The sequence below is a fragment of the Streptomyces enissocaesilis genome, assembly GCF_039533765.1.
In the GTDB taxonomy this organism is placed as follows: Bacteria; Actinomycetota; Actinomycetes; order Streptomycetales; family Streptomycetaceae; genus Streptomyces; species Streptomyces enissocaesilis.
In genome coordinates this window covers 114,820-230,162 of sequence record NZ_BAAAUD010000039.1, presented here as the reverse complement: position 1 = coordinate 230,162, position 115,343 = coordinate 114,820, and the positions used below count along the sequence as shown (strand labels likewise).

Annotated in this window: 97 protein-coding genes, 3 tRNA genes and 4 pseudogenes (2 of these 104 only partly in view); 59 read left to right on the top strand and 45 right to left on the bottom strand. The window is 72.0% G+C overall.

Annotated elements, in window-relative coordinates; all coding sequences use genetic code 11:
• The 5 genes in view from ABD374_RS19440 to ABD374_RS19420 are tightly spaced (each overlapping or abutting the next) and all read right to left on the bottom strand, a layout consistent with a single transcriptional unit that may run on beyond the window.
• On the bottom strand, positions 1-1,251 hold the 5' portion of the coding sequence (locus ABD374_RS19440; protein ID WP_344496820.1) for an extracellular solute-binding protein. 51 nt of this gene lie to the left of the window's left edge; the window shows 1,251 of its 1,302 coding nt (coding positions 1-1,251); its start codon is at positions 1,249-1,251; its stop codon lies off the left edge, out of view.
• Positions 1,248-2,285, bottom strand: a complete 1,038-nt coding sequence (locus ABD374_RS19435; RefSeq protein ID WP_344496819.1) for a hypothetical protein — start codon at positions 2,283-2,285, stop codon at positions 1,248-1,250. Before ABD374_RS19435 ends, ABD374_RS19440 begins: the two co-directional genes overlap by 4 nt.
• Positions 2,282-3,694 carry a vWA domain-containing protein gene (locus tag ABD374_RS19430; RefSeq protein WP_344496818.1) on the bottom strand — a complete coding sequence of 471 codons (1,413 nt, stop codon included), beginning with the start codon at positions 3,692-3,694 and terminating at the stop codon, positions 2,282-2,284. The genes ABD374_RS19435 and ABD374_RS19430 overlap by 4 nt, the downstream gene beginning before the upstream one ends.
• Entirely contained in the window at positions 3,691-6,255 is a 2,565-nt protein-coding gene (locus ABD374_RS19425) for a tetratricopeptide repeat protein (RefSeq protein WP_344496817.1), read from the bottom strand. Before ABD374_RS19425 ends, ABD374_RS19430 begins: the two co-directional genes overlap by 4 nt.
• A complete protein-coding gene (locus tag ABD374_RS19420) occupies positions 6,252-8,012 on the bottom strand; it encodes a trypsin-like peptidase domain-containing protein (protein ID WP_344496816.1) in 1,761 nt (586 codons plus the stop codon). The genes ABD374_RS19425 and ABD374_RS19420 overlap by 4 nt, the downstream gene beginning before the upstream one ends.
• Positions 8,013-8,078: 66 nt before the next feature.
• Here ABD374_RS19420 and ABD374_RS19415 point away from each other — a divergent pair, with 66 nt between their 5' ends.
• The 4 genes and pseudogenes from ABD374_RS19415 to ABD374_RS19400 form a co-directional block, all read left to right on the top strand.
• Positions 8,079-8,396: a trypco2 family protein gene (locus ABD374_RS19415; RefSeq protein ID WP_344496815.1), complete on the top strand. Its 318-nt coding sequence runs from the start codon at positions 8,079-8,081 to the stop codon at positions 8,394-8,396.
• Positions 8,397-8,670: 274 nt separating this feature from the next.
• Positions 8,671-10,644 (top strand): Ig-like domain repeat protein, encoded by a 1,974-nt coding sequence (locus ABD374_RS19410; RefSeq protein ID WP_344496814.1) that lies wholly within the window; start codon positions 8,671-8,673, stop codon positions 10,642-10,644.
• A gap of 205 nt (positions 10,645-10,849) precedes the next feature.
• Positions 10,850-11,956: a hypothetical protein gene (locus ABD374_RS19405; protein ID WP_344496813.1), complete on the top strand. Its 1,107-nt coding sequence runs from the start codon at positions 10,850-10,852 to the stop codon at positions 11,954-11,956.
• Positions 11,952-12,059, top strand: a pseudogene (locus ABD374_RS19400) (IS5/IS1182 family transposase); the annotation flags it as partial. The gene ABD374_RS19405 and the pseudogene ABD374_RS19400, both read left to right, overlap by 5 nt.
• Positions 12,060-12,075: 16 nt before the next feature.
• Here the strand turns inward: ABD374_RS19400 and ABD374_RS19395 are convergent.
• Positions 12,076-12,504, bottom strand: a complete 429-nt coding sequence (locus ABD374_RS19395; protein ID WP_344496812.1) for a VOC family protein — start codon at positions 12,502-12,504, stop codon at positions 12,076-12,078.
• 386 nt (positions 12,505-12,890) lie between these two features.
• Positions 12,891-12,963 (bottom strand) — tRNA-Arg (locus ABD374_RS19390).
• Between the two features lie 205 nt (positions 12,964-13,168).
• Between ABD374_RS19390 and ABD374_RS19385 the strand changes: the two genes are divergently transcribed.
• Positions 13,169-14,872: a class I adenylate-forming enzyme family protein gene (locus tag ABD374_RS19385; protein ID WP_344496811.1), complete on the top strand. Its 1,704-nt coding sequence runs from the start codon at positions 13,169-13,171 to the stop codon at positions 14,870-14,872.
• A gap of 65 nt (positions 14,873-14,937) precedes the next feature.
• Here ABD374_RS19385 and ABD374_RS19380 read toward each other — a convergent pair whose 3' ends face one another.
• Positions 14,938-16,305 carry a M6 family metalloprotease domain-containing protein gene (locus ABD374_RS19380; protein WP_344496810.1) on the bottom strand — a complete coding sequence of 456 codons (1,368 nt, stop codon included), beginning with the start codon at positions 16,303-16,305 and terminating at the stop codon, positions 14,938-14,940.
• 241 nt (positions 16,306-16,546) lie between these two features.
• Here ABD374_RS19380 and ABD374_RS19375 point away from each other — a divergent pair, with 241 nt between their 5' ends.
• Positions 16,547-17,284 carry a TetR/AcrR family transcriptional regulator gene (locus ABD374_RS19375; RefSeq protein WP_425577271.1) on the top strand — a complete coding sequence of 246 codons (738 nt, stop codon included), beginning with the start codon at positions 16,547-16,549 and terminating at the stop codon, positions 17,282-17,284.
• Between the two features lie 77 nt (positions 17,285-17,361).
• Positions 17,362-18,888 carry an MFS transporter gene (locus tag ABD374_RS19370; RefSeq protein WP_344496809.1) on the top strand — a complete coding sequence of 509 codons (1,527 nt, stop codon included), beginning with the start codon at positions 17,362-17,364 and terminating at the stop codon, positions 18,886-18,888.
• A gap of 88 nt (positions 18,889-18,976) precedes the next feature.
• On the opposite strand, the gene ABD374_RS19365 is transcribed toward ABD374_RS19370, so the two are convergent.
• Positions 18,977-19,468: a MarR family winged helix-turn-helix transcriptional regulator gene (locus ABD374_RS19365; RefSeq protein WP_344496808.1), complete on the bottom strand. Its 492-nt coding sequence runs from the start codon at positions 19,466-19,468 to the stop codon at positions 18,977-18,979.
• Positions 19,469-19,544: 76 nt separating this feature from the next.
• On the opposite strand from ABD374_RS19365, the pseudogene ABD374_RS19360 reads away from it, so the two are divergent.
• Positions 19,545-19,715 (top strand): annotated as a pseudogene (locus tag ABD374_RS19360) (dioxygenase); the annotation flags it as partial.
• A 70-nt stretch (positions 19,716-19,785) separates the two neighbouring features.
• Here ABD374_RS19360 and ABD374_RS19355 read toward each other — a convergent pair.
• Positions 19,786-20,809, bottom strand: a pseudogene (locus tag ABD374_RS19355) (questin oxidase family protein).
• Positions 20,810-20,869: 60 nt separating this feature from the next.
• Positions 20,870-21,466, bottom strand: a complete 597-nt coding sequence (locus tag ABD374_RS19350) for a GNAT family N-acetyltransferase (protein ID WP_344496807.1) — start codon at positions 21,464-21,466, stop codon at positions 20,870-20,872.
• Between the two features lie 165 nt (positions 21,467-21,631).
• Between ABD374_RS19350 and ABD374_RS19345 the strand changes: the two genes are divergently transcribed.
• On the top strand, positions 21,632-22,654 hold the full coding sequence (locus ABD374_RS19345) for a sigma-70 family RNA polymerase sigma factor (RefSeq protein WP_344496806.1): 1,023 nt from the start codon (positions 21,632-21,634) through the stop codon (positions 22,652-22,654).
• A 96-nt stretch (positions 22,655-22,750) separates the two neighbouring features.
• On the opposite strand, the gene ABD374_RS19340 is transcribed toward ABD374_RS19345, so the two are convergent.
• Positions 22,751-23,734 carry a helix-turn-helix transcriptional regulator gene (locus ABD374_RS19340; protein WP_344496805.1) on the bottom strand — a complete coding sequence of 328 codons (984 nt, stop codon included), beginning with the start codon at positions 23,732-23,734 and terminating at the stop codon, positions 22,751-22,753.
• A gap of 62 nt (positions 23,735-23,796) precedes the next feature.
• On the opposite strand from ABD374_RS19340, the gene ABD374_RS19335 reads away from it, so the two are divergent.
• The 4 genes from ABD374_RS19335 to ABD374_RS19320 all read left to right on the top strand — a co-directional run bounded on the left by ABD374_RS19335 (position 23,797) and on the right by ABD374_RS19320 (position 29,368).
• The gene (locus ABD374_RS19335) at positions 23,797-25,335 is read left to right on the top strand and encodes an MFS transporter (RefSeq protein ID WP_425577270.1); all 1,539 of its coding nucleotides are present in this window, start codon (positions 23,797-23,799) and stop codon (positions 25,333-25,335) included.
• 165 nt (positions 25,336-25,500) lie between these two features.
• Positions 25,501-26,262 (top strand): DeoR/GlpR family DNA-binding transcription regulator, encoded by a 762-nt coding sequence (locus ABD374_RS19330; RefSeq protein WP_344496804.1) that lies wholly within the window; start codon positions 25,501-25,503, stop codon positions 26,260-26,262.
• Between the two features lie 12 nt (positions 26,263-26,274).
• On the top strand, positions 26,275-27,222 hold the full coding sequence (gene pfkB / locus ABD374_RS19325) for a 1-phosphofructokinase (RefSeq protein WP_344496803.1): 948 nt from the start codon (positions 26,275-26,277) through the stop codon (positions 27,220-27,222).
• 46 nt (positions 27,223-27,268) lie between these two features.
• Positions 27,269-29,368: a PTS fructose transporter subunit IIABC gene (locus ABD374_RS19320; protein WP_344496802.1), complete on the top strand. Its 2,100-nt coding sequence runs from the start codon at positions 27,269-27,271 to the stop codon at positions 29,366-29,368.
• Positions 29,369-29,468: 100 nt separating this feature from the next.
• Here the strand turns inward: ABD374_RS19320 and ABD374_RS19315 are convergent, their stop codons facing one another.
• On the bottom strand, positions 29,469-30,272 hold the full coding sequence (locus ABD374_RS19315; RefSeq protein ID WP_344496801.1) for a DUF6227 family protein: 804 nt from the start codon (positions 30,270-30,272) through the stop codon (positions 29,469-29,471).
• 143 nt (positions 30,273-30,415) lie between these two features.
• Entirely contained in the window at positions 30,416-31,504 is a 1,089-nt protein-coding gene (locus ABD374_RS19310) for a P1 family peptidase (protein ID WP_344496800.1), read from the bottom strand.
• A 120-nt stretch (positions 31,505-31,624) separates the two neighbouring features.
• On the opposite strand from ABD374_RS19310, the gene ABD374_RS19305 reads away from it, so the two are divergent.
• Positions 31,625-31,849, top strand: coding sequence for a hypothetical protein (locus tag ABD374_RS19305; protein WP_344496799.1), 225 nt, complete (start codon positions 31,625-31,627; stop codon positions 31,847-31,849).
• Between the two features lie 10 nt (positions 31,850-31,859).
• On the opposite strand, the gene mscL is transcribed toward ABD374_RS19305, so the two are convergent.
• The 6 genes from mscL to ABD374_RS19275 all read right to left on the bottom strand — a co-directional run bounded on the left by mscL (position 31,860) and on the right by ABD374_RS19275 (position 37,576).
• The gene (gene mscL, locus ABD374_RS19300) at positions 31,860-32,336 is read right to left on the bottom strand and encodes a large conductance mechanosensitive channel protein MscL (protein WP_344496798.1); all 477 of its coding nucleotides are present in this window, start codon (positions 32,334-32,336) and stop codon (positions 31,860-31,862) included.
• Positions 32,337-32,459: 123 nt separating this feature from the next.
• Positions 32,460-33,095: a hypothetical protein gene (locus ABD374_RS19295; protein ID WP_425577269.1), complete on the bottom strand. Its 636-nt coding sequence runs from the start codon at positions 33,093-33,095 to the stop codon at positions 32,460-32,462.
• A gap of 113 nt (positions 33,096-33,208) precedes the next feature.
• Positions 33,209-34,042, bottom strand: coding sequence for an S-methyl-5'-thioadenosine phosphorylase (locus ABD374_RS19290; RefSeq protein ID WP_344496797.1), 834 nt, complete (start codon positions 34,040-34,042; stop codon positions 33,209-33,211).
• Between the two features lie 90 nt (positions 34,043-34,132).
• Positions 34,133-34,483: an FmdB family zinc ribbon protein gene (locus ABD374_RS19285; RefSeq protein WP_344496796.1), complete on the bottom strand. Its 351-nt coding sequence runs from the start codon at positions 34,481-34,483 to the stop codon at positions 34,133-34,135.
• A 66-nt stretch (positions 34,484-34,549) separates the two neighbouring features.
• On the bottom strand, positions 34,550-35,815 hold the full coding sequence (locus ABD374_RS19280) for an MFS transporter (RefSeq protein WP_344496795.1): 1,266 nt from the start codon (positions 35,813-35,815) through the stop codon (positions 34,550-34,552).
• Positions 35,816-36,070: 255 nt separating this feature from the next.
• Positions 36,071-37,576 carry a potassium/proton antiporter gene (locus ABD374_RS19275; RefSeq protein WP_344496936.1) on the bottom strand — a complete coding sequence of 502 codons (1,506 nt, stop codon included), beginning with the start codon at positions 37,574-37,576 and terminating at the stop codon, positions 36,071-36,073.
• Positions 37,577-37,778: 202 nt separating this feature from the next.
• Here ABD374_RS19275 and ABD374_RS19270 point away from each other — a divergent pair, with 202 nt between their 5' ends.
• Positions 37,779-40,622 carry a penicillin acylase family protein gene (locus ABD374_RS19270; protein WP_344496794.1) on the top strand — a complete coding sequence of 948 codons (2,844 nt, stop codon included), beginning with the start codon at positions 37,779-37,781 and terminating at the stop codon, positions 40,620-40,622.
• A gap of 4 nt (positions 40,623-40,626) precedes the next feature.
• Here ABD374_RS19270 and ABD374_RS19265 read toward each other — a convergent pair whose 3' ends face one another.
• The gene (locus tag ABD374_RS19265) at positions 40,627-41,223 is read right to left on the bottom strand and encodes a 5-formyltetrahydrofolate cyclo-ligase (RefSeq protein WP_344496793.1); all 597 of its coding nucleotides are present in this window, start codon (positions 41,221-41,223) and stop codon (positions 40,627-40,629) included.
• An 80-nt stretch (positions 41,224-41,303) separates the two neighbouring features.
• On the opposite strand from ABD374_RS19265, the gene galU reads away from it, so the two are divergent.
• The 7 genes from galU to ABD374_RS19230 all read left to right on the top strand — a co-directional run bounded on the left by galU (position 41,304) and on the right by ABD374_RS19230 (position 46,743).
• The gene (gene galU, locus ABD374_RS19260) at positions 41,304-42,230 is read left to right on the top strand and encodes a UTP--glucose-1-phosphate uridylyltransferase GalU (protein ID WP_344496792.1); all 927 of its coding nucleotides are present in this window, start codon (positions 41,304-41,306) and stop codon (positions 42,228-42,230) included.
• Between the two features lie 4 nt (positions 42,231-42,234).
• On the top strand, positions 42,235-43,536 hold the full coding sequence (gene glp, locus ABD374_RS19255; protein WP_344496791.1) for a molybdotransferase-like divisome protein Glp: 1,302 nt from the start codon (positions 42,235-42,237) through the stop codon (positions 43,534-43,536).
• A gap of 62 nt (positions 43,537-43,598) precedes the next feature.
• Positions 43,599-44,078, top strand: a complete 480-nt coding sequence (gene moaC, locus ABD374_RS19250; protein ID WP_093800458.1) for a cyclic pyranopterin monophosphate synthase MoaC — start codon at positions 43,599-43,601, stop codon at positions 44,076-44,078.
• Positions 44,075-44,722, top strand: coding sequence for a MogA/MoaB family molybdenum cofactor biosynthesis protein (locus ABD374_RS19245; RefSeq protein ID WP_344496790.1), 648 nt, complete (start codon positions 44,075-44,077; stop codon positions 44,720-44,722). The genes moaC and ABD374_RS19245 overlap by 4 nt, the downstream gene beginning before the upstream one ends.
• On the top strand, positions 44,719-45,345 hold the full coding sequence (locus ABD374_RS19240; RefSeq protein WP_344496935.1) for a GNAT family N-acetyltransferase: 627 nt from the start codon (positions 44,719-44,721) through the stop codon (positions 45,343-45,345). The genes ABD374_RS19245 and ABD374_RS19240 overlap by 4 nt, the downstream gene beginning before the upstream one ends.
• 162 nt (positions 45,346-45,507) lie before the next feature.
• Positions 45,508-46,608 carry a divisome protein SepX/GlpR gene (sepX, locus tag ABD374_RS19235; protein WP_344496789.1) on the top strand — a complete coding sequence of 367 codons (1,101 nt, stop codon included), beginning with the start codon at positions 45,508-45,510 and terminating at the stop codon, positions 46,606-46,608.
• A gap of 61 nt (positions 46,609-46,669) precedes the next feature.
• Positions 46,670-46,743 (top strand) — tRNA-Ala (locus ABD374_RS19230).
• On the opposite strand, the pseudogene ABD374_RS19225 reads toward ABD374_RS19230, so the two are convergent.
• Positions 46,725-47,405 (bottom strand): annotated as a pseudogene (locus ABD374_RS19225) (MFS transporter); the annotation flags it as partial. The gene ABD374_RS19230 and the pseudogene ABD374_RS19225 sit on opposite strands and share 19 nt — an antisense overlap.
• 110 nt (positions 47,406-47,515) lie before the next feature.
• Positions 47,516-47,998: a GNAT family N-acetyltransferase gene (locus ABD374_RS19220; RefSeq protein ID WP_344496788.1), complete on the bottom strand. Its 483-nt coding sequence runs from the start codon at positions 47,996-47,998 to the stop codon at positions 47,516-47,518.
• A gap of 65 nt (positions 47,999-48,063) precedes the next feature.
• Here ABD374_RS19220 and ABD374_RS19215 point away from each other — a divergent pair, with 65 nt between their 5' ends.
• Positions 48,064-48,861: an exodeoxyribonuclease III gene (locus tag ABD374_RS19215; protein ID WP_344496787.1), complete on the top strand. Its 798-nt coding sequence runs from the start codon at positions 48,064-48,066 to the stop codon at positions 48,859-48,861.
• A gap of 44 nt (positions 48,862-48,905) precedes the next feature.
• On the opposite strand, the gene ABD374_RS19210 is transcribed toward ABD374_RS19215, so the two are convergent.
• Complete coding sequence (locus ABD374_RS19210; RefSeq protein ID WP_344496786.1) at positions 48,906-49,622, bottom strand: MerR family transcriptional regulator; 717 nt, start codon at positions 49,620-49,622, stop codon at positions 48,906-48,908.
• Positions 49,623-49,753: 131 nt separating this feature from the next.
• Between ABD374_RS19210 and ABD374_RS19205 the strand changes: the two genes are divergently transcribed.
• The 4 genes from ABD374_RS19205 to ABD374_RS19190 all read left to right on the top strand — a co-directional run bounded on the left by ABD374_RS19205 (position 49,754) and on the right by ABD374_RS19190 (position 53,505).
• The gene (locus ABD374_RS19205) at positions 49,754-51,292 is read left to right on the top strand and encodes a flavin-containing monooxygenase (protein ID WP_344496785.1); all 1,539 of its coding nucleotides are present in this window, start codon (positions 49,754-49,756) and stop codon (positions 51,290-51,292) included.
• Positions 51,289-52,230 (top strand): alpha/beta fold hydrolase, encoded by a 942-nt coding sequence (locus ABD374_RS19200; RefSeq protein ID WP_344496784.1) that lies wholly within the window; start codon positions 51,289-51,291, stop codon positions 52,228-52,230. Before ABD374_RS19205 ends, ABD374_RS19200 begins: the two co-directional genes overlap by 4 nt.
• Positions 52,227-53,144, top strand: coding sequence for an SDR family oxidoreductase (locus ABD374_RS19195; protein ID WP_344496783.1), 918 nt, complete (start codon positions 52,227-52,229; stop codon positions 53,142-53,144). Before ABD374_RS19200 ends, ABD374_RS19195 begins: the two co-directional genes overlap by 4 nt.
• 100 nt (positions 53,145-53,244) lie before the next feature.
• The gene (locus ABD374_RS19190) at positions 53,245-53,505 is read left to right on the top strand and encodes a hypothetical protein (protein WP_344496782.1); all 261 of its coding nucleotides are present in this window, start codon (positions 53,245-53,247) and stop codon (positions 53,503-53,505) included.
• Positions 53,506-53,644: 139 nt separating this feature from the next.
• Here ABD374_RS19190 and ABD374_RS19185 read toward each other — a convergent pair whose 3' ends face one another.
• Positions 53,645-56,935 (bottom strand): S41 family peptidase, encoded by a 3,291-nt coding sequence (locus tag ABD374_RS19185; protein ID WP_344496934.1) that lies wholly within the window; start codon positions 56,933-56,935, stop codon positions 53,645-53,647.
• A 439-nt stretch (positions 56,936-57,374) separates the two neighbouring features.
• Here ABD374_RS19185 and ABD374_RS19180 point away from each other — a divergent pair, with 439 nt between their 5' ends.
• Together ABD374_RS19180 and ABD374_RS19175 are read left to right on the top strand one after the other, a co-directional pair.
• Positions 57,375-57,950, top strand: coding sequence for a TetR/AcrR family transcriptional regulator (locus ABD374_RS19180; RefSeq protein WP_344496781.1), 576 nt, complete (start codon positions 57,375-57,377; stop codon positions 57,948-57,950).
• A gap of 146 nt (positions 57,951-58,096) precedes the next feature.
• Positions 58,097-60,325: an MMPL family transporter gene (locus tag ABD374_RS19175; RefSeq protein ID WP_344496780.1), complete on the top strand. Its 2,229-nt coding sequence runs from the start codon at positions 58,097-58,099 to the stop codon at positions 60,323-60,325.
• Positions 60,326-60,542: 217 nt separating this feature from the next.
• Here ABD374_RS19175 and ABD374_RS19170 read toward each other — a convergent pair whose 3' ends face one another.
• Complete coding sequence (locus ABD374_RS19170; RefSeq protein WP_344496779.1) at positions 60,543-60,926, bottom strand: SsgA family sporulation/cell division regulator; 384 nt, start codon at positions 60,924-60,926, stop codon at positions 60,543-60,545.
• 157 nt (positions 60,927-61,083) lie between these two features.
• On the opposite strand from ABD374_RS19170, the gene ABD374_RS19165 reads away from it, so the two are divergent.
• The 4 genes from ABD374_RS19165 (at position 61,084) to ABD374_RS19150 (ending at position 64,957) form a co-directional block, all read left to right on the top strand.
• Positions 61,084-62,172 (top strand): energy-coupling factor ABC transporter permease, encoded by a 1,089-nt coding sequence (locus ABD374_RS19165; protein WP_344496778.1) that lies wholly within the window; start codon positions 61,084-61,086, stop codon positions 62,170-62,172.
• Between the two features lies 1 nt (position 62,173).
• Positions 62,174-62,935, top strand: coding sequence for a cobalt ECF transporter T component CbiQ (gene cbiQ, locus ABD374_RS19160; RefSeq protein ID WP_344496777.1), 762 nt, complete (start codon positions 62,174-62,176; stop codon positions 62,933-62,935).
• A gap of 5 nt (positions 62,936-62,940) precedes the next feature.
• Complete coding sequence (locus tag ABD374_RS19155; RefSeq protein WP_344496776.1) at positions 62,941-63,708, top strand: energy-coupling factor ABC transporter ATP-binding protein; 768 nt, start codon at positions 62,941-62,943, stop codon at positions 63,706-63,708.
• 91 nt (positions 63,709-63,799) lie between these two features.
• The gene (locus ABD374_RS19150) at positions 63,800-64,957 is read left to right on the top strand and encodes a serine hydrolase domain-containing protein (protein WP_344496933.1); all 1,158 of its coding nucleotides are present in this window, start codon (positions 63,800-63,802) and stop codon (positions 64,955-64,957) included.
• A 31-nt stretch (positions 64,958-64,988) separates the two neighbouring features.
• On the opposite strand, the gene ABD374_RS19145 is transcribed toward ABD374_RS19150, so the two are convergent.
• The 5 genes from ABD374_RS19145 to ABD374_RS19125 all read right to left on the bottom strand — a co-directional run bounded on the left by ABD374_RS19145 (position 64,989) and on the right by ABD374_RS19125 (position 72,903).
• A complete protein-coding gene (locus ABD374_RS19145; protein WP_344496775.1) occupies positions 64,989-66,623 on the bottom strand; it encodes a penicillin-binding transpeptidase domain-containing protein in 1,635 nt (544 codons plus the stop codon).
• Positions 66,624-67,183: 560 nt separating this feature from the next.
• The gene (locus ABD374_RS19140) at positions 67,184-68,299 is read right to left on the bottom strand and encodes an HTTM domain-containing protein (RefSeq protein ID WP_344496774.1); all 1,116 of its coding nucleotides are present in this window, start codon (positions 68,297-68,299) and stop codon (positions 67,184-67,186) included.
• A complete protein-coding gene (locus tag ABD374_RS19135; protein WP_344496773.1) occupies positions 68,289-69,014 on the bottom strand; it encodes a DUF5819 family protein in 726 nt (241 codons plus the stop codon). Before ABD374_RS19135 ends, ABD374_RS19140 begins: the two co-directional genes overlap by 11 nt.
• Before the next feature lie 116 nt (positions 69,015-69,130).
• A complete protein-coding gene (locus ABD374_RS19130; RefSeq protein WP_344496772.1) occupies positions 69,131-70,471 on the bottom strand; it encodes an ice-binding family protein in 1,341 nt (446 codons plus the stop codon).
• Positions 70,472-71,172: 701 nt separating this feature from the next.
• On the bottom strand, positions 71,173-72,903 hold the full coding sequence (locus ABD374_RS19125) for a dolichyl-phosphate-mannose--protein mannosyltransferase (RefSeq protein ID WP_344496771.1): 1,731 nt from the start codon (positions 72,901-72,903) through the stop codon (positions 71,173-71,175).
• A gap of 61 nt (positions 72,904-72,964) precedes the next feature.
• Here ABD374_RS19125 and rsmI point away from each other — a divergent pair, with 61 nt between their 5' ends.
• The 10 genes from rsmI to ABD374_RS19075 all read left to right on the top strand — a co-directional run bounded on the left by rsmI (position 72,965) and on the right by ABD374_RS19075 (position 85,605).
• Positions 72,965-73,879 (top strand): 16S rRNA (cytidine(1402)-2'-O)-methyltransferase, encoded by a 915-nt coding sequence (gene rsmI, locus ABD374_RS19120; protein ID WP_344496770.1) that lies wholly within the window; start codon positions 72,965-72,967, stop codon positions 73,877-73,879.
• Positions 73,880-74,007: 128 nt separating this feature from the next.
• Positions 74,008-74,421: a hypothetical protein gene (locus ABD374_RS19115; protein ID WP_344496769.1), complete on the top strand. Its 414-nt coding sequence runs from the start codon at positions 74,008-74,010 to the stop codon at positions 74,419-74,421.
• Positions 74,422-74,507: 86 nt separating this feature from the next.
• A complete protein-coding gene (locus ABD374_RS19110; RefSeq protein ID WP_344496768.1) occupies positions 74,508-75,380 on the top strand; it encodes a TatD family hydrolase in 873 nt (290 codons plus the stop codon).
• 109 nt (positions 75,381-75,489) lie between these two features.
• A complete protein-coding gene (locus ABD374_RS19105; protein WP_344496767.1) occupies positions 75,490-76,836 on the top strand; it encodes a resuscitation-promoting factor in 1,347 nt (448 codons plus the stop codon).
• A 249-nt stretch (positions 76,837-77,085) separates the two neighbouring features.
• Positions 77,086-77,979: a 16S rRNA (adenine(1518)-N(6)/adenine(1519)-N(6))-dimethyltransferase RsmA gene (gene rsmA / locus ABD374_RS19100; RefSeq protein ID WP_344496766.1), complete on the top strand. Its 894-nt coding sequence runs from the start codon at positions 77,086-77,088 to the stop codon at positions 77,977-77,979.
• Entirely contained in the window at positions 77,976-78,875 is a 900-nt protein-coding gene (locus tag ABD374_RS19095) for a 4-(cytidine 5'-diphospho)-2-C-methyl-D-erythritol kinase (protein WP_344496765.1), read from the top strand. Before rsmA ends, ABD374_RS19095 begins: the two co-directional genes overlap by 4 nt.
• 89 nt (positions 78,876-78,964) lie before the next feature.
• Positions 78,965-80,767 carry an ABC-F family ATP-binding cassette domain-containing protein gene (locus ABD374_RS19090; protein WP_344496764.1) on the top strand — a complete coding sequence of 601 codons (1,803 nt, stop codon included), beginning with the start codon at positions 78,965-78,967 and terminating at the stop codon, positions 80,765-80,767.
• Between the two features lie 228 nt (positions 80,768-80,995).
• Positions 80,996-82,840 carry an outer membrane protein assembly factor BamB family protein gene (locus tag ABD374_RS19085; protein ID WP_344496763.1) on the top strand — a complete coding sequence of 615 codons (1,845 nt, stop codon included), beginning with the start codon at positions 80,996-80,998 and terminating at the stop codon, positions 82,838-82,840.
• A 72-nt stretch (positions 82,841-82,912) separates the two neighbouring features.
• The gene (locus ABD374_RS19080; protein WP_344496762.1) at positions 82,913-84,667 is read left to right on the top strand and encodes an outer membrane protein assembly factor BamB family protein; all 1,755 of its coding nucleotides are present in this window, start codon (positions 82,913-82,915) and stop codon (positions 84,665-84,667) included.
• A 236-nt stretch (positions 84,668-84,903) separates the two neighbouring features.
• The gene (locus tag ABD374_RS19075) at positions 84,904-85,605 is read left to right on the top strand and encodes a helix-turn-helix transcriptional regulator (RefSeq protein WP_344496761.1); all 702 of its coding nucleotides are present in this window, start codon (positions 84,904-84,906) and stop codon (positions 85,603-85,605) included.
• 42 nt (positions 85,606-85,647) lie between these two features.
• On the opposite strand, the gene ABD374_RS19070 is transcribed toward ABD374_RS19075, so the two are convergent.
• Together ABD374_RS19070 and ABD374_RS19065 are read right to left on the bottom strand one after the other, a co-directional pair.
• Complete coding sequence (locus tag ABD374_RS19070; protein WP_344496760.1) at positions 85,648-85,962, bottom strand: hypothetical protein; 315 nt, start codon at positions 85,960-85,962, stop codon at positions 85,648-85,650.
• Positions 85,963-85,977: 15 nt separating this feature from the next.
• Complete coding sequence (locus ABD374_RS19065) at positions 85,978-87,648, bottom strand: sodium:solute symporter family protein (RefSeq protein WP_344496759.1); 1,671 nt, start codon at positions 87,646-87,648, stop codon at positions 85,978-85,980.
• Positions 87,649-87,864: 216 nt separating this feature from the next.
• On the opposite strand from ABD374_RS19065, the gene galT reads away from it, so the two are divergent.
• The 4 genes from galT (at position 87,865) to ABD374_RS19045 (ending at position 92,197) form a co-directional block, all read left to right on the top strand.
• A complete protein-coding gene (gene galT, locus ABD374_RS19060; protein WP_344496758.1) occupies positions 87,865-88,935 on the top strand; it encodes a galactose-1-phosphate uridylyltransferase in 1,071 nt (356 codons plus the stop codon).
• Complete coding sequence (galE, locus tag ABD374_RS19055) at positions 88,932-89,900, top strand: UDP-glucose 4-epimerase GalE (RefSeq protein ID WP_344496757.1); 969 nt, start codon at positions 88,932-88,934, stop codon at positions 89,898-89,900. Before galT ends, galE begins: the two co-directional genes overlap by 4 nt.
• Positions 89,897-91,099: a galactokinase gene (galK, locus tag ABD374_RS19050; RefSeq protein ID WP_344496756.1), complete on the top strand. Its 1,203-nt coding sequence runs from the start codon at positions 89,897-89,899 to the stop codon at positions 91,097-91,099. Before galE ends, galK begins: the two co-directional genes overlap by 4 nt.
• 330 nt (positions 91,100-91,429) lie before the next feature.
• On the top strand, positions 91,430-92,197 hold the full coding sequence (locus ABD374_RS19045) for a LuxR C-terminal-related transcriptional regulator (protein WP_344496755.1): 768 nt from the start codon (positions 91,430-91,432) through the stop codon (positions 92,195-92,197).
• Here the strand turns inward: ABD374_RS19045 and tamR are convergent.
• Complete coding sequence (tamR, locus tag ABD374_RS19040) at positions 92,156-92,653, bottom strand: MarR family transcriptional regulator TamR (protein WP_344496754.1); 498 nt, start codon at positions 92,651-92,653, stop codon at positions 92,156-92,158. The genes ABD374_RS19045 and tamR overlap by 42 nt on opposite strands.
• A gap of 88 nt (positions 92,654-92,741) precedes the next feature.
• Between tamR and ABD374_RS19035 the strand changes: the two genes are divergently transcribed.
• From ABD374_RS19035 to ABD374_RS19000, 8 genes are all read left to right on the top strand, one after another.
• Positions 92,742-93,566 (top strand): trans-aconitate 2-methyltransferase, encoded by an 825-nt coding sequence (locus ABD374_RS19035; protein WP_344496753.1) that lies wholly within the window; start codon positions 92,742-92,744, stop codon positions 93,564-93,566.
• A gap of 81 nt (positions 93,567-93,647) precedes the next feature.
• Positions 93,648-93,833 (top strand): hypothetical protein, encoded by a 186-nt coding sequence (locus tag ABD374_RS19030; RefSeq protein WP_425577266.1) that lies wholly within the window; start codon positions 93,648-93,650, stop codon positions 93,831-93,833.
• A gap of 53 nt (positions 93,834-93,886) precedes the next feature.
• A complete protein-coding gene (locus ABD374_RS19025) occupies positions 93,887-94,549 on the top strand; it encodes a hypothetical protein (RefSeq protein ID WP_425577280.1) in 663 nt (220 codons plus the stop codon).
• A complete protein-coding gene (locus tag ABD374_RS19020) occupies positions 94,546-95,529 on the top strand; it encodes a DUF6895 family protein (RefSeq protein WP_344496751.1) in 984 nt (327 codons plus the stop codon). The genes ABD374_RS19025 and ABD374_RS19020 overlap by 4 nt, the downstream gene beginning before the upstream one ends.
• Positions 95,526-96,455, top strand: coding sequence for a DUF6895 family protein (locus tag ABD374_RS19015; RefSeq protein WP_344496750.1), 930 nt, complete (start codon positions 95,526-95,528; stop codon positions 96,453-96,455). The genes ABD374_RS19020 and ABD374_RS19015 overlap by 4 nt, the downstream gene beginning before the upstream one ends.
• The gene (locus tag ABD374_RS19010; protein ID WP_344496749.1) at positions 96,452-97,513 is read left to right on the top strand and encodes a serine hydrolase domain-containing protein; all 1,062 of its coding nucleotides are present in this window, start codon (positions 96,452-96,454) and stop codon (positions 97,511-97,513) included. Before ABD374_RS19015 ends, ABD374_RS19010 begins: the two co-directional genes overlap by 4 nt.
• 194 nt (positions 97,514-97,707) lie before the next feature.
• The gene (locus tag ABD374_RS19005) at positions 97,708-98,226 is read left to right on the top strand and encodes a DUF5753 domain-containing protein (protein ID WP_344496748.1); all 519 of its coding nucleotides are present in this window, start codon (positions 97,708-97,710) and stop codon (positions 98,224-98,226) included.
• Positions 98,223-98,444 (top strand): DUF397 domain-containing protein, encoded by a 222-nt coding sequence (locus ABD374_RS19000; protein WP_344496746.1) that lies wholly within the window; start codon positions 98,223-98,225, stop codon positions 98,442-98,444. Before ABD374_RS19005 ends, ABD374_RS19000 begins: the two co-directional genes overlap by 4 nt.
• Before the next feature lie 77 nt (positions 98,445-98,521).
• Here ABD374_RS19000 and ABD374_RS18995 read toward each other — a convergent pair whose 3' ends face one another.
• Positions 98,522-99,211, bottom strand: a complete 690-nt coding sequence (locus ABD374_RS18995; protein WP_037647586.1) for a TetR/AcrR family transcriptional regulator — start codon at positions 99,209-99,211, stop codon at positions 98,522-98,524.
• Complete coding sequence (locus ABD374_RS18990) at positions 99,208-100,191, bottom strand: acyl-CoA desaturase (protein WP_344496742.1); 984 nt, start codon at positions 100,189-100,191, stop codon at positions 99,208-99,210. Before ABD374_RS18990 ends, ABD374_RS18995 begins: the two co-directional genes overlap by 4 nt.
• Before the next feature lie 202 nt (positions 100,192-100,393).
• Between ABD374_RS18990 and ppc the strand changes: the two genes are divergently transcribed.
• Positions 100,394-103,120: a phosphoenolpyruvate carboxylase gene (gene ppc / locus ABD374_RS18985; RefSeq protein WP_344496740.1), complete on the top strand. Its 2,727-nt coding sequence runs from the start codon at positions 100,394-100,396 to the stop codon at positions 103,118-103,120.
• 88 nt (positions 103,121-103,208) lie between these two features.
• Here ppc and ABD374_RS18980 read toward each other — a convergent pair whose 3' ends face one another.
• The 7 genes from ABD374_RS18980 to ABD374_RS18950 form a co-directional block, all read right to left on the bottom strand.
• Positions 103,209-104,036: an LPXTG cell wall anchor domain-containing protein gene (locus ABD374_RS18980; RefSeq protein WP_344496738.1), complete on the bottom strand. Its 828-nt coding sequence runs from the start codon at positions 104,034-104,036 to the stop codon at positions 103,209-103,211.
• A gap of 280 nt (positions 104,037-104,316) precedes the next feature.
• Positions 104,317-104,784, bottom strand: coding sequence for a hypothetical protein (locus ABD374_RS18975; RefSeq protein WP_344496736.1), 468 nt, complete (start codon positions 104,782-104,784; stop codon positions 104,317-104,319).
• Between the two features lie 68 nt (positions 104,785-104,852).
• Positions 104,853-105,443, bottom strand: coding sequence for an aminoacyl-tRNA hydrolase (gene pth, locus ABD374_RS18970; RefSeq protein WP_344496734.1), 591 nt, complete (start codon positions 105,441-105,443; stop codon positions 104,853-104,855).
• A gap of 99 nt (positions 105,444-105,542) precedes the next feature.
• A complete protein-coding gene (locus ABD374_RS18965) occupies positions 105,543-106,124 on the bottom strand; it encodes a 50S ribosomal protein L25/general stress protein Ctc (protein WP_344496732.1) in 582 nt (193 codons plus the stop codon).
• A gap of 194 nt (positions 106,125-106,318) precedes the next feature.
• A complete protein-coding gene (locus tag ABD374_RS18960; RefSeq protein ID WP_344496730.1) occupies positions 106,319-107,296 on the bottom strand; it encodes a ribose-phosphate diphosphokinase in 978 nt (325 codons plus the stop codon).
• 121 nt (positions 107,297-107,417) lie between these two features.
• Positions 107,418-108,866, bottom strand: coding sequence for a bifunctional UDP-N-acetylglucosamine diphosphorylase/glucosamine-1-phosphate N-acetyltransferase GlmU (gene glmU, locus ABD374_RS18955; protein ID WP_344496728.1), 1,449 nt, complete (start codon positions 108,864-108,866; stop codon positions 107,418-107,420).
• A 109-nt stretch (positions 108,867-108,975) separates the two neighbouring features.
• Positions 108,976-109,047, bottom strand: a tRNA-Gln gene (locus ABD374_RS18950).
• A 154-nt stretch (positions 109,048-109,201) separates the two neighbouring features.
• Here ABD374_RS18950 and ABD374_RS18945 point away from each other — a divergent pair.
• The gene (locus tag ABD374_RS18945; RefSeq protein WP_344496726.1) at positions 109,202-110,524 is read left to right on the top strand and encodes a sensor histidine kinase; all 1,323 of its coding nucleotides are present in this window, start codon (positions 109,202-109,204) and stop codon (positions 110,522-110,524) included.
• Positions 110,525-110,836: 312 nt separating this feature from the next.
• Here ABD374_RS18945 and ABD374_RS18940 read toward each other — a convergent pair whose 3' ends face one another.
• Together ABD374_RS18940 and ABD374_RS18935 are read right to left on the bottom strand one after the other, a co-directional pair.
• Positions 110,837-111,373 (bottom strand): SUKH-3 domain-containing protein, encoded by a 537-nt coding sequence (locus tag ABD374_RS18940; RefSeq protein WP_344496724.1) that lies wholly within the window; start codon positions 111,371-111,373, stop codon positions 110,837-110,839.
• 10 nt (positions 111,374-111,383) lie between these two features.
• The gene (locus ABD374_RS18935) at positions 111,384-111,974 is read right to left on the bottom strand and encodes a YwqJ-related putative deaminase (RefSeq protein WP_344496722.1); all 591 of its coding nucleotides are present in this window, start codon (positions 111,972-111,974) and stop codon (positions 111,384-111,386) included.
• Positions 111,975-112,213: 239 nt separating this feature from the next.
• Between ABD374_RS18935 and ABD374_RS18930 the strand changes: the two genes are divergently transcribed.
• Both ABD374_RS18930 and ABD374_RS18925 read left to right on the top strand, forming a co-directional pair.
• Positions 112,214-113,197, top strand: coding sequence for an SMI1/KNR4 family protein (locus ABD374_RS18930; protein WP_344496720.1), 984 nt, complete (start codon positions 112,214-112,216; stop codon positions 113,195-113,197).
• 7 nt (positions 113,198-113,204) lie between these two features.
• A protein-coding gene (locus tag ABD374_RS18925; protein ID WP_344496718.1) for an SUKH-4 family immunity protein crosses the window boundary here: on the top strand, positions 113,205-115,343 show its 5' portion. 450 nt of this gene lie beyond the right edge of the window; the window shows 2,139 of its 2,589 coding nt (coding positions 1-2,139); the start codon lies at positions 113,205-113,207; its stop codon lies beyond the right edge, outside the window.

The window sequence follows — 115,343 nt, the reverse complement described above, 5'->3', positions numbered from 1 at the left end:
GTTCTGGGCGTGGTGGCGCCTCGTCTCGTCGTCGAGCTGCTCCAGCAGGCCCTCCAGCAGATCGTGGTCCGCCGGAGCCGCGAGGAATTCCAGTACGGCGCGGTGGAAGGCCCCCCGCAGCTCCGGCGGCATGACGTCCGAGGCGTCGGTGCACAGCCGTTTCGCGCCCGACAGGGTCTCTTCGACGGCCCGGTTCGCCCAGGCGTCGCCGTACGCGCCGACGGAGACCGGGAAGAACGGCCGGTTGCGCTCGGGCACCGCCCGCGCCCAGGTGGCCCGTGCCGGGTCCCCGGTGAGGAAAGTGATCAGCGACCGTGAGCTCCCGGTGTCGCGGAACAGGGCGGCCATGTCGCCGGCCACCTCGTACGCGTTCCGGCCGTTGGCGAGCTCCGGGACGGCCTCGGTGGTGGGGACGAACGCGATGTCCTCGCCGTACAGCCGCCGGACGAAACTGCCCTGGTGTTCGCGGGCGCAGCCCCGGCCGTCCGCCGCCAGCAGGCCCTTGCCGTCGTTGCCCTGGAAGTCGTTGGCGAGGGCGGCGGCGGCCTGCGTGCCGCTGCCGCCGGGGGCGATGAGCCGGCCCCAGGTCCTCCACGCCTCGCGGACCTCCGGGCTGCGCCACGGCAGCTCGCCGGTCGCCCACTGCTCGTACACCGCCGGGCCCGACCGCTGGAGCAGGATGTCCTCGATCCAGTCGCTGCCCGGCCACCCCGAGGTCGCGCCGGAACCCATGCCGAGGCACCAGGCGCCCCGCCGGGCCGAGCGGTCCGGGTAGTGCCAGACGACGCTCTTGAGGTCGACCTTCACCGGGGTCCAGTAGGTGTTCTTGCGCCGGTCGACGGTGAGCTCGGGGGCCCACGGCAGCGGGGAGCGCTCGCGCACCTCGTCGGGAAGCGGCACCAGCTCGCCGGCGTGCGCGTACTCGGTGAGCTCGCCGAGGCTGTTCAGTACGGCGATGTCGGGCGGCGAGCCGGCCTGCACCTGGGCGAGGAGCGTCTCGCGCAGCGACGTCGTGCCCTGGTAGTCGACCTCGATCCCGTACTTCTCCCTGAACCGGTCGAGCACCGTCTCGAAGCTCTCCTCCTCGTCGCCGGTCCAGGGGCCGAGGACGCTCACGGCGGGGCGGGGCTCCTGGGCGCACGCGGCGGAGGCCAGCGCGAGCCCGGCGAGGAGGCAGGAGGTCAGCAGCAGCCGAAGACCCGTCCGGCGACGGGGGCGACGGGGGCAGCCGGGACGGCTGGGACGGTTCACCGGTGGCCTCCTGCGGGGCGCCGGGGGACGGCGTACTCGACGAGGAGCGGCTGGAGCGTCCCCACGACGACCCCCGCCATCAGTACGGCCGCGAGCGGAACGAAGCCCGCGCCCGGGACCCAGACGTCGGCGTTCCCCTCCTGTGCCGCCCTCTCCATGCCGGACTCGGCGGTGACGACGGCCGCCGCCTGCTGGCCGGGGGTGCCGGCCGGCGTCAGCAGCCCGGCCGCCTCCTGCGCCAGCGTCTGGCTCCGGTGCGCCTGCCACGTCCCGAACGCCAGCACGGGAACGGCGGCCAGCAGCACCGTCACCGCCGCCAGCGGGACGCTCAGCCGCAGCCGGAAGCGCCGCCGCAGGAACACCTGCGTGCCGACCAGCCGCACGCCGAGCAGCAGGCAGGCCGTCACCGCCACCGGCCAGGCCAGCAGCGGTGCGACGCCCCAGTCCTGCCGGCGGTCCAGCGCGGCGCTCTGCCGGTCCTGGAGGGCGGCGATCCGGGCGAGGACGCCCGACGTGCGGGCGTGCATCATCGTCTGCGCGTACGAGAGGTTGGCGAGGCTCAGGTGCGCCTTGTCCGACTGGGTCCACGCCCCGTCGATGCGCAGGGCGTAGCTGTCGACGAGCCCGGACGCGATGCGCAGGGTCTGCTGGTCCTCGCGGTTCAGGGCGCCCGTCGCGGCGGCCCGGGCGAGGCTGCTCCTGGCCTCGGCGAGCTGGGTCCGGTACTCCTCGCCGCGCGCCAGGATGTCCGGCCACCTGTGGTCGCGGGCCCGGTGGCGCAGGTGGTCGCGGGCCGTGGTGTCGGCCTGCCGGAGGGAGGTGTGGGCCCGGGCGAGTTCCACGACGGCGGGCCCGGTGCGGTCCCGGATCGCCACGGAGTCGCTGTGGATCTCGTCGTACGCGCCGAAGAGCGTCGCGCCGCCGACGGCGGTGAGCGTGAGCAGCCACAGGAGCTGGCGGTGCAGGTAGCCGACGGTGGTGACGCCGTCGGCTCCGGTGGCCGAGCGCCAGAACCGGCGCGCGAGGCCCCTCACCCGGAGTCCCGCGGCTTGTCCGGCGACGTGCCCCGCGACTTGTCCCGAGGCTTCCGCTGCGGCTCCCTTTGCGACGGCAGCATGGTGCTGTGGGAGCGCAGCACCATCGCCGAGTTGATGTCGAGGGGACGGATGTCGGGGCGGATCTCCACCTCGCCGGCCGCCGCGTCGATGATCCGTACGACATCGCCCAGGCGCTGCAGCATGGGCTCGTTGCCCATGGCGTGGGCGCGGCGCACCGCCTCGCCCCAGGCGGCGCGCGCCCGCGCCGCGTCACCGGCGCGCTGGGCGGCGCGGCCCTCCTCCAGGCCGCGGACGAGGGCGTCGTGGTGGGCGTAGTGCGCCACCTTGGGGTCGTACCTGCTGTAGAGGTCGCGGTGGTGCGTCCAACGGACCAGCAGGGGCCGCGCGGGCGGGAGCTGCGGCGACGGGCCCTCGGCCCGCGGATCCCGCACCACCTTCAGGTCGGCCAGCCACAACGGCCGGTCGACGGGCTCCTGCGGCGTGCGGGAGGCGGCGACGCACACCAGGTACTCGCGGGTCTCCTCGCCCCACGGCGGCATCGGGAACTCCAGGCACCGGTCCCCGGCCGTCACGCGGTCCGGCAGCAGGTCGCGGCGGGTGGGGTGGACCTGCCGGACGGTCAGCGGGGCACTGCCGGGGCGGTGGGCGAGGCGCAGACGCAGACCGGTGACCCGGCGGGCCGCCGACTCGGCGGCGAGGGCACGGAACTCGGCGGGCAGCGCGTCGAGGTCGCGTACGGCGTCGGCCCTGCCGTTGAGGCTGCCGGCGACCAGCTGGAGCTCGTCGGGGTCCCAGTCCTCGCCGATGCCGAGGGCGTCGCAGGTGAACAGGGTTGAACAGGCGGCGAGTTCGGAGGCGAGGGTGTCGTGCTGTTCGTGCTCGTTGCGGCCGTCGCTGAGCAGCAGCGCGTGCCGGACGGCGGAACCGGGGAGCTGCCCGAACAGCTCGCGGGCGAGAGCGAGCCAGCTGCCGATGGCCGTACCGCCGCTCGGCGCGAGGCGGCTCACGGCCTCCTGCGCCTCCTCGCGGGTGGTGGCGTCGGCGCGTACGAGGGCCGGGGCGGCGCCGGTCTTCGCGGGGTAGACCGGCTCCGCGGTGTGGCGTCCGGCGACGATCGCGAAGTACGTGCCGTCGGGCAGCGCGCGTACCACCTCCGCCGCCGCGTCCTGGGCGGCCCAGAGCTTCTCGCGCGGATAGCCCATGGACGCGGAGCAGTCGAGGAGCAGGACCTCGGCCCTGGCGGGGGCGGTTGTTCTCGTCCCTGCCTCCATTCCCGCCCCCGTTCCCGCCCCGCCCCCCGGGGTCAGCGTCACGGTCACCACGGCGCACATGCGCGTCCCGCCCTCGGCTCCGCGTTCCACCGAGACACAGGGTTGCTGGCTCACTTCGAGGGAGACGGCTCCTGCGACTTCCTTGGCTCCTGCGGCTCCTGCGGCTCCTGCGGCTCCTGCGGCTCCTGCGGCTCCTGCGGCTCCTGCGGCTCCTGCGGCTCCTGCGGCTCCTGCAACTCCTGCGGCTCCTGCGGCTTCTGCTGCTCCCGCTGCTCCTGTCCCTCCCGGCCCTGAGACACCTTCCACGCCTCTCGTATCTCCCGCACCCTCTGTGCCGTCCTGAGCCATGCGTGCTCCTTGTATGTCCAGCGCAGCGGCCGTACCCCGTTGGCCAGGTCGAGGAGCGCGTGCGCCCGCACGTCGCCCGCCTGCTGGGAGAGGCCCCGATACGCCTCCTCCAGGCGCCTGCGCAGCCTGTTCTCGGTGAGTTCCCCGTTCTGGACGCGCTCGCGGAGTTCCGCCAGCCGCTTCGCTCTGCCCTCCTCGCCGCCGGGCGCGCCGCAGACCCAGTCGAGGACGACCTCCCGGATGTGCGTCTCCAGCCGCAGCACCGCGTGCCGGTCCGTCAGTCCCTCCTCCTCCCGCAGCTGCGTGACCCGGGCGAGCGCGCTGACGAGGGACTCCAGAGGCGGTGGTGAACCGTCCGGGAACCTCCGCCCCGCCAGGATGCGTACGATCGCGGTCCGCGCGGCCGTCCGGTGCCGGGAGTCCTTGGGCACGCGCTCCAGGATCTCCAGGGCCTCCTTCCGCCTCTCCGCGGCGAGGTGGATCCGGGCGAGTCCGAAGGCCGCGCTGCCCAGGGAGTGGTTGCGCAGCCACACCGCCTCGTAGTACGCCCTGGCGCGGTCCGGCCGGCCGAGCCGTTCGTAGCAGTAGCCGAGGGCGAGCTTGGGGGCGTACTCGCCGGGGAGCGAGTCGTAGACGTGGTCGAACTCCTCGCGGGCCTCGTCGATCCGGTCGTCGCCGAGGTGCAGCAGCCCGGCGTGCCAGTGCAGGCGCCAGTCGTGCGGTGCCATGGCGCCGACGAGGCCGCCGGCCAGGCCGAGTTCGGCGCGCGCCGTGTCGTGGTGGGCGCGCTGCCGGGTGCGGCGGGCGAGGTCGAGGTGCAGGCGGCAGCGCAGCAGGTGCAGTTCGACGGACGGCTCCCAGCCCGCGAGGAGTTGCAGCAGGCCCGGCGCGTCGTACGAGATGCGGGCGAGCGACGCCGCGTGGGGGTCGTCGGGGTCGGTCCTGGGCACGGGCAGGCCCACCGCGACCTCGTCGGGGGACGGCCGCGCGGCGTTCAGCGGGAGGTGGTGGGCGCCGTACGCCCAGCGGTCGAGGACGGGGGCCTCGCCGAGGCCGCCGTCGAGTGCGGCCGACGCCGGTTCGAAGAGCCGGGAGGGCTCGAAGGTCTCCGTGCGGAGCCGCAGCGACCGCAGCTCGCGGATGACGCCGCGCAGTTGGAGCGACATCTCGGCGGCCGTGGCGAACCGTCTGCGCGGCTCTTCGTCGGTGGCGCGGGCGAGCGCGCGCTTCAGGGACTCGGCGCCGAGCCCGGGGGCGGGGTGGCGGGCGGATTCGGTGAGTTCGCGCAGGGTCATGCCGACGCTGTAGAGGTCGGACTGGGGGTACGCCCGGCCGTCCGGCTCGACCTCGGGGCCCTTGTAGAGGTCGGTGTACGGGCCGGGAGCCCCGAACTCCCGCACGCCCCCCACATCAATGATCTTGATGCCGTCGCCGCAGTGCATGACGTTGTCCGGCTTCATGTCGCCGTACACCTTGCGCTCGTACGTGTGCAGATAGCCGAGCGCGTCGAGGATCCGGATCCCGTAACTGACGACGAACTCGTGCACGCGCGGGCCGGCGAACGGCTCCTTGTCGCGCCTGATGCGTTCGGCGATCTGGTGCAGCGCCATCCCGCCCGCGAACTCCATCACGATGTAGTCGGTGCCGGTGGGGCGGTGCGTCGCGTAGTTGATGACGCGGATGATGTCCTTGTGGTTGAGGTCGGTCAGGTGCCGGCGCTCGCGCAGGGCGACCTCGCGCGCCAGTGAACTGTGCGGATTGCGCAGGCCCTTGAGGGCGACCGGCCGGTTGTAGAGCTGGACGTCCTCGGCGAGGTACACCCAGCCGAGGCCGCCGTGGGCGATGGGCCCGACGACCTGGTACTGGTCGGCGAGCACGTCGTCGCCGGACAGCTGGGGCTGGAGCGCGTACGGCGTGCCGCAGGTGCAGACCCCTCTGGAGGCCAGGACGCCGATGAACTCCGTGCAGTCGGAGTTGCCGCACCGCATGACGTGGGCGGGGGACCGGTCCTCGGCGGGCTCGACGAGGAGGGCGGGGTCGGGGACCTCGACGCGGGGGAGGTCCATGAGGCCGTCACCGGCGCGGGAGAGCACGAACTGCTCGGCGGGCTCCGGGCGGGGGGCTCCCGCCGGCGCCGGGCCCACCGAACCGCCGGACCCGGCGCCCGTACCGCTGTCGCCTGCGCCGCTGTCGCCCGCGTCGCCGTTGCCCGTACCGTTGCCGTCCGCGCCCCCTTCGTCCTCGGCCCCGACGGGCAGGCCGGTCAGGTCGCAGAATCCGGTCTCCGTGACCCTGCCGGCGCACCCGGGGTGCGGACACGCCCTCACGGCCCCTCCTCCGTCCCCGTCCCCGGGTGCGCTTCGAGCGCTGTGCGGGCCTCCCGTACGAACCGGTCGACCGCCGCCTCCGCCACCGCCGGCTCGCACGGCCCGCCGGTCAGCAGCCGCTGAGCGTCCTGGTGCACCGAGGCCGCGGCCTCGGTGATGCCGTGGGCGGCGAGGCGCGCCTGGTACCCGTCGAGGAGGCCCCGCAGCTCCTGGTGGCGGGCGAGCTGCCGGGCCAGCAGCCGGTGGGCGGTCTCCGCCTCCAGCAGAGCGGTTTCCGCGGTCCTCTCGACGTACGACAGCTTGACGAGGAAACCGGTGGTGCCCTGCTGCGGGTCGGCCTCCAGGCGGGCCGCCTTGAGTTCCAGGTCCGGGGCGTAGCGGGGCGGGCGCGGCAGCGGGCCGACACAGCTCGCCGCGCGTCGGCGCAGGTCCCGGGCGTCCTCTTCGGTACGGGCTAGCACGGCGATCCGGCGGCCGACGCGCTCCAGCCAGCGCCGGGGGCACGCCGGATCGAGGAGGAGTTCGTGCGTACGGCGCAGGGCGGGCGAGCCGAGCTGCCGGAAGACGAGCAGCAGCCGCCCGCCGCGCCGTACCAGCGTGTGCAGCAGCTCCACGGTCTCCACCGGCCGGGCGGCCTCGTCCACGCCGCAGACCACGGTGGTCAGCGGCAGGGCGCCGGCCGCGACGCGGGCGGACGGGGGCAGGGGGCCGGGGCCGTCGAGCCCCATGCCCTCGGCGATCTCCTCGGCGACCTGCGCGGGGGTCTTGTCCCTGACGACGAGGGCCAGGTCGATGCTGCCGGCGCGCGGGGCCGGACCGGTGTCGTCGTGATCGTCGTACGACGGGCGGGAGGTGCGGGGGGAGCGTTCGCGGTCGGCGCGGGTGAGGGTGGTGCGCAGGGCGAAGTCGGCCTCCGCGTCCTCGTGCCGTACGAACGTGATCTCCACGTCGGCCATGTCGTCCTCGGCCGCCAGCCAGCGGGTGAGCCAGCGCGCGAATCCGCGGTCGGGGGCGAGGGGGGCGGAGGCGGGGCCGCCCGGTTCGCCGGGGAAGCCGGGGGGGAGCGGGGGCCGGCCGCCGATGTAGTGTCCGGGCTCGGCCTCGCGCAGCCGTCCGAGGTGCTTGACGATCGTGCCGGTCGGGATCATGTAACCGTGCCGGTGGTGCGCGCCCTCGCGGTCCGATTCGAGCTTGCTGACGACGATCCCGATGACGTGGCCGGTGCGGTTGTCGACCACTCCGGCGCCGCTGAAGCGCCGGATGATGGTGTCGGCCTCGGTGACCGGATCGATCTGCACCCACTCGTCACCGGGCCCTCCCGGCCCCTTGATGAGCGCCTCGGCCCACTTGCCGCCCGTGAGGCGGGAGGGGTAGCCGGCGAAGTGGATGCGGTGGTTCCAGAGGGTGGGCAGCCGGTGGAGGGTGGCGTACGAGGCGACGGGGGGCGGCCCGGCGATCCGGAGGAGGGCGAGATCGCCGGTGTGGTCGTCGGCGCGGGGGACCCAGTGGCCGGGGACGACGGTGGCGCGCAGGCCGGCGGAACCGGCCCCGCCGGAGCCCGGGAACTCGACGACCACGGACGGCTGGTGCTGGTCGGTCCCGGCGATCCGGATGACGTGCGCGCAGGTCAGAACGAGCCCGTCCCGCAGCAGCACCCCGGCCCCGAGCACCCGGCCGCGCGGGTCGTCGGTGCGCAGCCGTACGCGCCAAGTCTCTTGATCGGTGGAGAAGTTGGTCTCACTGATCAGCGCCCCCATGCTGTACCAGCATAGTCGCGACCGGTGACAATGGGGCCTCGGCGTCAGTGGGGGGATGTGGGCAGGGTGACCGCGGAAGACCGGACGCAGGGCGTGGAACTGGCCGACGTGATCAGCCGGGTACGGGAAGAACTCGAGGTGGCCCAGCGCCGGGGAAGAGCGAGTGGCATGCGCTTCCGGGTGGAGAGGGTGAACCTGGAGTTCGAGGTCCAGGTCCGCCGTGAGACCGGCGGCAGGGGCGGCCTGCGCATCGGAGTGGTCACGGCGGACGCGGGCAGGACGACGGCGAACGACACGACCCACCGCATCCAGGTGGAACTGCGGCCCTGGAGCCGGGACGACGGCGGTCCGGTGGACGTGGGGGGCGAGCCGGAAGAGGGCTGAGCCCGGCGGGGCGGGGCGCCGCGCGGGGCCGCCCGGGCCGGCCCGGAGCAGGTCCCGTTGACGACGTCCCGGGCTGTTGCCCCCGCCCGGCCCGCGGCCGAGGACGTCACGCGGATCACGGAAGAAATCCAGACCGTGACTGTCACTGGCATGTCATACGCTGACCCCTCTCGGCAGCGCTCCACGCGCCCATCGTCGGCGCGAGGGGGGATGCGCGGCCTTCTCATGCCCACCCGGCGGTCGCCGGGTTCCTTCTGTGGGGGTTTACATCACTGTGCGCAGGCGCAGCATTTCGACCGCGACGGCGCTCGCGGTCCTCTTCAGTTCCGCGGCGCTCGTCGCGGGCACAGCGGGTCCGGCAGCGGCCGACTCCGCGAAGGTCCTGTCGGTGAAGTCGGTCGGCGACCTCGTCGTGGACGGGACCCACCAGCGGGTCTACGTGTCCGACCCGGCCGACGGCAAGATCGTCGTCACCGACTACACGGGTACCGTCAAGGCGACCCTCACCGGCCTGCCCGGCGTGACCGGCCTCGCGCTGTCCGCCGACTCCGGCCAGGTGTACGCGGCCGTCAAGGACACCGGCCGGATCGTCTCGGTGGAGACGGGCACGTACACGCAGACGGCGAGTTATGACCTGACCGGCGCCGACGCCCCGGCCGGCCTGGAGATCGTGGACGGTCGCCTGTGGTTCGGCTACGGGTCACGCATCGGGTCGCTCGACGTCTCCGGCGCCGAGCCCCTCGTGAGGCTCGACCAGAACGCGGGCGCCGACTTCTCCGGCGCCGCGCCGCTCCTCGGCGCCGACCCGGCCGCGCCGGGCGTCCTGGTGGCGGGGGCCGGCGGCCGGCTCGCCGTGTACGACGTCTCCGCCGAGGGGGCGGCGCTGCGGGTCCAGGGCAGCATGGACACCGGCGTGAAGCAGCTCGACCTGACGCCCGACGGCACCCAGGTCCTCACCTCCTGGGACGGCAGCGGGTACGGGTACGGCTTCCCCGCCTACTCCACCACCAGCCTGGAGGAGGTGGCGAGCTATCCGACCGAGGCGTACCCGAACGCGATCGCCGTCGCCCCCGACGGCACCGTCGCGGGCGGTTCCTTCTCCTGGTACGCCCCCGACGTCCACATCCACCGGGCGGGCGACCCGAAGCCGGCACGGCAGTACGAGTTCCCCAACACCGGCAACAGCAGCGGCGGCGACACCCTGGTCCCCGGCGCGCTGGCCTGGGCGCCGGACAGCAGCCGGGTGTTCGCGGTGTCGGAGAACAGCTACGGCACGTTCACCCTGCGCGCCCTGACCGACCCCGCCAAGGAGCTTCCCGCTCTGACGGTGTCGGCTCCCACCAGCGCCGAGCGCGCCCAGAAGCTCACCGTCACCGGGAAGCTGACCTCGAAGACGGCGCTCCCGGCGGGCACGGCCCTCAAGGTGACCCGTACGGACGTCGAGTCCCCGAGCGGCAAGGCCCTGCCCGCCGCCGGCACGAAGGCCGACGGCACCTTCTCCTTCACGGACACACCGCCCGCCGGCGGCAGGGTCACCTACAAGGTGGCGTACGCGGGCGACGCCACGCACGCCCCCGCCTCCGGTTCCGACGCGGTGCAGGTCTCGCGCAAGGCGCCCACGCTGACCCTGAACCGCAACGGCAACGTCTACACGTACGGCACCGACGTCTCCTTCACGGCGCACCTCGGTACGACGTACAAGAACCGTGTCGTCGAGATCTACGCCAACCCCTACGGCTCCGACAGGCCGAACAGGCTGCTGAAGAAGGCCCAGGTCAACTCGCAGGGCAACCTGTCGGCGACCGTGGACATGACGCGCGACACCGTCGTCACCGCCGTCTTCGCGGGCGACGCCCGCTACGCCTCCAAGACCGCGAAGTCGACCGCGTACGCCAAGGCGAAGGTGTCCGTGGGCGTCACCAGGCACTACAAAACGGGCAAGATCGGCTCCACGACGTACTCCTACTTCCGGAAGAGCACCGACCCGCTGTTCACCACGACCATGAACTACTACTCGGGCCGCAAGCAGCGGTTCGAGCTGGAGGTCTACCACCAGGGCACCTGGTACGCCTCCACGTCCGAGTACTTCGCGCTGGGCACCGACGGCAGGTCCGCCGTCAGGCTGGAGGCGCCGGGCGAGTCCGGCATCCGCGCCCGGATGCGCTCGTCGTACGTCAACGGCTCCTCCGGCGACAACGTCAACAGCACGGCGCACACGGCCTGGAAGTACTTCACCTTCACCAACTAGGCACGCCTGAACCACCGTTCCGCTACGGCCTCCCGCGCTCCCGTGGGGGGCCGTAGCCGCGTCCCCGGACCCGCCGGCACCTCCCGGCGGGCAGGGGGGGCGGCAGGACCTGAACCGGGCGGCCGGCTCAGGCGCCACCGTGCGATCATGCGGTGGATGACGGCCCGGGGGGTGCCGGAGCAGTGGGCGACGCGAGGAGTTCAGCGTGAACGCGGGTGGGGACCAGGGCGGTTCGTCCGTGTCCGACGAGGAGTGGGAGCGGTTCCTCCGGGAGTCGGCGGAGGGCGTGCCGGACGCACCCGAGGAGCCCTCGGCGCGGGCCCGGGCCGTGGCGCGGCGGCTGCGCGAGGAGCCCGCGACGGCGGAGGCGTGGCGCACGTACACGCCGGCTGAGCCGAGGCGGCTGAAGGGCTGGTACGCGGTCGGGCTGCTGGCCGCGCTCGCCCTGCTGGTCGTGGCGCTCATCCCGGGGCGGGTGACCGGATGGTTCGGCGCTGACGGTGAGACCGGCGGGCCGCTCGCCACGGAGTCGAAGCGCCCGGACCGGCCGCCCCCCACGGAGGCGGCCCGGCGGCCCACCCTGGACGAACCGTTCAGGGGCTCGCCCGCGGCGCGCTGGGCGAGCGGCACGGCCGGGATCGCGGTACCCGCGGCCGGAGCGACCGGCTGGATGAGCACGGCACAGGTCGAGCGGGCTCTCGGCCGGACCCGGGACTTCCTCGCCGCGTCCAGCCTGGATCCGGGCGTGCTGCGGGGCGCGCGCCCCGCACGGGCGATCGCGCTGATCAACCCGCACCAGCAGGACGTCCAGGACTTCCTCGCGACCGCGTTCCGCGCGCCGAGCAGGAGGAACGACCCGCTGATGCTCTTCAGCCGGTTCGACGAGGCGCATGTGCGCCTCGTCGGGGACGTGGTCAGGACCCGGGGCCGGATCACGTACCGGGAGGGCGAGCGGGGCGCCCTCCGGGTGACCGCGGATGTGACGTACGTGTACCCGGTCACGCGGGCGGCGGCGGGCAGCGACGAGGTCGCGCGCACGATCGTGCGGCGCGAGGTGGTGCTGAACTGGGACGACCCCGCGAAGGTGATCACCGAACCGGGAACCTTCTCCCTCGTCTCGTACAAGGCCCACACGACCAACGGCGACTGCGACACGGTCACCGGCTACTTCACCCCGGAGTTCGCCGCCGAACAGCCGGACGCCGGGGCGGGTGACGGCCCCGGGGTCGACCCGTACGACCGCAGTGCCTCGATGGCCGAGCGGATGCGCGGGGCCGCGGACGAAGGGTGCGGGACCGCGACGCGGTCGTGAGCGGACCTGGAAGAACCTCCGTGACTGCCGCCTGCGCGGCGACGGCGTCCCCACCGCCGTGCTCGGCATCGCACGGCTGCACAACCTCACCCTCACGGGATGACTCCCGCCCCATACGCTCAGTCGATACAGAACTCGTTGCCCTCGATGTCCAGCATCGGGATGCACGAGTCATTGCCGTCATACAGCGTTCGCACGTGCACCGCGCCGAGCGGGACCAGTCGTGCGCATTCGGCCTCGAGTGCGGCGAGGCGCTCTTTTCCCACCAGCCCGGTGCCGACCCGCACATCAAGATGCACCCGGTTCTTGGCGGCCTTCCCCTCGGGGACGCGCTGGAAGTACAGCCGCGGGCCCACACCTGAGGGATCAATGCAGGCGAACCAGGAATCCCGCTGCTCAGGCGGCTGCGAGCGCCTGTAGTCATCCCAAGTGGCAAACCCCTCTGGGGGCGGCGGGACGACATATCCCAATACCTCGCACCAGAAACGAGCGAGACGCTCAGGTTCTGCGCAGTCGAAGGTGACCTGGAACTTCTTGATCCCTGACATCGGTGCACCGTACCAAGGGGACTTGGGGTTCTGCCGTTCACTTCCTCCGAGGGTCTGCCCGCAACCCCATCAGGCGCCGGGTCCACCGGTGACGGAAAGAAGGCCCCCCGCCGTACCGATCCGAGGCCGAACGCCTCCAGCCTTCTTTCGGGCACGGTCCCCGTAGGTGGTGCCGACGGGCTCTCCGTCCACGAGCCGTCCGGGCGCCACAGGCCGCCGGTCCAGCCGGTCCACCGTTTCCGACCAGAGGAAGCAGCCCTGTGCCCGGTGCTGTCAGGCCTGAACACTCACCCACCCCGCACGCAAACGGCCCCGGACGAGGAGCCCGAGGCCGAACAGAGCGCCTTGCTGGGGAAGAAAACCCAGGTCAGCGGCTTATTGCGCTGTGCCCCCGGCAGGATTCGAACCTGCGACACCCGCTTTAGGAGAGCGGTGCTCTATCCCCTGAGCTACGGAGGCGTGGCCGTGGTGGTGCGTGGCCGAGGGCTAGCGTACCGGGTCGGGGGGCTCGGGTGGGAATGGGTTCTGCGGCGGGGGCGCGTCGGGGTGGTGGCAGGGTCGCGGTGGGGCGGTAGGGGAAAGATGGCCGATGCATGAATCTTGACTGGCGGCGGGAGCGGGCATAGCGTCCAAGTGCTGAGCAAGCGCTTAGAGAGGTTCGTCCGTGCCGAACAATGATCCGTTGCGCGCCGCCGAAGCCGCGCTGACCGCCCCCGGGGCGCCCTTCGAGGTCGTACGGGCGGAGGACGGAAGTCCGCTGTACGCCGACGGGCCCCGGACGCTGCGGGAGTTCGTCGAGGCGACCTGGGCGTACGGGGACCGGCCGTTCCTGGTCGCGGAGAGCGGGACGTACACGTACGGCGAGTTCTTCGCCGCCGCCTGCGCGCTGGCCCGGCGGTTCGTCGAGGAGTACGGGCTCGTGCCGGGGGACCGGGCCGTCATCGCCATGCGCAATCATCCCGAGTGGCAAGTTGCCTTCTGGGCAGCGCAGTTGGCGGGGCTTGTCGCCGTCCCGCTCAACGGCTGGTGGACCGGGGCGGAGTTCGCGTACGCGCTCGACGACTGCGCGCCCGGCGTGCTGCTGGTCGACGGGGAGCGGCTGCCGCAGGTCGAGCCGTGGCTCATCGGGCGGAAGGCGCGGGAGCGGCGGCCCCGGGTGGTCGTGTTCCACGGGGACGCGGGGCAGTTGGGCGGGGGGCGCGGGGCGTACGAGGCGTATGAAGGGATCCGGGGGGCCGATCCGCTCCTCGGGCCGCCCGACGTCGACGTACGGGCCGAGGACGACGCCACCATCATCTACACGTCCGGGACCACCGGGCGGCCCAAGGGCGCCGTCGCCACCCACCTCGCCCAGGCCGGCGCCGCCACGCACCCGCGCTTCCACGCCGCGCTGGCCGCGCTCGCGCGCGGGGAGGTCCCGGGGCAGGGGCCCGCTCCCGTGTCGCTCATGACGTTTCCGTTCTTCCACGTCGCCGCCTTCACCGCCGTGTACGCCGCCATGGCGGCCGGTGGCTCCCTCGTCCTCATGCGCAAGTGGGACGCCGGGCGCGCGCTCGCGCTGATCCGCGAGCACCACGTCACGTACTACGCCGGTGTGCCGACCACCGCCCTCCAGCTGCTGGACGCCGCGGAGGCGGCCGGGGACGGGCTGGAGAGCCTCGCCATGCTCAACACCGGCGGGGCCGCCGCGCCCGCCGGCCTCGTCGGGCGGCTCACGGCCCGGCACGGCGAGCGCATCGAACCCCGCAACGGTTACGGGCTGACCGAGACCAGCGGCGGCGTACTGGCCAACTTCGGCGCGGCGTACCGCGCGGACCCCGGCAGCGTCGGCCGGCCCGCACCGGCCGTCGAGGTGCGGATCGCGGGGCCGGACGGGCAGGCGCTGGCCGAGGGCGAGGTCGGCGAGCTGTGGCTGCGCGGGCAGTCGCTCGTCAGGGGGTACTGGAACGATCCCGACGCGACTTCGCGCGCCTTCACCGACGGCGGGTGGTTCCGGACCGGGGACCTCGCGACCGTGCGGGACGACGGGCGCGTCGGCATCGTGGACCGCATCAAGGACATGGTCATCCGCGGCGGCGAGAACGTGTACTGCGTCGAGGTCGAGAGCGTGCTGCACGACCATCCGGAGGTGCTGGACGCGGCCGTACTCGGCGTTCCGCACCCCGTGCTCGGTGAGGAGGTCGCCGCCGTCGTGCAGCTGCGGGCCGGCGCCGTGGCCGGTGCGGAGGAGCTGCGGGCGCATGTGGGCAGGAGCCTCGCCGCGTTCAAGGTGCCCGCCCACGTGCTCGTGCGGGAGGGGCCGCTGCCCCGCAACGCCACCGGGAAGGTCCTCAAGAGGGAGCTGCGGGGGGAGATGGGGGAGCGGTAGCGGCCCGGGTGGTCGGTAGCGGTTCGGGTGGCAGCGGCGGTCCGGATGGCAGGGCGGGCCGGGCGTCAGCGGCGGGTGACGCGGATCCGGAAATCGCCGTCCGCCGTCCTGTCGGTCACCGAGATCCGGATCCCGTACTGGCGGTCCCTGAAGGTCTGGCCCTCCTCGAACGGCGCGTCCGACAGCTCGGCATGCACATTGGGCCGCCGGGTGCAGCCCCCGCTGTCGCGCTCGCTGTCGGCGACCGTCACCGGGCCGTGGCCCGTGTCGACGTCGGCGTCGACGCGGTAGATCAGTACGCCCGGCTTGCAGACGGCCTCGTCGTTGCCCGCCCGGGTGCGCACCTCCACCGCGTAACCCGTCTTCTCCGTCAGGGGGAGGAAGACGAGCTTCGCCCTGCTGTCCTCGCCTCCGTCCCCGTCCCCGTCCCCGTCCCGGACCCTGGTCCCTTCCCCGTCCCCGTCCCCGTCCCGCGAGGCGAGCGGCGCCAGGAGGTGTTCGGTGGTGCCGGGCGCGGCCGCGCAGCGGATCTGCGTGCTGTCGAGCCAGCCGAGCTTCCACTTGTGCCAGGCCAGCAGGTCGTTGTTGGCCCCCCAGTCCTCGGACATGATGTCCCAGTGCCCGACCGACCCCCCGCCGTCCATGGTGTAGAGGTCCGGCAGCCCGAAGACATGGCCGTTCTCGTGCGGCAGGACCCGGAAGCCGGTCTCGGCGTACGAGCCCGACCCGTCGTCCTGGCGGCTGTAGACGAAGGACGTGTTGGCGAGCGGGACGCCGTCGGCGCGCGGCGCGTCCTCGTTGCCGGAGAAGGTGACGGACAGGACGGTGTCCAGGGCCGAGGGCCCGGCGTTGGGCGTGACCAGGACGTTGACCAGGTCGTACGAGCGGAAGTCCACCCGGTCGTCGGTCGCGGCGACGATGTCCTGGACGAGACGGCGGTAGCCGGGCTCGTACGGTGAGCCGCGGTCTATCCCGTACGCCGCGAAGGGCCTCGGCATCCGTATCCAGTCGGTGAACGGGGTGACGGGCCGGTAGCGCAGGCGCCCGTACGAACTCGTCTCGAACCACTTCGTCGTCTGCGGGAAGAACTCCTCGAACCGGTCGCGCGCCGGGCCCTTCCCCGGCGCGTCCGAGAAGTCGATCATGAGGGTCAGGGCGCGGACGTCACCGGTGGAGCGGGCGAATCCGGGTGGCGTCGGCATCCCCTCCGACATCTGCACGCCCAGGGTGCCCGCGAGCCTGCACGGTTCGAGCGCGGTCTCACCGGCCACGGACACCGCCAGGTCGCCGGAGCCCACCGGGCCCGCCGACGCCCTGGTCCCGGTCGTGAGCGGGGACCCCGCGGAGGTCACGGACGTGAGGGCGAGGCCGGTGAGGACGGTGACGCTCACCAGGTGGCGGGGTCTGCGTATCCGGGGGCGGGTCTGCCGCATAGGGGCGCCTTCGGGGTCCGCGGCAGCCGGCCGTCCCTGACTGCTCTCGTTCGCTCACCCTGTGCCGGGGGCCCGCCGGGCGCTCGCCGGGCGGGCCCCCGGGTAGGCCGATCGTGCGGAATTCCATGCTCCGTTTGTGATCCGGGCCACATGTGGTAGTTCGGGAAATAACCGGGGACGGGCTCCCCGTTTGCACCTGTGTTCGCCGAACCGGGGACCAGGTCCCCGGTTACCGGCTGCCATGCGAGAAGGTACGAGGACGAGAGGGAGCGCCGTGGCCACCGAGACCGACACCGACGTCGACACCGACACCAGCCCCGACACCGGCACCGGCATCCGCGCCGACGCCGCCCGGCCCCGCGCCCAGCGCCCGCGGGCCGACGCCCTGCGCAACCGGGAGCGGATCGTCTCGGCCGCGCGTGAGATGTTCGTCGAGTCCGGCCCCGAGGTGCCGCTCGACGAGATCGCCCGCCGTGCGGGCGTCGGCAACGCGACGCTGTACCGGCACTTCCCGGACCGCACAGAACTGGTCCGCCACGTGGTCGTCTCCGTCATGTCCCGCGCCGCGGACCGGGCCCGGGCGGCGATCGCCGAGGAGGCCGACCCCTTCGACGCGCTGCGCCGCTTCGTCCACGCGGCCGCCGACGAGCGGATCGGCGCACTGTGCCCGATGCTCGCCGACGGCTTCGACAAGGAACACCCGGAACTGCTCGCCGAGCGCGAGCGCCTCGAAGGGGCCGTCGACAGCCTCATGAGGCGCGCGCGGCGGGCCGGGCGGCTCCGTGACGACGTGGCCGTCGGCGATCTGCTGGTCGCCCTCTCCCAGCTCACCCGGCCGTTGCCGGGCAGCGCGTGCATGAACTTCGACCAGTTCGTCCACCGCCACCTGCAACTCTTCCTCGACGGCCTGGAGGCACCGGCGCGTTCCGCCCTCCCCGGCACTCCCGCGACGTGGGAGGGCCTGCGCCGGGAGTCGTGACTCCCGCTCGACCTCCGCTCCCACCCACGTAGTTACGTATTTTTTTCTCCTCTTCGCACCCTTAGGTGGATATCCCCATGCCAAAAACAGCCGACACCCTCCTCCCCGATCCGGGCCGCTGGAAAGCGCTGGTCTTCATCGCCCTCGCCCAGCTGATGGTGGTCCTCGACGCGACGATCGTGAACATCGCGCTGCCGTCGGCCCAGCAGGACCTGGGGATCTCGGACGCGAACCGCCAGTGGGTCATCACGGCGTACGCCCTGGCCTTCGGCGGACTGCTGCTCTTCGGCGGCCGCATAGCCGACCTGTGGGGCCGCAAGCGCACCTTCGTCGTCGGTCTGCTCGGCTTCGCGGCGGCCTCCGCCCTCGGTGGCGCGGCCACCAACGAGGCGCTGATGCTGGGCTCGCGCGCCCTCCAGGGCGCCTTCGGCGCGCTGCTCGCGCCGGCCGCGCTCTCGCTGCTCGCGGTGACGTTCACCGACGTGAAGGAGCGGGCCAAGGCGTTCGGCATCTTCGGCGCCATCGCGGGCGGCGGCGGCGCGGTCGGTCTGATCCTGGGAGGCTTCCTCACCGAGTACCTGAACTGGCGCTGGACGTTCTTCGTCAACATCCCCTTCGCGGTCGTCGCGGCGGCGGGTGCCTACTTCGTGATCCGTGAGCCGGCCGGCGGCCGCAACCGCTCGCCGCTCGACATCCCGGGCGTCGTCCTCTCCACCCTCGGCCTGGTCGCGCTGGTGTACGGCTTCACACGCGCCGAGACCGACGGCTGGGCGTCGGGCGCGACGATCGGCCTCTTCGTCGCCTCCGCCGTGCTGCTCGCCGTCTTCGTGGCCGTCGAGTCGAAGGTCAAGTCGCCGCTGCTGCCGCTGCGCGTCCTGATGGAGCGCAACCGCGGCGGTGTCTACGCGTCGCTGGGTCTCGCCGTCATCGCGATGTTCGGGCTCTTCCTCTTCCTCACCTACTACCTCCAGATCGTGAAGGGCTACTCGCCCGTCATGACCGGCTTCGCCTTCCTGCCGATGATCGCGGGCATGATCACGGGCTCGACCCAGATCGGCGCCCGTCTGATGACCCGGGTCGCGCCCCGCTACCTGATGGGCCCCGGCTTCCTGGTCGCGGCGCTCGGCATGCTGCTGCTGACGCAGCTGGAGATCGGTTCGTCGTACGCGGGACTCATCCTGCCCGCGCAGCTGCTGCTGGGTCTGGGCATGGGTACGGCGTTCATGCCGGCCATGTCGCTGGCGACGCACGGCATCGAGCCGCGCGACGCGGGCGTGGCCTCGGCCATGGTCAACACCTCGCAGCAGGTGGGCGGCGCGATCGGTACGGCGCTGCTGAACACCATCGCGGCCAGCGCCACCACGGCGTACGTCACCACGCACGCCGCCGGGGCCACCGACGCGCGGCTGCTCCAGGCGCAGGCGATGGTGCACGGCTACGCGAGTGCCATCTGGTGGGCGGTCGGCATCCTGGCCGTCTCCGCGGCGATCGCGCTGACGCTGATCAACACCGGCCGTCCGGGTACGACGACGGTCGCGGGGTCGGGCGACGGCGCGGGTGCGGGCGCGGAGGACGAGCTGAAGATCCCGGTCATCGCCCACTGACGTTCGCGTGACCTTCGCGCGCCCTTCGCGCGACACGACGACCCGGACCTGCCCTGGTTCCGCTTCCGCTTCCGCCTCGGGCGCGGCCTCAGCGGAGCCAGGGCAGGTCCGCGCCCGTGCCCGTCGGCTGGAGCCCTTCCGCCATGACCCGCATGATCTCGCCGAGCTGGCGCACCTGCTCGGGGGTGAGCCGGTCGAACATCGCCTGGCGGACGGTGGCGACGTGGCCGGGCGCGGTCTGCTCGAGGACCGCGTACCCCTCGTCCGTCAGTACGGCGTTCTGCCCGCGCCGGTCGGACGGGCACTCCTCCCGGCGCACCCAGCCGTTGCGCTCCAGGCGGGCGACGGCGTGCGAGAGCCGGGAGCGGGTGATCTTCGCGGTCTCGGCCAGCTCGGTCATCCTCAGCCGCCGCTCCGGCGCCTGGGAGAGCTGCACCAGCAGGCCGTAGTAGACGTGCGGCATGCCGGCGTCGCGCTGGAGCTGGCGGTCCAGGTGGTCCTCCAGGAGGGTGGTGGCCTGGAGGTACGCGCGCCAGGTGCGCTGCTCTTCTCCGCTGAGCCAGCGAGGTGCCGTCGTCATGGGCACCACTCTACGACCCACTTCTTGAAACTTAAACTAGTCGGCGCCGGGCTTGCCTCCGCGGACTTGCTTGAAGATTCAAGGAAAGGTTGCGGTCGTGGAGCGTACGCCCGCCCTCTGTCTGGGCCACGGAGCTCCGCCGCCGGCCGACGACCCCGTGTGGCCCGGCCGGCTCGCGGCCTGGTCCGCAGGTCTTCCCCGGCCGCGCGCGATCCTGATGGTCTCCGCCCACGCGGTCGGTGCAGTTCGGCTGACGGGACGTCAGGACCTCGAAGCTCCCATGCTCCAAGTCCCCAAGTCCCCAAGCCTCCAAGCCCTCAGGTCGGCGGCTCGCTGAGTTCGATCGCGCGCAGGGCGGCCGCCAGCGACGGCTCGTCGCCGATGTCGAGCGCGGTGTCGGTGAACTTGATGACGTGCTCGTCGCCGTGCGCCGCCGCCCGCGCGAAGACCTCCTCGGGAACGACGGAGCCCGGTGCGGCGTACGGGACGGGCTCGTCCGGGGCGTACATCGCGGTGACCGCCGCCGACGCCGTCCAGGCGGCGTGCAGGCTCGGGGCCCACAGGGTGCGGGGGAGCGCGGGGAGGGTGCGCAGGACGGCGTTGGGGGCCGTGGCCGCGTGGACCAGCATGGTCTCGTCGCCGTGGCCGTGCGTGGCGTACCGGTGGGTGGCGGCCCGTACCAGCTCGGCCAGGTGCCGCCGCGCCTCGTCCGGCTCCGTGGCGGCGAGCGCCCCCGCCCACACCGGGAGCCGCGTGACGCGGCCGAGGCGGTCGGGGAAGCCCCCCTGCCGTACGTCGACGGGCGGTACGGCGTCCAAAGCCTCGGCGGCGGTGGGGGCGGCGGGCAGCGGGGCGGGCGGCTCCACGGGGCGGTAGCGGGCGGCCCAGTAGCCGAGACCGTGGGCGAGTTCGGTGCGGCGCGGGGCGTTCTCGCCGTCCGTCAGGAGGGTGCGTACCGCGTGGCCCACCCGGATCACCGGATGCGTGGCGCCGCCGTACACGCCCGGCAGCAGCCTGGGCCACCAGCATGGCCAGCACCTCGCGCCACGGCTGCTCCGCTGCCGTGAGGCGGTGGCCGAAGTACGCGATCCAGTCGGCGGCCCGGCGCGGATCGCCCAGCGCCTCCTGCCAGTTGCCGTCGGTCACCGGGGTGTGGCGGGAGGGGAAGTCTTCCAGCCGGGCGGCGTAAAGATCCAGCCAGCGGTGGACGGAGTCGGCCCGGCCGCGCGCGGCGAGGGACTCGACGGCCATGGGGGCGTGATTGGTGAGGCGGCCCAGGCGCTCGGGGCCGTGGGTGTGGAGGCGTTCGAGTGCTTCGTCGAGGGTGCCTGTGGTGTCCATGCGCCGGAGACTAGGCGCGGGACGGACGGGGAGTAACGGGCTGCGGACCTACGCCGGGTCCTAGGCCGTGGGGCCGGGATCGGGGCCGGGGCCTGAACCGGAACCGGTCCCGGCGCCTGAACCGGAACCGGTCCCGGCGCCGAGAGGGCGCTCGTACCAGGCGACGTCCCAGTAACGGCCGAACTTCCGGCCCACCTCCCGGTACGTGCCGACATGGCGGAAGCCGAAGCGGGCGTGGAGCCGGGCGGACGCCTCGTTGGGCTGGGCCACGCCGGCGTACGCGCGGTGGAGGTCCTCGCCCTCCAGTGCCTCGAAGAGCGCCTCGTACAGCAACGTGCCGATGCCGCGGCCACCGGCGTCGGGGGCGCAGTAGACGCTGACTTCGACGGAGGTGCCGTAGGCGGCCTTCGGGCGGAAGGGGCTGCTCGTCGCGTAACCGAGAACACGGCCGGAGGATCCGGAGCGGGCAACCAGCAGACGGTACGGGCCGTCTCCAGGGTGGGAGAGCAGCCACGGGCGGCGCTGCCCGGGTGTGAAGACGGTGGTGTCGAAGGTGATCGCCGTCTCACGGACGTAGTGGTTGTAGATGTCCGTGAGGGCGCTGAGGTCGGCCTCGGTGCCCGCGCTGACCTGCGCCTCCGGGTGTTCGTGCGCCATGCTTCCCCCCCTCGACGGCGGACAGGGTACTGCAAGATCACGAAAATGAACGCACGCCAGGGGAATTCTGTCCGGATTCCAGTCGTTGTTTCCAGTGGAAGCGGGGCACCCGTGTAAGGAGTCCGGCAGCCAACACATCGCGACCTACTCAGCAAGGGAGCACGCATGGCAACCCGTGCCGTCGCCCGTCACCAGACCGCCACCGGCGGATCCGGCGGGGTACGCAGCGTTCGCGCCGTAGGCGGGGAGATCGCCGACCGCGACCTGGTCGGTATGTACCTCGACGAGATCGCACGGACGCCTCTGCTCGACGCCGCCAAGGAAGTCGACCTCTCGCAGACCATCGAGGCAGGTGTGTACGCGCAGCAGATCCTCGACAAGGAGGTGACATCAGCCGTCGCCACGGAGGGGAAGGGCGACGCGGGCGGCGCCTCCCGCGAGGAGCTGGAAGCGCTGGTCGCGCAGGGCGAGCGTGCCAAGGACCTGTTCATCCGTGCCAACCTCCGTCTCGTCGTGGCGGTCGCGCGCCGCTATCCGCGCAGTGGCCTCCCCCTGCTCGATCTGATCCAGGAGGGGAACGCGGGCCTGGTGCGCGCGGTCGAGAAGTTCGACTACACCAAGGGTTTCAAGTTCTCCACGTACGCCACCTGGTGGATCCGGCAGGCCATCACCCGGTCCATCGCGGACCAGTCCCGCACCATCCGGCTCCCCGTCCACCTGGTGGAGGAGCTGGGCCGCATCCGGCGCGTGCAGCGCGAGTTCAACCGTGAGCACGGGCGCGAGCCCGAGCACGCGGAGATCGCGGCCGAGCTGGACGCCAAGCCCCAGCGCGTCAGTGACGTCCTGGACTGGGCGCGCGACCCGGTCTCGCTCAACATGCCCGTCGACGACGCGGGGGAGACGCAGTTCGGCGACCTCCTGGAGGACACGTCGGCGGTCTCGCCCGAGCAGTCGGTGCTCTCGCTGCTGCGCAGCGAGGAGCTGGAGGACCTCATAGGCCGGCTCGACGAGCGGACGGCCTCGATCATCCGTATGCGGTACGGCATCGAGGACGGCCGGGAGCGGACCCTGACCGAGGTCGGCAAGCAGCACGGACTGACGCGTGAGCGGATCCGGCAGATAGAGAAGCACGCTCTGATGGACCTGAAGCGCATGGCTCACGACACCGGTTTCGACGCGGTCGCATAAACGGCTCCGAACGAGGTACGTGTCTTTCAGGGTCGAGCCCCGGCGCACTCCCCCCGGTGCCGGGGCTCCCCGCGTCCACCACCGCTCCACCGCCTTCTACGGCTGCTCCCGCGGGGCGGTCGCGCGGCTGAGCCTGCCGCCGAGCCCGGCCAGGTAGTCGACCAGTTCCCGCGGCTCGGACACCGTGAACTCGCAGTCCACCAGCGCGAGCCGGAGCCCCAGCCACTCCACCGAGTCGGTGGCCGTCACATCGAGCCGGCAGCGGCTGTCGTCGCCCTCGACCGGCTCCGGTGTGCCGAGCGAGCCCGGCAGCCGGGCCGCGACGAACTCCGCGGGCGCGTCGAACGTCGCCACCACCCGGTACCGCGGCTGGAGCCGGTTCATGGAGTGCCGGATGAATTCGGCGGCGTCCCCGCCCGGCAGCCCCCGCGGAGTGAAGCGCGCCCCCGTGGCGAACGGCTCACTGACCCGGTCCACGCGGAACGTGCGCCAGGCGTCCCGGTCCAGGTCGTACGCGACGAGGTACCAGCGCCGCCCCGTGCTCACCAGCCGGTGCGGCTCGACGAGCCGCCTGGACCGCGATCCGTCCCCCGAGTGGTAGGCGAACCGCAGCCGCTCCTGCCCGGTCGCCGCGCCCGCCATCACCGTGAGCGTGCGGGGATCGATGGTCGCCCCGTCGCCGCTGGTCAGCGGGATGGTGGCGGCCTGGAGGGTGGAGACCTGCCGGCGCAGCCTGGACGGCAGCACCTGCTCCAGCTTCGCCAGCGCCCGCACCGACGCCTCCTCGATGCCCTCGACCGCGTGGCCCGCACCGGCCCGCAGCCCCACCGCGATGGCGACGGCCTCCTCGTCGTCGAGCACCAGCGGCGGCATCGCCTTGCCCGCCACGAGCCGGTAGCCGCCGTCCGTGCCCATCGTCGCCTGTACGGGATAGCCGAGCTCGCGCAGCCGGTCGATGTCGCGCCGCACGGTGCGGCGGCTGACGCGCAGGCGTTCGGAGAGTTCGCTGCCGGGCCATTCCCGGGGCGTCTGGAGCAGCGAGAGCAGGTGCAGCAGCCGGGCCGGTGTGTCGGTCGTCATGCCTCCAGGATGCCGTCCCAGTGGGACACGATCCGTCCTACATCCGGCCTAGTCTCACTCGTATGACTTCCACACCCCTGCAGTCCGAGCAGACGGATACGGACGGGACCGGGACGGGCACGCCCGACCGCCGCCGGTGGTTCGCGCTCGCCATCGTGATGACCGCCGCCTTCATGGACCTGGTCGACGTCACGATCGTCAACATCGCGATCCCGAGCATCCAGAAGGACCTGGGCGCCACCTTCGGTGCGATCCAGTGGATCACCGCGGGGTACGCCCTGGCCTTCGCCGCCGGGCTGATCACGGGTGGCAGGCTGGGTGACATCTACGGCCGCAAGCGGCTCTTCCTGATCGGTATCGCCGGCTTCACGCTCGCCTCCGCGCTCTGCGGTTTCGCCGCTGACCCGGAGATGCTCGTCGCTTCCCGCATCCTCCAGGGCGGGATGGCGGCGCTCATGGTGCCGCAGGTCCTGTCGATCGTCCACACCACCTTCCCCGCGCACGAGCGCGGCAAGGTCTTCGGCCTCTTCGGCGCGATCGTCGGCCTCGGCGCCGTGTCGGGCCCGATGCTGGGCGCGCTGCTCACCGAGTGGAACCTGTTCGGCCTGGAGTGGCGGCCGATCTTCCTCATCAACCTGCCCGTCGGCATCGCGGGACTGGTCCTGGGCATCCGCTTCATCAATGAGTCCAAGGCCCCCAAGGCACTGCGCCTCGACCTGGTCGGCGTGGCGCTCGCGACTCTCGCCCTCCTCATGCTGATCTACCCGCTCATCCGCGGCGAGGAGCTGGGCTGGCCGCTGTGGGGCCACCTCGCCATGGCCGGCAGCCTGGCCGTCTTCGCCCTCTTCGGCGCGTACGAGCGCCACAAGACCCGCAAGGACGGCTCGCCCCTGGTCGAACTCTCCCTCCTCAAGATCAAGAGCTTCACCGCCGGCATCGCGGTGCAACTGACCCTCGGCGTGGCACTGGGCATCTTCTTCCTGGTCTGGACGCTCTACATGCAGATGGGGCTCGGCTGGAGCGCGCTTCGCGCCGGCACGACGGGCATCCCGTTCTCCATAGCGGTCTCGCTCGCCGCGGGCCTCTCCGTGCAGAAGCTGGTCCCGCGCTTCGGCCGGAAGGTCCTCCAGGGGGGCGCGCTGACGATGGCGGCCGGACTGCTGCTCTACATCTGGGAGGCCGACCGGTACGGCACGGCCATCCACCCCTGGCAGATGGCGCTGCCGCTGGTCGTGATGGGGCTCGGCATGGGCCTGATCGTGGCGCCGCTGACGGACGCGGTGCTGTCCGAGGTGCCGCGCGAGCACGCCGGTTCGGCCTCCGGGCTGATCAACACGGTGCAGCAGATGGGCAACGCGCTGGGCCTCGGCCTGGTGTCGGTCGTCTTCTTCGGTGCCATGGACGAGCACGTGGCGCCGGCCGCCGTCGGCACGGCCTTCGTCGACGCGTTCCAGAACGCGCTGTGGTGGACGGCCGCGGTGCTGGTGGCCATCTTCTGCCTGATGTTCGCGCTGCCGGCGCGGCCGCGGGCGGGGTCCGAGGCCGCGGCGGCAGCGGCCCCGGAGGCCGCACCGGCGAAGGTGTCGGCGCTCACCCCCTGACCCATGACCGCCGACCGACGGCGCCCGTGTCATCCGACACGGGCGCCGTCTCCGTTTGAGTCCGAACATGTCCGCCTCATGCCCGAATCTGTTTACAACGGTGAATCTCGACCGTACTCTGCAACCTAAACCACAGGTTCGGGCATCGAACGGATGTAATCCCCCATGTACGCACCGGAGCGCCAGCAGGAGATCCTGCGCCTCGCCCGCGAGAGCGGACGGGTGGACGTGCTCTCTCTCGCCGAGACCTTCCAGGTCACCGCCGAGACCGTCCGCCGAGACCTCAAGTCCCTGGACCGCGCGGGCCTCCTCCGCCGCGTGCACGGCGGCGCCATCCCCGCGGGCCGCCTCGGCTTCGAGCCGGACCTCGCCGAGCGCGAGTCCACCGCCGCCGACGAGAAGGACCGCATCGCGCGGGCGGCCCTCGCCGAACTGCCCGACGACGGCAGCGTCATCCTCGACGCCGGCTCCACGATCGCCCGCCTCGCCGCCGACGTACCGCTGGAGTGCGGCCTGACGGTCGTCACCCACGCACTCCCGGTCGCCGCCCGTCTGGCCGACCACCCCGGCATCGACCTGCACCTCGTCGGTGGCCGGGTCCGCCACCGTACGCGCGCCGCCGTCGACGCCTGGGCCCTGCGGGCGTACGGCGAGATCCGTGCCGACGTGGCCTTCCTCGCCACCAACGGCTTCTCGCCCGACGGCGGCCTCACCACCCCCGACCTCGCCGAGGCGGCCGTGAAACGCGCGGTCGTCGCGGCCGCCCGCCGGGTCGTCCTGCTGGCCGACTCCGCCAAGCACGGGCAGGAGCACTTCGCCCGCTTCGGCGACCTCACCGACGTCGACCTGCTCATCACCGACACCGGTCTGAGTCCCGAAGACGCCGCCGCCGTCGAGGCCGCCGGCACCGAAGTGCAGTGTGTCTAGGAACGAGTGCAGATGATCCTCACCATCACCCCCAACCCCAGTCTCGACCGCACGTACGAACTCCCGGTCCTCCAGCGGGGCGAGGTGCTGCGCGCCACCGCCGACCGGATGGACCCGGGCGGCAAGGGCGTCAACGTCTCGCGCGCCGTGGCCGCGGCCGGACACCGCACCCTCGCCGTCATGCCGCTGGGCGGGGCGCCGGGCGCGCTCGTCGCCGAACTCCTCGGCGCGGAGGGCATCGAGGTCGCGCCCGTCCGCGTCACGGGCGACACCCGCTCCAACATCACACTCGTGGAGCCGGACGGCACCCTCACCAAGATCAACGCACCGGGCCCCGAACTCTCCGCCGGCGACGCCGTCTCACTCCTGGAGACCGTACGCACGCACTCGGCCGGCGCCGACTGGATCGCCTGCTGCGGCAGCCTGCCACGTGGCCTCGCCCCCGAGTGGTACGCCGAACTGGTGGCCCGCGCACACGAGGCGGGCGCCCGCATCGCACTCGACACCTCGGGCCCCTCCCTCCTCGCGGCACTCCGCGAACGCCCGGACGTGGTGAAGCCCAACGCCGAAGAGCTCGCCCAGGCCGTCGGCCGCCCCCTGGCCACGGTCGGCGACGCGCTGAAGGCGACGCGGGAACTCCGCGACGCGGGCGCGCGCACGGTGCTCGCCAGCCTCGGCGCCGACGGACAGCTCCTGGCCGGGGCGGAGGGCACGTACCACGCCACCGCCCGCGTCGCCGTCGTCCGCAGCAACGTCGGCGCGGGCGACGCCTCCCTCGCCGGCTTCCTGACGGCGGGCGGCGTGGGCCCGGACGCCCTCGCCTCGGCCGTCGCGCACGGCGCGGCCGCCGTGCAGCTCCCCGGCAGCGTCATGCCGACGCCCGCGGACCTGGTTCCGTCCGCCGTCACGGTGACCACGGACATTCCCCTGGACCGCGCCCTGACGGAGCCGGCGTCATGACCCCCGCACCTCCCCCCACCACCCCCTGCGAGCGAAGGAGCCCGCGATGAGCGAGATGATCACCGCGGACCTGGTCGATCTCGACCTGGCCGCCACCACGAAGGAAGAGGCGGCGCGTTCACTCGCCGAGCGGATGGTGGCCCTCGGGCGCGTCACCGACCTCGACGGCTTCCTCGTCGATGTCGCGGCGCGCGAGGCGCAGATGCCGACCGGGCTGGACGGCGGTATCGGCATCCCGCACTGCCGCAGCGCTCACGTCACCGAGCCGACGCTCGCGTTCGGGCGCAGCACACCGGGCATCGACTTCGGCGCCCCGGACGGCCCGGCGGACCTGATCTTCCTCATCGCCGCCCCGGCGGGCGCCGACGACGCCCACCTGACGATCCTCTCCGGACTGGCGCGCCGACTGATGAACGAGGACTTCACCACGGCCCTCCGTACGGCGACCACACCCGAACCGGCAGCAGCCCTGATCCGGGGAGACGCCCCCGCGGCGTCCTCCGCGGTGCCGGGAGGGGACGTGCCGGGGCGCTCCCCGCAGGGTGTCGAACGCAACGGGCCCGAACCGACCGCGGCGTTGCCGGAGGGTTCGGCGCCCGAGGAGACGTCCCGGCGCGGAACCGCCCCCGAAGCCCCCGCCCCCGAAGCCCCCGCTCCGGAAACCGCCACCCCGTTCAAGATCGTCGCCGTCACCTCCTGCCCCACCGGCATCGCGCACACCTACATGGCAGCCGAAGCACTGGAACAGGCCGGGAACCACGCCGGCACGCAACTGACCGTGGAGACCCAGGGCTCCGCCGGTTTCACGCGTCTGGACCCCGCCGTGATCGCCGCCGCGGACGGCGTGATCTTCGCCCACGACGTGCCCGTACGCGACAAGGAGCGCTTCGCGGGCAAGCCGACGGTGGACGTGAACGTCAAGGCCGGCATCAACCGCCCCGCCGAGCTCATCGCCGAAGTACGCGCCAAGGCCGCACGCGGCGAGGCCACTTCACCCGCGGCCAAGGGCTCCCCGGTCGAAGAGACAGGCGAGCCGGGCGAAGGCTACGGAACCAAGCTCCGTAAATGGCTCATGTCCGGCGTCAGCTACATGGTGCCGTTCGTCGCCGCGGGCGGCCTGCTCATCGCCCTGGGCTTCGCCATCGGCGGCTACGAGATCAACCAGGCCCCTTCCGTCATCGAGCACTTCGCCTGGACCGACACCACCAGCTGGGCCGCCCTGATGTTCCAGATCGGCGGACTGGCCTTCGGCTTCCTGGTACCGGTCCTGGCCGGTTACATCGCGTACGGCATGGCCGACAGGCCAGGACTCGTCCCCGGCTTCGTCGGCGGCGCGATCGCCGTCGCCATCGACGCCGGCTTCCTCGGCGGGCTGGTGGCGGGTCTCGTCGCGGGCGCGGTGGTGACGGGGATCCAGAGGCTCAGGATCCCCGCCCCCCTCCGCGGCATCATGCCGGTGGTGGTGATTCCCCTGGTCTCCTCCGCCGTCGTCGGCTTCCTGATGTTCCTGGTGATCGGCGAGCCGATCGCGAAGCTCCAGAGCGCGCTCACCGACTGGCTGTCCGGCCTCTCCGGCGCCAACGCGGTCGTCCTCGGCGCCGTCCTCGGCCTGATGATGTGCTTCGACCTGGGCGGCCCGCTCAACAAGGTCGCCTACGCCTTCGCGGTCGGCGGCCTCGCCGACCCCAACGACGGCAGCCTCAAGGTCATGGCCGCCGTCATGGCCGCGGGCATGGTCCCGCCGCTGGCGATGGCCCTGGCCACGGCCGTACGCGGCCGGCTCTTCACCAGGGCCGAGCGCGAGAACGGCAAGGCGGCCTGGGTGCTGGGCGCGTCGTTCATCACCGAGGGCGCGATCCCGTTCGCCGCGGCCGACCCGTTGCGCGTGATCCCGGCGTCGATGGCGGGCGGCGCGGTCACCGGCTCCCTGTCGATGGCCTTCGAGTGCACGCTGCGGGCCCCGCACGGAGGCATCTTCGTGGTCCCGCTGATCGGCAACCCGTTCCTCCACCTGCTCGCCGTCCTGGCCGGTACGGCGGTCAGCACGGGCCTGGTCGTCCTCCTCAAGGGACTGCGGAAGACGCCGCGGCCGGCGCAGGCCGGAGACGCCACGGAGACCGACACCAAGGTGGCGGTAGCCGCCTGACACCCGCCGTGCCCCGCAGGACAACGCGGGGCCCGGCGGCTCGACGGCCCGGCGGCCCGGCGGCTCGACGGCCCGGCGGCCCGGCGGCGCGACGGACCGGTCAGCCCACCCGCGCGCGGAGCTCCATCGCCTCGCGCGCGGCGCGCTCCGTTCCGTACACCTCGCACATGTGACGGCCGTCCGGCGTGGCCGTGTGCTCGACCTCCCACAGGCTCACCTCGCTGCCGTCGCGCAACAGGAACGCGTGCTCGTACAGCGTGAACCCGGCGTCCCGGCCCTCCACGCTGCACCGGCGCCCGAAGGCCTGAGTGATCTGGTGGGCGACGGCGCCGCTCAGACGCAGCGCGGTGTCCCGCCCCGGGCGGTCGGCGTTCTCGGCGCGGCGCAGCACACGGCGCGCGTGGTCGGCGGAGTTGTCCGGGACGAAGACGCGACGGGCGGGCGGCCGCACGGCCATGAGCGTGGCCAGGATTTCGAGGTCGGCATCCAGGTCGGTATCCGGATCGCGGTCGGGCCGGCCGGCGCCCCGGCCCGCGCCCCGCCCCGTGGCGCCGTCCCCGCCGGGGAAACCGGAGCCACCCGTACCGCCCGGGCGCGGCAGCCGGGACGCGGCCAGCCGGACCCCGTCCTCCTCCGTGTACAGCTCGTGCTGCGTGGTGCCGTCGCGGCTCGCGTTGTGCGCCAGCTCCCACAGGGTGAGGGAGCTGCCGTCGGAGAGCAGGAACGCGTGCTTGAACGTCTCGCGGTGCAGCCCCGCGCTGTGGTGCGAGGAGTGCAGGGACGTGCTGTGGGCCAGCGCGGATTCGAGCCGCTCCACGGTCGCGTCGGGCAGGTCGAACGAGTTGAGTGCGCGCCCCAGGAGTCGCTCGAGGTGCTCCTCGGTTGTCTCGTACGGATCGCTCAAGGGTCTCTCCAGGCCGTCGCCGCTTGTCACTTGCCGAGTGCTCAACGTAGCCCCTGGGTCTGACAACGTCGCCGGGTTGGGGGAAAACGAAGGAGGAGCATCCACGGTTCCCGCCCTTCCGGCCGGCTCGTCGCGCCGGTCCGTCAGTAGAGATCCCGGTACGCCGGGTAAACGCCCCCGGGCCCCTCGACCCCTTCCGCCGCCAGCACGGCCTTCGCCACCGCTCGGGCCAGCGCGTCCGCCCCCGCCCCCAGCACCTCGTTGAGAGCGTCCACGCCCGCGCCCGCGTGCGCCGCGAACCCGGGCTCGGGGGAGCCGGTCAGCAGCGGCCTCGTCCCTGTCGACAGGGCGAAGACGATGTCGCCGTCGGTGAGCAGGTGTACGGGACGCAGGGCCCGCGCGAGACCGTCGTGCGCCGTACCGGCGAGCTTCTGCGCCTGCGCCCGGGACAGTTCCGCGTCGGTGGCGACGACCGCGAGGGTGGTGTTCAGCACCGGACGCGCGGAGGCCGCCGAGCGCCGCCGCGTCTCCTCCCGCGCTTCGGCCAGCCTGCGCTGCGCCGCCTCGTGGACCTCCGCCGCCGGGCGGTCGGCCCACCCCTGTACGCCATCGCCGTATATGACACCCGTCAGCGGATCGACGGCCGAACCCGCGGCGTTGACGACCGCGAGCGCCCCCACCGTGATGCCCGAGCCGAGCACGACGGCGGCCGTGCCGACGCCGCCCTTCATCGCGCCCGCGACCGCGCCCGTCCCCGCGCCCACCCCGCCCTGCGCCACGGGTGCCCCGATGTCCGTACGGGCGGCGTCCTCGACGGCGGCCCGTCCCGTCGCGGCGTCGGGCCTGGCCCGCCAGTCGCCGCCGCGCCCCAGGTCGAAGAGGCAGGCGGCCGGCACGACGGGCACCACCTGCGCCGGGTCGGGCCCGACCCGGAAGCCCCGGCCCTGTTCCTCCAGCCAGGCCATCACCCCGGAAGCGGCGTCCAGTCCGTACGCGCTGCCGCCCGTCAGAACGACGGCGTCGATGCGCTCCACCAGATTGCGCGGGTCGAGGGCGTCCGTCTCGCGCGTGCCCGGAGCTCCGCCCCGTACCTCCACGGCGGCCACCACCCCGCCCTCCGGCGCCAGTACGACGGTGGTGCCGCTCAGCGCGCGGTCCCCCGGCACGCGTGCGTGGCCGACCCGCAGCCCGGCCACATCGGTCAGGGCGTCCGCTCTCGTCCGGTGTCCCATGGCACCCTGCGTATCACGGGACGGTCCTCCTGAGGGCAGAGCCGCCGGGACTGCCGGAAACGCCGGTGCCGCAAAGGCCGCAGACGACACCGAACCGGCCGTCCGCCGTATCCTGGAACCATGAGCACCGCCCCCGCCCACGGACCGCGCGATCCGGAGCAGACGTCCGAGCAGCAGGCCGGGCGAAAGCCACGGCCGAAGCCGACGCTGGACTTCGGCGATCCACTGGACCAGCAGTCAGCGGACGATACGGACCGCGGGTGGGGCGAGCGGCCTCCGGGCAGCGGCGGCAGCACGGCAGACCTCGCCCGATTCCTGGACGAGAAGCCGCCGCACCACCTCTGAGCGACCCGGGCTACGGCGTGCTGCCGTGGCCCGAGCCGCGCTGCGCGACCAGGGCGTCCCTGATCTCCTTCAGCAGTTCGACCTCGGTGGCCTCCATGACCTCCGCGGTGTCTTCCTGCGCCTTTTCCCGCGCCGCGCGCCGCGCCAGGTACTTGGCCATGGGCAGAACCATGAGGAAGTAGACGACCGCCGCGGTGATCAGGAAGCTGAGGACCGCGCTGAGAACGAGCCCCCAGTTGATCGGAATGCCCTGCATCACGCCGTTCTTGTCCGGCGTGCACGGCTGCTTCAGGCAGGAGCTGTACTTCTCCAGGTCCTGCGTGCCGAACGCACCGACCAACGGGTTGATCACCCCCTTGACGATCGAGTTCACGACGTTGGTGAACGCGGCGCCGATGACCACCGCGACAGCCAGGTCGATCACATTGCCGCGCATCAGGAAGGCCTTGAAGCCCGCCAGAACGCTCTGCTTCTTCTCCTCGCTCACCAGTGAGCCTCTTTTCGCATGTGCCGGGGGCGGAGCAAACAGTTCCGAAACCTATGCCAGCAGGTGAAGGGCGTGTCCAATCGCCGTCCACGTACCGGTGACATGAGAGGTCGTCAGTTCTGGTCAGCACAGCGTCACCGCCAGCCGGGAGGTCGTGCCCGCGCCGGCCAGTGCGGCGGCCGTGGCGCGCGGTACGGACAGAACGACCAGCGCTCCCTCGTCCCCGCCCGCGGAGGTCTCGCGCACCTTCGGCACGTCGGCCACACGGACACCGGCAGCCACCACCCGGGCGTCCGGCGGCTCCCCGCCCACCGCCTGGGGGCCGGCCGCCGCAGCGATCACATCGACACGGTCCCCGCGGCGCAGCAGCCGCACGGTCGCGGCGTCCGCGATCCGCACCGGTGCGGACACCATCTCCACCGGCCGGCGCTCACGCTGCCGCGCCCCGGCGGCCCCTGCCTCGCCCTGCGCCTCAGCCGGCGCCCCGGCCTGCGCCGCACCGCCCGCACGCCCCGCGTCACGCGCCCCCGAGGCGGCCAGCGCGGCGGCTGTCATCGCGAGCCCGGCCGCCATCGCCCGCCTCCTGCGCCGCACCGCGCGCCGCAGCCGGTGCCTGCCGCCGTCCACGCGCAGCGGAGAGAAGTCGGGCACACCGCACGGCTCCGGTCCGGGAACGGGCGCGGGAGGAGTGGGGGCGTAGGGATAGGGGGACACGGTGACCACCGCCTGCCATGAGGAGTCCGGCTGAACGCTCCTCACGATCCACGGTCCGCCCGGATCCTGCCGGGCCCTGTGGACGGCGCCCGGACTGTGGACAACCCGCTCACCCGCGCCCGCGCCCGCTCCGGCCCAGGCACCCGCACCCGCCCCGGCTAAGGCAGTGAGATCCCCGTGTCGACCCCGTCCAGCGCGTGCGCGCACAGGCAGTCGCGCGTCTCGTCCGCCGGCAGTGCCGCCACCGCGTCGAAGAGCACATCGCGCAGCCGGCCCACATTCGCCCCGAACACCTCGAGGACCTCTTCGTGGGAGACGCCCTCGCCCGCCTCGGCCCCGGCGTCCAGGTCCGTCACCAGCGTCAGCGAGGTGTAGCAGAGCCCCAGCTCCCTGGCGAGCACGGCCTCCGGGTGCCCGGTCATGCCGACCACCGACCAGCCCGCCGCCGCGTGCCACCGCGACTCCGCCCGCGTCGAGAACCGCGGCCCCTCTATGACGACCAGCGTCCCGCCGTCCACCGGCTCCCACTCGCGCCCGCGCGCCGCCGCGAGCGCCGCCGCGCGCCCCTCGGGGCAGTACGGGTCGGCGAACGTCACGTGAACGACCTTCGGCAGCTTCCCGTCCACCGGCGTCCGGCCGTCGTAGAACGTCTGCGTGCGCGCCTTCGTGCGGTCCACCAGCTGGTCCGGTACGAGCAGGGTCCCCGGTCCGTACTCGGCCCGCAGCCCGCCCACCGCACACGGCCCGAGCACCTGGCGCGCGCCGACGGACCGCAGCGCCCACAGGTTGGCTCGGTAGTTGATGAGGTGCGGCGGCAGGTGGTGGCCCCGCCCGTGGCGGGGCAGGAAGGCCACCCGCCGTCCCGCTATCTCACCGAGGAAGAGCGAGTCGCTCGGCTTCCCGTAGGGGGTGTCCACCTCGACCTCGGTGACGTCCTCCAGGAAGGAGTAGAAGCCCGAGCCGCCAATCACGCCGATCTCCGCGTTCGCCATGGCGGTCACAGTAACCGGGCGGGAAAACGCCGAGGACCCCGGCGTCGGAAACGGCGGGGTCCTCGCGCGGACTGCGCAGGAACAGGCGGCCTAGGCGGCCGAAGTGGTGCTGGACGAGCTGGACGAGCTGGACGAACCCGACGAGCTGCCGGAGCCCGACGACGAGCTCGTCGACGACGCGGCCGGCTTCGAGTCGGAGCCCGAGGACGAGGACGACGCTCCGGCCTTCGAGGGCGACGTCGCCGGCGTGCTGCTCGACGAGGAGCCGCGGCTGTCGTTCCGGTAGAACCCGGAACCCTTGAAGACGATGCCGACCGCGGAGAACACCTTCTTCAGGCGTCCCTCACAGTTCGGGCACACGGTCAGTGCGTCATCGGTGAACTTCTGCACCGCCTCGAGGCCTTCGCCGCACTCGGTGCACTGGTACTGATAGGTCGGCACTTGCTCCTCCTGGCACTCTCACTCAATGAGTGCTAACGACGTTCCATACTGACGCATTCCGAGAGATCAGTCCACTGTCACCGGCACTCGGTGACTCACGCCACGTGCGGCGACCCGTCCCGGAGCCCTCGGTGCGAGCCGCGAGCGCAGCGCCACCAGGGTGGCGAGGGCGAGCGCGGTGCCCACCAGCGGCACCAGGAATCCGGCGCTCGCACCGTTCGCGTCCGCCAGCCGTCCGGCGACCGTGACACCTGCCGCCTGCCCCAGGGCCACCGCGCCGGTCAGCCAGGTGAACGCCTCGGTACGGACCGAAGCGGGCACCAGGGTCTCGACCATGGTGTAACCGGTGATCAGCGCGGGCGCGATGCACAGGCCGACCAGCAGTCCCAGGCCCGCGAGCAGCGGCACGGAGTGCACCGCCCACAGCCCGGACGCGGCCAGCGTCAGAGCGGCGTACCCGACCATCAGACGGCGCCGGGGCCCGACCTTCCAGGCGATGGCGCCGCACGCGACACCGGCGAGCATGTTGCCCGCGGCGAACGTTCCGTAGAGCAGTCCGTTCGCGCCGGGGTTGCCGATCTCCTCCGAGAACGCCGTCAGAGAGACCTGCATTCCCCCGAAGACCGAGCCGATGCCGAGGAAGGCCACCGCGAGCACCCGTACGCCGGGCACGGAGAGCGCGGAGACGCGCGGCCCCTCGGACAGGGAGAGGCGCCCGGCCCGTGGCTGCGTACGCCGCTGCGCCGCGAAGAACAGACCGCCGACCAGCGTCAGGCCGGCCTCGGCGACCAGGCCGGCCGCCGGGTGCACACCGGTGCACAGCGCGGTCGCGAGGACCGGTCCCACGACGAAGGTGAACTCGTCGGTGACGGACTCGAAGGCCGCCGCGGTGGACATCAGCGGCGAGCCCTCCAGCTTGGCGGCCCAGCGTGCCCGCACCATCGGGCCGATCTGCGGAACGGATGCGCCCGTGGGAACGGCCGCGACGAAGAGCGCCCACAGGGGCGCTCCCGAGAGCGCGAGCAGCGTCAGCGTGACGACGGAGGCGGTGTGCACGAGAACGCCCGGGAACAGCACGGCGCTCTGTCCGAAACGGTCGGCCAGTTTGCCGCTCTGCGGCGCGAACAGTGCCATGGAAACGCCGGTGACGGCGGCGACGGCGCCCGCGCTCCCGTACGACCCCGTGGTGTGCTGCACCAGCAGCACGATGCCGATCGTCAGCATCGCGAAGGGCTGCCGCGCCAGGAACCCGGGCAGCAGATACGTCCATGCGCCGGGGGTGCGCAGCAGTTGCCCGTAACCGGGGCGGTCGGTCGTGACCGTGTGGGGCACGGTCCTTGCCTTTCTGCCGCCTGGTGACGCTCCCCTGTGCACGCGCGGATGGGGTGCGTGCGGGAGCCGCCGAGAGCTGTCCTCTTGCGCAGGACCGGCGGTAGATACCAGGACACCCCTGCGAGGGGCCGGCCGCCGTACGGTCGCGCCAGCTCTGCGTCAGGCAGAGTTGGTCGATCAGTAGGCCTTTATCTTACAGGTCGTCTCTGCTGCCGCACCTGTGAATGCGTACGGATTACGTCACACGGCCTGTGATCAGTGGGCATTCGCGCCACCGGTTCCCAGCCATCCGGCCAGCTTGCCGCCCTGTCCGACGGCGCGCAGCCGCCGCTCGGCGGCGTCCCGTACCGGATCGGTCGCCACCACGAGCAGTTCGTCGCCGCGCCGCAGCACGGTCGTCGGCAGCGGTACGAAGCTGGTCCCCTCCCGTACGACCAGGGTGACCGCGGCCCCGTGCGGCAGCCGCAGCTCGGCCACCTCCACGCCGTGCATCCGCGACTTCTCGGGGATCGCGACCGACAGCAGGTGCCCGCGCAGCCGCTCCAGCGGGGCGGACTCGATGCCCAGGTCGGCGGCCCCGGACGGGTCGTCGCCGAGCCGCAGCCACTTCGCCAGCCAGGGCAGCGTCGGCCCCTGGACGAGGGTGTAGACGACGACGAGGACGAAGACGATGTTGAAGATCCGGTGGCTGCCCTCGACGTCCGACACCAGGGGGATGGTCGCCAGGATGATGGGCACGGCGCCGCGCAGTCCGGCCCAGGACATCAGGGCCTGCTCCTGCCACGGGATGCGGAACGGCGCCAGGCTGATCAGCACCTCAAGGGGCCGCGCCACCGTCGTGAGCACCAGTCCCACCATCACGGCGGGCCAGAAGTCGGCCAGCAGCTCGTGCGGCGTCACCAGAAGTCCCAGCAGGACGAACATGCCGATCTGCGCGATCCAGCCGAGCCCGTCCGCGAACCCGCGCGTCGCCGGCCAGTGCGGCAGCCGGGAGTTGCCCAGCACCATCGCCGCCAGATAGACGGCGAGGAAGCCACTGCCGTGCGCGATGGCTCCGGCGGCGTACGCCGACACGGCGATCGCCATCACCGCGATCGGGTAGAGACCGGACGCGGGCAGCGCCACACGCCGCAGTGCGAACGCCCCGAGCCAGCCCATCGCGAGCCCCAGGCCCGCGCCGATCGCCAGTTCCAGGACGATCTCGCCGAGCAGCACGTACCAGTGGTCCACCGGACCGACCGTCGAGAAGGCCACCACCAGGATCACGACCGGGGCGTCGTTGAAGCCCGACTCGGCTTCCAGCACACCGGTGATCCGGGAGGGCAGCGGCACCTTGCGCAGTACGGAGAAGACCGCGGCGGCGTCCGTCGACGAGACGACCGCGCCGATGATCAGTGCCTGGCGCCAGTCCAGCCCGACGAGGTAGTGCGCGCCGGCCGCCGTGACGCCCACGCTCACCGCGACGCCGACGGTCGAAAGGACCACCGCGGCGGGCAGGGCGGGCTTGACCTCTTTCCACTTCGTGCCCAGGCCGCCCTCGGCCAGGATCACCACGAGCGCGGCATAACCGATCACCTGCGTCAGTTCGGCGTTGTCGAACTTGACGTCGAAGATGCCGTCCTGCCCTATGGCGACCCCGATCCCGAGGTACAGCAACAGGCTGGGGAGCCCGCTCCGGGACGAGATGCGCACCGCCGCGACGGCGAAGAGCAGGACGAGCGAACAGATGAGCAGGAGTTCGTTGAGCTGGTGGACAGTCAGTGGCCGTTCCTTCCGCCGCACGCCTGCCGGATCGTTCCTTCGGCGACTGGTACTTCGTTACCTTACCTAATCTTTAACGTTTCCTTGACGCCCTCGATCATCCGTACGATCACGGTTGGAGATACCGAGTCCGGAGCGCGGGAGCGCTGCGCCTATGGTTGCTCCAGCACTTCAGGACCACCCTGCCCCTCGAAGGACAGCGATGCCCGCCAACACCACCGCCTCTTCCCGCAAGAAGAAGGGGCGTCGCGCCCGTCTGCTCGTGATCGTGCTGGTGTTGGCCCTCGTCGCGGGTGTCGGCTACGGCACCTACTGGAGCATCAGCACGGTGCGCGCCTCCTTCCCCCAGACCACGGGGTCGATCGAGATCGACGGACTGACCGAGCCCGTCGACGTCAAGCGCGACAGCTACGGCATTCCGCAGATCTACGCGACCACCGACGAAGACCTCTTCCGCGCCCAGGGCTTCGTCCAGGCGCAGGACCGCTTCTACGAGATGGACGTCCGCCGTCACATGACGTCGGGCCGGCTGTCCGAGATGTTCGGTGCGAGCCGGGTCGAGACCGACGCGTTCCTGCGTACGCTCGGCTGGCGCGAGGTCGCGCAGAAGGAGTACGACACCAAGCTCACGCCGGAGACGAAGAAGAACCTCCAGGCGTACGCCGCCGGCGTCAACTCCTACCTCGAAGGCCGCGACGGCAAGGAGATCTCCGTCGAGTACGCCGCTCTGGGGCTCGCCAACGACTACAAGCCCGAGAAGTGGACGCCCGTCGACTCGGTGGCCTGGCTCAAGGCCATGGCGTGGGACCTGCGCGGCAACATGCAGGAGGAGATCGACCGTTCGCTGATGACGAGCCGGCTGAGCGCGAAGCAGATCAAGGACCTGTACCCGCCGTATCCGTACGACCGGAACGAGCCGGTCGTCGAAGCGGGCGCGATCGACGAGATCACGAAGAAGTACGACCCGAAGGCGTCACCCACCTCGGGCACAGGAACCGGTACAGGTACGGGCACGGGAACCGGCACCGGTACAGGTACAGGTACGGGCACCGGCACTGGTACAGGTACGGGCACCGGCACCGGCACCGGCACCGGCACCGGCACCGGTACAGGAACCGGCAGCACCCCCGCCACCGCCGCCCAGGGCTTCCAGGCCCAGCTCTCCGGCGTCTCCGACGCCCTCGACGAGATCCCGGCCCTGCTCGGCCCCAGCGGCAGCGGCATCGGCTCCAACTCCTGGGTCGTCTCCGGCAAGTACACGACGACCAAGAAGCCGCTGCTCGCCAACGATCCGCACCTGGCGCCCCAGCTGCCCTCGCTCTGGTACCAGATGGGCCTGCACTGCCGGAAGGTCTCCGCGACCTGCCAGTACGACACCGCGGGCTACACCTTCTCCGGCATGCCCGGCGTGATAATCGGTCACAACCAGAACATCGCCTGGGGCTTCACCAACCTCGGCGCCGACGTCACCGACCTCTACCTGGAGAAGGTCTCCGACGACGGCTACCTCTACGACGGCCGCACGAAGCCCTTCACGACCCGCGAGGAGACCATCAAGGTCGCCGGCGGCAAGCCGAAGAAGATCACCGTCCGCTCCACCGGCAACGGACCGCTGGTCTCCGACCGCAGCGACGAGCTCGGGAAGGTCGGCGAGAAGGCCCCGGTCACCAACGCCGCCCCCGACCGCGGCGAAGGCTACGGAATCTCCCTCAGGTGGACCGCGCTGATGCCCGGCAAGTCCATGGACGCCGTGTTCGAGCTGAACCGGGCCACGGACTTCAAGAGCTTCCGCGCCGCCGCCGCCCACTTCGAGGTCCCGTCCCAGAACCTCGTCTACGCCGACACCCGGGGCCACATCGGCTACCAGGCCCCCGGCCGCGTCCCGGTCCGGGGCGCCGGCCACGACGGCACCATGCCCGCCGCCGGCTGGGACTCGCGCAACAACTGGAAGAGCTTCATTCCGCAGGCCGAGCTGCCGTACGAGTACGACCCGGAGCGCGGCTACATCGTCACCGCCAACCAGGCCGTGATCGACGAGGAGAAGTACCCGTACCTCCTCACCGAGGACTGGGGCTACGGCGCGCGCAGCCAGCGCATCAACGACCTCATCGAGTCGAAGATCGCCGACGGCGGCAAGATCTCGACCGAGGACATGCGCACCATGCAGACGGACAACAGCAGCGAGATCGCCAAGCTGCTCACGCCCTACCTGTTGAAGATCGACGTGTCGGACCCGGACGTCCGCGAGACGCAGAAGCTGCTCGAAGGCTGGGACTACACCCAGGAGCCGGACTCGGCGGGCGCCGCGTACTTCAACGCCGTGTGGCGCAACGTCCTCAAGCTCGCCTTCGGCAACAAGCTGCCCAAGGAGCTGCGGATCAAGGGGCAGTGCCTCAGTGTCCGTCCCGCCGACAGCACGGCCCCGCTCGACGACCTCGACGAGCGCGTGCGCGAGTGCGGGCAGCGCTCCAAGGACTCGGCGCAGCCGGACGGCGGCGACCGCTGGTACGAGGTCGTCCGCACGATCCTGGGGGACGAGAAGAACGAGTGGTGGCAGACGCCGAAGACCCGTCTGGACAAGGCGACCGACACCCGGGACGAGCTGCTCGCCCGCGCGCTGAAGGACGCCCGCTGGGAGCTGACGGCCAAGCTCGGCAAGGACATCGACTCCTGGAGCTGGGGCCGCCTGCACCAGCTCACGCTGAAGAACCAGACCCTGGGCACCAGCGGCCCCGGCGCTCTCCAGTGGCTGCTCAACCGCGGCCCCTGGAACCTGGGCGGCGGCGAGGCGTCGGTCAACGCCACCGGCTGGAACGCGGCGGGCGGCTACGAGGTCATGTGGGTGCCGTCCATGCGGATGGTCGTGAACCTCGGCAACCTCGACAGGTCCCGCTGGATCAACCTCACCGGCGCGTCGGGCCATGCGTACAGCGCGCACTACACCGACCAGACCGACAAGTGGGCCAAGGGCGAGCTGCTCGACTGGGCGTTCCACAAGGAGGCGGTCGAGAAGAGCACCACCGACACACTGGTGCTCAGACCGTAGGGCGTCAGGCCGTGAAGCGCCTGACGCCGGCCGGTGTCACCACGGCGCTCACGAGGTGGTCGTGCGGTTCCCTCGGGACCCGCGCGACCACCTCTTCGTCGTACAGGAGCACCACCAGGTGAGGGTGCGCGCCCGCCGCCTCCAGCCGGGCGAGCACCCGGTCGTACGATCCGCCGCCACGCCCGAGCCGCACCCCGCGTCCGTCCACCGCGAGCCCGGGCAGCAGCACCGCGTCGGCCTCCGCCACGGCCTGTACGCCGAGCCGCGCGCCCTGCGGCTCCAGGAGCCCGAGCCGGGCGCGCGCGAGCCGCTCCGCGCCCTCGTACGGGGCCCAGTCCAGGTCGTTGTCCGCGAGGAGCACGGGAAGCAGCACCCGGACGCCCCGCGCGCGCAGCGCGTCCAGCAGCGCCCGGGTGCCGGGCTCCCTTCCGACCGACACGTACGCGGCGACCGTCCCGGCGTCGGCGAGCTCCGGCAGCTCCAGCGCCGCGCGGGCCAGGGCCGCACCGGCCTTCTCCACGTCATCCCCGGTCAACCGGGACCTCATGTCGAGTAGTTCTCGTCGCAACCCGGCCTTGCCAGACTCGTCACACATCACCATGACTCCACAAATCGCCCTTATAAGAATTTACTGACCGAAAGCTCATCTTCCGCCCATAGTCAACGGATATCGTTCTGACCATGACTCAGTCGCACCCCGGGATCAGCAAGGCTGTCATCCCTGCCGCCGGCCTCGGCACGAGGTTCCTGCCGGCGACAAAGGCCACTCCGAAGGAGATGCTGCCTGTCGTCGACAAGCCCGCCATCCAGTACGTGGTCGAGGAGGCGGTGGCCGCGGGTCTTTCCGACGTCCTCATGATCACCGGGCGCAACAAGCGCCCGCTGGAGGACCACTTCGACCGCAACTACGAGCTGGAGTCGGCCCTCGGCCGCAAGGGCGACGCCGAACGCCTCGCCAGAGTGCAGGAGTCGAGCGACCTCGCCACCATGCACTACGTCCGCCAGGGCGACCCCAGGGGCCTCGGCCACGCCGTCCTGTGCGCCGCGCCGCACGTCGGCGACCAGCCCTTCGCCGTACTCCTCGGTGACGACCTGATCGACCCGCGCGACCCCCTGCTGGCCCGGATGATCGAGATCCAGGAGCAGTACGGCGGCAGTGTCGTCGCTCTCATGGAGGTCGACCCCGCCCAGATCCACCTGTACGGATCGGCGGCCGTCGAACCGACCGTCGAAGGCGACGTCGTACGGGTCACCGGACTGGTCGAGAAGCCCGACCGGGCCGACGCGCCCAGCAACTACGCGGTCATCGGCCGCTATGTGCTGGATCCGGCCGTTTTCGGCATACTGCGCAAGACCGAGCCGGGCCGCGGCGGCGAGATCCAGCTCACCGACGCGCTCCAGCACCTGGCCGAGATGTATGAATCAGCGGCCGACGCCGCGGGGAAGGCCGGCGGCCCGGTGCACGGCGTCGTCTTCAAGGGCCGCCGCTATGACACCGGTGACCGGGGTGACTATCTGCGTGCCATTGTCAGACTCGCATGCGAACGTGAGGACCTGGGCCCGGAGTTCCGGACCTGGCTTCGCCGTTACGTGACCGAGGAGATGTAACACCTTGAGCAGCACGATCTGGTCTGTCGACGAACACCTAGAGGACATCCTCGCCACGGTCAAGCCGCTCGAACCCATCGAGCTGCAGCTCCCGGACGCGCAGGGCTGTGTCCTCGTCGAGGACGTCATGGTCCGGATCGCGCTGCCGCCCTTCGACAACAGTTCGATGGACGGGTACGCGGTCCGCACGAGCGACGTGGCGGGCGCCAGCGAGGAGTTCCCCGCCGTCCTCACCGTCGTCGGCGACGTGGCGGCGGGCAGCGGCCGGACGCTCATGGTCGGCCCGGGCGAGGCCGCCCGCATCATGACCGGCGCCCCGCTGCCGCCCGGCGCCGAGGCCGTCGTCCCGGTCGAGTGGACCGACGGCGGCACGGGCGGCGGCCCGGCCGCCACCATGCGCGCCGCGAGCGGTGCCCCCGAGGGCGCGTCCGGCGAGGTCCGCGTCCACCGCCCCGCCGAGGCACGGGCGCACGTCCGCGCGCGCGGCAGCGACGTCCAGGCCGGCGACCTCGCCCTGGAGGCCGGTACGGTCCTGGGCCCGCCCCAGATCGGCCTGCTCGCCGCCATCGGCCGCGCCACCGTCAAGGTCCGGCCCCGCCCCCGCGTCGTCGTCCTGTCGACCGGCAGCGAACTGGTCCAGCCCGGCCTGGAGCTGGCCACGGGTCAGATCTACGACTCCAACAGCTTCGCGCTGACCGCCGCCGCCCGCGACGCCGGAGCCATCGCCTACCGCGTCGGCGCCGTCACCGACGACGCCGAGACGCTCCGCGCCACCATCGAGGACCAGCTGATCCGCGCCGACATGATCGTCACGACCGGCGGCGTCAGCGTCGGCGCGTACGACGTCGTCAAGGAGGCGCTGTCCTCCGTGGGCGACGAGGACGAGCCCGGCAGCGGCATCGACTTCCGCAAGCTCGCCATGCAGCCGGGCAAGCCCCAGGGCTTCGGCTCCATCGGCCCCGAGCACACGCCGCTGCTCGCCCTCCCCGGCAACCCGGTCTCCTCGTACGTCTCCTTCGAGCTCTTCGTACGTCCGGCGATCCGCGCCCTGATGGGCCTGAAGGACGTGCACCGCCCGAAGATCCGCGCCGCCCTGAGCGCCGGCGAGCCGCTCTCCTCGCCCGCCGGGAAGCGCCAGTTCCTGCGCGGTACGTACGACGAGGAGTCGGGCACCGTCACCCCCGTCGGCGGCGCCGGATCGCATCTGATCGCCGCCCTCGCCCGCGCGAACGCCCTGATCACGGTCCCGGAGGACGTCACCGAGGTCGAGCCCGCCACCGAGGTCGACGTGGTCCTGCTCGGCTGACCGGGGGCCGGTGGGAGTACCGTGTCTGCCCTCACAGGCCCTGACCGGGAGCACCACACGTAATGAGTACGCACGAACGGCTCACGCACATCGACGAGGCGGGGGCGGCCCGCATGGTCGACGTCTCGGCCAAGGACGTCACCGCGCGCACCGCGCGCGCCACCGGGCGCGTCCTCGTCGCGCCGCGCGTCGTCGAACTGCTGCGCGGCGAGGGTGTCCCCAAGGGGGACGCCCTCGCCACCGCCCGTATCGCCGGAATCATGGGCGCCAAGCGCACGCCCGACCTGATCCCGCTCTGCCACCCGCTCGCGCTCTCCGGCGTGAAGCTCGACCTCACGGTCGCCGACGACGCCGTCGAGATCGCCGCCACGGTGCGTACGACGGACCGTACGGGCGTCGAGATGGAGGCGCTGACCGCCGTCACGGTCGCCGCGCTCACCGTGATCGACATGGTGAAGGCGGTCGACAAGGGCGCGGTCATCACCGACGTGCGGGTCGAGGAGAAGACGGGCGGAAAGTCCGGCGACTGGAGCCGCTCATGAGCCCCGCCCCCCGAGCCGGAGAGGTGTACGGCCACGGACACGGTCATGACCACGGCCACGGCCCGGCGGCCGGACCCGCCCCGGTCCCCGCCCCGCCCCTCGCGCCGGACGCCGTCGCCCTGTCGCGGCCGCCGCGCCGCGCCCTCGTCGTGACGGCCTCCAACCGCGCCTCCGCCGGCGTCTACGCCGACCGGGGCGGCCCGATCCTCGCCGAGGGCCTGCGCGCCCTGGGCTTCGAGGTCGAGGGGCCGCTGGTGGTCCCCGACGGCGATCCGGTGGAGCGGGCCCTGCGCGACGGGGTCACCGCCGCGTACGACGTCATCCTCACCACGGGCGGCACCGGCATCTCACCGACCGACCGCACCCCCGACGCCACCCGCCGCGTCCTCGACTACGACATCCCCGGCATCCCCGAGGCGATCCGCGCCGAGGGCCTGGCGAAGGTCCCGACCGCCGCGCTCTCCCGCGGTCTGGCGGGCGTCGCCGGCCGGACCCTGATCGTGAACCTGCCGGGTTCCACCGGTGGTGTACGGGACGGACTCGCGGTCCTGGAGCGCCTTCTGCTCCACGCCGTGGACCAGATCCGGGGTGGCGACCACCCCGGGTCCGGATCAGGTTCCCCCCGACCGGGGAGCCCGAGCTGAACGTTTCGTCCTGGCCCGTCGAGCTGGCGGACGGAGATGTCGCCCTCCGCCCGATAAGACTTCGCGACCAGCGGGCCTGGCGCGAGGTGAACCGGCGCAACCGCGAGTGGCTGCGCCCCTGGGAGGCGACGATCCCGCCACCCGCGCCCGCGGGCCCGGTGGCCCAGCGGCCGACGTACCGTCAGATGGTCCGCCACCTGCGCTCCGAGGCCAACGCGGGCCGGATGCTGCCCTTCGTCATCGAGTACCGGGGGCAGCTGGCCGGCCAGTTGACGGTCGCCGGGATCACCTGGGGATCGATGTGCTCGGGGCACGTCGGTTACTGGGTCGACCGCGAGGTGGCGGGCCGCGGCGTGATGCCGACGGCCGTCGCCCTCGCCGTGGACCACTGCTTCCGTACGGTCGGTCTGCACCGCATCGAGGTCTGTATTCGTCCCGAGAACGGGCCCAGTCGCAGGGTCGTGGAGAAACTCGGATTCCGCGAGGAGGGGCTGCGGCCCCGATATCTCCACATCGACGGCGGGTGGCGTGACCATCTGGTCTACGCGCTCACGGCGGAAGAAGTCCCCGGGGGGCTGCTCGACCGCTGGCACCAGGCACGATCCGGCCCACCCCGTAAATGAAATAAGTGTTCGAATTTGATCGGCCGTTGACTGTAAAAGCACCCGCAAAGCGGGCCGCTGATCCGACCAGTCATAAAAAAAGTTCGAGTTATCAGCCAGATCGTGCGACACACCGGCTCAATTGGCGGATGGGCTTGTGCGAACCCCTCTACGGTGTGGGGTGTGAGCAGCAGCGGCCTCATCTACGCAGTCATCGTCGGGGCCTGGGCCGCCTACTTGGTGCCGATGTGGCTCCGCAGGCAGGACGAGCTCAACGAGGCCCGTCCGACCGAACGCTTCAGTACGGCCATCCGGCTGCTGTCCGGACGAGCGGCCATGGAGCGCCGGTACGCCAGGGAGCTGGAGGAACGCGCCGCAGGTGGGGCGGGACCCGACGCGGACCCGGACGCCGTCACGGACCGATTGAGTTCCGTCGACGTCCGGGCCTTCGCCGTGCCCCCGACGCAGACGGCACACCCTGCCGCGCGGGAGGACGCACCGGGGAACGCGCGCGAGGAAGCGCGGGAACACGCACGGGAGGAACGGCGTGCGCGCACCGCGAGTGCCGCCGCCGAACGGGCCCGGCGCTCGAAGGTCCTCGCGCGCCGCCGGCGCACCACCGTGGTCCTCTTCCTCGCCTTCACCCTGGGCGCGATCGTCGCGGCGGTCGGCGGGCTCCAGTTCCTCTGGGCGCCGGCCGTCCCCGCCGTACTGCTGAGCACGTACATCGTGCATCTGCGGTCCACCGAGCGGCGCCGCTTCGCCTTCACCATGGACCGCCGCCGGGCGGAGGCGGCGGCGCAGCGCCTGCGCGAACGCCGCCCGCACCCGGCCCGCCGGCCGGCCTCCGCGGAGCCGGACGAAGAGCCGGTCGTACGCCCGGAGCCCGAGCCGGCGCCAGCCGTGTCCCCGCAGGAGGCGGGCCGGCGCGCACTGGTGGAGCAGACGGACCACGCGGAGTGGGTGGAGGACCAGCAGCGCGAGCGGGAGCGCGGCTCGGCCCGCGGCGAGAGCTGGGACCCGGTCCCGGTCCCGCTGCCGACGTACGTCACCGCTCCCGTCGCCCCGCGCGCCACGGGCGGTGTCGACTTCGGCGACCCGGGCACCTGGAGCTCGGCCCGCTCCAGCACCGCGGAGCCGACGCCCGCGCCCGAACCCCCGGCCGCCGCCGACCCGGCCCCGCGCCGGCGCGCGAACCCGGCGCGCCGTGACCGGGGTCACGGCCGCACGCCGCTCTTCGACCAGTACGAGGACGGAGACCGGCCGCGCGCGGTCAACGAGTGACCTGGGGAGGAGCGGATTTCCGAGCACCCCGATCGAGGTGCTAAAGTTTCACTCGTTGCAAGGGCCTGTGGCGCAGTCTGGTAGCGCACCTCGTTCGCATCGAGGGGGTCTGGGGTTCAAATCCCCACAGGTCCACCGCAACGAAGAGCCCCCACCGGGAAACCGGTGGGGGCTCTTCGCATGTTCCGGGGTGCCGAGGTCCGGGGCTCCGGTGGGCCGGTGTCCGGGCGCGGCGTCTGCGCGGCGCGCAACTCCCGCCGCGCGGTGTTCCGCCGCGGCGGAAGGAACGCCGCCAGGAGCAGGCCGACGAGGGCCGCGCCGGCGGCGATCGCGAACGAGATGCGGAAGCCCTCCGTGCTGGGCACCTCGACCCCGCCGCTCCGCACCGAGGTGGGCGCCGGGGCCGTGCCGATCACGGCGCTCGACACCGATGTGCCGATGGAACGCATCAGGATGTTCAGGCCGTTGGCCGCCCCGGTCTGCGACGGGTCGACGGCGCCGACGGTCGGGGCGGGCAGCGACGAGTGGGCGAGTCCTGTGCCGGCGCCCGGCACCACCGAGACGACGACGGTCTGCCAGGCGGCGCTCATCAGGCCGAGGCCCGCGCCCTAACCGACCGCGATGACCAGCAGGCCGAGCACCAGCGAGGCCCTGGGGCCGTGCCGGGCGGAGAGGCGGGCGTACACCGGGGCGACGAGCATCATCGTCAGGCCGGGCGGCGCCACGCACAGCCCCGCCACCGGCGTCGACCGGCCGAGTCCGCAACCGGTGGGCGTGGGCAGCGGGAGGGGCTGCGGGCGGGGGCGTGAGGGGGCGGGTGCCGGGTGCCGGGTGCGTGCCCGTGGGGACCTTCCTGGGCGCGGCGGCATTCCACCGTGTCCGCCCGGGCGTCACGGCGTCAACAGGGTCACGGCGTCAGGGACTTGGCGAAGCAGCGGCTGTCCGGGTAGTCGCGGAAGTGGCCGAACTTCTCGGTCGGGGCGTAACCGCTGGACGTGTAGAGGGCGATGGCCTCCGGCTGCGCCGTGCCGGTCTCCAGGACCATCCGCGTGCGGCCGGCCGCACGGGCGTCGTCCTCCAGGACGGCGAGGACGCGGCGGGCCAGGCCGAGGCCCCGGCGGTCGGGGATCACGTACATGCGCTTGAGTTCGGCGTCGCCGTCCGCGTAGCCCTCGCCGTTCTCGTCCTGGGCGCGCCAGCCGCCGCTGGCGACGGGGCGGTCCCGGTCGTCGTACACGAGGAGGTAGAGGCCGCGCGGCGGCTCGAACATGGTGGGGTCGAGGGGGGTCGTGTCGCCCTCGCCGTCGTAGCGCTCGATGTACTCCTGCTGCACCTCGGCTTCGAGCTTGACGGCGTCGGGGTGGTCGTACGGGCGCGTCTGTATATTCATGCGGGGTATCGTACTTCTATGCGGGATCGGTGTCGGGGGATTCGCCATCTCTGTATTGTGCCGGGGTGCTCACTGTGACCTCCGTGAATGTAAACGGCCTGCGCGCCGCCGCCAAGAAGGGCTTCGTGCCGTGGCTGGCCGGGACCTCCGCCGATGTGATCTGCCTCCAGGAGGTGCGGGCCGAACCGCAGCAGCTCCCGGACGAGGTGCGCGAGCCCGAGGGGTGGCACGTCGTGCACGCCCCGGCCGCCGCGAAGGGGCGGGCGGGCGTCTCGCTCTACACGCGGCGGGAGCCGGAGCGGGTGCGGGTCGGCTTCGGCAGCACCGAGTTCGACGGAAGCGGGCGGTACGTCGAGGCGGACCTGCCCGGTGTCACGGTGGCCAGTCTGTACCTGCCCTCCGGTGAGGTCGGCACGGAGCGGCAGGGCGAGAAGGTGCGGTTCATGGACGAGTTCCTGCCGTACCTGAAGGGGCTGAAGGAGCGCGCGGCGGCGGACGGGCGCGAGGTGCTGGTGTGCGGCGACTGGAACATCGCCCACCAGGAGGCCGACCTCAAGAACTGGAAGGCGAACCGGAAGTCCTCCGGGTTCCTGCCGGAGGAGCGGGCCTGGCTGTCGCGGGTGTTCGACGAGGCGGCGTACGTCGACGTGGTGCGCGCGCTGCACCCGGACCAGGAGGGTCCGTACACGTGGTGGTCCTACCGCGGCAAGGCTTTCGACAACGACTCGGGATGGCGCATCGACTACGCGGTGGCGACGCCGGGGCTGGCCGGGCGGGCGGTCAAGGCGTACGTCGAGCGGGCGGCGAGCTATGACCTGCGCTGGTCGGACCACGCGCCGGTGACGGCGGTCTTCGAGCGGTGAGCCGCGGACCGGCCGGGCGGGCCGGACTGGCCGGCCCGGTCGGTTCAGAGGTCTTTCTCGGCCCTGATCAGGCGGTCCAGGGCCATCGAGAGTTCCGCCTCGACCACGCTCTTGGCGAGCGGGCGCAGGCGTTCCAGGGACGCGGGGAGGTCGTTCCCCGGCGCGTCGCCCCCCGGCGCGTCGCCGCCCAGGTGGGAGCGGACCATGGCCGTGAAGATCTCCGCCATCGCCGTCGCGTGCTTCCGCACCTCCTTGCCCGCCCGGAGCACGGCGGCCAGCGGTACGCCTTCGCGCACCAGGGCCGCCGACACGTCCAGCAGGCGGCGGCTGATGTGCACGATCTCCTCGCCGTCGACGGCGAGATAGCCGAGGTCGAGCGCCGCGGCCAGGTTCTCCGGGGTGACCTCGCCCGCGAAGTGGTCGGCCAGGTCCTCGGGGGAGAGCCGGACCGGGGTCTCCTCGGTCCAGGTGGCGGGGGCGGCGTCCTCGTCGCGGCCGAAGAGTTCCCCGACGTCGCGGCCGCTCTCGAAGGCGGTGGTGAGGTCCGCGATGCCGTTCAGGGTGTGGCCGCGCGCCAGCAGGGCGGCGATGGTGCGCAGCCGGGCCAGGTGGTGTTCGTCGTACCAGGCGATACGGCCCTCACGGCGCGGCGGCGGCAGCAGCTTGCGCTCGCGGTAGAAGCGCAGGGTGCGCACGGTGATGCCGGCCTCTCCGGCCAGCTCCTCCGTGCGGTACTCACGGGCTCCTGCGGCTCTGTCCACGCGCGAAGCCTATGTCGTACCCCCGGTAACTTTCCCGCGTCCGACCCCTACCCATGAGTACGCGGCTGTTCTACTCTCCGAATCGTGCCAGTGATTGCTGGCAGAGTCGTGAGACCGCGGGAGGCGTCGGCATGGCCGAGCACGAGCACGTACGAGTGGCGGTGATCGGATCCGGATTCGGCGGCCTGGGCGCCGCGGTCCGGCTGCGCCGCGAGGGGATCACCGACTTCGTCGTCCTGGAGCGCGCCGGCGCGGTGGGCGGCACCTGGCGGGACAACAGCTATCCGGGCTGTGCGTGCGACGTGCCCTCCCATCTGTACTCGTTCTCCTTCGCGCCCAACCCGGACTGGCCGCGCACGTTCTCGGGGCAGGAGCACATCAGGGCGTACCTGGAGCACGTCACTGACACCTTCGGGCTGCGGCCGCACATCCGGCTGGACCACGAAGTGAGGATGATGCGCTGGGACGGCGACGAGCTGCGCTGGGAGATCGAGACCGCGCGGGGGACGATCACCGCGGACGTGGTGGTGTCCGCGACCGGGCCGCTGTCGGACCCGAAGATCCCGGACGTGCCGGGACTCGACGGCTTCCCCGGCAAGGTCTTCCACTCGGCGCGGTGGGACCACGGTTACGACCTGCGCGGCAAGCGCGTGGCGATGGTCGGGACGGGCGCCTCCGCGATCCAGATCGTGCCGTCGATCCAGCCCGACGTCGCGAAGCTGACCCTCTTCCAGCGGACGCCGCCGTGGGTGATGCCGCGCATGGACCGGGCGATCAGCGGGCCCGAGCGATGGCTGCACCGGCAGTTGCCGTTCACCGGGAAGGCGCGGCGCGGACTGCTCTTCGGGATAAGGGAGTTGCAGGTCACCGCGTTCACCAAGCACCCCAGGCAGCTCGGCGCTGTCGAGTCGCTCGCCAGGGCCAACATGGCCAAGGCCATCAAGGACCCGGCGCTGCGGGCCAAGCTGACACCGTCGTACCGGATCGGCTGCAAGCGGATCCTGCTGTCGAGTTCGTACTATCCGGCGCTCGCGCAGCGGAACGTGGACGTCGTCGCCTCGGGGCTGAGGGAGGTGCGCGGGTCCACGGCCGTGGCGGTCGACGGGACGGAGGCCGAGGTCGACGCGATCGTCTTCGGTACGGGCTTCCGCGTCACCGACATGCCGATCGCCGAGCGGGTGGTGGGCGCGGACGGCATCACGCTCGCCGAGGCGTGGAAGGACGGGATGGAGTCGCTGCGCGGCGCGACGGCGGCCGGGTTCCCCAACTGGATGACGATCATCGGGCCGAACACCGGGCTCGGGAACAGCTCGATGATCCTGATGATCGAGTCGCAGCTGAACTACCTGGCCGACTACCTGCGGAAGCTGACGGACCTGGGCGGCAGGGCGGCGCTGGACGCGCGGCCCTCGGCCGTGCACGCGTGGAACCGGCGGGTGCAGGACCGGATGAAGCGGACCGTGTGGAACACGGGCGGCTGCGACAGCTGGTACCTGGACGCGAACGGCCGCAACACCACCATCTGGCCGGGGACGCCGAGCGAGTTCCGGCGCGCGACGAGGGAAGTGAATCTGGTGGAGTACGAAGTGATACGGGCGCGGGCATCGGCCGAATCGGGTGCGGGCGCCGGTGCGGGTGCCGGCACCGGGGCCGCGGAGGCGGGCGCGTGAGCCGGCTGATGCGAGCCGTCGGCGAACCGCTCGTCCCCTCGCGCGAACTGACCGCCGTATCCGCCGACGGATCGCGGCTGCACGTCGAGGTGTACGGGCCCGGCGGCGCCCCCGCGCTCGTCCTGGCGCACGGCTGGACCTGCTCGACGCTCTTCTGGTCGGCGCAGATACGTGAACTCGCCGGCGCCGGTGGGTACCGGGTCGTGGTCTACGACCAGCGGGGACACGGGCGTTCCCCCGCCGTCGGACCGGGTGGCTACAGCACGGACGCCCTCGCCGACGACCTCGAAGCGGTGCTCGCCACCGCCCTCGCGCCGGGCGAGCGGGCCGTGCTGGCCGGGCACTCCATGGGCGGCATGACGATGATGGCCGCCGCCGGACGGCCCGGGTTCCGCGAGCACGCGGCCGCCGTCCTGCTGTGCAGCACGGGCGGTTCGCGGCTGGTCGCCGAGTCGCTCGTACTGCCGATGCGGGCCGGCCGGCTGCGGACGCGGATGACGCGCGCGGTGCTGGGGGCGCGTGCGCCGCTGGGGCCCGTCACGGCGCTGTCGAAGGCGCTCCTCAAGTACGCGACGATGGGGCCCGGGACCTCGCCGGAGCGGGTGGCGGAGTGCGCCCGTATCGTGCACGCCTGCCCGCGGGCCGCGCGCGTGGCCTGGTCGCAGGTGCTCGGCGAGCTCGATATTGTGCCGCGAATACGGGAGTTGGGCGTGCCCACCGCTGTCATCGCGGGGACCGCCGACCGGCTGACGCCGCTCGTGCACGCTCGCGAGATCGTGGCCGCGCTGCCGCATTCGCTGGGGCTCACCGAGCTGACCGGCGTCGGACACATGACGCCGCTGGAGGCGCCGGAGGCCGTCACGGCGAAACTCCGCGAACTGGTGACCACGTACGTCACCCCCACCGCCCGTGACGAGGAGAAGGAGCAGACCGTATGAGCGGCAGGCGGAACCTGGAAGGGCAGGTCGCGGTCGTCACGGGCGCGGCGCGGGGCGTCGGCGAACTGCTGGCCCGCAAGCTGTCGGCGCGCGGCGCGAAGGTGGCGCTGGTCGGCCTGGAGCCGGACGGGCTGAAGCAGGTGGCGGGGCGGCTGCACTCCGACGCCGACTGGTGGTACGCCGACGTCACCGACCACGAGGCGATGGCGCGGGTCGCACGGGAGGTGAAGGAGCGGTTCGGGAAGGTCGACATCGTCGTGGCCAACGCGGGGGTCGCTTCCGGAGGGCCGTTCGTGGACTCGGATCCGGTCGCCTGGCGGCGGGTCGTCGAGGTCAACCTGATCGGCGGGGCGGTGACGGGACGGGCGTTCCTGCCGGCGCTCCTGGAGAGCCGGGGGTACTTCCTCCAGATCGCGTCGCTGGCCGCGATCACGCCGGCGCCGATGATGACGGCGTACTGCGCGTCGAAGTCGGGGGTCGAGGCGTTCGCGCACTCGCTGCGCGCGGAGGTCGGCCACCGGGGGGTGCGGGTCGGGGTCGGGTACCTGTCGTGGACCGACACGGACATGGTGCGGGGCGCGGACGAGGACGACGTGATGCGGGAGCTGCGGCAGCGGCTGCCGTGGCCCTCGAACCGGACGTATCCGCTCGGCCCGGCGGTCGACCGGATCGTCGCGGGGATCGAGCGGCGCTCCCCGCACGTGTACGCGCAGTGGTGGCTGCGGGGGATGCAGTCCGTGCGCGGATACCTGCCGACGCTCATCGGGGTGGTGGGGCAGCGGGAGATGAAGCGGTTCGGGCCTCGGCTGGCAGGGGTGGGCAAGGGGCTCGTGGGGGCGGGGGGCGAGGCGGACGAGAAGGCGCGTGCGGAGGGTGTGCGGCGCGCGGAGCGTACGCCGAATACACAGCGTTGATGATCGAAATGCGCTGAATGTCCGGTCGTGTCAGTCTGGTCGAGGCCCAAGGGGGCCGACATGCCCCACTTCCCCTCACACCCCTCTAGGAGTGAACTTCATGGGCATCGCAGACCAGTTCAAGGACAAGGCGCAAGAGCTCGCCGAGCAGGCCAAGCAGGCCAAGCAGGGCTCGCGCGGCACGGAGGGCGAGGCGTCGGAGCACGTCCGGCGGGCCCGGGAGGGCCGGAGCCAGGTCATGGGCCGGGACCTGGACATGGACCGGGACGTGGCCAGGGACCGGGACCTGGACCGTGACCGGGACATGGACCGGGAGATGCTCGACGAGCGGGACGAGGGCCAGGAGCGGCTCCGGTCGTGACGCGGCGCGGCGGCTGACGCGGCGCGTCTTGTCGCGCCGTCGCTCCGCCCCCGCCGCATGACCACAGGAAGGGCGCACCCGGCCACCACCGGGTGCGCCCTTTCGCGTGGCCGTCACGGCGCCGCGCGCGGCGGGACCGTCACGGCGTCGCGCGCGGCGGGAGGGGAGGGCGGGTCCTGTCGGGGACGTTCGCGTACGTCGGAGGGGCCGACGCCGGCCGCGCCGCCAGCAGGTCCAGCGCCACCCGGACCGCGTCGTCCAGTTGGGCGTACCGGCCCTCCGCCCAGTCGAGGGGGGTGCGCAGGGCTTCGATGTCCGGCTCCACGCCGTGGTTCTCCACCGACCACCCGTACGCGTCGAACCACGCCGCGTTCATCGGCACCGTGATCACCGTGCCGTCCCCCAGCGTGTGGCGGCCGGTCATGCCCACCACCCCGCCCCAGGTGCGCTGGCCCACCACCGGGCCCAGGCCCAGCAGTTTGAACGCCGCCGTGATCATGTCGCCGTCCGAGGACGTCGCCTCGTCGGCCAGGGCGACCACCGGGCCCCGGGGCGCGTCGGAGGCGTACGAGACCGGTTGCGCGTCGCGCGTCAGGTCCCAGCCGACGATGGTGCGGGTGAGCTTCTCCACCACCAGTTCGCTGATGTTCCCGCCCGCGTTGCCCCGTACGTCGACGATCAGGGCGGGGAGTGAGACCTCCCTGCGCAGGTCGCGGTTGAACTGGGCCCAGCCGGAGCCGCCCATGTCGGGGATGTGCAGGTAGCCGCACTTCCCGCCGCTCAACTTCCTGACCACTTCCCGGCGTTTGGCCACCCAGTCCTGGTAGCGGAGGGGGCGCTCGTCGACCAGGGGGACGATCGCGACCCTGCGGGCCGGGCCCTCCCCCTCCGCCGGCTGGAACGTCAGCTCGACCGTCGTCCCCCCGGCCGCCGCGAGAAGGGGGTACGGGCCCGCCACCGGATCCACCGGCCGGCCGTCCACATGGGTGAGGACCGCACCCTCCCGGATGCCCGTACCGGCCAGCGGCGAGCGCGCCTTGGAGTCGGACGACTCACCGGGGAGGATCCGCCGGACCAGCCACCTGCCGTCCCGGCACACGAAGTCGGCGCCGAGCAGCCCCACCGCGCGCTGGTAGTGGGGCGGCCCCTCGTTGCGGCGCGCGGCGGCGACGTACGCGTGCGAGGTGCCCAGTTCGCCCAGGACCTCGCGGAGCAGGTCCGCGAACTCGTCCGGGGTGGCGACCCGCTCCAGCAGGGGGCGGTACTGGTCGAGGACCGCGTCCCAGTCGATGCCGCACATGCCCGGTTCCCAGAAGTACGCCCGGACGATGCGGCCCGCCTCCGCGTACGCCTGCCGCCACTGCGCCCCCGGGTCGACCTGGTGCATGATGCGGCGCATGTCCAGGTAGACCGTCGAGTCGCTGTCGCCGGACTCGGTGGCGGGGACCGCGCGCAGCTCGCCCTCGTCCATGACCACCAGACGCGATCCGTCGCCGCTCACCGCGAACCAGTCCAGGTCGTTCACGAGTTCGGACTTGCGCGCCTTGGCGAGGTTGAAGTGTTCGAGGGTGGGGCGGCCCGACACGTCGGCCGGGTTGGCGAACGTCTCGCCGAGCGCTCCCGAGATCGGCCAGCGCAGCCACACCAGGCCGCCGCCGGAGACCGCGTGCAGCCCCGAGTACTTGGACGCGGACACGGGGAAGGGCGTCACCCGGTTCGGCAGGCCCTCGACCTCCACCAGGACCGTCGTGCCGTCGGCGTTCTCGCCCTCCCCGGCGTCCGCCAGGTCCAGCCCGCCGGCCGCCGGACGGCCTTCCGCGGACATCGCGAAGGGGGACGGCGTCGCGGAGGAGAGCGGGACCAGGTAGGGGCGGCAGCCCAGGGGGAAGGAGAGGTCCCCGGTGTGGACGTCGTACACCGGGTCGAAGCCGCGCCAGGAGAGGAAGGCGAGGTAGCGGCCGTCGCTCGTGAAGACCGGGTTCTCGTCCTCGAAGCGGCCGTCGGTGACGTCGACGACCTGCCGGGTCTCGATCCTGGCGATCCTGATCTGGCGCAGGGAGCGGCCGATGCCGGGGTGCGACCAGGTCAGCCAGGCCCCGTCGGGGGAGAAGGCGAGGTCGCGGACCGGGCCGTTGAGGGACCGGACCAGTTCGGTGACCTCGCCGTCCGCGGTCTCCGCGGTCTCAGGGCTCTCCGCGGTCTCCATGGTGTCGACCAGGAGGAGCCGGCCGTCGTGCGAGGCGATCGCGATGCGCTCGCCCTCCGGGTCCGACACCAGTTCGTGTACGCGCCCGAGCCGGCCGGACGCGAGGCGGCGCGGCGCGCGGTCGCCGCTGGCGCGCGGCAGGTACGCGATCTCGACGGCGTCCTCGCCCTCGGCGTCCGTGACGTACGCGACCTTGCCGCCGCCACCGAGCATCTCGGGCAGGCGGGCCCGTACGCCCGGGGTGTCCGTGATGGTGCGCGCCGGGCCGTCGCGGTGGGTGAGCCAGTACAGGCTGCCGCGGACGACGACGGCGCTGGCGCGGCCGGTCGTGTCGACGGACAGGCCGTCGATGTTGCTGGCGGCCGGGACGTGGTGGGGGCGTCGGCCGGCGCGGGGGCCGCCGAGACGGACGTCCAGGCGGCGCGGTGTCGCGCCGGGGGACAGGTCGTCCACCAGCCACAGGTCGCCCGCGCACTGGTAGACGACGCGGGCGCCGTCGCTGGAGGCGTTGCGTGCGTAGAACGCGTCGTGGTCGGTGTGGCGGCGCAGGTCGGTGCCGTCGTACGCGCAGGAGTAGAGGTTGCCCACGCCCTCGTGGTCGGAGAGGAACGCGACGCGTCCGTCCACGAACATGGGGCAGTTGAGGTGGCCGCCGATGTCGGGGAGCAGCCGCTCGCCGTGCAGCCACAGGCGGCCGGTCGCGCCGCCCCGGTAGCGCTTCCAGGCGGCGGGTTCGTGCGGGGGCTTGCCGGTGAGCAGGAGCGTGCGGCGCTCGCCGTTGATGTCCGCGACCGCGATGTCGGAGACCGGGCCCCAGGGCAGCTGGGCGCCGGGGCTGCCGTCGGTGGGGAGGGTGTAGGCCCAGGAGAAGTGCGAGAAGGGCTGGCCGTGGGAGGCGACGGCCAGGATGTGCGGGGGGCCGTCGGGTGTCCCGGGTGCCCAGCCGCAGACGCGGGTGTCGGGCGAGCCCCAGTAACTGAGCCTGCGGGCGGGCCGGCCGCCGTCCACGGGCAGGAGGTGGACCTCCGGGTCGAGGCTGCGCCAGGTCGTGAACGCGATGTGGCGGCCGTCGGGGGAGAAGCGGGGGTGGGAGACCTTGGTCCGGTCGACGGTGAGGCGCCAGGCCCGGTCCGGCTGCTTTCCGGCGGGTGTGACCGGGGCCAGCCAGAGGTCGTCCTCCGCCGCGAAGCAGAGGAGGTCGCTGTGCAGGTGCGGGAAGCGCAGGTACGGGTGGGCGCCGTCGGCGGGGGCGCCGTCGCTCCGGGGCGGTCGGGTCGCGGGGGCTTCGGGGCCGGTGCCGCGCCGGGGCGTCTCCTCGGTCGCCGGACGTCCGGGTACGGATTTTTCTTCCGACGCGTCGCGTTCGGCGCCCCGCGGGGAGCGCCCCGGTACGTCCCCTTCCGCCGCCGCGTCGGGCGAGGCGGCGGCCGGCGCTTCCCGCGCGGGAGCGGCCGGAGAGATGCCCGTGGTGCCCAGGGGCTCGGGGGGTGTGGTCTCTTGCGGGCCGACGGACCCGGGTTCGTCGCTCACCCCCCAATGCTTTCCGCCCGGAGGGGGCGCGGCAACTTGTGGCGCAGAACACCATCGAAACGGTTTCGTTTCGATGAGATGCGGGCGTAGGTTGTGGTGTACGAAACCGTTTCGTTCAGGAGAGGGGTGGAGGATGGCGGGCACACGGCTCACGGCCGAGCGTGAAGGTGAGTTGTACGCGGCCGTGCTCGACCTGCTCCGCGAAGTCGGCTACGACGCCCTGACCATGGATGCCGTCGCCTCCCGCACCCGGTCCAGCAAGGCCACCCTCTACCGCCAGTGGGGGAGCAAGCCGGAACTGGTCGCCAGAGCGCTGCGCCACAGCAAGCCGGTCAGTACCGCCGACGTCGACACCGGCACGCTGCGCGGGGACTTCCACGCCCTGGTGGAGCGCTCCGACGACTGCCAGCTGGAGAGGGACTCCGCGCTGATGCGGGGTCTCGCCCAGGCCGTGCACCAGAATCCCGATCTCCACCAGGCGCTTCGGGAGCTCCTCGTCGCCCCCGAGCTCACCGGGCTCGACGGCCTGCTGCGGCGGGCCGTGGACCGGGGCGAGATCCCCGCCGGGACGCCCGCCCTGCGGTACGTCCCGCACATGATCCTGGGCGCCTTCGTCGCCCGGGAGCTCATCGAGGACCGGTCGCCCGACCGGGCCTTCCTCGCCGACTACGTCGATGCCGTGGTGCTGCCCGCGCTGGGTGTCGCCTGACGGCCGCAGTACCTCGGCGGCGCCGTGGGGTCCCCACCCGGCGCCCGTCCCCGTAGAGACGCTCCACCTGACGCGCACCGCTCTTGTCGTCGGGCTGGTTCCCCCTGCCCTGCTCGTCCCAACGACCTGACCGGGAGTACGCCCTCGTGGCCACTTTCCTTTACAAACTGGGCCGGTTCGCCTTCCGCCGCCGCCCCTTCGTCGCCCTCGCGTGGACAGCCCTGCTGGTGCTCGCCGGTGTCGGCGCCGCCACCGCTTCCACCGCCACCTCCAGTTCCTTCTCCATACCGGGGACCGAGGCCCAGAAGGCCTTCGACCTGCTCGACCGGCGCTTCCCCGGCGCCGCCGCGGACGGTGCCACCGCCCGCGTGGTGTTCAAGGCTCCCGAAGGGGAGCGGATGACCGACGCCGGCCACCGGAGCGAGGTGGAGAAGGTCGTCGAGGGGCTCAGGTCCGGTGCCGGTGCCGAGCAGATCGCCTCGGTCGTCGACCCGTACGCCGGCAAGGCCGTGAGCCGTGACGGTACGACGGCGTACACCCAGGTCTCGTACAAGGTCAGCGGGATGGAGCTGACCGAGGAGGCCAGGGAGGCGCTCGTCGAGGCCGGGGACGAGGCCCGGGATTCCGGGCTGACCGTCGAGATCGGCGGTGACGCGCTCCAGGCCGTGCCCGAGACCGGGTCGGGCGAGGTCATCGGCGTCGCGGTCGCCGCGATCGTGCTGGTGGTGACCTTCGGGTCGCTGGTGGCCGCCGGCCTGCCGCTGCTCACCGCGCTCATCGGCGTGGGCATCGGGGTCTCCACCATCACCGCGCTCGCGAACGTCCTCGACCTCGGCTCCACGACGTCGACGCTCGCGATGATGATCGGGCTCGCGGTCGGCATCGACTACGCGCTGTTCATCGTCTCCCGCTACCGGGCCGAGCTGGCCGAGGGACGTGAGCCGGAGGACGCGGCCGGGCGGGCCGTCGGAACCGCCGGGTCCGCCGTCGTGTTCGCCGGGCTGACCGTCGTGATCGCGCTCGTGGGGCTCGCCGTCGTCAACATCCCGATGCTGACGAAGATGGGCTTCGCCGCGGCCGGCACGGTCGTGATCGCCGTCCTCGTCGCGCTCACGCTGGTTCCCGCCCTGCTCGGGTTCGCGGGCAGGAAGGTCTTCGGGCGCAAGGCGCGGAAGCGACAGGAAGAGGGACAGGGGCAGGGACAGGCCGCCGAGGCGGACAAGCCCAACATGGGTACGCGCTGGGCCCGTTTCGTACTGCGCCGGCCGATCGCCGTCCTGATCACCGCCGTGGTCGGGCTCGGTGTGGTCGCCGTACCCGCCGCCTCGCTGGAGATGGGGCTGCCCGACGACGGGTCGCAGCCGGTCAGCACCACGCAGCGCAAGGCGTACGACCTCCTCTCGGACGGGTTCGGGCCCGGCTCCAACGGGCCGCTGATGGTCGTGGTCGACGTCGAGGGAGCCGAGCGGCCTCAGGACGCGGTCGGCCGGGTCACCGACACCGTGAAGGGCATGGACGGCGTCGCCGCCACCGTGCCCGGGCCGCTGAACAAGGCCGGCGACACGGCGGTCGTCACCGTGGTTCCGAAGGACCGGCCCAGCTCCGAGGAGACCGAGGAGCTGGTGCACGCGATCCGTGACGCGGGTCCGGGCATCGCGTCCGACACCGGTGCCGAGGTCCTGGTGACCGGCGCCACGGCCATGAACATCGACTTCTCGCAGAAGATGAACGACGCGCTGCTGCCGTACCTCGCGCTCGTCGTCGGCCTCGCGTTCCTGCTGCTGATGCTGGTGTTCCGCTCGGTCCTCGTCCCGCTCAAGGCGGCGCTCGGGTTCCTGCTGTCCGTGGTGGCGGCGCTCGGCGCGGTCGTCGCGGTCTTCCAGTGGGGCTGGCTGGCGGATGTGATCGGTGTGGAGCAGACCGGCCCCGTGATGTCGATGATGCCGATCTTCATGGTGGGTGTCGTCTTCGGTCTCGCCATGGACTACGAGGTCTTCCTCGTCACGCGCATGCGTGAGGCGTACGTCCACGGGGAGCGGCCGGGACAGGCGGTCGTCACCGGCTTCCGGCACGGCGCGCGGGTCGTCACCGCCGCCGCCGTGATCATGATGGCCGTCTTCGCCGGGTTCATCGGGTCGAGCGAGTCGATGGTCAAGATGATCGGCTTCGGGCTGGCGATCGCCGTCTTCTTCGACGCCTTCGTCGTACGGATGGCCATCGTGCCCGCCGTGCTGGCGCTGCTCGGCGAGAAGGCGTGGTGGCTGCCGCGCTGGCTCGACAGGGCGCTGCCGAACGTGGACGTCGAGGGCGAGCAGCTGCGCAAGCAGCTGGGCGACGACGCCTCCGAGGGCGAGCGCGAGCTGGTGCGCGCCTAGGCGCCGGGCACGGGGAAGCTCCGGGGCCGCCTCCTGAGCGCGGCGGCGGCCCCGGTCGCGCACCGGCTCGTGGCGACGGGATCCGGTGCGAGGGTGAGGTTCCCCCGGTCTCCCCGGCCCCCGGTCCTCCCGGTCTCCCCGGCCCCCCGGGTCCTCCCGGCCCCCTTGGTCCCCCCCCGGCCCGAAAGCCGGGGGGGACCTCACCGTTTCCCGGTTCTCAGCGGGCGGCTTCGGGGGCCACGGGCTCCTCGACCGCGTGCGTACGCTCCAGGAAGCGGCGCAGTGGCGCCCTGTCGAACTGGATCACCGCCGTGCCCTGCGGCGAACGCAGTTCCATCACGGCCTGCACCCGTCCGCACGGCCAGACCCGGACGTCGCCGGCCTCGGTCTCGGCCGGACGGGTCAGGCCCGCCTCCAGGAGGGCGCGGTCGAAGACCCATTCGTTGGCGGCGCCGTCGGGCGAGACGTCCGGCGGGAAGACCAGGCGCACCGCGCGCGGGTCCCTCTCCGGGTCGTAGCGGAGGGCGACGGGGACGGCGTGGCGCTGGGGGCCGTCGGTGATGAGGCAGGCCCGTGCGTGGCCCTCGATCGCTGGCTGCATCGGGCTACTCCTCAAATTCGCGACTTTTGTCCCTTAATATCCCATATCTTGCGGTGCCTGCCAGGCTCCACTTGTGACCTTTTCGCTCTTGCGACCTCTTTGCAGGAGGGCACTATCATCGAACGGTTCACCACCCCGCAGGAAGCGGAGCCTCCCCATGCATGTCCCCGACGGATTCATCAACACACCTGTTTCGGCTGTGGCGGGCGTCGCAGCCGTGGCCGCCGTCGCCGTCAGCCTGCGCGGAGCACGCCGTGAACTGGACGAACGGACGGCTCCCCTGGCCGGACTCGTCGCCGCGTTCGTCTTCGCCGTACAGATGCTGAACTTCCCGGTCGCGGCCGGCACCAGCGGTCACCTGCTCGGCGGCGCGCTCGCCGCGATACTGGTCGGCCCGTTCACGGGAGTGCTCTGCATAGCGGTCGTCCTGCTGATGCAGGGCATCCTCTTCGCGGACGGCGGCCTCACCGCGCTCGGGGTGAACATCACCGTCATGGGCGTGGTCACGGTCGTCGTCGCGTACGCGCTCTTCCGCGGCCTCGTGAAGATCCTGCCGGGCGGACGCCGCTCGGTCACCGCCTCCGCGTTCGTCGCCGCCCTGGTGTCCGTGCCCGCCGCGGCCGCCGCCTTCACGCTGATCTACGCCGTCGGCGGCACGACGGACGTGCCGACCGGCAAGGTGCTGACCGCGATGGTCGGCGTACACGTCCTCATCGGCATCGGCGAGGCCGCGATCACCGCGCTGACCGTGGGCGCCGTCATCGCCGTACGCCCCGACCTGGTGCACGGCGCGCGCGGGCTCACCGCCCCGCTCAAGCTGCTGGTGGACGGGGAGCTGGTGGACGCGGCTCCTGCCCAGGCCCCGGTCCCCGTCGCCGCCCGCTCCACCCGCAGGGTCTGGGGCGCCGGGCTGGCCTCCGCGATCGTGCTCGCCGGATTCGTCTCCTTCTACGCCTCCGCCAGCCCCGACGGACTGGAGAAGGTCGCCGCCGACCAGGGCATCGACAAGAAGGCCGAGGAGCACGCCGCCGCCGACTCCCCGCTCGCCGACTACAGCGTCAGCGGCATCACCGACGGCCGGATCTCCGGCGGCCTCGCGGGCGTCGTCGGTGTCGGCGCGACCGTCGCCGTCGGCAGCGGAGTCTTCTGGACGGTGCGGCGCCGGCGCGGGCAGCAGCCGACGCCGGTCGCCGTCACGCCGGTCGCCGGCACGTCGGCGCGTACCGGGGAAAAGGAAACCGCCTGACATGGGCGCGGGCCACGCCCACAAGCTCTACCGGCACGGACACAGCGCGGTGCACGCGCTGCCGCCGCACTGCAAGCTCGTGGCCGTCTTCTGCTTCGTGCTCGTCGTCGTGTCCACACCGCGCGAGGCGATGTGGGCGTTCGGCGGGTACGCCGCGCTGCTCGGCGCGGTCGCGTACGCCGCCCGCGTCCCGGCCGGCTACCTGCTCACGCGGCTGCTCATCGAAGTGCCCTTCGTCGCCTTCGCCGTCCTGATGCCCTTCGTGGCCGAGGGGGAGCGGGTGGAGGTGCTCGGCATGTCGCTGAGCGTCTCGGGCCTGTGGGGCGCCTGGAACGTCCTCGCCAAGGGAACGCTCGGAGTCGCCGCCTCCGTGCTGCTCGCCTCCACCACCGAGCTGCGCTCCCTGCTGCTCGGACTCCAGCGGCTGAAGCTGCCGCCGATGCTCGTCCAGATCGCGTCGTTCATGATCCGCTACGGCGACGTGATCACGGACGAGATGCGGCGGATGTCGATCGCGCGGCGCTCGCGCGGGTTCGAGGCGCGGGGCGTGCGGCACTGGGGCGTCCTGGGCAAGACGGCGGGTGCGCTCTTCATCCGCTCGTACGAGAGGGGCGAACGCGTGCATCTGGCCATGGTCAGCAGGGGGTACACGGGCACCATGCCGGTGATCGACGAGGTGACCGCGACGCGGACGCAGTGGTCGTACGCGGCCGCGCTCCCGGTGTCCGCGCTGGCGGTCTGTCTGCTGGGACGGACCCTGTGACCGGGATGGACCCTGTGACCGATACGACGATGTCCCTCGAGGTCAGCGGCCTCGCCTACGCCTACCCCGACGGCCACCAGGCCCTCTTCGGCGTCGACCTGTCCGTCGCGCGCGGCGAGCGCGTCGCGCTGCTCGGACCCAACGGCGCGGGCAAGACCACGCTCGTACTGCACCTCAACGGCATCCTCACGGCCGGCGCGGGGTCGGTGACGGTGGCCGGGCTGCCGGTCGGCAAGCGGCACCTCGCCGAGATCCGGCGCCGGGTCGGCATCGTCTTCCAGGACCCCGACGACCAGCTCTTCATGCCGACCGTCCGCGAGGACGTGGCCTTCGGCCCGGCGGCGGCCGGCATGCGCGGCGCGGAGCTGGAGGCGTGCGTGAAGGGGGCGCTGGAACGGGTCGGCATGGCGGAGTACGCCGAGCGGCCGCCGCACCACCTGTCGTTCGGACAGCGGCGCCGGGTGGCTGTCGCGACCGTACTGGCGATGGAGCCGGAGATCCTGGTGCTGGACGAGCCGTCGTCCAACCTGGACCCGGCCTCGCGGCGCGAACTGGCGGACATCCTGCGGGGACTGGACATCACGGTGCTGATGGTCACGCACGACCTGCCGTACGCCCTGGAGCTGTGCCCGCGCTCGGTGATCCTCAGCGGCGGCGTGATCGTGGCGGACGGGCGGACGCAGGAGCTGCTGTCGGACGACGCGGTGATGCGGGCGCACCGGCTGGAGCTGCCGTTCGGGTTCGACCCGGGTTCGGTGCGGGTGGAGACCTAGGGACCACGCCCCGCGCGGCGGCACCGAGACCCCCCGCCGCCCCGCCCGGCAGGGCCGTTGCACCATGGTGGGCATGAGTGCGAGCGCAGCAGTGGATGCACGGGGCACGGTGGCGGCCGGATTCGAACCGGTCAGGGACGCGTTCGTGCGCAACTTCGGGCAACGGGGCGAGCGAGGAGCCGCCGTCGCCGTCTACCGGGACGGCCGCAAGGTCGTCGACCTGTGGGCGGGGACGCGCGACGTGGACGGCGCCGAGCCGTGGGCCGTGGACACCGCCCAGGTCGTACGGTCCGCGACCAAGGGCGTGGCCGCCGCCGTGCCGCTGCTGCTGCACCAGCGCGGACAGATCGACCTGGACGCGCCGGTCGCCACGTACTGGCCGGAGTTCAAGGCCAACGGCAAGGAACGGGTCCTCGTACGGCACCTGCTGTCCCACCGGGCGGGCGTACCCGCGCTCGACCGCCCGCTGACGCCCGCCGAGGCGATCGACGGCGTCTCCGGGCCGCGCGCCGTCGCAGCCCAGTCGCCCGCCTGGGAGCCCGGGACCGACCACGGCTACCACGCGCAGACGTACAGCTGGCTGATCGGCGAACTGGTGAAGCGGGTGACGGGGCGGACCGTCGGACGCTGGATCGCCGAGGAGATCGCCCGCCCGCTGGGGCTCGACTTCTGGGTCGGGCTGCCGGCGGAAGAGGCGCACCGGGTGGGCCGGGCCGGTCCGGTCGAGGCGCCGCCCGTGGACGGCGGGGCGCTGCGGATGCGGCCCAGGCGGAGCGTGACCGAGGCGTACGCGGACCCCGCGTCGCTCACCCGGCGAGCGTTCGACGCGATCGACCCGCGCGCGGACCTGAACGACCCGGCGTTCCGGGCGGCCGAACTCCCCGGCGCGGGCGGGATATCCACCGCGCGGGCGCTGGCACGGTGTTACGCCGCGATGATCGGGCCGGTCGACGGGCACCGCCTGTTCGCCCCGGCGACGCTCACGCTCGCGCGCACCGAGGAATCGGCCGGCCCGGACCGGGTCCTGATCGTCAACACCCGCTTCGGGCTGGGCTTCATGCTGCACGGCTCCGGCGCGCCGCTCCTCGCCCCCGGCTCGTTCGGGCACCCGGGGCGGGGCGGCTCACTCGGATTCGCCGATCCGGAGTCCGGGATCGCCTTCGGATACGTGACCAACGGCCACCAGAAGGGGGTCACTTCCGACCCGCGCGCGCAGGCTCTGATCAGGGCGGTGCGGTCCGCCGTGTGACCGGCCGGTGCGGAGCTCCGCCAGCCGGCCGTCAGCCCGCCCGCAGCACGGCCGCCACCAGCGGGCCCGCCGCGTCGCCGCCGTGGCCGCCCGACTCGACGGACGCCGCCGCCGCCACGTCGTCGCTGAAACCGGCGAACCAGCTGTTGGCCTCGCCCTGCCCGTCGACCTCCGCCGAACCGGTCTTGGCGCCCTTGTCGCCGCCGACCGGGGCCATCGCCTCCGTGGCCGTGCCCCAGGACGCCGTCGCCGTCTGCCGCATCATGCCGAGCAGCTGGCTGTGCACGGAGGGCGACAGGGAACGGGTCGCGGTCGCCAGCTGCCGGCCGTCGAGCGACTGCGGGACGATGACCGGCTGCTTGAACGTGCCGGCCTTGGCGGTGGCGGTGACCGACGCCATGTTGAGGGCGTTCATCTTGATCGCGCCCTGTCCGATGTACTGCGCCGCGGCCTCGCCGCCGGTGACCTCGGGCACCGTGCCGTCGGTGGTGGTGATCCCGGTCTGCCAGTTGTCGAGGCCGAGGCCGAAGACCTCGCGCGCCGTCCTGGGCAGCGCCGCGTCGTCCTTGGTGTCGTCGATCAGCTTGATGAAAGCGGTGTTGCAGGAGCGGGCGAAGCTGGTGGCGAAGGTGGAGTCGGGTATCGCGAAGTCGTCCAGGTTGTGGAAGCTCCGGCCCTGGTACAGCACGGTCTGCGGGCACTCCACCTTGCGGTCCGCCCCCACCAGGCCCTTCTCCAGCAGCATCGCCGCTGTCACGATCTTCATGGTCGAGCCCGGCGCCTGTCCGCCCTGGACCGCGGCGTTGAAGCCGTCGGCGCGGTGGTTGGCGATCGCCAGGATCTCGCCCGTGCTGGGCTTGACCGCCGCGACCGACGCCTCGCTGTGCTGCTTCACCGCCGTCTCGGCCGCCGCCTGCACCTGCGCGTCCAGCGTCGTGGGCAGCTCGCCGGGCTTGCCCCTGGTGAGGGTGAGCACGGTCCGGGCGGGCGACGCGCTGCCCGAGCTCTCGACGGCCAGCTCGATGCCCGGAGTGCCGCCCGCCTGCTCGCCGTACTTCTCGCGCAGCGCGTCCAGGACCGGACCGAGCGACGGGTACTTCTCCTTCGTCAGCTCGGTGCCGTCGCGGTCGACCGCCCGGATGGGCGGGGCCGAGGACTCGCCCGCCCGCAGCGTCTCGCCGTCCCTCAGGTCGGGGTGGAGGACGGAGGTCTCCCAGTCGACCAGGGCCTTGCCCGAGGTCTTCCCGCGTACGACGGTCAGCTCCGACGCGTACGAGAAGGCCTTGCTCTTCCCCTTGTACGTCACCGTGGCGTCGGCGGTGAACGGCACCGTCGCGCCGGCCGCCGTGCCCGGCGTCAGTTTCACCTCGCTGATGTGCGCCTCGTCGCGGTAGGCGGACAGCGCGGGCTGCGCGGCGGCGGCGTCGTTCGTCAGCTCACCGGCCGCGCGGGCGTCGCCCTTCGCCCAGGCGGCGAGGAAGTCCTTCGTGGTCCGCTCGACCTCGTCCGCGCCCGGCGGCCCGGTCCTCTCCGGCGCCGAGGCGCTCGTGAGGTCCGGGCCGCCGCCGGTCTCGCCGCTCACCACGGAGTAGGCGCCGTAGCCCACGCCCCCGGCCGCGACCAGGAACACCCCGCCGACTATGGCGACCTTCGCCCCACCACGCATGCTGTGCCGTCCCCTCCCCAGGAGTCCCCCTGAACTGAACGTGTTCAAGAAGTGCTGTACCGCACTGTACGGGACCCCGGTGACACCGGGGGCGACCGTTACAGGACCGGGACGAACGGCCCGGACGGCCGGGGAGGGGGGCGCCCGCACTCGCCTCCAGGTGTCGAGCCGGATGCGGTTGCGCCACTCCCCTGTCGGGAGGGTCCGGCCGGTGTAGATCGGCCAGAAGCTGGCCAGGATGCCAGCTGAGGGCTCTGACTGGCTCAGGTGCAGGACAAGGTGGACTGATCGGCGGGCTGAGGTCCAGGGACGCCGCCACGTGCGCTGCCCACGCCGGTCGAGCAGGTCACATTTACCGACACGAGTACCTGCTTCGCTTCTCTCCGGTGCGCATATCCACCACCGTCACCGTCACCGTCACCGTCACGGATCTGAGCCAGGAAGTCGCCGTAACCCATGTGCGGGTCCCCGGGCGATCGGGAGAGGCGCAGGGCGCGTCCTGAGGCTCATGGACGCAACCGACGGGCCGGGCGGGGATGCTGCAACCGGCAGAGGTCCGGTCACTGCACGGTGGAACTCGGGGTTGTCGTCAACACTGGTCCCGGCTGTGCTGGTACGAGCGGGGATTCCGGCCCGTGCGAGGCGCCACGGCTCCCGGCACCGATGCGTGGGGTGGTGTGCCGCCACAGCCGTCCCAGGGACCGGTAGAAGCGGTCTGGCAGGAACACGGCGTCCGCGACGATCATGACACCGGAGAAGAGAGGCAACCCCATGAGCACTGCAATGCCGATGTGCAGGCCCAGCAGCAGGGCGAGGACGGGGTACTTGAGCCTGCCGAAGAGCACGAACGGGAAGGCGACCTGCAAGAGCACCGTCATGTAGCAGGCGACCGCGACGAGGACCGGGTACTCGTCCACGAGGTGGGAGAGTGCGGGCCAGGGCTGGAAGGGTTCGAGGTTCAGAGCGTAGTGGAGAGCGGTGCCATCGCCCCAGGTAGCACCCTGGACCTTATACAGACCGGTTGAGCCGTAGAGGAAACAGACTTGTGCCGCGATGACGAAGATGCCGCAGTTGTGCACCACGGTGGTCAGGGTGATGCGGGCGTCGCGGAGTTGCTGGGCGGAGAAGCTCCGCACCGGTTCCGGTGTCTCGCCCGTACGAGCCGCTCTGATCCGGCCTCTGCGTGCGTCGAGGGACCAGCGCCGGCCGCACGCGGTGAGGACGAGGTAGACCGCCATCAGAAGGATCAGGTTGTCGCCCCCGTCCGTCATGAAGATCGCTCTCGCATGGAATGAGATCACCACGACGGCGAAGAGGACGGACATGACGCGGGTGCGCCAGCCCAGCATGAACAGCGTGGACGTGACGAGGGACGTCGCGTAGCAGAACTCGAAGTAGGCGTGGCTGTCGGACAGGGTCAGGATGCTGTTCCACCCCGTCTGGTCGAAGAGCTGTCGCGCCAGCGTGGGTGTCCACGGGGAGCTGGGGCCCCAGATCTCGTGGCGGTGCGGGAACTCGCGCAAGAGAAAGATCAAGTAGAGCAGTCCGTAGCCGATGCGCAGCACCGACGCGGCGTACAGGGACACCGGTCGGTCGGTCACAAGGTGCCGCAGGGTGCGGATCCGGTCGACGGCCCACTGCGCAGCGCCGGCGGACACGGTCTCTTTATTTCTCATGGGTGGTCACCTTCCACCAAGGCAGAAGCCGGACCTCGGCGGGCGTCCGCGGGCTGCTGCCGGGTGCGGGGATGGGGTGTGTGACGACACGGAGCTGAATGAAGTCGAATGGGCCGCTGTTGTGGGAATCGAAGCGGTCCGCGGCGATGTTTCTCAGATACTTCTGGATCATCAGGGCGCGTTCCGTGCGTGACTTGTCGTCTCCTCCGTGCGTTTCGGTGTAGGTGGTCCAGGCGCGGCGCAGTAGGTTCTGCGCCGTGTGGCTCGGGAACGGATTGTGCTCGACTGCGGAATTGTCCACGGCAGTCAGGTCGAACCAGGCGCTCACTTTGACCGATCCGTCGGATCCTGTGTGTGCGGTTCTCGCCAGGATCTGCCGGTTGACAGAGTCGGGATCCGGGGCGAAAAGGCGCCAGTTCTGTTCGAAGTAGGGGTACACCCATGCGTTGACCGTCGGGCTGTATCTCTTTGAGACGGTGTTGGCGGGCGCCACATGAAGAAACACGAGAACGACATGGACGAGAGTCGTGACCAGACACAGAACCACGACGGTGCGCAGTCCTGCCTTCAGTGCACGGGCGCCCCGCTGCCGCATGCCGGAGACGACCGCCTCGTCATGACATTCCTGCGGGGCCGGTCCGGAATCGGACCGCTGGAGTTCCTTCGCGTCCGCTGATTTGATCCCGCGAGACACCGCCCACCCTGTCTTTCTCATTTCAGTTGATCGCGCCTGACGTTTTCTTCTCACTGTCACCGAGGGCGCATGGCGGATTCGATGAGGATTCCGCCATGCGCCGTCATGTGATGAGCGGGCTTACTGAAGTGTGGTGCCTAGCCCCGGTGGCTTACCGGCTTGTCGCCGTAGCCGTAGCTGTGGACGTCGTCCTCTTCGCCGTGACCGGGCTTGTGGTGGTGGCCGTGGTCGGGTCCGCCGGGCTTGTGGTGGTGGCCGTGGTCGGGTCCGCCGGGCTTGTGGTGGTGGCCGTGGTCGGGTCCGCCGGGCTTGTGGTGGTGGCCGTGGTCGGGTCCGCCGGGCTTGTCGTGGTGGCCGTGGCCGGGCCTACCGGGCTTGTCGCCGTGCCCGCCGGTGGTGTTTCCGGCGGTGTTGCCCTGCGTGTTCCCGCTGGTGGTGTTTCCGGCGGTGTTGCCCTGCGTCTTCCCGCCGGTGGTGTTCCCGGCGGTGTTGCCCGCGGTGTTCCCCCGCGTGTTCCCGGCGGTGTTGCCCGCGGTGTTCCCCGAGGTGCTTCCACCCACGATGCTGACGATGGGCCCACCCAGAACCCCTCCACCGATCAGACCCATGGTGGTCCCGTTGGTCGTGCCGTTCGTGGTCCCGTTGGTCGTGCCGTTGGTCGTGCCGTTCGTGGTCCCGTTGGTCGTCCCGTTGGTCGTGCCGTTCGTGGTTCCATTGGTCGTTCCACCGGTGGTGGTCGCACACCCGCCGAGGAAGATCCTGTTCGTGTCGAGCGTCACGGCGCCGTTGCGGGCCAGTGCACGGCCCTCAATGCTGGCCCTCGTGGTCACGCTGATGGATGTCAGGGCCATGATCGTTCCGACGAAGGTGGAGTCGGTACCGAGTACGGCCGAACTTCCGATCTGCCAGTACACGTTGCATGCCGAAGCACCGTTCGTGAGGAGCACCCGGCTGGAGGATGCTGTCGTCAGGGCTTCCGGAATCTGGAAAACCCAGACGGCGTTGGGGTCTCCTCCGGCGTTCAGGGTCAGGTCGCCGGTGAGTCCGACACCGGATACAGCGGTGTGGACGCCCGGAAGCAGCGTCTCGCCATTGCCGATCTCTGCCGGAAGCGCGAAGTCCGTGGCCTGGCTGGCCGCGTTGTTGTACGCCTGGACCAGATCGGACTTGGCCCGTTGTGCGACAGCGTCCGCAGAATGCACGGCGCCGCCCACCTCACCGGGCGGAAAACCGCTGATGGATGTGCCCGGATGCACCCCAAGGTCGTGGTCGATCACGGTGGGTCCGGTGTTGGTGACCTCCGAACCTGCCAGAACGGAGAAACTGGCGGCTGTGCCCAGAGGTACGGGTGTCGCGATGGCCAACGCCTGTGTCGGCGTAACGGCAACCATTGCAGCGGCGACCGTTGCGGCGAGAGCTGGCACCAGCCAGCCGGACAAGGTGCGGCGCTGAGCCGCTTGAGGGATCTTCCGCTTCATCGAAAGGCCATTTCCTGTGGGGGCAGTGGCGTACCGGGCCCTACCGATCGCCCGGAAAGCCGTGTTTACGTCGCTGCATATTACGCAGGAAAATGCACGTCTCAGAGATAAGTAAGGGCGGAAAGGGAATGGTTGCGGATTCAACAGCGCGAAGTGTGGTGAAAATATGTAAAGTCGTATCGCCTCTCTCCGGCATGGCCCCCGGTGGGCGGGGTGCTATTACCCCGGATGAGGGAATGGTGCCTATCTGTTTATAAGGCCGACCCGGTCATGGTTGGAGAAGTGCTGCCAACCAGGTGATCTCATGAACCTGACGCAGTTGGGCGTGGCGATATTGGCGTTCCGTTCACGTTGGCTGTCCGGCTCGGATCATTTGAATCATGAGTCGGATGTGCCTCGCTGGTGGGCGCTCGGCCGACGCGAATCGAGCCGCGGGCAGCCGGCCGCGAATTGTCCGGGGAGAGAGTGCAGGAACTCAGGTGATATCTGGTACTCGATGGACTTGCGGGGGAACCGTGCTGGAGCCCAGGGTGTGACTGACATCCCGCAGTAACACCGTCGGGCCGGCACCCTCGGCAGTGACCTGCGCAGACTCCGTGAGCAGCCGAAAGCCCCGAACGTCCCGCGAGATGACCAGCGGCCACCACTCACGACCACGACGGGCCCGGCACCACCAGGTGCCGGGCCCGTCGTGGTCGCTGCTACACCCAGGTGTCGAGCCAGATGCGGTTGCGCCACTCCCCTATCGGGAGAGTCTGGCCGGTGTAGAGGGGCCAGAAGTAGATGAAGTTCCAGATGATGAGGAGCACGAGCACCCCCGCGCCGATCGCCCCCACCGTCCGCCGCCGCTCGTCCGAGCCCGGTGGCCCCAGCATCGCGCCGATCATCATCGCCACCGCCAGGCACAGGAACGGCACGAAGACGACGGCGTAGAAGAGGAAGATCGTGCGCTCCTGGTAGAAGAACCAGGGCACCCAGCCCGCCGCGATGCCGCACGCGATCGCGCCCGCGCGCCAGTCGCGCCGGAAGGCCCACCGCCACAGCACGTACAGCACCGCGAAACCCGCGGCCCACCACAGCAGCGGAGTGCCGAGCGCCAGCACCTCCTGGGCGCAGTCGCCGGTCTCGGTCGCCGGGCAGCCCTCCTTGCCGGGCTTCGGCGACTCGTAGAAGTACGAGACGGGGCGGCCCAGGACGATCCAGCTCCAGGGGTTCGACTGGTAGGTGTGACCCGATGTCAGGCTGATGTGGAAGCTGTAGACCTCGGTCTCGTAGTGCCACAGGCTGCGCAGCCAGTCGGGCAGCCAGGTCCAGTCGCCGCCCCTGCCGTCGCCCTGGGCCCAGTTCCGGTAGTAGCCCCCCCTGGTGGCGATCCAGCCCGTCCAGGAGACGAGGTACGTCACGAAGGTGACCACGACCGTCGCCACGAAGGCGGGCGCGACGTCCCGTCTCAAGACCGCCGCGTACGGCCGCAGCGCGCCCGCCGTCCGGCGCGCGCCCACGTCCCACACCACCGTCATCAGGCCGAACGCCGCCAGGATGTACAGGCCGTTCCACTTGGTGCCGAAGGCCAGCCCCAGGCACACGCCGGCCGCGATCCGCCACGGCCGCCACCCGAGCCGCAGCCCCTGGGCGACACCGGCGTCCGGGCGCAGCACGCCCTCCTCGGCGTCGTACGGCAGCGCCGCCGCGAGCCGGCGCCGGGACCGGTCGCGGTCGACCAGCAGGCAGCCGAACGCGGCCAGCACGAAGAACATCAGCACCTGGTCGAGCAGTGCCGTGCGGCTCATCACGAAGTGCAGGCCGTCGACGGCGAGCAGCGCGCCCGCCAGACACCCCAGGAACGTCGAGCGGAAGAGGCGGCGCCCGATCCGGCAGAGCATCAGGACCGAGAGGGTTCCGAGTACGCACACCATGAAGCGCCAGCCGAAGGGCGTGAACCCGAAGAGCTGCTCACCGATCCCGATGATCCACTTGCCGACCGGCGGATGCACCACGTAGCCGGGATCGTCCGGGACCGGGACCGCCGACGGGTCGGCGAGGATCTTCTTGTCGACGTCCTTGGGCCACTGGCCCTCGTACCCCTGGTGGATGAGCGCCCAGGCGTCCTTGGCGTAGTACGTCTCGTCGAATATCACCGCCTCGGGGCTGCCCAGGTGCCAGAACCGCAGCAGCCCGGCGACGAGCGCGACCAGCATCGGCCCGCCCCACGCGGCCCACCGCACCAGGTGTCCCGCGAGTACGGGCGGCACCCCGAGCACCCGCCAGACCTGGGGGCCGGGCCTGCTGTACGGCGGCACGAGCCGCATCCGCAGCCCGACGTGGCGGCCGGGGCCGGGTGCGTAGCCGAATCGGCGCAGCCGCTGCTGCCATGGAGGCGGCTGTTCCCCGGGGGCCCGGCCCTGCTGGGCTTCTGACGCGGTACTGGTCACCGCGCCATCGTAGGGAACACATCTGTGCGCGTCGTCCGTGCGCCCTGGGAGGATGGTCCCTGTGACTGGAACGACTGGAACGACTGGAACGACTCGAACGACCGGAACGCTCGTCCTCGCGGGGACTCCCATCGGCGACGTGGCCGACGCGCCGCCCCGCCTCGCCGCCGAACTGGCGACGGCCGACGTCGTGGCCGCCGAGGACACCCGCCGGCTGCGCCGCCTGACGCAGGCGCTCGGCGTGCAGACGACGGGGCGTGTCGTGTCGTACTTCGAGGGCAACGAGTCCGCCCGTACGCCCGAACTCGTCGAGGCGCTGGAGGACGGCAAGCGGGTCCTGCTGGTCACCGACGCGGGCATGCCGTCGGTCTCCGACCCCGGCTACCGGCTGGTCGCCGCGGCCGTCGAGAAGGACATCGAGGTCACGGCCGTGCCGGGCCCGTCGGCCGTACTGACCGCCCTGGCCCTGTCCGGCCTGCCCGTCGACCGCTTCTGCTTCGAGGGCTTCCTGCCGCGCAAGGCGGGCGAGCGCCTCGGCAGGCTGCGGGAGGTGGCGGAGGAGAAGCGCACGATGGTGTTCTTCGAGGCGCCGCACCGCCTCGACGACACCCTCGCCGCGATGGCCGAGGTCTTCGGCGCCGAGCGCAGGGCCGCCGTGTGCCGCGAGCTGACCAAGACGTACGAGGAAGTGAAGCGCGGCCCGCTGAAGACGCTCGCCGCATGGGCGGCCGAAGGGGTGCGGGGGGAGATCACCGTCGTGGTGGAAGGTGCCCCCGACGCCGGACCGCAGGATCTGGACCCGGCGGAACTGGTGCGCAGGGTGCGGGTGCGCGAGGAGGCGGGGGAGCGGCGCAAGGAGGCGATCGCGGCGGTCGCCGCCGAGGCGGGCCTGCCCAAACGCGAGGTGTTCGATGCCGTCGTCGCGGCAAAGAACGCGGCACGGACGGGCTCCGCGGACGGCAAAGGACTATCGTGAACAGTTGAAGCGCAGACCGCGCACCGGGCCTTTTCCCATGGAAAGGCCAAGTCCGCTCCATCATTCGACAGGCCCCGATGCGCTCCCGCCGAAACAGGCGTCCACTGGACCAGTGGAAAGGAGCTGGCATGAGCGAGATCGCAGACCCCGCCGGCGCAGGAACCGTCGTTCACGAGGCCTACGCCTTCGCCTGCATGAGGTGCGGCCACGGGTGGGAGCAGTCGTTCGAAATACATCACCACGTCGACGGCACGGGCCACGCATTCGTGACCTACACGGCTGACGGCGAGCGAGTTCCTTCGCCGCTTTCCCGTCCCACCTGCCTGAACTGCGGCGGACACGTCGTGCGCATCATGAAGGCCGGTCAGGTCTCCTCGATCAGGGAAATGCTGCGGGCCGCCGTGGTGGGCGCCCCCATGGGCGGTCCGGTGGTGGGAATGCCGGGGCCGGCACCGGACCGCGACGACGCCCCGGGTCCGGTACGGGTGAAGCGCCACCGGCAGCTGTCGGATCTGCTGCACCCGTTCCACCACCGGAAGTAGCCGGAAGCGGGCGGCCGCCGCACCGGGCCGCCGGACCGGGCCGCCGCGCCACGGGCACGGCGCGTGGTTTTCGTACGATCGTGACCATGAGCCCCAAGGACGCACTTCCGCCGCTGCCCGAGCCCCTCCGGGGAGAGGTCGCCGATTCGCACACCCACCTGGACATGCAGGACGGCACGGTCGAGGAGGCACTGGAGAAGGCCGCCTCGGTCGGTGTCACGACCGTCGTCCAGGTGGGCTGCGACGTGAAGGGCTCGCGCTGGGCGGCCGAGACCGCGGCGGCGCACGAGAACGTCCACGCCGCCGTGGCCCTGCACCCCAACGAAGCCCCCCGCATCGTCCTGGGGGACCCTGGGGGAGGCCGGTCGCGGCAGGGCGCGCGGACCGCGGGCGGGGACGAGGCGCTCGACGACGCGCTCACCGAGATCGACCGGCTGGCGGCCCTGCCGTACGTACGGGGCGTCGGCGAGACCGGTCTCGACTACTTCCGTACGGGCCCCGAGGGCATGGCCGCCCAGGAGCGGTCCTTCCGCGCCCACATCGAGATCGCCAAACGGCGCGGCAAGGCGCTCGTCATCCACGACCGCGAGGCGCACGAGGACGTGCTGCGCGTCCTGGAGGAGGAGGGCGCCCCCGAGCGGACCGTCTTCCACTGCTACTCCGGCGACGCCGCGATGGCCGAAGTCTGCGCCCGCAAGGGCTACTTCATGTCCTTCGCGGGGAACATGACCTTCAAGAACGCCCAGCCCCTGCGGGACGCGCTCGCCGTCGCGCCGCTGGAACTGGTGCTCGTCGAGACGGACGCGCCGTTCCTGACCCCCGCGCCCTACCGCGGACGGCCCAACGCCCCGTACCTCATTCCGGTCACCGTGCGCGCCATGGCGGCGGTCAAGGGGGTCGAGGAGGACGTGCTGGCCGCGGCGCTCGCCGCGAACACGGCCCGCGCGTTCGACTACTGACGGTAGCAGCCACGACGCTCCGTGGTCGGATTGCCTTGGAGAGTGACCGCGGCTCCGCTAGTGTCCCGGCCCGCAGCGTCATCGGGGCGGACCGGACTTCTGGAGCGTCGTGGGCAATTCGCAGGGCAGTCACCGGGCGGTGCGCGACAGCGGCCGCCGTACGGCGGAGTACGGCGGGCCGCCGCCGGAGGTGCCGTCGTACGGGCTCCGGGTGGTGCGGCTGCCGCGCCAGAGCCCCGGCGCGTCCGCCCCGTCGGCTCCACCGGCCCCGTCGGCGGGGCCCGAGGTGCCCGGCGTGCCCGGCGCCGGGGGCGGCAGGGCGGAGGCCCGGCGCGCCGCCAGGCGCCGCAAGGGCGCCGAGCGCCCGGAGGCGCTGCGCCGTCTCGTGCCGCAGGCGCTGGTCGTCGCGTTCCTGGCCGGCGGCACCTCGGCGTTCGTCGCCCACGACAAGGCGGTGAGGCTGAGCGTCGACGGCGTGCCCCGCACGATGCACACCTTCGCCGACGACGTCACCGAGCTGCTGGAGGAGCAGGGCGTCGAGGTGGGGGCGCACGACCTCGTCGCGCCCGCGCCCGGCGCGGCACTGGCGAGCGGAGACGAGGTGGTGGTCCGGTACGGCCGCCCCGTGGTCCTGACCCTGGACGGGCAGCGGCGCCGGGTGTGGACCACCGCCCGTACGGTCGGGGGCGCACTGCGCCAGCTCGGGGTGCGCGCGGAGGGGGCGTACCTCTCCGCCTCGCGCTCCCTGGAGATCGGACGGGCCGGCCTCGCACTGGACGTACGCACCGAGCGGGCCGTGACGTTCATGGCGGACGGGCGCGAGCGCACCGTCCGCACGAACGCCGCGACCGTGCGGGAGGCGGTCGAGGAGGCCGGCATCACCCTGCGCGGCCAGGACACCACCTCCGTGCCGCCCGACAGCTTCCCGCGCGACGGGCAGACGGTCACCGTGATGCGGATCAGAGGGACGAAGGAAGTGCGCGAGGAGATCATTCCGTTCGCCGTCGAGAGGACGGCCGACCCGTCGCTCTTCAAGGGCACCGAAGCCGTCGTGCAGGCCGGGCAGTACGGCTCCAGGAAGATCACGTACTCCGTCCGGATCGTCAACGGGGTCCGGCAGAAACCGCGAAGGATCGCCGAGGAGATCGCGCGGGAGCCGGTCACCCGGCGCGTGAAGGTCGGCACCAGGGAGCGGCCCGCCTCCGTGTCCGGGGCCGACGGGCTGGACTGGGACGGGCTCGCCCGCTGCGAGTCCGGGGGCCGGCCCGGCGCGGTGGACTCCACGGGCCATTACGGCGGCCTCTACCAGTTCGACACGCAGACCTGGCAGGCACTGGGCGGCCGCGGGCGGCCGCAGGACGCGAGCGCGGGCGAGCAGACGTTCCGGGCGAAGAAGCTGTACGTGCAGCGGGGGGCCAGTCCTTGGCCGCACTGCGGGGGCAGGCTGCGGGGCTGAGGCGGGGGCGGTGCCGTCGTGGGGCGGTGCGGCCGCCGTTCTTCGCGGGGGCTCCGGGGCCGGTGCCGCGCCGGGGCGTCTCCCCGGGCGTCGAAGGTTCGGGACGGTTGTCCGCGACGCGCAGAGTCGTGTTCGACGCCCTGCGGGGAGCGCCCCGGCGCGTCCCCTCCCGGCACCCCGGTGTGCGCAGCGCCGCGGGGGCGGACCACGCGGGGCAAGGCGGGTGCCGGGGGCCTTTACGCTTGAGCGGTGAGCAGCACTGAGCCTTCTGAGACGCCTCCCGAGCCCCTGCACGACCTGCTGGGCCCCGCCGACATCCGGGAACTGGCGGCGTCGCTCGGCGTACGCCCGACCAAGCAGCGCGGCCAGAACTTCGTCATCGATGCCAATACCGTCCGCCGGATCGTGCGGACGGCCGGTGTGCGGGGCGACGACGTGGTGGTCGAGGTCGGTCCCGGTCTCGGCTCACTGACTCTCGCGCTGCTGGAGGCCGCGGAGCGGGTGGTCGCCGTGGAGATCGACGACGTGCTCGCCTCCGCGCTGCCGGCGACGATCGCGGCGCGGATGCCGGAGCGGGCCGAGCGGTTCGCCCTGGTGCACTCCGACGCCATGCAGGTGACGGAGTTGCCGGGGCCCGCTCCCACGGCGCTGGTCGCGAATCTCCCGTACAACGTCGCGGTCCCCGTGCTGCTCACCATGCTGGAGCGCTTCCCGAGCATCGAGCGGACGCTGGTCATGGTCCAGGCGGAGGTCGCGGACCGGCTCGCGGCCCGGCCGGGCAACAAGGTGTACGGCGTTCCGTCGGTGAAGGCCTGCTGGTACGCCGACGTCAAGCGGGCCGGGTCGATCGGGCGGAACGTCTTCTGGCCCGCCCCGAACGTGGACTCCGGGCTGGTGTCGCTCGTGCGGAGAAACGAGCCGGTCAGGACCTCGGCTTCGAGGGCGGAGGTCTTCGCCGTGGTCGACGCGGCCTTCGCGCAGCGCCGCAAGACGCTGCGGGCCGCGCTTGCGGGCTGGGCGGGATCGGCTCCGGCGGCGGAGGCGGCGCTGGTCGCGGCCGGGGTCTCGCCGCAGGCCCGGGGCGAGTCGCTGACGGTGGAGGAGTTCGCCCGTATCGCGGAGCACAAGGGAGCGGCGGCATGACGGTCACGGTCCGGGTACCCGCGAAGGTCAACGTCCAGCTGGCGGTGGGCGGGGCGCGCCCCGACGGCTTCCACGACCTCGCGAACGTCTTCCTGGCGGTCGGGCTGTACGACGAGGTCACGGTCACCCCGTCCGACTCGCTGCGCGTCACCTGCTCGGGGCCGGACGCGGACCAGGTCCCCCTGGACCGCACGAACCTGGCCGCGCGGGCGGCGATCGCGCTGGCCGCGCGGCATCGCCTCTCGCCCGACGTGCACATTCACATCGACAAGGACATCCCCGTCGCGGGCGGCATGGCGGGGGGCAGCGCGGACGGCGCGGGCGCGCTGCTGGCGTGCGACAGGCTGTGGGGTACGGGGTCCTCCCTGCCCGAATTGCTGGACATCTGCGCGGAGCTGGGGAGTGATGTGCCGTTCAGCCTGGTGGGCGGGGCGGCGCTGGGGACGGGACGGGGCGAGAACCTGTCCCCCCTCGACGTCGGCGGTGCTTTCCACTGGGTGTTCGCGGTGGCGGACGGCGGGCTGTCGACCCCGGCGGTGTACGGCGAGTTCGACCGCCTGACGGCGGGCACGGAAGTCCCGCCCCCGGTGGCGTCCCCGGCGCTCCTGGACGCCCTGCGCACGGGCGACGCGACGGCCCTGGCGGGCGCCCTGGTGAACGACCTCCAGCCCGCCGCCCTGTCCCTGCGCCCCTCCCTCGCCGCCACCCTGGCCGCGGGCACGGAGGCGGGCGCCCTGGCGGCCCTGGTCTCGGGCTCGGGGCCGACGACGGCGTTCCTGACGAAGGACGCGGAGTCGGCGGAGTCGGTGGCCGCGGCCCTCACCGCCTCGGGCACCTGCCGCACGGCACGGGTGGCCCGGTCCCCGGCGCCGGGCGCGACGGTGACCGGCGCCTGAGCAGCCCGCGACCGGGCAGTCGTCGGCGAGGCGGCGGGGGCGACTACGCTTGAGCGTCTGTCCCTTTCCCGTCCCTGGAGTGCGCACCCGTGGCCGTCAACCTTGTCAATGTCGAGGCCGTCAGCAAGGTCTACGGCACCCGTGCCCTGCTCGACGGCGTGTCCCTCGGCGTCTCGGAGGGCGACCGGATCGGTGTCGTCGGCCGCAACGGCGACGGCAAGACGACCCTCATCCGCATGCTGGCCAAGCTGGAGGAGGCCGACGCCGGCCGCATCACGCACAGCGGCGGCCTGCGTCTGGGCGTCCTCACGCAGCACGATTCGCTCGACCCCGCCGCGACCGTCCGCCACGAGATCATCGGCGACCTCGCCGACCACGAGTGGGCGGGCAACGCCAAGATCCGCGACGTACTGACCGGTCTCTTCGGCGGGCTGAGCCTGCCGGGCTTCGAGCACGGGCTGGAGACGGTCATCGGTCCGCTCTCCGGCGGTGAGCGCCGGCGCATCGCCCTCGCCAAGCTGCTCATCGACGAGCAGGACCTGCTGGTCCTCGACGAGCCGACCAACCACCTCGACGTCGAGGGCATCGCCTGGCTCGCCAAGCACCTCCAGGCCCGCCGCTCCGCGCTCGTCTGCGTGACCCACGACCGCTGGTTCCTCGACCAGGTCTGCACCCGCATGTGGGACGTGCAGCGCGGCGCCGTCCACGAGTACGAGGGCGGTTACTCCGACTACGTCTTCGCGCGCGCCGAGCGCGAGCGCATCGCGGCGACCGAGGAGACCAAGCGCCAGAACCTGGTCCGCAAGGAGCTGGCGTGGCTGCGCCGCGGCGCCCCCGCCCGTACGTCGAAGCCGCGCTTCCGCGTCGAGGCGGCCAACGAGCTGATCGCCGACGTGCCGCCGCCGCGCGACACCTCCGAACTGATGAAGTTCGCCAACTCGCGGCTCGGCAAGACCGTCTTCGACCTCGAGGACGTCACCGTCCAGGCCGGGCCCAAGACGCTGCTCGAGCACCTGACGTGGCAGCTCGGTCCCGGCGACCGCGTCGGCCTCGTCGGCGTGAACGGCGCGGGCAAGACGTCACTGCTGCGGGTGCTGGCCGAGGCCGCGCGCACGCAGGGCGACGCCCAGCCCGCCGAGGGCAAGGTCGTCGTGGGCAGGACCGTGAAGCTCGCGTACCTCTCCCAGGAGGTCGGCGAGCTCGACCCCGGCCTGCGGGTCCTGGAGGCCGTCCAGCGCGTACGCGACCGGGTGGACCTGGGCAAGGGCCGCGAGATGACGGCGGGGCAGCTGTGCGAGCAGTTCGGGTTCACCAAGGAGAAGCAGTGGACTCCGGTCGGCGACCTGTCCGGTGGTGAGCGGCGGCGGCTGCAGATCCTGCGGCTGCTGATGGACGAGCCGAACGTGCTGTTTCTCGACGAGCCGACCAACGACCTCGACATCGAGACGCTCACGCAGCTCGAGGACCTGCTCGACGGCTGGCCCGGATCGATGATCGTCATCTCCCACGACCGTTTCTTCATCGAGCGGACCACGGACAAGGTGTACGCGCTGCTGGGCGACCGGACGCTGCGGAACCTGCCGCGCGGCCTCGACGAGTACCTGGAGCGCAGGCGGCAGATGATCGAGGCCGCGGGCCCGGCGCCCGCTGCCGCCGCCGCGCCCGTCAAGAAGAAGGCGTCCGGCGACGCCCGCGCGGCCCAGAAGGAGATGCAGAAGATCGAGCGGCAGCTCGGCAAGCTCTCCGACAAGGAGACGAAGCTGCACGCCCAAATCGCGGACAACGCCACCGACTTCGAGAAGGTCGCCCTGTTCGACGCCGAACTGCGGGAGCTCGTCACCGCGCGCGACGAGCTGGAGATGCGGTGGATGGAACTCGCGGAGGACGCGTAGTACCTGGGGGGGCCGGATAACGAGCGCGTCACGGGCCGGTCCTCCCTTGGGAACAGGGGCGGACCGGACCCCCGTCGGGAGGGGTTCGGGTGATACAAAGAAGCCCCGCTCGACTGACGTAGATCTGCGGGGCTCAAGTCCGATTCGCTCCGTTCCGGAGGGATTACGCCGCCGGAATTGCGGGGGAGGCCGAACGGGCGGCGGTCTCGTGTGAAGAGGTAAGCGCTGATGTCTCAGCCGCCCAACCAGCCGCCGCAGGGCGGCTTCGGAGCCCCCCAGGACCCCCGGCAGCAGCCGCCCCAGCCCCCGGCCCAGCCGCCGCAGGCGCCCCCGGTACCGCCCGGTCCGCCGGGCGCCCCGCCGCAGCAGCCCCCGGCCCAGCCCGGGTACGGCTATCCGCAGGCCCCGCCGCAGCAGGCCCCGCAGCCGGGGTACGGCTACCCGGGCCAGCAGCCCGGCCAGCCGGGACCGTACGGCCAGCAGCCCGGACCGTACGGCCAGCCGCAGCCCGCCGGACCGTACGGGCAGCCGCAGCCCGGACCGTACGGCCAGCAGCAGCCGGGTCCCTACGGCGGCTACCCCGGCGCACCCGCCCCGGGCAACGGCGGGAGCGGCGGCCCCTTCAAGGGCAAGCCCGCGGTCATCATCGGCGCGGCCCTCGCCGCGGTCCTCGTCGTCGGCGGTGGCGTCTACCTCGCCACCAGTGGTGACGGCGGCGGCAGGAAGAAGCCCGTCGCGGGCGGGAGCAAGGACGCCGGGACGGGCGGCCCGCCCTCCGGGGACACCGGCTCCGCCGACGGCGGCTCCGCCGGCGGCCGCGACGCCGACGACGACCTCAACGGCGGGCGCCAGTCGGGCGAGGCCAAGGTCATGTGGCTCCAGAAGAACGACGTGGACCTGCCGCGCAACGGCGCGGACGTGTTCGGCCCGTGGTTCACCGACAACGGCCTCGTCGTCAAGGCCATGTACAAGAAGGTCGCGGCCTACAACACCAGCGACGGCAAGGAGAAGTGGAGCCTTCCGCTCTCCACGCAGCTCTGCGCGGCGCCCAGCAGGACCGCCGACGACGGCAAGATCGTCTTCGGTGTCAAGAGCGACACCACCGAGCGGGCCAAGTGCAGCAAGCTCCAGATGGTCGACCTCGAGACCGGCAAGGCGGGCTGGACGGCCGAGGTCAAGAAGGAGGGGGCGTTCGACATGCTCTCCGACATCACGATCGCGATCAGCGGCGACACCGTCACCGCCGGCCGCACCGGCCACTCCACCGCCTTCAGCATGACGGACGGCAAGAAGCTCTGGGGCAAGCTGCCCGGTGAGTGCCAGCCGTACGCCTTCACCAGCAGCGCCAAGCTGATCGCCGCCGCGGCCTGCTCCACCGGTGAGGCCGCCAAGAACCACCAGCGCATCCAGGAGCACGACTCCGCCACCGGCAAGGTGAAGTGGTCGTACCCGCTGGCCCCGGGCTGGGAGGTCGACCGGGTCTACTCCGTCTCCCCGCTCGTCGTGTCCGCGACGCACCGCGAGAAGAAGAGCTGGAGCGTCATCTCCCTGACGGACAGCGGCAAGCTGCGTTCGGAGATCGACGGCGGCAAGGACAAGTTCCAGCCGCGGTGCGGCGGCACGTTCGTCGTCTTCGGCAAGAACCTCGAAGGCTGCACCGGCGTCGCCGCGGACGAGGAGACCTTCTACATGGTGACCGCGGACAAGACGAGCGGCCTCAACCGCACCAACGAGGTCGTCGCGTTCAGCCTCGACACCGGCAAGCCCAAGTGGCGTTCCTCCCCGGGCGCCGACCGCACGATGACGCCGCTGCGGGTGGAGGGCGGTGACCTCGTGGTCCACATCGACGGTTCGTACGACAGGGGCGGCGCGGTCGCGACCGTCCCGGCGTCGGGCGGCAAGCCGAAGGTGGTGCTCCAGAACCCGAGGTCGACGGCCTCGATCGAGAACGCCTTCTTCGCTCCGGAGGTCGCCTACGAAGGCGGTCAGCTCTACATCGTCAACTCCCGCGTCAGCGCCGGCAACGACAAGGAGGAGAAGGAGCAGAAGACCATCATGGTCTTCGGCAAGTGACGGCACGTGACTGAGTTCCGGGTCCACGTTCCCGACGTCTTCAACCCCCCCTTCTCCAGAGGTACGTACGCCATGACGCAGCCACCGCCCCCGCCCCCGCCGCCCAACGAGCCCCCGCAGGGCGGGTTCGGAGCCCCGACCCCGCCGCCCCCGGAGGGCTTCGGCGCCCCGGCGCAGCCCGGGTACGGCTATCCGCAGACGCCGCCGGGACCGCCCGCCCAGCCCCAGCCCGGGTACGGCTACCCGGCCCAGCCCGGCCAGCAGCCCGGGTACGGCTACCCGGGTCAGCCGGGTCAGCCCGGCCCGTACGGCCAGCAGCCGCCCTACGGGCAGCAGCAGCCGCCGTACGGCTATCCCCAGGGCCCGCCCCCGCAGGGCCCGGGCGGCGGCAAGAAGATCAGCACCACGACGACGATCGTCGTCGCGGCGGTCGTCGCGGTGGCGCTGATCGTCGGCTTCGGCGTCTGGTACGCGTCCGGCAGCGACGAGGGCGGCAAGGACGACCCGGCCCGGAACTCCTCCGCGGGCGCGTCCGGCGGAGGCGGCGGCGACGGCAAGCCCGCGCCCGACGGCGCCGGCAAGGAGGAGAAGCCGGCCGACACCGACGCCCGGCTCCTCTTCCGGCTGCCCGCCCCGGAGGTGAAGGAGTCGGTCGCCGGTGTCAACGGCTCCTGGATCACCGACGACGCGTACGTCAAGAGCGGCCTCAACGAGGTCGTGGCCCACGACCTCGACAAGGGCACGGAGCTGTGGACGATCCCGCTCCCCGGCGAGGTCTGCGCGGCGTCGCCCCACGTCACCGAGGACGACAGGACCGCGATCCTCTTCGCGGGGCCGATGCCGGCGGGCAAGACGTACTCGCCCTGCACCGAGGTCGGGGTGATCGACCTCGCCGAGGGCGAACTGGTGTGGCAGAAGTCGGTCAAGGCGGGTGACCAGAAGATCACCTTCAGCGAGGTCACGGTCGGTGGCGACGCGGTCGGCGCCGGCGGTACCGGCGGCGGCGCCGCCTTCGACGTCGCCACCGGCAAGCTCCGCTGGCAGCCGGACGACAACGCCGAACAGTGCCGCGACGTCGGGTACGCGGGCGGCGAGGCGCTCGCCACGGTGCGCAGCTGCGGTTCGTTCAGCGCTCCCCAGCTCTCCGTCCAGTACCTGAACCCGAAGGACGGCACGCCGCTCGCCACGTACAAGATGCCCAGCGGCGTGGACCGGGCGAGCATCGTCTCCACCAAGCCGCTGGTCGCCGCCGCCGACGTCGGTGACACGGCGGGCGACGGCAGTGGTGTCACCGACTTCTTCTCGATCGACGAGAAGACCGGCAAGCTGCGTGCCAGGATCGCGGTCGACGCCCAGAAGTACGCGCCGAGGTGCCGGGACACCGAGGGGTGCACCAAGGTCGTCGTCGGCAACGGCAGGGTCTACGTGCCGACCGAGGAGCACGAGGGCAGTGGGGTGGGCGTCCGTACCAACGAGATCGTCTCCTTCGACCTCGCGACCGGCAAGCCCACCAGCGACCGGGCCGACGCGGGCGAGCGCTACGCGCTGCACCCGATCCGCATGGACGGCGGCAACATCATCGCGTACAAGTCGCCGCCCTACGACAAGGGCGGCCAGGTCGTGAGCCTCGACGGCGGCTCCATGAAGGAGACGCTGCTGCTGGAGATCCCGGTCGGTGACGCGGTCCGCGATGTGGTGACCAGCTTCGGGGTGGACTCCGCGCACTACCGCTACGCCGACGGCCGGCTGTTCATGGGGGCGCGCCTCATGAGCCAGCAGCGCGACGGGTTCAAGCGCTACCTGGCGGTCGGCTTCGGCACCGGCTGACGCGCCCGGCGCGCTCGACGGACAGGTCGCAACGGCCCCGGCAGTGGTTCGTCGCCACTGCCGGGGCCGTCCCTTGTCACACGCCGACCGGCAAGTAGTCCTGAATCGCGAGGAATTCGGCAATCCGGGGGGCTTCTTACCGGTAAGGGGCGCGCAACGTCGAACAAGCGTGTAGCTTGCCGGGTCAGGAGGCCGGGGGGCCAGTTTCAGGGGCAGGGGTGTGGGGGGATTTGTCGATGGGCGTGCGGCTCATGGTGGTCGACGACCACCGACTGCTCGCCGAGGCGCTCGCCTCGGCACTCAAACTGCGCGGGCACCGGGTGCTGGCGGCGACCGCTCCGACGTCCGGGGCGGCGGCGGAACTGGTCGTCAGCAGGGCGCCCGAAGTGTGCCTGTTCGGTACGGCGGCCCCCGCCGGACCGGGGGTCTTCGACCCGATCGTCCACATCAAGCGCGAACGGCCGCAGGTGGCCGTCCTCGTCCTCGGCCCGGTGCCCAGCCCGCGCGGCATCGCCGCGGCCTTCGCCGCCGGGGCATCCGGTTACGTACGCCACGACGAGCGCATCGAAGGCGTCGAGCGCGCCATGGTGAAGGCGCGGACGGGGGAGGCGGCGGTGGCGCCGCAGCTGCTCCAGGGCGCCTTCGCCGAGCTGCTCAACCCGGCGGCGCAGCCCGACGACGAGGGCCGGCGGCTGCTCCGGATGCTGACGCCGCGCGAGGCCGAGGTCCTGGTGCGGGTGGCGGACGGCGAGAACACCCGGCTGATCGCGGCCGGCATGGGCATCGCGCCGAGCACCGCCCGTACGCACGTCCAGCGGGTCCTGATGAAGCTCGGCGTCGGCTCGCGGCTGGAGGCTGCGGCCCTGGCGGCACGGACGGGGCTGCTGGACCGGGCGGCGGCGGACGCCGCGCGGGCGGGGCCGGACTCCCTCGTGTGAAGTCCGGCCCCGCCCGGGTGAGTCGTACGGACTACGCGTGGATCACCCGGCGGTCCCGGTGGGCGCGGTGGATTCGGCGGACTGCGCGGGTTCGGCCGGCGGCGGGACGATCGGGCGCAGCTTGAGCCAGACGAGGAAGAAGAGGCCGAGCGCCAGCATGGCCAGCCCCGTCCACAGGTTGATGTTGATGCCCTGCGCCTTCCTCAGGTCCGCGTCGGACGCGGTGATCCCGGCGATCGTGACGATCACGCCGTAGACGGCGAACAGGCCGCCGATGATGCGCCGGATGTCGAAGAGGCGTGCCGCGGTCGCGGACTTGCTCTCCAGGTCGGAGACCTCGCGATGCAGGTCGGACATTTTCCTGGCCTCCGATCAGAAGGAGTAGGGGACGTAGCAGAGGGCGGCGATGACGATCGCGCCCCAGCCGAGCAGGGCGGGCTTGCGGTACCAGGCGTCGTCGCCCTCGGCGGGCGGCTCCTCCAGGCCCGGCGAGCGGGTGCCGTACACCAGGCCCGCCAGTTCGGCCTCCGGCTTCGGCGCGGTGAAGAGCGTGACGACGACCATGACTACGGCGCCGGCGACGAAACCGACGATCGCGGAGACGAAGTTGGCGCCCTGGTCGGACGGGATGCCGATGATCCCCTGCTTGTAGATCCAGAAGTAGTTGACCATCGCGGCGCCGGTGCCCGCCACCAGGCCCCAGACACCGGACTTCATCGAGGCGCGCTTCCAGAACATGCCGATGATGAAGACCACGAACATCGGGACGTTGAAGAAGGAGAAGAGCGTCTGGAGGTAACTCATGATGTTGGAGAAGCTGGCGGCGATGAAGGCGGTGCCGATGGAGGCCAGGACGCCGATCGCCGTGATCAGCCGGCCGAAGCGCAGGTAGTACGCGTCGTCGCGGCCGGGCTTCACGTACTTCGCCCAGATGTCGCTGGTGAAGACGGTGTTGAACGAGGACACGTTCGCCGCCATGCCCGCCATGAACGCGGCCAGCAGACCGGTCACCGCGATCCCCAGCACACCGTTGGGCAGCAGCTCCTGCATGAGGAGCGGGATCGCGTCGTTGTACGTCAGGTCGGAGCCGGCGGTGCCGATCTTCGGTACGAGCACGGCGGCGACCAGGCCCGGGATCATCACCAGGAACACGATGAAGATCTTGGGGAAGGCGGCGATCAGCGGGGTGCGCTTGGCGGCGGAGAGGTTCTTCGCGGACAGGGCGCGCTGGACCTCGGCGAAGTTGGTGGTCCAGTAGCCGAAGGAGAGCACGAAGCCGAGGCCGAGGATGATCGTGAGCCAGTTGGCGCCCAGCGGGTTGGCGTCACCTATGCCCGTACCGCCCCAGGCGGTGAGGAAGTCGCCGCCGTGGCTCTTCTCCAGTGACCCGGTCAGGCCGTCCCAGCCGCCGACCCGCTTCAGGCCGAGGACGGTGAGCGGGATCAGGGCCGCGAGGATCACGAAGAACTGGAGCACCTCGTTGTAGATCGCCGAGGAGAGGCCGCCGACCGTGATGTACGCGAGCACGAAGAAGCCGGCCACGACGATCGACACCCACTGCGGCCAGCCGAGCAGTGCCTCGACGACGATCGACAGGGCGTAGAGGTTCACGCCCGCGATGAGGACGGCGGCGAAGGCGAAGAGGACCGAGCTCAGCAGGTGCGCCGACCTGTCGAAGCGCTGGAGCAGGAACTCGGGGACCGAGCGGACCTTGGAGCCGTAGTAGAAGGGCATCATCACCAGGCCGAGGAAGACCATGGCGGGGATGGCGCCGACCCAGTACCAGTGGACGACGGCCACGCCGTACTGCGCGCCGGTGGCGGCCATGCCGAGGATCTCGGTCGCGCCGAGATTCGCGGCGACGAACGCCAGGCCGGTGACCCAGGCCGGCAGTGACCGGCCCGAGAGGAAGAAGTCGAGGCTGGTCTTCACGCTGGCCCGGGCGGCGAACCCGATGCCGAGGACCACGGCGAAGTAGATCGCCAGAATCGTGTAGTCGAGCCCGTTGGTGGGGAGCCGTAGCCCTTCGGCCAGGTAGTGCATGGAGACCTGCTTCGTCTTCGTCGAGCGAACGGATCGGAACGGAACCTACGTGTCCGGCTGGCGAAACTGAATACTTCTGATGGTGTTCTTTGTTCGATCGTGATGGAACGGGCGGGTGGGAGTCGGTGCGGGCCGGGTGCGGACTGTTGACTGCGCTGTTCGCTCATGGTTTGTTGTGTTCGGTTATGTTCGGTGGGTGTGATGAGGAGCCTGCGTGTGAAGAAGACGTCGACCCGGCTGGCCGACGGCCGGGAGCTGCTCTACTACGACTCCCGTGACGACGCCGTGCGCGATGCCGTCGATCAGCGGCCCCTCGACCCGATCGCGACCACCTCGCAGGTCCGCCGCGACCCGCTGCTCGGGGACTCCGTCGCCGTCGCCTCGCACCGCCAGGGCCGCACCTACCACCCGCCCGCCGACGAATGCCCGCTCTGCCCGTCGCGCGACGGGCGGCACAGCGAGATCCCGGCCGCCGAGTACGACGTGGCCGTCTTCGAGAACCGCTTCCCCTCACTGGCCGGGGACGCGGGACGCTGCGAGGTGGTCTGCTTCACCTCCGACCACGACGCGTCCTTCGCCGCCCTCACCGGGGAACAGGCCGGCCTCGTCCTGGAGGCATGGACCGACCGGACGGCGGAACTGGCCGGGCTGCCGCACGTGCGGCAGGTGTTCTGCTTCGAGAACCGGGGCGCGGAGATCGGCGTCACCCTCGGCCATCCGCACGGCCAGATCTACGCCTACCCCTTCGTCACCCCGCGCACGGCCCTGATGCTGCGCTCGACGGCCGCGCACCTGGCCCGGACCGGCCGGAACCTCTTCGACGACATCGTGGCGCGCGAGCGCGCCGAGGGCACCCGGGTGGTGCTGGAGGGCGAGCACTGGGTGGCCTTCGTGCCGTACGCCGCGCACTGGCCGTACGAGGTGCACCTCTACCCGAAGCGGCGCGTGCCCGACCTGCGGGCGCTCGACGACGGCGCGCGCACAGAGTTCCCACAGATCTATCTGGAACTGTTGCGCAGGTTCGACCGGATCTTCGGCCCCGGCGAGCCGCCGACGCCGTACATCTCCGCCTGGCACCAGGCGCCGTTCGGCGACGTGGGCGACGTGGACGGCGCGGAGGGGCTCGACCGACACGAGTTCGGGCTCCACCTCGAGCTTTTCACCATCCGACGTACTTCGGGCAAGCTGAAGTTTCTCGCGGGTTCCGAATCCGGCATGAATGTGTTCATCAACGATGTGCCGCCGGAGGCCGCGGCAGCGCGACTGCGAGAGGTAGCGAGCGAGTGAAGCAGAAGTACCTGGTCACGGGTGGTGCGGGATATGTGGGCAGCGTGGTCGCGGCCCATCTTCTGGAAGCCGGTCACGAGGTGACCGTCCTCGACGACCTCTCCACCGGCTTCCGGGAGGGCGTCCCGGACGGCGCCGCCTTCATCGAGGGCCGCATCCAGGACGCCGCGCGCTGGCTGGACCCGTCCTACGACGGCGTCCTGCACTTCGCCGCGTTCTCGCAGGTCGGCGAGTCCGTCGTCGACCCCGAGAAGTACTGGACCAACAACGTCGGCGGGACGACGGCGCTGCTCGCCGCGATGCGCGGCGCGGGCGTGCGCAAGCTCGTCTTCTCCTCGACGGCGGCGACGTACGGGGAGCCGGTCTCCACGCCCGTCACGGAGGCGGCGGCGACCGCGCCGACCAATCCGTACGGCGCCTCCAAGCTCGCCGTCGACCACATGATCGGCGGCGAGTGCGCCGCCCACGGGCTGGCCGCGGTCTCGCTGCGCTACTTCAACGTCGCGGGCGCCTACGGGGCGTACGGGGAGCGGCACGAACCGGAGTCCCACCTCATCCCGCTCGTCCTCCAGGTCGCGCAGGGCCGGCGCGAGGCGATCTCGGTGTACGGCGACGACTACCCGACCCCCGACGGCACCTGCGTCCGCGACTACATCCACGTCGCCGACCTCGCCGAGGCGCACCTGCTGGCGCTGGGCGCGGCCGAGCCGGGGTCCCACCTGATCTGCAACCTCGGCAACGGCAACGGCTTCTCGGTCCGCGAGGTCGTGGAGACCGTACGCAAGGTCACGGGACACCCCGTCCCCGAGGTCATGGCGCCCCGCCGGGCCGGTGACCCGGCGGTGCTCGTCGCGTCCGCCGAGGCGGCGCGCGAGAAGCTCGGCTGGATCCCGTCCCGCGCGGACCTCGCGGGCATCGTCGCGGACGCGTGGGCGTTCGCCCGCCGGGAGGAGCAGGACGTATGACCGCCACCGCCACCACGACCACCGCCACCGGAGCCACTCCCACGGCCACCGTCACCGAGGCCGTCACCGAGACCTTCGCCGAGCTGTACGGCGCCGGGCCCGACGGGGTCTGGGCGGCCCCCGGCCGCGTCAACCTCATCGGCGAGTACACCGACTTCAACGACGGCTTCGTGATGCCGCTCGCGCTGCCGCACACGGCGGTCGCCGCGGTCGCCCGCCGCGACGACGGCGTACTGCGCCTGCATTCGGCGGACGTCGACGGCGGTGTCGTCCAGCTCCGCGTCGACGAACTGGCCCCGCTGTCGGACGGCGGCTGGGCGGCGTACCCGGCGGGCGTGGTGTGGGCGCTGCGCGAGGCCGGGCACCGGGTGCCCGGCGCCGACCTCCACCTGACGTCGAGCGTCCCCACCGGCGCTGGCCTGTCCTCGTCGGCGGCGCTGGAGGTCGTCACCGCGCTCGCCCTCGACGACCTGTACGCACTCGGGCTCAGCCGCCCGGAGCTGGCGCGCATCGCGCAGCGCGCGGAGAACGACTTCGTCGGCGTGCCCTGCGGGATCATGGACCAGACGGCGTCGGCGTGCGCGGTCGAGGGCCACGTGCTGCACCTCGACTGCCGTTCGCTGTCGATCCGGCAGGTCCCCTTCGACCTCGCCGCGCACGGCCTGTCGCTGCTGGTCGTCGACACCCGGGTGAAGCACGCCCTCGGCGACGGCGCGTACGCCGCGCGGCGGGCGGGGTGCGAGGAGGGCGCGCGGGTGCTCGGGGTGAGCCACCTGCGGGACGTGCCGTACGCGGACCTGGACGAGGCGCTGGGGCGGCTGGAGGACGAGACGGTACGCCGCTACGTCCGGCACATCGTGTCGGACGACCACCGGGTCGTACGAATCGCGCGGCTGCTGACGGAGGGTGACGTGCGGGCGGTCGGGCCGCTGCTGACGGAGGGCCACGCCTCGCTCCGCGAGGACCTGCGGGTGTCGTGCGACGAGCTGGACCTGGTCGTGGAGTCGGCGGTCGCGGCGGGGGCGCTGGGGGCGCGGATGACGGGGGGCGGGTTCGGCGGCTCGGCGATAGTCCTGGTGGAGTCGTCGGCGGCGGACGAGGTCACCCGGTCCGTCGAGGCGGCCTTCGCGGCGCGGGGGTTCGCCCCGCCCCGGGTCTTCCCGGCGGTCCCGTCCCGGGGGGCGCACCGCGTGGCCTGAGCCGGCCGCCGCGCTTCCTGTCGTCTTCCATTGCCTTCTGTCTCCCTGCTGAACGGGAGACGCACCTCAACCCTCCCGGCCGGCCAGTTCTGCGAATCGCCTCCGGCTTTCCGTCCCCCGCCGTACGCTGAAACAGAGCGCCGGTGGGGGCCGGTGCTTGATCAGGGGGCGAGACAGTCGGGTACGCCGTCCGGGACGGGCAGGGGCAGACGCGCGGCGGCGGCCGTGCGTCCGGACCGTCCGCTTCCCCGGGCGTCGTACCCGCATGTGGTCCGCCTCCCCCGGGGGTCCAGGGGGGACACTTCGGTCCAACGCGGCATGGGGGCGTCTGTGGCTCGTATCCGGGTACTGGTGGTGGACGACCACCGCATCTTCGCCGAGTCGCTCGCCGCGGCCCTCGCCGCCGAGCCCGACGTGGACGTCTCCGCGGCCGGCAGCGGCCCGGCCGCGCTGCGCTGCCTGGAGCGGGCGGCGGCGGAGGGCCACGGGTTCGACGTCATGCTCGTCGACGCCGACCTCGGCGCCACCACCGCGGTGACGGCCCGCGCCGTGTGCGTGCCGGAGCCGGTCGAGGACACGCCGGTGGACGGCATCTCCCTGGTGGCGGGCGTCCGTACCGGCCGGCCGTCCGTCCGTACGGTCGTGCTCGCCGAGAAGGACGACCCGCACCGCGCCGCCCTCGCCCTCCAGGCCGGGGCCTCGGGCTGGGTCGCCAAGGACTGTTCGCTGCAACGCCTGCTGGCCGTCATCCGCGGCGTACTGCGCGACGAGACGCATCTGCCGGCCGCGCTCCTGACGGGCGTACTGCGGGAGTTGACCGCCGCCCGCAAGCACCGCACCGAGAGCGAGCGGCTCGTCGAGTCGCTGACGCCGCGCGAGCGCGAGGTGCTGCGGTGCATGGTGGCCGGGCTGGGCCGCAAGGCGGTGGCGGAACGTCTCTTCCTCTCCCCGCACACCGTGCGCACGCACATGCAGAACGTGCTGGGGAAGCTGGGGGTGCACTCGACGCTCGCCGCGGTCGCGCTGGCGCGCCGGGCGGGGGTCGGACCGGTGGACCTAGCCGGGGATGTTGTCGAACGGGGCGGTCAACTGGCGTAGCAGGCCGGCCAGTTCGCCGCGCTGCGCGCGCGAGAGCTCGCTGAGGATGGCCCGCTCCTGCGCGAGCAGGCCGGCGAGCGCCTGGTCGGCCCGGTCGCGCCCCTCCGCGGTGAGCCGCACCAGTACGCCGCGGCGGTCGCTCGGATCGGGCAGCCGTTCGACGAGGCCCTTCTTGGCGAGCCGGTCGATGCGGTTGGTCATGGTGCCGGAGGTGACCAGGGTCTGGGTCAGCAGCTGGCCCGGCGAGAGCTGGTACGGGTCGCCGGCGCGCCGCAGCGACGTCAGCACGTCGAACTCCCACGGCTCCAGCTGGTGCTCGGAGAAGGCTGTGCGGCGGGCGCGGTCGAGGTGGCGGGCCAGCCTGGAGACACGGCTGAGGACCTCGAGTGGTTCCACGTCGAGGTCGGGGCGCTCGCGGCGCCATGCAGCGACCAGTCGGTCGACCTCGTCCTCCATGGCGATCAGTGTAGTTGGTCTGTCGACATGAAGTCTCTTGGGGTCGAGAATCTTGACATCGAGAGAAAAGGTCCGTGAGGCTGCCGCCATGACCGTACGACCGACCTGGGACCCGGACCAGTACCTCCGGCACGCCGGCCACCGCACCCGGCCCTTCCTCGACCTCCTCGCCCGCGTCGGCCCCGGGCCCGATGCCGGTCCCGGCGCCGGGACCGGCCGTATCGCCGACCTCGGCTGCGGCGCGGGCGACGTCACCGCGCTGCTGGCGGCCCGTCGGCCCGCCGCCCGCGTGACGGGTTACGACAACTCCCCGCAGATGCTGGAGCGGGCCCGGCGGCATACGGGGCCGCGCCTCGACTTCGTCCACGCCGACGCCGCCACCTGGGAGCCCGGGACCGGAACGTACGACCTGATCGTCTCGAACGCCCTCCTCCAGTGGGTCCCGGACCACGCCGACCGCTTCCCGGTCTGGCTGGACGCCCTCACCCCCGGCGGCACCTTCGCCTTCCAGGTCCCCGGCAACTTCACCGCCCCCAGCCACACGATCCTGGCGGCCCTGCGCGCATCACCGCGCTGGCGCTCCCGCCTGGGCGGGGCGGGCGACCGCGCGGCGGCGGTCCTGGAACCCGAGGCCTACCTCACCCGTCTCGTCGCGCTGGGCTGCGAGGCCGACGTGTGGGAGACGACGTACCTTCAGATCCTCCACGGCGAGGACCCGGTCCTGGACTGGATGAAGGGCACGGCCCTGCGTCCGGTCCTCACCGCCCTCGCCGACGACCCCGGGGCGAGCGGGGCGTTCGTCGCGGAGTACGCCCAGGCCCTGCGCGCCGCCTACCCGGCGGGCCCGCACGGCACGGTCTTTCCGTTCCGGCGCGTCTTCGCCGTCGCCCGGAAGGCGGGACGCCCGCGCTGACCTGCGACTGCTTTTCCCCGTTTGCGGACAATTGGGGCCCGTGCAAACCTGGTTGTACCGCCTCAAAAAGGAGATGATCCCATGATTATGGATCGCACTTCCCACACCGAGACGGCCGCTCTGACCGCCGAGGTCGAGGGGTTGCTGGACTCAGCCGAGCCCGAGGGTTTCTTCCGCGACACGCGTGAGTGCCAAGGTGGACTCGCCCTTCTGGGCGGATTCAAGTCGTCGCCGCCCACCCCCCGTCCGAAGAAGGAAACCCGTTAATGGCGGATGCGTTGGCTGAACAGACGGGAGCGGGAGCAGTCCCGCTGAGCGCTGTGATCGCCGATGCCGCGAGCGGAGTCGTCCTCGCCCTCCGGGGCGAGGGCGACACCTATGCGCTCTCCCGCATCCTGCGGCAGGGCGACCCGCTGGCGTCGGCCGCGATCCGGGTGCTGGGTGCCGACGTGCTCGCGCCGTACGCGCTGGACCACCGGGCAGCACCGGGTGGTGCGGACGACGAGGCAGTGGTGCGGGAGGCATTGACGGCGTATCCGCCGGGACCCGGCGCGTCGGAGGTGTCGGTGTGGAGCTACCGGGGACTGGCCGAGGCTTCGCACGCCTTCCTGTCCGGTGGCGCGGGCCGCTGGCCGCAGGCGCCGCGGGCCGGATCGGCCTGGGTGACCGACGCCCCCTGGCCGAAGCTCTCCCACCGCACGTCACAGCTGGCCGCGCTCGCACTCCCCGGGATCGCGACGGACCTGACCGACCGGCTGGCGTCGCGCACCGACGACCTGGCCCGTGGTTTCGTCCGAGCGGTACGCCGCAGGGACTGGCTCCAAGCCGCCGGCCTGGGCCGCTGGCTGGCCCGGCTGCCGCACGTGCCGCCGACCCTGGGCCTGGACAACGGACTGGCGTTCGTACGGCAGATGAGCAGCGGCGACGCCCGGGTGGCGCTCCACCTCATGGCCGCGCAGCAGTTCTACGGACGGGGCGGGTGACCGGCGCCACGGCCGCCCCGGCGTCACTGCTCGACCGCATTGTCGGCGACGGCCTGGGGTGGCTGGACGAGGCGCGCCCGTATTTCCGCCTGCCGCCGAACGTCACGACGGATGCCGACCCCGATCTGACCCTCAAGCCCCTCGTGGAACTGGCCGAACTGACGCACCTGATCAAAACGTCGCATCCCCTCCCCGGCCTGCGCTCGGTGGCGGACGGGCTGTTCGCTTTCGCCTGGAGCGAGACCCGCGACGGGAAACTGTTCACCGAGCTGATCCGCGGAGAGCCGCACGCCACGTACCCGGTGGAGATCTACGGGGTGTTCGCGCAGGCCGGGCTGCGCGACCGCGCCGTGGACGAGCTGTTGGCAACGACGACGCGGCTGCGCGGCTGGCGGGTGGCGCGCGAGGATCACACCCGTACGCTCAGTGTCCTCAACGCGGAGCGACGGATCGGCCTGCCGCCCCACGCCGACTTCGGGGCCGTACTGGAACTGACCAATCTCGGTCTGCTGCCGGAGCCGTGGACGCTGGACCGCAAGGCGGCGTACGGCCTGACCCACGACGTCTTCCACCTCACCGACTGGGGCCGCGCCCGCGGGAGGCTGTCCCGGCCGTTCGCCCACTACCTGCGACTGTGGCTCCCCGCCTGGCTGGAGAACTGGCTCGATGAGCAGCTGTGGGATCTCGCTGGGGAGTTGCTGGCCGTGACGGCCTGCCTGCCCGCCGCTCCGTACGATCCGGTGGCCTGGCAGCGGCTGGCCGAAGCGCAGGTGCCGGACGGCAGCGTGCCCGCGGCGGGCGCCGCACCGCCCGCGGGCGACCGTGCCGGGGCGTTCGCGGCCTGCTACCACGCCACTCTGGTGACCGTCTTCGCCGGGACCCTCGCCCGCATCGCCCTGGACGAGAAGGTCTCCGCGCCGGACGAGGCCGTGACGGCGACCGCCGGGCGGCACACCCACGAAGACGAGGTGGCTCCATGACCGTCACCACCGCAGCCGCTTCTCCCGCGCTGCTGCACGGCGTCGGCGACCGGGCTCTGACCTGGCTCGACAACCACCGTGAGCACTTCCGGCTGACCCCTGAGGACCGGGCCACCGGCAAAGGGGTCATCGAACGGCTCAAGCCCATAGGGGAGTTGGCGATCAACATGCGGGTGCTCTTCCGGGAGGGCGTGGCCGGCTCGCGCCAGCACACCCGCGCCGGACATCTGCTGGACTTCGCCTGGCGGGAACTGCTGGACGGCGGCAACGTGCTGGCCGCCCTCCAGCACGAAGAACCGTTCTCGCCCGTGCCCCTGGAAATCTATTCGGCCTTCCACGAACTGGGTTTCCGCCACCCGGGGCTGGAGTCGGCCGTGGAGGCCGGCCGCCGCACCCTCACCTGGTCGGCGGTGGAGGTGCTGCCCAACCGGCGGCTCGGCGTGATCAACTCCGAGCGCCAGACGGGTCTGGTGCCGAGCGAAGACTTCGACGGGGCCCTGAGCCGCACCTGGCTGGGCCGGCTGCCCGAACCGTGGACCGTGCAGTACCACATCGCGTACGACATCACCCACACCGTCTTCCACCTCACCAACTGGGGCGAGAAGCCGGACGGCATCCCCCCGGACATCGCCTCCTATCTCGCGCTGTACCTGCCCGCCTGGATCGAGGACTGGGCGGACCTCGAACACTGGGACCTGCTCGGCGAACTCCTCGTCGTCGACACGTGCCTGCCGCGGCCCGTACTCGACGCGGAGATCTGGGAGCGGTACGCCGCCGCGCAGTGCGACAGCGGGGCGATGCCCCTTCACCACGGCATGCCGGACGGCGACGCGGCGGAGGTCTTCGACATCGTCCACCACCCCACCATGGTCGCCGCGTTCGCCTCCGCGATGGCCGTCTCCCGTGCGATGTCCACCGCGCGATGAGCACGCTCGCACCCGCCGCCAGGACGCCCGTCACCCCGCTCGCGGTCCGCCTCGCGGACGCGCTCACCGCGATCGACGGCCCGGACGCCGTGCTCGCCGTCACCCGCCGGGGCCGGCGGACCACCGTCACCGGCGGCACCGGACCCGCCCCGGCCGTGCCGCGTCACGCGTTGCGCTACGAACTCGGTTCGATCACCAAGACCTTCACCGTGCTGCTCCTCGCCCGCCTCGCGCGCTCCGGCGTTCTGAACCTCGACGACCCGCTCGCCGCCCACCTGCCCCATCTGCCCCTGCGCCACCCCGACTCACGCCGCATCACCCTGCGCCACCTGGCCACCCACACCGCGGGACTGCCCCGCATCCCCAGTGGCCTGAGGCCCCGTGCCCTGCTGCGTCCGCACGTCGACGGCTACACCACGTACGACACCGAACACATCCTGCGCGCCTTCGCCCGCACCCGGCCCCGCCACCGCCCCGGCACCCGCTGGCACTACTCCAACTTCGGGGTGGCGCTGCTCGGCCACGCCATGGCCCATGCCGCCGGCACCGACTGCCCCACCCTGCTCACCCGCCACGTGACGCACCCCCTCGGCCTGACCGGCACCACTCTCGGCCCCGGCGACCCCGCGACCACCGCGACCGGCCACCGCGCGGACGGCACCACCCCGGTCCCCGGCGTCGACATGGGCCCCTTCCGCGCCGCCGGCGCCGTCCGCTCCACCTCCGCCGACCTGCTCACGTACCTCGAAGCGCACCTCGACCCCGAGCGAGCGCCCCTGCCCCTGCGCCTGCCCCTGGGCGACGTCCAGATCCCGCAGCTGCGCCGCGGCCTCCACCACCGCAACACCCACACACTGACCTGGTACCACCACCCGGCCCCCGGCGGGCCGCTGCTCTTCCACAGCGGAGAGACCTTCGGCCAGCAGGCGTTCCTCGGCTTCCACCCGGCCTCCGCGACCGGCGTCGCCGCCCTCGTCACCCGCTCGGGCCGCAGATCCCGCCTGGTGCACACCGCCTACGAGCTGCTGTACGCCCTTGCCGCCGACCCCGCGCCCTGAGCGCACGCCCAGCCCGTCACAGCCCCGCCTCCGCGCTCGCCCGCGGTGGCGGGGTCAGAGCTGATGGAGGGCGTCCAGCGTGATGTCGATGTCGATCGTGTACGGGACACCGGTCGTGACCCGGTCGTGGTGGATGCCGGACACGGCGTACGCCTTGGACAGAGGGTCGAGTTCGTGTTTATGCCAACGCCCTGGTGCCTGGGCTGTTGCAGACGCCGAGCTATGCGCTCGCGCTCCATCAGGCGCAGGATGTACGCGCGGAAGCAGGCGTGATCGAGGACAAGGTCGATGCCCGAATCAAAAGGCAGGCCATCTTGGAGCGCTCACCCGCACTCCATCTGTGGGTGGTGCTCGATGACGCTGTACTTCGACGGCCCGTCGGCGGTAATGACGTGATGGCCGAGCAGATCGAGCACTTGCGCACCATGGCCCAGCGCCCCAACGTGGACGTCCAGGTGCTCCAGTTCGCTGCGGGCGCCCATGCCGCAGGGTCCGGAGGTCACTTCGTGATCCTCGGCCGGGATGACGAAGGGGACCCGCTCAACAGCATGAACGTGGTCTACCTCGAACTCCACAAACGCGGCCTCTACCTCGATGCCCCCAGCGAAGTACAGAGCTACAAACTCATGTTTGATTACCTGCGATCCCAAGCAGCCGATACCTCGGTCAGCCTCGACCTGCTGGCCGCAGCACGACAGGAGCTCCCTCGATGAACAAAGCACCAACCGCCGCTCAGCTCGCGGCTGCGGGCTGGTTCAAGAGCAGCTACAGCGCGGCCGACAACGAGTGCGTCGAGATCGCGCATGCTCGGTCGTGGGTCGGAGTCCGTGACTCCAAGGCAACGCAAGGCACCGTGCTCGCCGTCACCGCCGCCGCCTTCGCCGCGTTCCTCGGCGGGGTCAAGGGCGACGGGCCGGACCGTACCGTCTGACGCGAACGCCTCCGGAGACGGACCACGTGAGCGGGCCGCCCCTGACAGAGGGGCGGCCCGCTCACCCGGCTGCGGCGTCAGCTCTTGCGGTGGCCTATCAGGCGGGGCTTCGCCTCCAGGTTCTCCAGGCCGTGCCAGCACAGGTTCACCAGGTGCGCCGCGACCTCCGCCTTCTTCGGCTTGCGGACGTCCAGCCACCACTGGCCCGTCAGCGCCACCATGCCGACCAGGGCCTGGGCGTACAGCGGGGCCAGCTTGGGGTCGAAGCCGCGGGCCTTGAACTCCAGGCCCAGGATGTCCTCCACCTGGGTGGCGATGTCGCTGATCAGGGAGGCGAACGAGCCCGTGGACTGGGCCACCGGCGAGTCCCGGACCAGGATGCGGAAACCGTCCGTGTACGTCTCGATGTAGTCGAGCAGGGCGAACGCGGCCTGTTCGAGGAGCTCGCGCGGGTGGCCCGCCGTCAGCGCGCCGGTGACCATGTCGAGCAGGCGGCTCATCTCCCGGTCGACCACCACGGCGTACAGGCCCTCCTTGCCGCCGAAGTGCTCGTACACCACCGGCTTGGAGACGCCCGCCTTCGCCGCGATCTCCTCCACCGACGTGCCCTCGAACCCCTTCTCGGCGAAGAGGGTGCGACCGATGTCCAGCAGCTGTTCGCGGCGCTCCTTGCCGGTCATGCGGACGCGGCGGGCACGCCGGCTCGGAGTGGGCCTGCTCTTCTCGCTGTTCGTACTGCTGCCGTCGATCGCCACGTCACCCATCATGCCGCTTCGGAGGGCCCGGTCCTGCGTCGGGAGTCGATACGGTCCGCGCTCGGCCACCGGACGTCGTACGCCCAGCCGGCCTGCTCGAACCAGCGGATCAGGCGGGCGCTGGAGTCCACCTGTCCCCTCATCACACCGTGCCGGGCCGATGTCGGATCGGCGTGGTGCAGGTTGTGCCAGGACTCGCCGCAGGACAGCACGGCCAGCCACCAGACGTTGCCGGACCTGTCACGCGACTTGAAGGGGCGCTTGCCCACCGCGTGGCAGATGGAGTTGATCGACCAGGTGACGTGGTGCAGGAGGGCGACGCGGACCAGCGAGCCCCAGAAGAACGCCGTGAACGCGCCCCACCACGACATCGTGACCAGACCGCCCACCAGCGGGGGGACGGCCAGGGACAGGATCGTCCAGTAGACGAAGTCGCGGGAGATGCGGCGGATCGCCGGGTCCTTGATCAGGTCCGGTGCGTACTTGTCCTGCGGCGTCTGCTCCTCGTCGAACATCCACCCGATGTGCGCCCACCACAGGCCCTTCATCAGGGCGGGCAGGGTCTCGCCGAAACGCCAGGGGGAGTGGGGGTCGCCCTCGGCGTCCGAGAACTTGTGGTGCTTGCGGTGGTCGGCCACCCACCGGACCAGGGGACCCTCCACCGCCATGGAGCCCATGACCGCCAGGGCGATGCGCAGCGGACGCTTCGCCTTGAAGGAACCATGGGTGAAGTAACGGTGGAAACCGATGGTGATGCCGTGGCAGCCCAGGTAGTACATGAAGACCAGCAGGCCCAGGTCGAGCCAGCTCACACCCCATCCCCACGCGAGCGGCACGGCCGCCAGGAGGGCGACGAAGGGAACGGTGATGAAGAGGAGAAGTGCGAGCTGCTCGATGGAGCGCTTGGACTCCCCACCGCGCGTGGCGGAGGGGGCCGAGGTGCCGGCCGTCGCTCCGCTGGCGTCTTCGAGCACGTCGGAACGTGTGGTCATGGAGTCCCCTGGGGGTGAGGGAAGTGACTGATGCGTTGGCTACGGATGCGTAACCTACGGCATCGTAAGTATGGCAGCGCTTTATCTCGCGGCAAGAGGCCGAGGAGCACAGGTTCAACCGCGCCGCATATCCTGGGCCTCGTCGGACAGCGTGGTCCACAAAACCTCCAGACGTGCTGAAACACTGCAAGGAGCCGCACCTGTGAGCAGTGCCGACCAGAACTCCACCACCAGCGCGGAGCTGCGCGCCGACATTCGCCGCCTCGGCGACCTGCTGGGCGAGACGCTCGTACGGCAGGAAGGTCCCGAACTTCTCGAGTTGGTCGAGCGGGTGCGCGCCCTGACGCGCACCGACGGCGAAGCCGCCGCCGAGCTGCTCGGCGACACCGACCTGGAGACCGCCGCCCGGCTGGTGCGCGCCTTCTCCATCTACTTCCATCTTGCCAACGTCACCGAGCAGGTGCACCGCGGCCGCGAGATGCGCGCCAAGCGCGCCGAGGAGGGCGGGCTCCTCGCCCGTACGGCGGACCGGCTCAAGGACGCCGACCCCGAGCACCTGCGCCACACCGTCAGGAACCTCAACGTCAGGCCCGTCTTCACGGCGCACCCGACCGAGGCGGCGCGCCGGTCCGTACTGAACAAGCTGCGCCGCGTCGCCGAGCTCCTCGAAACCCCCGTCATCGCCTCCGACCGGCGCCGCCACGACCTCCGTCTGGCCGAGTCGATCGACCTCATCTGGCAGACGGACGAGCTCCGCGTCGTACGCCCCGAGCCCGCCGACGAGGCGCGCAACGCCATCTACTACCTCGACGAGCTGCACGTCGGAGCGGTGGGCGACGTCCTGGAGGACCTCGCCGCCGAACTGGGACGCGTCGGCATCGAGCTGCCCGCGGAGACCAGGCCGCTGACCTTCGGCACCTGGATCGGCGGCGACCGCGACGGCAACCCGAACGTGACGCCGGCCGTCACCTGGGACGTGCTGATCCTCCAGCACGAGCACGGCATCAACGACGCCCTGGCGCTCGTCGACGAGCTGCGCGGCCAGCTGTCGAACTCCATCCGCCACACCGGCGTCACCGAGGAGCTGCTGACCTCCCTCCAGGCCGACCTGGCGCGGCTGCCCATCAGCCCCCGCTACAAGCGCCTGAACGCCGAGGAGCCCTACCGGCTCAAGGCCACCTGCATCCGGCAGAAGCTCCTCAACACGCGCGAGCGCCTCGCCGAGGGCAGCCCGCACCGGCCCGGCATCGACTACCTCGGCACCGGCGAGCTGATCGCCGACCTCGCGCTCATCCAGACGTCGCTGCGCGAGCACCGCGGCGGCCTCTTCGCCGACGGCCGCATGGACCGCACGATCCGCACCCTCGCCGCGTTCGGGCTCCAGCTCGCCACCATGGACGTGCGCGAGCACGCCGACGCGCACCACCACGCCCTCGGGCAGCTCTTCGACCGGCTCGGCGAGGAGTCCTGGCGGTACGCCGACATGCCGCGCGACTACCGTCAGAAGCTCCTCGCGAAGGAGCTCAGGTCGAGGCGCCCGCTGGCCCCGACGCCCGCGCCGCTGGACGCCGCCGGGGAGAAGACCCTCGGCGTGTTCACCACGGTCAGGGAAGCCCTGGAGCGGTTCGGGCCCGAGGTCATCGAGTCGTACATCATCTCGATGTGCCAGGGCGCCGACGACGTCTTCGCCGCCGCGGTACTGGCCCGCGAGGCGGGTCTGATCGACCTGCACTCGGGCTGGGCGAAGATCGGCATCGTGCCGCTCCTGGAGACCACGGACGAGCTGCGCGCGGCCGACGTGATCCTCGACGAGATGCTCGCGGACCCCTCGTACCGCCGGCTCGTGTCCCTGCGCGGCGACGTGCAGGAAGTCATGCTCGGGTACTCCGACTCGTCGAAGTTCGGCGGCATCACGACCTCGCAGTGGGAGATCCACCGCGCCCAGCGCCGCCTGCGCGACGTCGCCCACCGGTACGGCGTGCGCCTGCGCCTCTTCCACGGCCGCGGCGGCACCGTCGGCCGCGGCGGCGGCCCCTCGCACGACGCGATCCTCGCGCAGCCGTGGGGAACGCTGGAGGGCGAGATCAAGGTGACCGAGCAGGGCGAGGTCATCTCCGACAAGTACCTGGTGCCGTCCCTGGCCCGGGAGAACCTGGAGCTGACGGTCGCCGCCACGCTCCAGGCGTCCGCGCTGCACACCGCGCCCCGCCAGTCCGACGAGGCGCTCGCCCGCTGGGACGCGGCGATGGACACGGTCTCCGAGGCCGCCCACACGGCGTACCGCAAGCTCGTCGAGGACCCGGACCTGCCGGCGTACTTCTTCGCCGCGACACCGGTGGACCAGCTCGCGGACCTGCACCTGGGCTCGCGCCCCTCGCGCCGCCCGGACAGCGGGGCGGGCCTCGACGGCCTGCGCGCCATTCCGTGGGTCTTCGGCTGGACGCAGTCACGGCAGATCGTGCCCGGCTGGTACGGCGTCGGGTCCGGCCTGAAGGCGCTGCGCGAGACGGGCCTGGACACGGTCCTGGAGGAGATGCAGGAGAACTGGCACTTCTTCCGGAACTTTCTCTCCAACGTCGAGATGACGCTGGCGAAGACCGACCTGCGCATCGCCCAGCACTACGTCGACACGCTCGTCCCGGACAACCTGAAGCACGTCTTCGAGACGATCCGCGCCGAGCACGAGCTCACGGTGGCGGAGGTCCTGCGGATCACGGGCGAGGAGCAGCTGCTCGGCTCCAACCCGGTGCTCCACCAGACGTTCGCCATCCGCGACGCCTACCTGGATCCGATCTCCTACCTCCAGGTCTCGCTGCTGGCCCGCCAGCGCGCGGCGGCCGAGCGGGGCGAGGAGCCCGATCCGCTGCTGTCGCGGGCGCTGCTGCTCACGGTCAACGGCGTCGCGGCGGGCCTGCGCAACACGGGCTGACCCCGGCGGGACGTACGAGACGCACGAGAAAGGCGGTGGTCCGGGAGGACCACCGCCTTTCTCGTGCCGGTCAGCGCCGGCGCCAGTGCTACTGGGCCTGCGCCTGGGCCTTGCGGCGGCGCATCACCAGGTAGCCGCCGGCGGCGACCAGGGCCGCGGCGGCGGCGGCGAGAGCGCCGACGGGCGCGCCCGAACCGGTCTCGGCGAGGTCACCGGAGGCATCGCCCTGGCCGGACGGGGCCGGGGACGCCGGGGCGGGCGCCGCCGGAGAGGCGCTGCTGTCCGGCTGCTCGCCGTCGCCGGCCGGGGTGGGCTCGGCGGACGGCTCCTCGGCGGGCTCGTCGCCGGGCTTGTCGCCGGGCTTGCTGCCCGGCTCGTCACCGGGCTTGCTGCCCGGCTCGTCGCCGGGCTTGCTGCCCGGCTCGTCGCCGGGCTTGTCACCGGGCTCGTCACCGGGCTTGCCGCCCGGCTCCTCGCCCGGCTCCTCGCCCGGCTTCTCGTCGGGCTTACCGGGCTTCTCCGGCTTGCCTTCGCCCGGCTTGTCCTCGGTCGCGCAGTCGGTCTTGAAGACCTTGTGCTTGGCCTTGCCGTTCTCGCCCTCGAAGTTCCAGAACAGCTTGTACTGGCCGTCCGGCAGGACCATGTCCTCGGTGCGCTCGTGGCCGGAGCCGTCGAGCGTCAGCGAACCGGACTTGACGGTCTCGCCCTTGGGGGCGGTGTTGTTCGCCCAGGCCTCGATGTGCCAGTCGACCTTCTGGGCCGCGTCGAAGCCGAAGGCGTCGAGGTAGAAGGAGCAGACCTTGGGCTCGTTCTTGCGAAGCTCCTCGCCGGTCGTGCTGTCGTGGATCTTCACCGTGCCGTTGTCGCCCTTGGGCGTGGCGTGGGCGGAAGGTGCCAGGAGCAAGGAGGCGGTCACAGCCGTCACCAGAGCGCCGGAAGGAATGAGGGTGCGCATAGGGGCAGTCCAACGTGAGAGAAGTGGGTGCCGTGGGGGGCGGCTCAGCCTCCTGCGGCCTCCGCGCCCAGTCAAGGACGATCTTGGCCCATTCGTCCCATGCGCCGTGACTTGACCCAAAGGTCTCGGATAACGATCAGGCGTACGCCGTTCCGGAACGGGGCCGCACGGCTCGGGAACGACCCAGGGGCGGGCCTGGAAACGGCCCAGGGACGGGCTCGGGAACGGCCCCGGGCCCGGCTCAGAGCGCGAAGAACGACGCGAGCAGCAGTGCCCCGCCGGCCGTCCCCGCTCCCCACGCGACGCGGGTCAGCCGCAGGCCGCCGCCGATGACCAGGCCCGCGAGCAGCAGGGCGCCGCCCAGCGGGGTCCAGGCGTGGAGGATGCCGGGGGCTTCGGCGCGTACCGCTTCGGACGTGCCGGGCTTCAGGACGACCGGCAGGGCAGCGCCCTTCTCCACCGCGACCGACCTGGCGATGGTCACGCGCGAGTGGCGGGGCGCGGGGCCCTCGGGGACGTACGCCCCCGTACAGGTCTCGGCGCCGCAGCCGACGACCGTCAGCGTGCCGTGCTCGCGCCCCTTCGCCAGCATGGCGTGCTGGGCCGTCTCCCAGGAGGAGCGGACACCGGCGACGAGCAGCAGCAGCACGATGCCGGCCGTCGCCGCCCGCCGGACGTACAGAAGGGCGTGGATCCGCTTCGAGGCCATGGAGCGCGATCCTTGGCCATACAGCCACGCTCGGTCAACCTCTGCCCCATGATCCTCGGAGGTTGTCCTCAGGAGTTGTACGTACTCCGCACACGCTCCAGGCCCTCGGTGACCAGGCACTCCACCGCGTCCGCCGCCCGGTCCACGAAGTACCCCAGCTCCTTGCGCTCCGTCGAGGAGAAGTCCTTCAGCACGAAGTCGGCCACCTGCATGCGTCCCGGCGGCCGGCCGATGCCGAAGCGCACCCGGTGGTAGTCGGGGCCCATCGACTTGGTCATCGACTTGAGACCGTTGTGGCCGTTGTCGCCACCGCCCAGCTTCACGCGCAGCATGCCGTAGTCGATGTCCAGCTCGTCATGGATCGCGACGATGTGCGCCGTCGGCACCTTGTAGAAGTCGCGCAACGCCGTGACCGGGCCGCCGGACAGGTTCATGTACGACAGCGGCTTGGCCAGCACCACACGGCGGTCGGCCGGTCCCGGCGCACCCATGCGGCCCTCGACGACCTGGGCCCGCGCCTTGTGCGCCTTGAACTTCGCCCGCATCCGCTCGGCGAGCAGGTCGACGACCATGAAGCCGACGTTGTGCCGGTTGGCCGCGTAGTCGGGACCCGGATTGCCCAGACCCACGATCAGCCAGGGATCGGCTGCGTCCGTCATCTGCATGTCTCCTTCATACGCCCTCGTACACCCTCATACGCCAGCCGCCGTCCCGCGCACAGAGGCGCGGGACTGCGGCTGGACGGCGAACAGCGAGGCTCAGGCCTCGGAGCTCTCGGCACCCTCGGCGGGCGCCTCCTCGGCCTGCGGGGCCAGGACCTGGATGACGATCGCGTCCGGGTCGGTCTCCAGGGTGGTGCCCTCGGGCAGCGGAACGTCCTTGGCGTGGATCGTGGCACCGGCCTCGAGGCCCGCGATGGAGACCGTGACGGACTCGGGGATGTGCGTGGCCTCGGTCTCGACCGACAGCGTGTTCAGCACGTTCTCGAGCAGGTTGCCGCCCGGGGCCAGCTCGCCCTCGGTGTGGACGGCGACCTCGACCGTGACCTTCTCGCCCAGCTTGACCGCGAGCAGGTCGACGTGGGTGATGGTGCGCTTGATGGCGTCACGCTGGACGGCCTTCGGGATGACCAGCTCGGACTTGCCGTCGACGTCGAGGCGCAGCAGCGCGTTGCTGGTCTTGAGCGCCATCATGAGCTCGTGGCCCGGCAGGGTGACGTGGACCGGGTCGGCGCCGTGGCCGTAGATGACGCCGGGAACCTTGTTGGCACGACGGGTCTGACGGGCAGCACCCTTGCCGAACTCGGTACGTACTTCGGCGGCGAGCTTGATCTCGGCCATGGCTGCACTCCTCGTGGGTGACGAAAAACGGAAGGGTCACCCGGCCACGAAACGGCCTGCTACGAAGAGCGCGTCGATAACGGATCCGCCGTACCCCATGAGTACGGCCTCCCTCGCCGAGCAACTCGGGGAGTCTACCCGGCGGGGAGGCCGCACCAGAAATCGATCTTCGGATCAGCCTCGCGGCCGGACGGTCACGCCTGCTCCTCGAAGAGGCTCGTGACCGACCCGTCCTCGAAGACCTCGCGCACCGCGCGCGCGATCGTCGGCGCGATCGAAAGCACCGTGATCTTGTCCAGCTCCAGTTCGCCCGGCGTCGGCAGCGTGTCTGTGAACACGAACTCGCTCACCTTGGAGTTCTTCAGACGGTCGGCGGCGGGACCCGACAGGATGCCGTGCGTGGCCGTCACGATGACGTCCTCCGCGCCGTTCTCGAACAGCGCCTCCGCGGCGGCGCAGATCGTGCCACCCGTGTCGATCATGTCGTCGACCAGGACGCAGATGCGGCCCTCGACGTCACCCACGACCTCGTGGACCGTCACCTGGTTGGCGACGTCCTTGTCGCGGCGCTTGTGGACGATCGCCAGCGGCGCGTCCAGGCGGTCGCACCAGCGGTCGGCGACCCGCACCCGGCCGGCGTCGGGCGACACGATCGTCAGCTTCGAACGGTCGACCTTCGCGCCCACGTAGTCCGCGAGGACCGGCAGCGCGAACAGGTGGTCGACCGGGCCGTCGAAGAAGCCCTGGATCTGGTCGGTGTGCAGATCGACCGTGACGATGCGGTCCGCACCCGCCGTCTTCATCAGGTCGGCGATCAGACGGGCCGAGATCGGCTCGCGACCGCGGTGCTTCTTGTCCTGGCGGGCGTAGCCGTAGGACGGCACGACCACGGTGATGCTCCGCGCGGAAGCCCGCTTCAGAGCGTCCAGCATGATCAGCTGTTCCATGATCCACTTGTTGATCGGAGCCGTGTGGCTCTGGATCAGGAAGCAGTCGGCACCGCGCGCCGACTGCTGGTAGCGGACGTAGATCTCACCATTGGCGAAGTCGAAAGCCTTCGTCGGCACGAGGTCGACGCCCAGCTGGTGCGCGACCTCCTCGGCCAGCTCGGGGTGGGCGCGGCCGGAGAAGAGCATCAGCTTCTTCTCGCTGGTCGTCTTGATCCCGGTCACAGCACTGTCTCCTCGGACGTGAATCATTGCTGCTGCGCCCACACGCCTTTGAATCGCATGCGAGCCAGCCGAATTGTGTGCACCTATCACGGTACGCCGTGAAGGACGCACCTGTTTCCGGTCAGCTTTCGCCGTCGGCCGTCACGGCCGCCGACTGAGCCGCCTGCGCGGCAGCGCTTCCCGGACGCTTGCGAGCCACCCAACCCTCGATATTCCGCTGCTGGCCGCGGGCGACAGCGAGGGAACCGGGCGGCACATCCTTGGTGATGACGGAGCCCGCCGCGGTGTACGCGCCGTCCCCGATCGTGACAGGAGCCACAAACATGTTGTCCGAGCCCGTCCGGCAGTGCGAACCGATCGTGGTGTGGTGCTTGGACTCGCCGTCGTAGTTCACGAAGACGCTCGCGGCGCCGATGTTCGTGTACTCGCCGATGGTCGCGTCACCGACGTACGACAGGTGCGGCACCTTCGTGCCCTCGCCGATGACGGCGTTCTTCATCTCCACGTACGCACCGGCCTTGGACTTCGCGCCGAGCCTGGTACCGGGCCGCAGATAGGCGTACGGGCCCACGTTCGCCCCCTCGCCGACCTCCGCGCGCTCCGCCACCGTGTTGTCCACCCGGGCGCCCGCGCCGACGGCCGTGTCCGTCAGGCGGGAGTTCGGCCCCACCTCGCAGCCCTCGCCGAGGTGGGTCGCGCCGAGCAGCTGCGTACCCGGGTGCACGGTCGCGTCCTGGCCGAACGTCACCGTCACGTCGATGAACGTCGACGCGGGATCGACGACCGTCACACCACCGAGCATCGCGCGCTCCAGCAGCCGGGCGTTCAGCAGCCCGCGCGCCTGCGCCAGCTGCACGCGGTTGTTGATGCCCAGGATCTCCCGGTGGTCGGCGGCGACCGCCGCACCCACCCGATGACCGGCCTCGCGCAGGATCCCGAGGACGTCGGTCAGGTACTCCTCGCCCTGGCTGTTGTCGGTGCGGACCTTGCCCAGCGCGTCCGCGAGCAGCCGGCCGTCGAAGGCGAACACCCCGGAGTTGATCTCGCCGATCGCCCGCTGTGCCTCGGTGGCGTCCTTGTGCTCGACGATCGCGGTGACGGCGCCGCTGACGTCGTCCCGGACGATCCGCCCGTACCCCGTCGAGTCGGGGACCTCGGCGGTCAGCACGGTGCAGGCGTTGCCGTCGGCGGCGTGCGTGCGCGTGAGACCGGCCAGCGTGTCGCCGGTCAGCAGGGGGGTGTCGCCGCAGACGACGACGACGGTCCCGTCGATCCCGGCGCCGAGCCGCTCAAGGCCCATGCGCACCGCGTGCCCGGTGCCCTTCTGCTGCTCCTGCACGGCGGTCACGGCCCCGGCGTCGATCTCACCGAGGTGCGCCGTGACCTGCTCGCGGGCGTGGCCGACGACGACGACGAGGTGCTCGGGGCCGAGCTCCCGGGAGGCTGCGACGACATGGCCGACGAGCGAGCGCCCGCTGATCTCGTGCAGGACCTTCGGGGTGGCCGACTTCATGCGGGTGCCTTCACCCGCTGCGAGGACGACGACGGCGGCAGGGCGGGAGGCGCTCACGGTGATGCCCTTCGGCTTCGGGTGGTGGACACCCGCAGGATACCGGGGGGCCTCGGGGCCGAAACGCGCGCGGGTCCTGACCAGTGTGGTCAGGACCCGGATGGAAGTGCTCCCCTGCCAGGACTCGAACCCGGACATAAGGCACCAAAAGCCTCAGTGCTGCCAATTACACCACAGGGGAATACGGCTGACTAAACCCGACATCGCGTCAGGTTGTCGTCGTGGCTGCAAACACTATGCCGTAACAGCGGCCTCCGGTGCGACGGGCATGCGGCCCGTTCCGTGCTCGTCCGGTCTCCGGATATTGGGTGGCGGCCGCCCGTAGGGTGGACGGCATGACCGTGACGGGGGCAGATCAGGACGCCCCGGGTATGACCGCCCGGCGCTACTGGTGGTGGGACAGGCGGCGCAGTGTCGTCCTGGATGTGGGGCTGGCGCTGGTTTCGGCGCTCGAATGCGCGTTGGAGGGTGTGAGGTTCGCGGGGAGTGCGGGACTGCCGGTCCCGGTGGGGGCGGGGTTCGGGCTGGTCGCGGGCTCGGTGCTGGTGGTGCGGCGGCGGTGGCCGATCGCGGTGGTGCTGGTGGCGATCGCCGTGACGCCGGCCGAGATGGCGTTCCTGATGGGCATCGTGTCGCTGTACACGCTGGCGGCGTCGGAGGTGCCGCGCCGGATCATCACGGTGCTGGCGGGGATGTCGCTGGCCGGGACGCTGATCGTGACGTTCGTACGGACCCAGCAGGACGTGGCGAACGCGGCGGACGGGGACTTCGACCCCGGCCCCTGGTACGTGCCGCTGGCCTCGCTGTTCCTGTCGCTGGGGCTGACCGGGCCGCCGGTGCTGTACGGGCTCTATATAGGGGCCCGGCGGCGTTTGATGGAGAGCCTGCGGGAGCGCGCGGACTCGCTGGAGCGGGAGCTGTCGCTGCTGGCCGACCGGGCGGAGGAGCGGGCGGAGTGGGCGCGTACCGAGGAGCGGACGCGGATCGCGCGGGAGATGCACGACGTGGTCGCGCACCGGGTGAGCCTGATGGTGGTGCACGCGGCGGCGCTTCAGGCGGTGGCGCTGAAGGACCCGGCGAAGGCGGTCAAGAACGCGGCGCTGGTCGGTGACATGGGGCGGCAGGCGCTGACCGAGCTGCGGGAGATGCTCGGGGTGCTGCGTTCGGGGGACCGGGCGAGGCCGGTGGCGTCGGAGGTTCCGCTGGCGTCGGTCGCCGCGGCCGCCGCGGCGATCGCCGCCGCGGAGGCGGAGGACGGACCGTGCCTGGCCGATCTGGAGGCGCTGGTGGGGCAGTCGCGGCAGGCCGGGATGGTGGTGGAGTTCTCGGCGGAGGGTGCGCCGGTCGGGTGCGGGGCGCTGGTGGAGCAGACGGCGTACCGCGTGGTGCAGGAGGCCCTGACGAACGTGCACAAGCACGCGGCGGGGGCGAAGACGCGGGTGCGGCTCGCGTACCGGGGGTCGGAGATCGCCCTGCAGGTGGAGAACGGCCCGTCGGACGCCGGTACGGCCGACGCGGGGCTGCCGAGCGGCGGCAACGGGCTGGTGGGGATGCGGGAGCGGGTGACGGCGCTGGGGGGCGTGTTCGTGTCGGGGCCGACGGACGCGGGGGGCTTCCGGGTGTCGGCGGTGCTGCCGGCGCGCCCGCGCGAGGCGTAGCCGGCTGCGGGACGGGGGCGGCCGCCGGCACCGGCTCCGCTCCGGACCGCGGTGCCCGGATGCGGGGCGGGGGTGGCGCTGCTGGGGCTCCCCCTGCGGCGCCCCTTCGCGCCGTGACACTGCCGCCCCCCGTGCCGTGTCGCGGTGCCGGGAGGGGCCGTGCCGGGGTGCTCCCCGCGGGGCGCCGGACGCAACCACCCCGGACACACCGGCGTACCCGGACGTTCGGCGTCCGAGGAGTCTCCCCGGCCCGGCACCGGCCCCGAAGCCCCCGTACCCCGCGGGGCGCCGTACTGCCTCCCCGGCGGACCTCTACGCCGGGGCCAGCCGGCTCGGCCGGGTGCCGGTCACCAGGGCGGCCAGGGCCTGGTCGAGGTCAGGGCCCAGGTACCAGTCGCCGGTGTGGTCGAGGCTGTAGACACGGCCCTGCGCGTCGATCGCGAGTACCGCCTGGCCGGCGTCCCCGCCGCCGCTGAGCTCCGTACCGAGCGGGCAGACCTCCGTACCGAGCGCACGGCCGAGGTCGGCGAGGGTGCGGGCGTGGTGGAGGCCGCCCAGCGGGTCGAAACGTACCGGTGTCGGGGCGATCTGCCGGCCGGACCCCGGTGCGGCGATGTGCAGCCCGCCGAACTCGGCCCAGGCCTCGACGGCGGCGGGGAAGACGCTGTGCCGGTGGCCCGCCGGTGAGGTGTGGGCGCGCAGGGTGTCGGCCCAGTGCTCCGCCTGCCGCATGTCCCAGCGCCCCGGCTGCCAGCCTGCTGCACGCAGGGCGGCGTCCACGGCCACCGGGAAGCGGGTGGTGCCGGTGTGGGAGCGGGGGGCGGCGGGGTGGGGAATGGGGCCCGGCATCGGCTGTGGGTCAACCCTTCTCGGTGGGGGACACGGTGGGGTCTACGGTGCGTACGCCGAAATGGGCGAGCATCGGCGTGCAGGAGCGGCACGGCGGGGCGTAGCTGCCGTGCAGCGGGTCGCCGTCCTCACGGATGCGCCGTGCGGTGAGTTTGGCGTGCTTGAGGGAGCGGCGGGCTTCGCCGGTGGTGAGGGGTTTGCGGGAGGCGCGCTTGGAGCGCGAGCCTTCCACGGCGGTGATGTGCCGGGAAAGCAGGATCGCTTCCGGGCAGCGGCCGGTGAAGCGTTCCCGCTGGCCGCTGGTGAGGGTGTCGAGGAAGTCCTGGACGAGCGGGTGCAGCCGGGGCGGCCGGTCGGCCCGGCCCGCGGTGCACGTGAGGGTGTCGGCGCCGCGCACGGAGAGTGCGGCGGCGACCGTCGGCAGGATGCCGTCGCGGCGGTGGCTGAGGACTGGCGCGCGGGTGGGCTCGTCGCTGCTCCAGCTCAGGCGCGGGTCTCCGGCCGTCGTGGTCGCCGGAGGTGCGCTGGTCGCGGTGGTCGCCGTGGTGGTCGTGGCCGTGCCTGTCGGTGTCGTCGTGGCGGTTGTCTGTGCCGTGTGCATGGTGGTGCTCCCCTCCGTGCCCGCGGCGGTAGCCGCTGGTGTGCACGCCCCCGCGTTGCTGGGACAGCCTGCCAAATGTGTCCGGTGATGCGGAAGCTGGGTCGGTGAATCGTGTACAGGTGTCGCCGGGCGGTGACCCGCGTGTGACGGTTCGTTACGCAAGGCGAGGGGCAGGACCCCCTGTTGTCCCACCGCATAGGCTGTGCCGAACCAGCCAGCAGCAGCAGGGGGCAACCGCCATGACGACAGGTCGGCTCGGGCAGCAAGCCGCGCCACCGAACGCGGCCTACGCCGGGCAGGTCGTGCATTTTCCGGACCCGGTCCGGGCCTCTCGTCACCCGCACGGTGTACGGGTCGACGAGGACGGCTTCCCGGTTTTCTCGCCGTACGCGCGTGCCGCCGCGGAGATCGCCGAGCCCCCGGAGGGCTTCGGCGTCGACGAACTGCGGCTCACGGACTACGTGTCCGCCAACGCGGCGCTGGCCGCCGCCGGGCACGCCCTGTGGGACACCATTCCGGCGGTCGCCACCCCGCACGGCTGGACCTGGCACCACGTGGCGGGCACCCGGCGCATGGAGCTCGTACCGGTCGAGGTGAAGGCGTTGCTGCGGCACCACGGCGGACTCACGACGGCCGCCGTCGACCAGGACAAGCGCGGCACGCGTCCGTTGCAGGAGACGCGGCCGGCCCATTTCGGGCTGCCGAGGGGTTCCGTGGCGGTGAGCGAGCAGCAGATCCTGGGCGTCGAGGAGGACCTCGGCTACCGGCTTCCGGGCGCCTACCGGTCCTTCCTGAAGGCGGCGGGCGGCTGCGCGCCGGTGGGTACGGCGCTCGACGCGGAGCTGGGGCTGCTGGTCGACCAGCCGTTCTTCACGGTGCGGGACGAGGCCGCGGTGAACGATCTGGTGTACGTCAACAAGTGTCTGCGCGACCACATGACCAAGGACTACCTGGGTGTCGCCTTCGTCCAGGGCGGTCTGCTGGCCGTGAAGGTGCGGGGCGAGGGAGCCGGGTCGGTGTGGTTCGTCGCGTACGACGACGCGCGGGACCGCGACGGGCTGACGGTGCACGAGCGGGTGGAGCGGCTTCTGCTGCCCTGCGGTGAGGACTTCGACGCTTTTCTCCAGCGGCTGGCGGGCAATCCGCCGGAGCTGGAGACCGTGGCGAATCTGATGGTCGACGGCGGCTTCGCGCGCGCCGTCCCGGTTTCGGACGAGGGGTGACGGTCCGGTGGTGACCTTCGCGCAGGCGCAGGAGCGCGCGGAAGAGTGGGTCAACGGGGACGTGCCGGCGCCGTCGCACCGTGAGGTGCGGGTGCGGGAGTTCGAACTCGGTTTCGTGGTGTGGGCGGAGGACCGTGAGAACGGCCCCGCGTCGGACGGCGGGCGGCAGCGCCTGGTCATCGCCCGCGACGGCGGTGAGGCCACGCTGTGGCCCGGCCTGCCGGTGGGCGAGGTGATCCGCCGCTACGAGGAGGAGTACGGGACGCCGGAGGTGTCACCGGCGGCGGACGCGGGGCCGGCTCCGGCGCAGCGGGTGGACCTGGAACAGACGTCGTTCCTGCTGACACCGCCGGAGTGGCTCCAGGAGGCGGCGGACAGCCTGGGTGTCCCGGACCTTCCTGCGCCGGATCCGTCTGCCGGTTCACCGGTGGGCCCGCCGGCGGGGCCGTCCGTGGCGGGCGGTGCGGGTTCGCCCTCCGCGGGGGCGGTTCTGCCCCCGGAGGCGGGCCCGGGTTCCGCCGGTACGGGTGGCGACGGGCCGGCGCCGGGCGCGGGTTGGGCCGGTGCGGACGGGAGCGCTTCGCAGGCCGGGCGGGGGACCGGGGCGGTCTCCTGGCCCAGTGCCGGTGCGGAGCGGGCGGACTACGAGCCCACCGCTTCCGACGGAGTGCCCGCGGCGCCTGTCGGGGCGACCCCCTGGTCCGGGACCGACACCACCCCGGCCCTGGGCTCCGACGACGCGTCCGTGCCGCTGCCGGCCACGGTTTTCGCGCCGCCGCTCTCCGGTTCCGACGAGGACGACTTCCCGCCGCCCGGTGTGGCGCCGGAGGCCAGGACGGCGCTGATGTCGGGCGGCAGCCGGTTGCCCTCGACCGCGGTGGCTCCCGCCGTGCCCGGTGAGATTCCGCAGCCGCCCGGGGCGCCCGGGACGCCCGCGCGCGCCGCCGGGCCCGGTCCCGGCGCCGAGGAGATCGCCGACGCTACGACCAGCAAGGCTCCCGTGTCGCCGCCCGGTGCGTGGGGGAGCGGTCCGACGGCTCCGCCGCCGCCGGCGCCCCCGGCTCCGCCGGAGGGGCCCAACGAGCCCGGTGTCCCGGCGGGCGGGTACGTACCGACCCAGCTCGTTTCGGCGCTCGGCCCCGACGGGCCGCGGCCGCCCGGTCCGCCGGCTCCGCCCGGCCCGCCCGCGCCGCCGTCCGGTGACGGTGTCCACCACGCGGCGACGATGCTCGCCCACCCGAGCCAGGGCCGGGGCATGCCGGGTGCCGCTCCGCAGCCCCCGGGCCCGCCCGGCCCGCCCGGCCCGCCCGGTCTTTCCGGTCCGCCCGCGCCGCCGTCCGGCGGGGGCGTGCACCACGCGGCGACGATGCTCGCCGACCGGAGCCAGGGTGGCGGCATGCCCGGCGCTCCGCAGCCACCCGGTCCGCCCGGCGGCGATGTGCACCACGCGGCGACCATGCTGTCCGGCCCCCCGCCGGGCGCTCCGCAGCCGCCCGGCCCTCCGGGCCCGCCCGGTCCGCCCGGGATGCCGCCGGGCGCCGCGCCGCAGCCACCCGTGCCCATGCCGCAGCCCCCGGCCTACGGCTACCCGCAGCCGGGGCCGACCGGGCTGCCGACGGTCGGCCCCGGCTACCAGGCCGTACTGCGCTACCGCGCCCAGGACGGCAGCGAGCAGCAGCTCATCCGCCGCTCCGCGCCCGGCACCCCGCACCCGGAGTGGCAGATCCTGCACGAGCTGCGCGCCATGAACGTGCCGCCGCAGCAGGTGCTGGAGCTGCACACGGAGCTTGAGTCGTGCGAGCTGCCCGGCGGTTACTGCGCCCGCATGATCCGTGAGACCTGGCCCCAGGTGCGGATCACGAGCGTGGCGCCGTACGGGAAGGACCACGCAGGCCGTCAGCAGGGCATGCGGCATCTCCTCACCCACCAGGGCGAGTTGCACCAGGTCGCGGACGGCCCGGCGCGTCCCGCGCCGGTGCGGGCGCCGCTGCCGCCGCCGGGGCAGCTGATGCAGGCGCCGCCGATTCCGCCCGAGGGCGTGGCGCACGAGCTGATGGGCGCCTTCGGGCCGCAGGGCGTCTTCCGCTTCGACGGGGCGGCGGTGTCGCGCCAGGGCGTGCCGGACCTCGTGGCGCACACGCTCGTG

Bases quoted from the DNA above. Each gene is read 5' to 3' on its own strand.
- ABD374_RS19375 (WP_425577271.1), top strand. From the start codon at position 16,547: ATGCGAGAAGGTACGAGGACGAGAGGGAGCGCCGTGGCCACCGAGACC.
- ABD374_RS19330 (WP_344496804.1), top strand. From the start codon at position 25,501: ATGTACGCACCGGAGCGCCAGCAGGAGATCCTGCGCCTCGCCCGCGAG.
- ABD374_RS19220 (WP_344496788.1), bottom strand. From the start codon at position 47,998: ATGAATATACAGACGCGCCCGTACGACCACCCCGACGCCGTCAAGCTC.
- ABD374_RS18940 (WP_344496724.1), bottom strand. From the start codon at position 111,373: ATGCCGGGCCCCATTCCCCACCCCGCCGCCCCCCGCTCCCACACCGGC.
- ABD374_RS19270 (WP_344496794.1), top strand. From the start codon at position 37,779: ATGCCCGCCAACACCACCGCCTCTTCCCGCAAGAAGAAGGGGCGTCGC.
- ABD374_RS19335 (WP_425577270.1), top strand. From the start codon at position 23,797: ATGACTTCCACACCCCTGCAGTCCGAGCAGACGGATACGGACGGGACC.
- ABD374_RS19265 (WP_344496793.1), bottom strand. From the start codon at position 41,223: ATGGTGATGTGTGACGAGTCTGGCAAGGCCGGGTTGCGACGAGAACTA.
- moaC (WP_093800458.1), top strand. From the start codon at position 43,599: ATGAGTACGCACGAACGGCTCACGCACATCGACGAGGCGGGGGCGGCC.
- ABD374_RS19320 (WP_344496802.1), top strand. From the start codon at position 27,269: ATGAGCGAGATGATCACCGCGGACCTGGTCGATCTCGACCTGGCCGCC.
- ABD374_RS18945 (WP_344496726.1), top strand. From the start codon at position 109,202: ATGACCGTGACGGGGGCAGATCAGGACGCCCCGGGTATGACCGCCCGG.
- ABD374_RS19115 (WP_344496769.1), top strand. From the start codon at position 74,008: ATGAGCGAGATCGCAGACCCCGCCGGCGCAGGAACCGTCGTTCACGAG.
- ABD374_RS19085 (WP_344496763.1), top strand. From the start codon at position 80,996: ATGTCTCAGCCGCCCAACCAGCCGCCGCAGGGCGGCTTCGGAGCCCCC.
- ABD374_RS19180 (WP_344496781.1), top strand. From the start codon at position 57,375: ATGGCGGGCACACGGCTCACGGCCGAGCGTGAAGGTGAGTTGTACGCG.
- ABD374_RS19170 (WP_344496779.1), bottom strand. From the start codon at position 60,926: ATGCAGCCAGCGATCGAGGGCCACGCACGGGCCTGCCTCATCACCGAC.
- ABD374_RS19365 (WP_344496808.1), bottom strand. From the start codon at position 19,468: ATGACGACGGCACCTCGCTGGCTCAGCGGAGAAGAGCAGCGCACCTGG.
- ABD374_RS18930 (WP_344496720.1), top strand. From the start codon at position 112,214: ATGACGACAGGTCGGCTCGGGCAGCAAGCCGCGCCACCGAACGCGGCC.
- galU (WP_344496792.1), top strand. From the start codon at position 41,304: ATGACTCAGTCGCACCCCGGGATCAGCAAGGCTGTCATCCCTGCCGCC.
- ABD374_RS19155 (WP_344496776.1), top strand. From the start codon at position 62,941: ATGGACCCTGTGACCGATACGACGATGTCCCTCGAGGTCAGCGGCCTC.
- ABD374_RS19075 (WP_344496761.1), top strand. From the start codon at position 84,904: ATGGGCGTGCGGCTCATGGTGGTCGACGACCACCGACTGCTCGCCGAG.
- galK (WP_344496756.1), top strand. From the start codon at position 89,897: ATGACCGCCACCGCCACCACGACCACCGCCACCGGAGCCACTCCCACG.
- ABD374_RS19345 (WP_344496806.1), top strand. From the start codon at position 21,632: ATGGCAACCCGTGCCGTCGCCCGTCACCAGACCGCCACCGGCGGATCC.
- ABD374_RS18975 (WP_344496736.1), bottom strand. From the start codon at position 104,784: ATGGCCTCGAAGCGGATCCACGCCCTTCTGTACGTCCGGCGGGCGGCG.
- ABD374_RS19370 (WP_344496809.1), top strand. From the start codon at position 17,362: ATGCCAAAAACAGCCGACACCCTCCTCCCCGATCCGGGCCGCTGGAAA.
- ABD374_RS19000 (WP_344496746.1), top strand. From the start codon at position 98,223: ATGAACAAAGCACCAACCGCCGCTCAGCTCGCGGCTGCGGGCTGGTTC.
- ABD374_RS19165 (WP_344496778.1), top strand. From the start codon at position 61,084: ATGCATGTCCCCGACGGATTCATCAACACACCTGTTTCGGCTGTGGCG.
- ABD374_RS19110 (WP_344496768.1), top strand. From the start codon at position 74,508: ATGAGCCCCAAGGACGCACTTCCGCCGCTGCCCGAGCCCCTCCGGGGA.
- ABD374_RS19395 (WP_344496812.1), bottom strand. From the start codon at position 12,504: ATGTCAGGGATCAAGAAGTTCCAGGTCACCTTCGACTGCGCAGAACCT.
- ABD374_RS19205 (WP_344496785.1), top strand. From the start codon at position 49,754: ATGGCCGAGCACGAGCACGTACGAGTGGCGGTGATCGGATCCGGATTC.
- ABD374_RS18965 (WP_344496732.1), bottom strand. From the start codon at position 106,124: ATGGCCGAGATCAAGCTCGCCGCCGAAGTACGTACCGAGTTCGGCAAG.
- ABD374_RS19010 (WP_344496749.1), top strand. From the start codon at position 96,452: ATGAGCACGCTCGCACCCGCCGCCAGGACGCCCGTCACCCCGCTCGCG.
- ABD374_RS19380 (WP_344496810.1), bottom strand. From the start codon at position 16,305: ATGCGGCAGACCCGCCCCCGGATACGCAGACCCCGCCACCTGGTGAGC.
- tamR (WP_344496754.1), bottom strand. From the start codon at position 92,653: ATGGAGGACGAGGTCGACCGACTGGTCGCTGCATGGCGCCGCGAGCGC.
- pfkB (WP_344496803.1), top strand. From the start codon at position 26,275: ATGATCCTCACCATCACCCCCAACCCCAGTCTCGACCGCACGTACGAA.
- ABD374_RS19130 (WP_344496772.1), bottom strand. From the start codon at position 70,471: ATGAAGCGGAAGATCCCTCAAGCGGCTCAGCGCCGCACCTTGTCCGGC.
- ABD374_RS19140 (WP_344496774.1), bottom strand. From the start codon at position 68,299: ATGAGAAATAAAGAGACCGTGTCCGCCGGCGCTGCGCAGTGGGCCGTC.
- ABD374_RS19290 (WP_344496797.1), bottom strand. From the start codon at position 34,042: ATGGCGAACGCGGAGATCGGCGTGATTGGCGGCTCGGGCTTCTACTCC.
- ABD374_RS19030 (WP_425577266.1), top strand. From the start codon at position 93,648: ATGATTATGGATCGCACTTCCCACACCGAGACGGCCGCTCTGACCGCC.
- ABD374_RS19095 (WP_344496765.1), top strand. From the start codon at position 77,976: ATGACGGTCACGGTCCGGGTACCCGCGAAGGTCAACGTCCAGCTGGCG.
- ABD374_RS19340 (WP_344496805.1), bottom strand. From the start codon at position 23,734: ATGACGACCGACACACCGGCCCGGCTGCTGCACCTGCTCTCGCTGCTC.
- ABD374_RS19080 (WP_344496762.1), top strand. From the start codon at position 82,913: ATGACGCAGCCACCGCCCCCGCCCCCGCCGCCCAACGAGCCCCCGCAG.
- ABD374_RS19350 (WP_344496807.1), bottom strand. From the start codon at position 21,466: ATGGCGCACGAACACCCGGAGGCGCAGGTCAGCGCGGGCACCGAGGCC.
- ABD374_RS19065 (WP_344496759.1), bottom strand. From the start codon at position 87,648: ATGCACTACCTGGCCGAAGGGCTACGGCTCCCCACCAACGGGCTCGAC.
- cbiQ (WP_344496777.1), top strand. From the start codon at position 62,174: ATGGGCGCGGGCCACGCCCACAAGCTCTACCGGCACGGACACAGCGCG.
- ABD374_RS18935 (WP_344496722.1), bottom strand. From the start codon at position 111,974: ATGCACACGGCACAGACAACCGCCACGACGACACCGACAGGCACGGCC.
- pth (WP_344496734.1), bottom strand. From the start codon at position 105,443: ATGACGGACGCAGCCGATCCCTGGCTGATCGTGGGTCTGGGCAATCCG.
- ABD374_RS19305 (WP_344496799.1), top strand. From the start codon at position 31,625: ATGAGCACCGCCCCCGCCCACGGACCGCGCGATCCGGAGCAGACGTCC.
- ABD374_RS19145 (WP_344496775.1), bottom strand. From the start codon at position 66,623: ATGCGTGGTGGGGCGAAGGTCGCCATAGTCGGCGGGGTGTTCCTGGTC.
- ABD374_RS19245 (WP_344496790.1), top strand. From the start codon at position 44,075: ATGAGCCCCGCCCCCCGAGCCGGAGAGGTGTACGGCCACGGACACGGT.
- ABD374_RS18995 (WP_037647586.1), bottom strand. From the start codon at position 99,211: ATGATGGGTGACGTGGCGATCGACGGCAGCAGTACGAACAGCGAGAAG.
- ABD374_RS18990 (WP_344496742.1), bottom strand. From the start codon at position 100,191: ATGACCACACGTTCCGACGTGCTCGAAGACGCCAGCGGAGCGACGGCC.
- ABD374_RS19070 (WP_344496760.1), bottom strand. From the start codon at position 85,962: ATGTCCGACCTGCATCGCGAGGTCTCCGACCTGGAGAGCAAGTCCGCG.
- ABD374_RS19195 (WP_344496783.1), top strand. From the start codon at position 52,227: ATGAGCGGCAGGCGGAACCTGGAAGGGCAGGTCGCGGTCGTCACGGGC.
- ABD374_RS19135 (WP_344496773.1), bottom strand. From the start codon at position 69,014: ATGAGAAAGACAGGGTGGGCGGTGTCTCGCGGGATCAAATCAGCGGAC.
- ABD374_RS19035 (WP_344496753.1), top strand. From the start codon at position 92,742: ATGACCGTACGACCGACCTGGGACCCGGACCAGTACCTCCGGCACGCC.
- ABD374_RS19015 (WP_344496750.1), top strand. From the start codon at position 95,526: ATGACCGTCACCACCGCAGCCGCTTCTCCCGCGCTGCTGCACGGCGTC.
- ABD374_RS19190 (WP_344496782.1), top strand. From the start codon at position 53,245: ATGGGCATCGCAGACCAGTTCAAGGACAAGGCGCAAGAGCTCGCCGAG.
- ABD374_RS19310 (WP_344496800.1), bottom strand. From the start codon at position 31,504: ATGGGACACCGGACGAGAGCGGACGCCCTGACCGATGTGGCCGGGCTG.
- ABD374_RS19420 (WP_344496816.1), bottom strand. From the start codon at position 8,012: ATGGGGGCGCTGATCAGTGAGACCAACTTCTCCACCGATCAAGAGACT.